The following is a 114,370-nucleotide window of genomic DNA, read 5'->3' as shown; positions in this document are numbered from 1 at the left end:
ACTGAAACAGCGCCGCCGTCGCGGGTTGCGCAGCCGGGCCAAGTACCTGCAATATCGCCTGCAACAAAGCAGGCGTTGCGCCAACATTCGGCACCGTCGGCACAATCACCGTTCCGGCCCCGGCATTCAGCAACCGGCTGACCTGAGAGGCCGCTGCACTGGCACTGTTATCCACGATCTGCTGTGCAGCCAGCGGCGCCAGGGCTGCCGCCGCCAGATCATTACCACCAATCCAGTGAATGTAGAGACCGTTCGGGTCAGCCCGTCCCCCACGCGCCGCAAGATAGCTATCAAGTTGATCCTGAGTATTAAACAGCGGATTGATCGCCGGCACTGCAACCGCGCCACCCTCGGCATAGTTGTTACCACCCAGAGATGAGGGACGCAGGGTATCGCCCAGCGACTGCGCCAGAATCTCGTCATAAAGCGGATGAGTCGCGCCATCGTAGGTAAAGCGGCCTACGTTGCCGCCATCACTCAGGCTATCGCCAAACACGGTGAGATCGCTCCATGCCGCAGCAGGTAACGGGGACAACAGGCTCAGGGTCGCACAGCAGAAAAGGTATTGCGCGTGAAGGGGTTTCATCAGCAGCTCCGCACAAATCAAAATTTTGAGAAAAAAAGCGTCGTAACCGCACCCACTGGCGCAGCAAGCTGTAAGCGTAGTCGTCTCAGAAAATGGGCGGCAGAAAAGACGCGATCGCGGTCGCAAAGCCGAAAAATTTGGCTTAAAGATGAGCCGGAAAATCCGGTTAACCTGAAAGGCATACCGCTTCGGCTCAGTAATGATGACTACTTTTTGCTGACGGGTTTCAACCCGCGATTGAGATCCTGTAAACGCTTCATAGTTTTCACCGTGCGCTGCGGCAGCGTGGAAGCCACCGACAGGATTAGCATCTCCAGGCAAACCATAATCGTGCCGTGCAGGGGAATGCGTCCCTTCTCACCGCCACGGGGCACATTGATCACTACATCCGCTTCTCTCGCAAAAAAGGAGTCGGTGGCATTAGTCAGCAGAATAACCGGGATGTCCAGCCGCTTTGCTTCTCGCACCACGGCCGTGCCTTCGCGGTGTGCAGACTGCTGGGCCATCATCACCAGCACATCGCCGCGCTGAAGCGCCAGCATTTGTTCTGCCAGTGCAATACCGGCGCGATTCAGGGAGAAGGCGGGGAGACCAATACGGTTTAGCAGCCGCACGCTGTAGTCCGCAAGAATCCCCGAGGCATTAATGCCAAAGATAGCGACTTCCCGCGCTTCGCCCAGCAGCGCGACGGCATCCGCTACCGCCACCCGATTATGCGGTTGCGACAGCACCTCACAGGCATAACGATGACCATCCAGCACAAAGTCGATGGCGCTGTTCACATCGCTGGTCACCTCACTGACGGTGGTGATCATCTTATCTTCTGAAGTCAGCGAGGGACCAAACCAGGCCTTAAGCGTCTGTTTGAGGTCGCGCAGACCGCTAAAACCCAGAGCCTGAATAGCGCGGATCACAGTGGCATCAGAGGTGTGATTCGCTACGGCGATCTCAAGCGCGGTGCTCTCCAGTACCGTTTCCCGCTGTTGATCGATATAGCGCGCTACGGCCAGCAGACGCGGAGAAAGCTGTTTTTCGCGGGCACGAAGGCGTTCAGCGACCACATCCACTCTGTTTTTAACGGGTCTGTTCTGTTTCATGCTGCTCCTGCTGCTGACCTTACAAATCTGTAATGCTCACTCCCGGCCTGATCCGGGCGTGACAATTTCAGGCCTCAAAAATGTAGTGAAAGCCTCATTACGCTTTAGATTTCACCTGAAAAAGCCAGGGTTTAAACACTACTCCTACATCCCATAACGAATAAATAATCATTATTATCAATGATATAAAATCATATCTGAACTGTTTTTTTATAAAAAGTGACGCGATAAAAATGTAGTAAAAACTCTTCAAATTTTGTTTACTACTACATTACCTGATGTTTGAATGATTCTCAATTACAGATGAGAAGTGTTGTCGTCCGGGCAACGTCATGATGTCTGAACGCTGATGTGCTTCTCCTCTGCTTAAAGCGCTGCATATTGCAGACCACCTCCAGGGAAGCCCTGCATGACCGACAGCCATCAGGGCGTATTAGCTTCAGAAACTGCCAGTAACAGACACGAAAAAAAATGAAAAACAAAGACACACGATATCCGGCCCGACACCCTGCTCTGGTCATGGCGATTTTCGGCAGCATTATGCTGCCACAGGTCAGTGCAGCAACCGACAGCGCACCGGATATGACCGTGACCGCGGATGCCAGTCCAGAGGGAAATTACAGCGCCAGCGAGACCAGCGTTGCCAGCAAAATGCCCACCGCGCGACTCGATGAGGTGCAGTCGGTCAGCGTGGTCACGCAGCAGCAACTGGAGGATTTTCAGGCCAGCTCACTGGCAGATGCGATGCGCTTTGTCAGTGGCGTCTCGGAGGCGAACACGCTGGCAGGCACCGAAGATGGCTTTGTACGGCGCGGTTTTGGCAGCAACGCCGATGGGTCGATTTACCGGGATGGTATCCGCAGCAGCCAGGGTCTCAATTTTGATGCGACGACTGAAAGGGTTGAGGTGCTGAAAGGTTCCTCTTCCCTGCTGTATGGCATTCAGAATCCGGGTGGCGTTATCAATGTGGTCAGTAAAAAGCCGCAGTATAACTGGCACTCCAGCGTCACCGGACGGTATGCCAGTGAGGGTGGCGGTGCTGGCACGGTGGATGTCACAGGCCCGCTGGGCAACGGTTTTGCCTTCCGGCTAATCGCCGAAAAGCAGAATCAGGACTACTGGCGCAACTTTGGCAGTGAAGAGCACACACTACTTGCGCCATCGCTGCAGTGGTTCGGCGAGCAGGCCAGCTTTCTGATCAGCTATGCAGACTATCGCTATGACATTCCTTACGATCGCGGCACCGCGTTTATCGACGGCAAGCCGATTGATATTGGCTACAAAGATCGTCTGGATGATAAAGCTAACCATGCCTGGGGCCATAACAGAACCCTGAATGCCCATTATGACTGGCAGTTTAATGATGAGTGGCGCACCCGGTTAACGCTTGGCTGGAACCAGCGGCAATATGATAATAATGAAGTGCGCGTAACGGCGGTGAACGCCACCAGCGGCGTGGTCACACGTCGCGCCGATGCTAATCGCGGGTTTAACCACAAAACCAAATATGTAAGCTGGGATCTGATGGGCAACCCTGAAATCCTGGGGATGCAGCACGCGCTGGTGGCGGGCACCGACTATGAGATGAACCAGACTTATCGTGCTCATCAGTATCAGGGCAAGGTCAATCGCCAGTTCAATTACTTCAATCCCGACTATGACATGCTGTCGCCGGTCACAGACGCCAGCACAGAGAACACCGCTGCGGCTAATAACCTGAACCGTATCCATAGCCGGTCGCTCTACGCTAAAGACAGCATTTCACTGACACAAGACTGGATTGTGGTACTGGGTGGTCGTTATCAGCATTATGAGCAGCGTGCCTCTCGTGGCTTCAATCCGGAGATTGAAACCCTGAACGATGAGGGCAATAAGTTTCTGCCGCAGGCGGGAGTCATCTACAAACTTACGCCTGACCTCTCTTTCTACACCAGCGTCAGCAAATCTTTCACGCCTTCAACGGATGTGGATGATGAGGGTAACGTCGGCAAACCTGAGCAGGGAACCAGCTGGGAAGTGGGCAGCAAATGGCAGCTGTCGCCGAAACTCCTCGCCACCGTGGCGCTCTACCGTATCGATGAAAGGTCGATGTCGCTGAATATTAATGGCAGCACGCGAGCCATTGATAAAGCCCGTTCGACCGGTGCTGAGTTTGAGCTGAATGGCGAAATTGCGCCTGGCTGGGATTTGAGTGCGAACTACAGCTATGATCAGGCAGAAATTGTCAGTGACCGGGTTAATCCGGATAACAACGGTAACCGTCTGCAGAATGCCCCGCGTCATGCCGGTGCGCTTTACCTGAGTCATGAAATGCAGGTCAGCGGCCTGCCCGGCTCGCTGCGGCTCGGCGGCGGTGCGCGATATGTCGGCAGTCGTGCAGGCGATCCCGACAACAGCTTCACCCTGCCCGACTACGTAGTGGCTGACAGCTTCGTCGCATGGAAAAACCGCCTGTTCGGCGAAAAAACGGAGCTGCGTCTGAACATTAATAACCTGTTTAACCAGCACTATTACACCTCAAGCGGCGGCAATCTGCGCGTCCGTGAAGGCGAAACCCGCAATCTGATGGTACAGGCCCGTGTTGAATTTTAAATCACTTCGTTCTGCATTGCTGATGCTCGGCGTGATGCTGGTCAGCGCGGGCGTACACGCCCGCACGCTGACCGATATTACCGGTCGCCAGGTCACCATTCCTGACCATCCGCAGCGTATTGTGCTGGGTGAAAGCCGGATGCTCTACAGCGTTGCGCTGCTGACACCCGGCAATCCTCTGCAAAATATCGCTGGCTGGCCGCAGGATCTGAAAAAGTATGATCCTCAGACCTGGCAGATTTTTGCCCGCCGGTTCCCGCAGATGGACGCTATTCCGGTACTGGGCCTGGATGGCGTTAATGACATGAATCCCGAACAGGTTATCGCGCTAAAGCCTGACGTGGTCATCCTGCCACAGCTGGCACGCGGCAGTGAAAGCGGCCTGGTACTGGAGAAAATGCTCGCGGCGGCGAATATCCCGGTGGTGAAGATCGATCTGCGGGTTGATTTGCTAAAAAATACTGAGCGCAGCATCATGCTACTGGGCGAAGTACTGAATCAACCCCAGCGTGCGGCTGACTTTAATCGCTTCTACCGCAGCCACATGCAGCGCATTGCGAGTCGTCTGGCGGGTTATCACGGCCCGAAGCCATCCGTGCTGTTGCAGTTGCACCTGGGACGGCGCAGTGAATGTTGTGTCACCTCGGTAAACGGCAATCTGGGTGAGCTTCTGACGTTTGCGGGTGGCAAAAATATAGCCAGTGAGCAGATCAAAAGTGTGTTCGGGCGGCTGAGTGAGGAAAGTGTGATCGCTGCTCAGCCGGATTACTACTTTGCTACCGGCACTGGCAGCGCAGATGAAGTGGGTGCGTTAAAACTTGGCCCCGCTGTCACCGCAGCGCAGACCCGACAGAGCCTGCTGGCACTGACAGGTAAGCAGAATGCCCTGAAGCAGCTCACCGCACTGCGCGACGGTCATGCCGGTGCTATCTGGCACAACTTTTACCTCAGTCCCTGGCACGTAGTAGCAACCGAATTCTTTGCGACCACGCTCTACCCGCAGCTGTTTCATGACGTCGATCCTGAACAGACACTACGGCAGCTGTTCCGTGATTTCCTGCCAATCCCCTATTCGGGCAGCTACCTCTACAGACTGGCACCCGAAGTGAAACCGGAATCAGGCCGCTGACAGTCCGCGATTTTTTACCCGAACGATATCTGCCATCACCGACAACGCAATTTCCGCCGGCGTTTTGCTGCCGATGGGCAGACCAATGGGCGCATGGATGCGGTCCAGTTCCGTCCGATCCAGACCGGCGATCTGCTGGAGTCGCGCGCGCCGTTTCTCGCTGTTTTTCACCGAGCCCATAATACCGATATAGAACGCGGGTGTGGCAATCGCTTCCATCATCGTCAGGTCATCAATGCGCGGATCGTGGGTCAGTGCCACAATCGCCACCGCAGCGTGCGCCCCGTTCAGCTCCAGCCAGCGCGCCGGATGCTGTGACACCAGCGTCACGTTGTCCGCGCCGCTGAAGTGGCTCTCCAGCTCTGAGAGCATCTCCGGGCGGTGCTCACAGACCCGCACATGAAAACCCAGGATCTGCCCAAGCCGGATGCACTCATAGGCTACGGTTGAGTAGCCCGCGATCAGCAATTCCGGTATCGCGCCAACAGGCAGCAACATCTGCGCCTCGCTGGCATCCAGCTCAGGCAGCACACGATCGCTGGCGATAACTTCCCATTGTGCGCGTTCACCAGGCCGTATCATTTTCACCATCGGCTGTTGCCCGCTCAATGCGCGTTGCATTGCCTTCAGCAATGCCAGCGTAGCGTCATCAGGCGGCAAATATTCAATGGCGATCTCCAGACTACCGCCGCACGGCAAATTAACGTCAGGCCGAATTCCGCCCTCACCATAGCGCACACGCTGACTGCTGGCTCGATAAGCACCCGCCGCCAGTTGCGCCAGAAAATCCTCTTCTATGCAGCCGCCCGACAGTGAGCCGCAGTACGCTCCGGCTTCATTGACTGCCATCAGCGTGCCCGGCGCGCGCGGCGAAGAGCCATAGGTACGCAGCACCGTACAGAGCCAGACATTCTGACCTGCCTGGCAACTACTCAATGCCGCATTAATCACGCGTTGATCCAGCGTTATCATGAAAATTCCTTTATTAACTGCAGATCAGCGGGGAGATCGATATCGCACAGGCAACCGCGATCCTGAAGTGGCAGCCTGACCGCCTGTGACTTCACCATCGCCTGCGGACCGGCATCGCCCTGCAACACGCTCAGCATGGGATAGCATTGCTGCTGAAAACCGACCGGATGGCCTGGCCTGCCCTCAATCCACGGCCTGACGATCATCGCATCCCCCAGCGCGGCGCTGACGGCGCGATAGCTTTCCGCCGTGACAAATGGCATATCACCCAGCGCAATCAGCCAGCCGTCGTAGTCGCGGCTGGCGTGAACACCGGCAGCGATCGATTCGCCCAGTCCGCCGCTGTTACACAGCACTAAAGTTGCCTGCGTGCAGAGCGTGTGAATTGCCGATGCGTCGGGGCGCGTGACGACGAACAGGTCAAGCCCGCTGGCAGCGGCCTGCTCCAGTGTATGTTGCAACACCGGTTTGCCTTCCAGATCAGCCAGAAGCTTATGCTCGCCTGCCTGCTGGCGAAAACGGCGACTCAGCCCGGCGGCCAGTACGACCAGCGCTATCCTCACTCTCTTTCTCCGCTCAGCGTGCAAAACGGGCGCAGGCTCCAGCCCACGCCCGTAAAATGACAATTCGACCGGCTGTCAGCCGGTCAGAATCAGGCTCAGATAATTTTGTCGAGCGTAATCGGCAGGTCGCGAACGCGCTTGCCAGTGGCATGGAACACCGCATTACTGATCGCTGCCGCCACGCCGACGATACCCAGTTCACCCACGGGTTTACCGCCCATCGTAGTCGCCTCGAAATCGGGCTCGCCCACATTGATGGTGGTAATGTCAGGAATATCGCCATTGACCGGCACCAGATAATCCGCCAGGTTATTATTGATTACCCGGCCATTACGCGGATCGACAATGCCCTCTTCCATCAGCGCCTGGCCGACACCCATGATCATGCCGCCAATCCACTGACTGCGCGCCAGTTTAGGGTTGTAGAGACGACCGCTGTCGAGTGCCGCGACCATCCGTTTTACCCGAATCGTGCCAAAGTCTTCATCAACCCGCACTTCAACAAAATGCGCGCTCCAGCTGTGGGCAGAGAATTTTTCAGGACGGGTACCATCATTGAGGTTGCGGACCATCTTATCGCGCTCACTTTCTGACATATCATCCGGGAAGGTCCCGCCTTTCACCGTGAGACTCTCCGACGGTGCCAGGCTCGCCAGCTGCGCGAATGAGACGGCCAGGTTGCTGTGCTGAGTATGCTGCACGCCGTCGCCTTTCAGGGTGAGCTGAGAAGCCGGTGTCCCTTTCAGCGGCGACTGAGCCAGCTCGCTTGCCAGCTTCAGTAACTGGTCGCGCATGCGTTTAGCGGTGTCGTCCACTGCGGCAGTCACGTTGCCGGCCAGCTGCGAACCGCCCGCTACGCCTGTACGCGGCAACTCGGTATCTCCCAGTTGCACCTCAATGGTACTGGAGGCCACGCCCAGAATGTCGGCAGCAGTCTGCGCCAGAATGGTATAGGTTCCGGTGCCGATATCCGCACCACCGCACTGCACCACAAATTTGCCCTGCGGCGTCAGGATGATTTTCGCTTCTGCGGGCAGCTTATTGACCGGATAGGTGCCGGAGGCCATACCCCAGCCAATCAGCTCACGCCCCTCACGCATTGAACGCGGCGTCATAATCCGCTGGTCCCAGCCAAAGGCTTCAGCCCCTTTCTGATAGGCTTCTTTCAGTCGGCGTGAACTCCACGGCAGATCGAGCTGATAATCTTTGTCTGCCCAGTTGCGCAGACGCAGTTCCAGCGGATCGATGTTCAGGGCATAAGCCATCTCATCCATCGCCACTTCCAGTCCAAAGGCGCTGGGGTTTTCGCCTGGCGCGCGCATCCATCCCGGTGTAACGGTGTTGATCGGCCTGATCTGATGTTGAGTGGAGACGTTCTCCACCGCATACATACGCGCTGTAACTTTGCTGCAGTTCTCGGCAAATTCGTCGATCAGTGACGTTTCACTGAAGCTGCGCTGGATAATCGCCTGGATTTTGCCGTCACGCGAGGCACCCAGCTCCAGCTGCTGAGAAGTAGCAGCACGTCCGCCGAGACCCGTAAAGGTCTGCGGACGGGTCAGCGACACCTTGATCGGGCGGTTAAGCGCCCGCGACGCCACACTCGCCAGCGCGACGTGGGTATAGGGCACTGGCTTTGAACCAAATCCGCCGCCGACATAAGGCGAGATGATGCGCACGTCTTCAACCTCAATGCCCAGCCACTCGGCGATCTCCACCTGTGCGCCCGCGACCCACTGGCTTGGCTCCCAGACAGTGATCCGTCCATCCTGCCACTGCGCCACACAGGCGTGCGGTTCCATTGGCATATTATATTCGCGCGGCGTGGTGTAGCGCTGACTCAGACGCACCTCAGCCTGTTGCATCGCTGCCTGCGCATCGCCCATGTTGATATCCTGCTTCGAGACCGGTTTCGGCTCAACGCCCTCATCAGTTGCAAAAATCAGCGCGGGTGAGGTTTCATACTCAATTTCAACCAGCGAGGCGGCATAGGTCGCCTGCTCGAAGGTCTCTGCCACCACCAGACCGATATTCTGCCCGTTGTGAATAATCACATCGTCCTGAATCGGGGTGTAGGTTGACTGCGCCGCGCCCCCATCTGCAATGGCAGTAGGTTTGTTGATCTTCAGGCTGTTCAGATGGGTATAAACCGCCACCACACCCGACGCCTGCTGCGCCTTGTCGGTTGACATGCGGCTGATACGACCGCTGGCAACGGTAGACTGGATCACCACGCCATAAAGCGGATTTTCCGGCTGATGTTCAACCGCATAACGCGCTTCACCAGTGACTTTCACTTTGCCGTCGCCCCGCGTGCGAGCGGCGCCCAGCCCTTCAATCGGGTTGTCTGCAGCTGAGTTCGCCTTCACTGCATCCTGAGGCGCGTGGTCGTTTACGTCACTCATGCGATTTCTCCTGCTGCCATCAGCGCGCGTGCAATGACACGCGGCGCCAGTTTTGCTTTATAGGCGTTATGTGCCAGCGCCTGCGCTTCCTGGGTAATCAGTTCTGCGGCCCGGAACACTGTCTCTTCATTAAACGGCTGGCCTTCCAGTGCCTGCTCCACGGACCTGACGCGCCAGGGTTTGGTCGCCACGCCGCCCAGTGCGATATGCACCTGACGCATCACGCCGTTCTCCAGCGTAAAGCCTGCGGCGGCACTGGCTGCAGCAAACTCATAGGAGCTGCGGTCGCGGACTTTAAGGTAGTGAGAGTGCCGGAGAGAGTCGGTTTGCGGCACTTCAATCGCCACAATAATTTCGTCATCACGCAGATCGTGCTCACGATCAGGCGTGTCACCTGGCAGCAGGAAGAAATCATCCATTGCGATGCGGCGGGTTTCGCCCTGCTGATTCTGCAGGACCACAATGGCGTCAAATGCCACCAATGCGACCGCCAGATCGCCGGGATAAACCGCAATGCAACTGTCGCTGGCACCCAGAATGGCATGATTGCTGTTAACGCCATCCAGTGCGGCACAGCCAGAACCCGGATTGCGTTTGTTACAGGCAGTAAAGGTCGCCGGATCGCGGTAATAGGCGCAACGGGTACGCTGACGTAAATTGCCGCCCAGCGTCGCCATATTACGAATCTGAGGAGACGCAGCCTGCCACAGGCTGCCGTAGATTGCCGGTGCATTCTGCTCGCAGTCGTGATGATCGGCCAACTGACTCATCGTGACCAGCGCACCGGCCGTAATTTTATCGTCGTCAAACTGCAGATTTTTAAGCTCGCTTAATCCGCTGATACCAATTAACTGGGGTGGCGTGAAGACGCCACACTTCATCAGATCGAGCTGCGTGGTGCCGCCCGCCAGCAACTGACTGCCTGACTGCTGTTTAAGGGATGCGGCGTCCTGAGGCGTCTGCGCGATTTTCCAGCTGAATTCATTCATGCGGACTCCTTCGCCATCTCAGCAGCGGCCTGTTTAATCGCATCGACGATGTGCGGATAAGCCCCGCAACGGCAGAGATTGCCGCTCATATATTCACGGATCTCATCATCTGAACCGGCGTGGCCCTCTTTGATACAGGCGACAGCGGACATAATCTGGCCCGGCGTGCAGTAGCCACACTGGAAGGCATCATTTTCCATAAAGCAGCGCTGAACCGGATGCAATTCACCTTCGGTAGAGGCCAGGCCTTCAATGCTGGTGACTTCAGCGCCATTTGCCTGGACCGCCAGCGTCAGGCAACTCAGCACCCGCTGACCATTAATCAGCACCGTGCAGGCACCGCATTGTCCCTGGTCGCACCCTTTTTTAGTGCCGGTCAGGTTCAGATGCTCGCGCAGTGCATCGAGCAGGGTGACTCGCGGATCGACCTGCATCTGCTGCGACTGGCCATTGACCTGCATTGTTAGCGATATTTGTTCCGACATTGTCTGCTTCCCATTGTTGTGGGCTAAAAGATGGTTTTTATTGGTATTTTTATGACGGGAGTGAAATCGGGGAAATGGTGATAACCCTAATCTTTACACGCGTATCTCTGCTTTTAGGTTTAGCAGCTTTTTGGCGATTCGGGGAAGATCAGGGTAAAAGACAGCGTTATCTGAGGTGAAAAGAAGATCAAAGCGTTATAAAAGTTAAAACATAACGATTTCATCTCTATGATTTTATGGGCTTTAAATTCTAACTTGCTGCTATGTGTCGTTCAGAAGACTTCTGGAACTGCCTTGTTAACTTTCCCAAAAAGTTAAACACTCAGGAATTGCCTGAATCGACAATCCTGTTTAAGCCAGAATCCGCTGACGGAATATGCAACGTTGAGTCTGCTACGAGATGGCCATTTTCTCGGTTCAGTGAGGCAATGAGGTGCCTGAACGCCTGGCACACACATCAGGCTCCTCTTCTGGCCCCCTGGTGGCTTAGAGTATTTGTGGTGGGATAAAATGGGTCATTACCAGTATGAAAAACGAAATGTACACGCGTCATCTCAAGGTTATCCATATTATCTGTTAAGCGTGCAGAAATGCTCTATCCTTTCGGATAGTAATACTACAGGCTGATTACTCACCATTTCGTTGACGTAAAAGAATCACAGACTTTTTTCTGATTAGCTTCCACCGATAAGATGTTGACAACGATTTCTGGCGTCCCAGTTATATTGAGGATTTTTTATAAAATCAGAAGCAATTTTGGCACGATCTGAATTAACCGTGATGACATAATCAGCCGAAATTTCCCGGACACCATATTCAGTATCAATAAAGTAGTGTTTTCCTGGCTGCGGGATAAATGGCACCCATTGAGAGAGTAAATACGTTTCCTGATGCTTAGTTTTTTTTCCTTTTTCGTCATAATCGCTTTTAATCGTGTTGAGCTGCTGAAGAGCCATGAGCCTGCCCGGTTTTACCTTGCCAGTCATAACGTGACCTGCAGAGGGTATTAAATTTGACTCAAGTTGATAGCGCTCAGTTCTGTCATAACAACTGCCTTTCTTCTCATAGACAGAAAGATAAAATGTGCCCACAAATCCTTTTGGATTTATGGCCACTACGGTCGCTGCATCTTTACCTTCGTAATTTTTATAATCGAGGGGAAGAAGCGTAGAACAACCCACCAGGATAATAGCAGGGCATATTAACACTATTCTCTTAAATTTCGTGATGGCATGCATTTATTTTATCTTCCTGACATTCTGATTCTGGACGCCTGCCGCGAATAAAAAACTAAAGGTATTTATAAAAAATTCTATTTATCGCGCAATTAAACGTAATCGCAGACCAAGTGAGTTTAAATTTCACTCAGCCAGCTATTTTTAGCCATAAAAGCCATGCAGGCACTCTCTATCTGATGGCCTTATTATCAGGACGATTAAAAAGCCCGAAAGAGCTTTTTAATCGCTTTATGGCGTGCAGAGACGAATCAGAATCGGTATTGCAGACCCGCGGTGATCGTGTAGTTTTTATTCGAGATACCCGCGGCATCTCCACCAATTGATGCTGAATCACCGGAGAATCGGTCAATGATCTCTGTGCTGCCTTTGCCTTCTTCATATTTGCTGTAAGTAAATTCGGCAAAAATTTTGGCATCAGGTGTCACATAATATCCTGCGTCGACTGATGCGCCGTAGTACCGGGAATCAGTCGCTTTCTCGCGAAAGGTGAGATCGCGCATGTAGTGCTCGTCGTTATCGTGTGCACGGACCCAGTCACTGAATTTAAACAATGCGTTAAATTCGAAGTCGTTAATACGATACTGTCCCGCAAGACCAACGTAAGGCATTGAAAAACGCTGGCTATACCCAATGCCACGTTCACCTCTCGGGAAATCACCCGTCGATGCGCCATTATCGTAATTGTATGAGCCACCAAAGGCGGTCCAGCTGAAGCGGGTTTCCTGATAACCAGCCGTCAGCCCGGCCTTGTAGTTATCGCCTTGCAACACCCAGCCCTTAACATTGAGATCGTATTCGTTGGCGTAATTAACATCCGTGCGGGGATGAGATGAATGGTCTGTCCAGGCTGACTGATTGTCATCAAGCCAGTCATAGTCATCCATATGACCGGAACCGGACGCCAGGGAAGTCCAGCCTCGCGCATTCAGCGTCAGAAATGAGTATGCATCCCAGGATAGTTCGCCTTTCAGAATAGCCACATTCTTTATTTTCCAGTCCAGTTTGCTGACTTTGCGGCCTGTTTCTGTGTCGTAAACCAACTCATGAGATTTGCCACTCAGCATCCCGGCTGACGTCGAGACAGTAAAACTTTCCGGAGAAAAATTCGGTGAAAACCGATCTGAATCTGCGCAGGCTCCGCCTGACAGCGTCGCCATCATCATCACTGCAACGGTACTTTTTTTCATTTTAATCCCATTTCCTTGAAGGTAATCCTTGTACAGCAGCGCCATTCTTCTCATTCAATGACAGCTGCACTTCTATACTCACCTGTGGGGCTGAAGCCCCGAAAAAACGAAATCCTGCGCGATGGTGCATGTGAAGTCGGAGATTTGTTAACAACTCACATTGTCCATCGCAGGTTTGAACAGTTAAGGCAAATTCCTTAATCGGCATGTCATCAGGAAACATTAATTATTTTTGCCATTCCCACTTTTATGGCGGCCTGGGTTATGGCCAAGCTGCGGAAGCCAGGTTCCTCAGGCGTTCATGCCGAAAGATGTCATTCACAATGCTGTCTCCTGACCTCCCGCCAAAAGAGTGATTAATGATCGGCCAGGCGGCTTGATTCTCAGCGTGACCGTTCAGGTTGGGACACTGCTGAAGAGCGAATCTTGATATAAAGCGCAATTAGGATTCCCTGTTTCCATGCTTCTCTTACGGCAGACTATTAAATTGCAGTAGCCTCTGAAAGCCACGTATTCCCGGCGCCCTGCTCGCCTTCTATCAGGCATCCTTAAGGCGCGCGAGCATGCGGTTTCTGTAAGCGTAGATGATTGCGCAGAGTAAAAGGCTGAGCAACGCAGTACAGATAAAAACGCCCGCCCCGGTCATCGCCAGCATTATCCCACCGATCAAGGGTCCGACAGCGATCCCTAGCGTCGACAACATTGAGGCGCCAAGATATGCACCGCGATGCTCTGGTGGTGCCAGCTGATCAAGTAAAATGTTCAGATTTGGCATCATAATCGCTTCGCCCACACTAAAGACACTGGTCACAGTAAGCCAAAGCCATATCTCCGTTGAGCGTGTACTAAAAAAGCAGATCTGAGATAGCGCGAAAATAAACCCACCGAGAAGAATGCGCTTCGGCAGGGAAACGGTAGCCAGAAACCGCATGATGAACGTCTGGAAGACCAGAACGGTGCAGGCATTTGTCACCAGTATCAGGGTAATCAGCTTAATGGCGGCGTCGCCATTCAGTAACAGGAGATACTGCGGCAGAATAGCTTCGTAATGGATAAAAACAACACTGCATAAAATGCTGCACAGCAGCCCCGCAATATAAATGTTATCCCTCGCGATGATACCGATAACCTGATGCAGTTTAACCGTTACCCTGTCTCCATCCTGCTCCTTCACAAGTTTTCCTGCGGGGATAAACAGCAGCACATAAACGAAAAAAGGAATATAGGTAAGCCCGGTTATTAAAAAGGTGCCCTTTTGCGATGTCAGGCCAAATGCAATTCCGACCAGCGGGCCGAATACCGCTGCGACGTTGATAAGGTAATAGCGCATTTGCAGGGCAAGCGCACGACGACGACGATCCACCAGCAAATCACTCATCAATGCGCGCAGCGGCGGATCAACCCACGCAAAGGAGACGCCGATAATCATCAGGCCAATAATAAACAGCCCCATCCCGGCGGCCTGCGCCAGAAGACTATACCCCAGCGCTGAAAACCCGCAGCCCAGCAGCAGAATAACGCGTCGCCCCAGCCTGTCTGAAATCTGCCCGCCGTACATGCCGAGCACCACCGAGAACAGCGCACTGCTGGTCATTGCCACACCAATGGCGATCGGCGACATATGATAATTCTGCGTCATGATGACGGCGATAAACGGCCATGCCATGAAATAACTAAAGCGTATAACCAGCGTAAAAAAGAGAAGCGCATGAACTGTCGCCGGAAAAGATTTCAGCGTCCGGAATAATCCTGTTTCCGTACATTCCTCAGCCGCAGGTCTGGTCGTCATAAAATATCCTTATTTTGTTTCTGTAAGTGCTACGCAACGCAGTGTGCATAAAGCCTTAATATTAATAAGATTATTCTCCAGGACACGCAATCCAAATGTTAACTGATTGTTTATTTCCCCAGCTTATAGGGTAAAGGCTCCTGTTCGGAGAGCAATGTAAGGAAAAAAGTAATGCAGGGAATTAAATGCGGACATTACTGCTGGTCATGAAGGTGACCCGTTACCGAAGCCGTTCCGGTGAGCGCGTTGGCTGGCTTTAAGCGTTTAAATGTGGAGAAGAAATGAAAAACAGGGTGGCCAAAAATAGCCTGGGCAGGATTCAAAACTCATATTGCGGATAGCATTAAACGATTCGCGCAGTAAGCGCAACGCGGCGCTGATATCCACTGAATTGCGTTACTGCGCATCAACATGTTTATTTGTAAATATCAGCGGTGCCAAACAGGACGTTATTGCCTCCCGCCGCCACGATACGGTAGCTGCTTGCTCCCGCCGCCTGCGCTTTTGCTGCCAGATTGTCTTTTAATTCGGAAAGCGTAGTTGAGCCGCTGCTGTCAGAGACGCTACCGATAAGGGTCTTACCTTGTGGCATGGTGGTTTCCATTGCAGCAAAGCTGGATACAGAAACAGAGCCCAGAATTACAGCGGCCAGAATCATTTTTACGTTTTTCATATGTCACCTCAGAAAGTGGAATTCGCCAGGGGAAGCAAACGCTAAACTGTTGCTGCCCGATGTGAGAATTACACCATCGCAATGTATCGGTAACATATCGACCAGGGGTGAAAAGTGTACCGGAATTTCGCTCTTTGCCGTTATTACACACTGCGATACAAATCAGTGAAGGGTATCCGGCAATGTCACCGTCACCCGCAAACCGCCGTGTCGGCGGTTCGTCAGTGTCAGCTCACCGCTTAATGACGCCACCAGCTGCTGGGCAATGGCTAAACCCAGCCCGGTTCCACCGGTGGCCCGGTTACGCGAGTTCTCGATGCGATAAAAAGGCTGCATCACCGCATACATCTCTTCCGGTGGGATGCCGGGTCCGCGATCCAGCACCGCTATAGTGATCTGACCTGCATCCTGTTCCACCACCACTTCTGCGCTGCCCGCGAACTTCAGCGCATTATCGATCAGATTACTGAGCGTTCTGCGCAGCGCGTGCGGTCTGGTACTAAACGACCCGTGAAGTTTTCCCTGCAGCGTTACCTGCTGCCCCGTGTCCTGATAATCGCAGACCAGGCTGTCTATAAAAGCATGCGGCTGTATGCGGCACGGTTTTTCATCGCTGCTTTCACTGGTGCGCGCATAGGCCACGCCTTCGCGAATCAGCCGGGTCATCTCCTCAAGATCCTGCAGCAGTTTGCTCCTGACGTCTGTCTCACTCATCATTTCTGAACGTAGACGGATACGTGTTATCGGCGTTTGCAGATCGTGGGAGATCGCCGCAAGAATTTGCATGCGCTCTTTGAGATAGGCACTCATTCGCTGCTGCATGGCATTAAAAGCCCGTGCCGCATTGCGCACTTCAACCGGCCCCTCTTCCGACAGGCGCACCGTTTTATTTGAATCGGGATGCAACTGTTCTGCAGCCCTTGTCAGATCTGCCAGAGGCCTGACCGCGCTGCGCACCGCAAACCAGGCGGAGCCAAACAGCAGCACAAACTGCGCCACGAGTACAATCGGCAGCCAGCGGGCAAACGGCATATTACGCGGGGCCAGATCAATGCTGAGCGGGCTGCCATCACGTAAACGCAGATGCGCCATCATCTGAGCACTGTTATCAGGATTAACGCTGAAGCTCAGGGGATAGCGCGGGCCAAGCGCCCGCGTCAATGCGCTGGCCGTGTCCTGCAGGCGTTTTGTCTTTGGCGGCTGGCCCAATGGCGTAGCGTACATCAGATAATGATGATTACTGCGATCGAGACGTGTTGCCCATGCAGCGCGTTCACTGGCAGGAAGGCGATCGAGAATCGCAACGCTGGTGGCCACGTCATATTCCAGATTGCCCATCATCATGGCTTTGGCACTTTGCGCCCGCTCCAGCAGCAGCAGTCCCAGAGTTAATCCATTCGCCAGCAGTAACCCAAGCAGCAGGATCAGCATCAGCCGCGAGGCCAGGCGTTTAGGCCACCATTGCATCAGACGTTTCACGCGTTGGCCTCACGCAGTTCCACCGGCATCGCAAATACATAGCCCTCGCTGCGCACCGTTTTGATATAAAAAGGTTCGCGGGCATCATCGTTTAAGCGTTGACGCAAACGGCTGACCAGCAAATCAATGGAGCGCTCGAATAACTCGGCGTCTCGGCCCTGCGTCAGATTCAGCAACTGATCGCGATTAAGCACACGTTTTGGATGATCAACAAATACCCGCAGCAGGCGATACTCCGCGCCGCTGAGTGCCACCATCACGCCTTCTTTGTCCACCAGGTTACGCGACGTGGTATCCAGCACCCATTCGCCAAATGCCACAATTCGCGCCGCTTCTGAAATAACAAGATTGGGCGGCATCATGCGCGTACGGCGTAAGACGGCTTTTATTCTGGCAAGCAGTTCACGCGGGACGAACGGTTTGACCAGATAATCATCGGCGCCCATTTCGAGCCCGATGATGCGGTCAGTCTCTTCGCTTCGCGCTGTTAACATCAGCACTGGCGTGCCTTTATGTTTTCCACTGCGCAGTTCACGACAAAGGGTAAGGCCGTCATCGCCCGGCATCATCACATCCAGCACAATCAAATCAACCGGCATGCTATCGAGAAAGCTACGCATTTGCCGCCCGTCGGCGACCTCTGTCGTACGCAGACCGTTCTTTTTCAGGTATTCCGCAATCAGGCTACGAATTTCACGATCGTCATCCACGATCAAAATGTGATCGACATGTTCCACAGCGCAATCCTTATTTTCAGAGGGTGTGCAAACCGCTGTCAGCTTATCGCAGTTATATCGTTAGCGTTGCGGGCTTTGTACCGGAGTGTATCTCCCTTCCTCATCGATCCTGCGTCACCATCATGACGGGCGCGGCATTTGGCCAGAAACATTCCGTCATCCTGCTACATAAAAATACAAATCTCTTTCTCCGGGAAACAGTACCGATACAGGGCTTTGCTTTTATAGGCCAATGAAAGGCCAGTCCGGCCTTTGCTATCCGGTAAAGGGCTTGCTATGAACCGTACTCTTCGCTGTTTCCTGATTGCTAACAGCCTGCTGGTTTTGAGCCAGAGTGCAGGCGCACATGATCACCCCAATGCCAATGCACCTGCCGTTCTCCAGGAGCAAGGCTTCTGGAAAGAAAATGAACAGGCTATGGACACCATGATGTCCCGCATGGCTATCGATCCTACCGGCAATGTTGATGAAGACTTTGTTGCCATGATGACACCGCACCATCAGGGCGCCATGGATATGGCCGTGGCTGAGTTGCGATACGGCAAAAACGAGCAGCTCAGGCGTATTGCGCAGGAGATCATTGTGACCCAGCAACAGGAGATCGTTGCGATGTATCAGGCGCTGGGTAAACCTCTGCCTCCGGCCGCACCCGCTCCCGATCAAGTCCAGCCAGATTCTGCGCCTGCGGCTCCGCAGGGAAACTAAGCCACACCCTGTGGCCTTTGAAACAACCGACAGTAAAAAGGGATACACCATGACAAGACCATTTGTATGCTCAATCCTTGCGGCAACAGTGGCGCTGGCGTCGTCGTTCACCTGGGCGGGACAAGCGCCTTATGCTGCCTCTGCAGCGGACATCAGCGTGAGTCATCATGACCGCGTTTACGCAGCAGAGCAGTTCTCCAACACCGTTTCTGTTACCGACCCCGCCAGCAATACCCTGCTCGGGGTGATTAAACTGGGTGATGCGCAACCGGCCAACCTTAGTCCACTTTATAAAGGCCAGGTGCTGGTACATGGACTAGGTTTTTCGCCAGATGGCAAAACCCTTGCTGTTGTTTCAATTGGTTCCAACTCTGTCAGCCTGATTGATACCGCGACCAACGCAGTGAAGCATGTGACTTATGTGGGTCGAGCACCGCATGAAGCGTTCTTTACTCCCGATGGCAAAGAAATCTGGGTCACCGTACGCGGTGAAAATTATATTGCGGTACTGGATGGCAACAGCGGGGAAGAGAAAACGCGTATTACCGTGCCTGGCGGTCCGGGCATGCAGATTTTCTCACCGGACGGTCAATACGGTTACGTTTGCTCCTCCTTCAACCCCGAAACCGTGGTGGTGGACGCAAAAGCGCATAAAATTATCGGCAGCATTAAACAGGTCAGTCCGTTCTGTCCCAATATAGCCGCCACGCCTGATGGCCGGCAGGTCTGGTTCACGCTCAAAGATGTCGGTAAAGTGCAGGTGTTCGATGCGCGCCCACCGTTTACACTGCTGAAAACCATCGACAGCGGTCCGATTACTAACCACGTCAATATCGTGCATAACGCTAAAGGCACCTTTGCTTACGTCACTATTGGTGGCCTGAACAAAGTAAACGTTTACCGTACCGATGATTTCCGTCAGGTCGCAACCATTCCGGTAGGCAATCTGCCACACGGCGTCTGGCCATCGGGTGACGGAAGTCGTGTTTATGTCGGTCTGGAAAACGCTGACGCCCTGACGGCGATTGATACCCTGAGCAATAAAGTGATCGCGACCATTCCAATTGGTCAGGCACCGCAGGCGGTGGTCTATGTGCCCAATGCCGTGCCGCAGGGCGATGGTAAGCAGAACCTTGTGCCGTTGGGCCTGGCAGGTAAGGCAGCACACCTGACACTGAAAGAGGTAAATGCTGCGCAAGGGGCGCAGCCTGCAACCACGCTGACCCTGTTCGATCAGGGGTTGACCCAGGTGTTGCAGGCATCTGCAACCGGGCTGGAACCGAAGCAGGCCTATCTGCTGGCGCTGTCGTCTGATGCTGAAGGAAAAGGTGAGCTGGAGCCACTGGCACAATTTATGACCAACCCGGCCGGTGCAGCGATCGTTAATGCCGTCGGTCCGATTCGTCAGGTGGTGAATAGCCATCATGCAGATGAACGACGTTATCTGGTGATTGTAAAAGGCACCGCCGATCAGCACGGTAAGCCTGTGCAGATTCAGGTGCGTTAATCCTCTCTTTGCTGCTGTCAGCCAGGTCTCCATGGGGATCTGGCTTTTTTATTGTTGCGGCAGTCAACAGACCAGCTCTGGTTCAGCGCTTCAGGTGTGGTCAGCGGCGATGGGCTACGTACCGGCAGACGATTTTTGCCTTTGCGACGAAAATTCAGTTTCAGCAGGCAGTAAATGCGGTGGATCCGCTTATGGTTCCACTGATATCCCTGCCGCTTCAGAACCTGAAAAAGCTTCGGGAAGCCGTATCGTGGATATCTTTCAGCCGCCGTCTGCAACGCGAAATAACGGGATCGTCAGCGTGCTGTCAGGACGGTAGTAGTAAACCGTTCTGCTCAGGTTCAGAGTCCTGCAGGCCTGACGGGTACTCCGTCCGAATGTCGTTATCAGATGCATCACCCGCTCACGCTTAAAGGCTGGCTTCAGAGCTTTTTTTCGATAACGTCTTTCTGTGCCCGATTTTCAAGACTGAGGTCGGCAAACAGCTGCTTAAGCCGTCGGTTCTCGTCCTCAGGATCTTTTATCTTTTAATATCAGATGCTTCCATGCCACCCTATTTAGACTTCCAGTTATAGTATGTCGCTTCAGAGATCCCGGCCTCCCGGCAGACGTCTTTCACTGTTCGTGCGGCTTCAACCGACTTCATTACCGTGATGATCTGATGCTCAGTAAAACGGGCTTTACGCATAGCGATCTCCTTCGCTGGCGAAATGAGTATGCCGGAAGGTCTTTAAATGTGAATGGCACGATTATGCGGGATACTTACACTATCTAATACTGGAGGCAGAGCAGAATATTTGATTGCAGAATGTAAATAGCATAATGCTCGATTTTGGGTTGTTGAGTAGAGAATCGCCGAAAAAACACCACGATTAAGGACGGATTTTCAGTTTACATGCCTGAATAGAAAAGTATTGCAAAAAATATATATTATTATATTACAAGAACATATATCAATTTATAAAGCATGAAGGCACTCTAAATCTATTCTGTTTATATTCAGTTTATAAGATCTGAGCAAAATTTATACCGTGCCGCGCTCAAGCAAAAGAAGAGACTTCATAATTATCAAGACCCATTCAGACAAATCAGATAAGTAGAACGATCATGATACAGAGTGGTCTTTGATAAGGATTTGCGGCTTGCGTCACGATATTTCTCTCAACTCAGAAATGCTGGAGTGTTGACCGATATGAACCCTGCGCTGAAACAACTTCACCCCTACCCGTTTGAAAAACTTCGAGCCTTACTTGCTGGAATTCAACCTGATAAAAATCTAACGCCTATATCACTGTCGATCGGAGAGCCTAAACATTCGGCCCCGGAAATGGTCAAACAAATGCTTATTTCCAGTCTCGATAAAATGTCGGTGTATCCCGCAACTCTGGGTATCCCTGAATTGCGCGAGGCAATCATAAACTGGTGTGAAAGGAGGTTTGGCGTCCCAAAGGGATGGCTTGATGCCAGTCGTCATGTTCTACCGGTAAACGGAACACGAGAAGCATTATTTGCCTTTACCCAGGCAGTTGTTGAACCTAATGTCGAAGGTTTGGTGGTCAGCCCAAACCCTTTCTATCAGATATATGAAGGTGCTGCGATCCTGGCGGGGGCGGCTCCGCATTACCTGCCATGCCTTGAGAGTAACGGTTTCATTCCTGACTTTGAGGCTGTTTCAGCGGATATCTGGACACGTTGTCAAATTGTATTCCTGTGTTCCCCAGGCAATCCTACCGGTGCACTTATCCCTCTTGAAACGCTAAAATCACTCATTAGCCTTGCGGATAAATACGATTTTATTATTGCAGCCGATGAATGTTACAGCGAATTGTACTTTGACGAGTTGTCGCCCCCTCCGGGTTTACTGACCGCATGCGCAGAGATGGGCCGTATCGATTTTAAGCGCTGTGTTGTTTTCCACAGTCTTTCAAAACGATCGAACCTGCCAGGCCTTCGGTCTGGATTTGTGGCTGGTGATGCAGAGATTCTCAAATCATTTTTGCTCTATCGCACATATCATGGCTGCGCAATGCCGGTGCATAGCCAGCTCGCAAGCGCCACGGCCTGGCGGGATGAGGCACATGTTCGCGACAACCGTTCTCTTTATCGGGAAAAGTTTGATGCGGTTCTTGAAATTCTGACCCCTGTTCTTAAGGTGAAGAAGCCTGACGGAGGCTTTTATCTTTGGGCCGAAGTCCCTGGTGACGATACCGACTTTTGCCGGCAACTCTTTAGTCATACAAATGTTACAGTCATCCCAGGCTCATATCTTTCCCGGGAGGTTGACGGCATCAATCCGGGCGCAGGCTGGATTCGAATGGCATTAGTTGCACCTGTTGCAGAGTGTGTGGAGGCGGCCACACGAATAAGGGATTTTCTGTCTACCTATCGTAGGTAAACGGTTACAGCATTTATGATAAACGCTAACCAGCCGGTGGTCTCAGATCATCTTCGACTTTGTTAACACCGGCTATTCTTAATTTTATCTGGTCAGGTTTTCATGCATACGGCGATCCATGCCAGCTGCAAGCTTTACTCCGCTTCACCGCGTGCCGTCGCATTAATCTGACTAAAAAGCCCCTTCGTCCAGGATGCATGACGTGCTTCGCATCCGATGAGAGTTGCTTTGACCCGCCCCAAATCACGAAAATTGCAGGCAGTAAGGAAAGATGTTATTCAGTTAAGACTTTTTTGCTAAACGATCTTTTTTGGGCGCTGCGCTTTCAGCGCAAAAATAACTGATTATTTTTGTCTTAAAGGCGGGGTCCGTCCTGTCGCCATATGCCTCACTTTTAATGCGCTCACGAAACTTACCTGCTAATTTCTCTGCGTTGATACCTCTTGCCGGGGCTCTCTCAGTGACATCAGGCAGAGCGTTGTGATCGCTGATAGAGAGTTCGCTTACTGATGGAAAGACTGAGGTGACCTCCTCAGGCGTTGAGGACGCCTGAAACGCACAGGTAACCCTGGCCGCAGACAGCCCTTCTACAGCAGCAAAATTTGACTGATTCATATCCGCAGGATGCATCAGCTTTAATCGTTAACCGGGTTCACGCAGCGTATGCTCTTTGGCCGTCTGAATGTCAGTGGCTAGCTGTCTTACATCAGAATGAGATAACCGAAACGCGAATTCACTATGGATATCGCCGGGTATACGTGATGCTCAGGCGGGAAGGCTGTCGCAATAACCACAAACGGATCTACCGGCTTTTCAGCGAGCAGGCGCTGTTACTGCGCCTCAAACGTCCACGGCGCAATAAATCCGCGCAGCGCCGGCAGCCACAGCCTCAGCCTCAGCCTCAGGGGCTGTATTCGAATCACGTCTGGGGCATGGAATTTGTCTCGGACGTGCTGTTTGACAGGCGACGACTGCGCCTGCTAAAGGTTATCGACCTTTACACCGACGAATGCCTGGGATCTGCGTCGGGCAGAATCTGCGTTCAACAGAAGTGGCAGAAATGCTGAACAGCATAACGCTCAGGCGTCCTTTGCCGCAGTAGCTAAAAACCGATAGTGGTTCTGAATTTCAGGAAAAATGCTGGACAGATGGGTGTACGAAAGTGGGAGAAGGATCGACTTTCACGCCCGGGAGCACCCTCGGACAACGCTACAGTCGAGTCCTTCAACGGCTGGTTGCGTCAGGAATGCCTGAATGATAACTGGCTCATGTCTCTGGAGGATGCACTGCACAAGATCGAGTCCTGGCGCATACTCTTTAACAAGAGACGTCCCCATTCTGCAGTGGGCTGTATGCCCCCTCCGAATTTGCCCAAAAATCTGCTGGTTGCCAGAATATGCAGCCATAATGAAGCCGGTTATTCCCGATTATGAATGGATCATATACGGGGTCAGAGTCACTTATGAAGACGTTACTAAAACCGGTGTATATAAATCAACGGGGAGCAGGTCAACAATGAATCTTCTCACTTTCTTATATATATCCACTTTAGTTTTTAACTGTCACGAAAAATTCATTATAAAAGCATAATTCTGACTTTAATTTAGAATAAACAAAAACTAAATGAATGCAAAAAAATATCGTGGGATTTATTTTTAAGAACTTTTACCCTTGTAAAAAAACAACCGGGCGCTTGAGAATAATTTTCCAAATAAGACCTACATTCAATCAGGATGGTTTTCAATATGTATTTTATGTTTTAATGAGGTTTGTGAAGAATAATTATCCCGCTCGTTAACTAAGACTAATGATTAGCAAAATTAACTACTATCACTTTCTCGGGGAGTTGGTATTACATCTCCTGTTATAATGAAAATGTACTTTACCTGCATAGTTAATCGTGATAAAAACAATCATTAGCCACTTCTCTAAAATCACTTAAAGCCAGCGTTAATAAGTGAAAAAATTTATTTTTTAAATGTTTAATCATGGCATACCGCTGTGCCTGTATTATATAAATCCTATTGTATCAGCAGCCTGTAATGATGACTATTTAGTTAAATGATTTTCCACACCTGGAGATGAAACATGCCTGATCATACTCATTTTATAGCTTTTGGTTTGATTGCACTTGCAATGGTGTTAACTCTTGGCCCAAACATGATTTATCTGATCTCTCGGTCTGTATGCCAGGGAAGACAAGCCGGGCTGATATCTTTAGGTGGTATCGCTTTTGCGTTTGTTTTATATATACTCTGTGCGGCATTAGGAATAACAGCTTTCCTGTTTGCCATTCCTTATGCATATGATCTACTTCGTTTTTCCGGAGTTGCTTATCTTTTATATCTGGCCTGGCAATCAGTTAAACCTGGAGGCAGGTCTACTTTCGCTGTTACAAATTTACCCATAGATTCCTCAAAGAAACTCTTTATCATGGGTTTCATTACTAATGTATTAAATCCTAAAGTTGCCATTATGTATTTATCTTTATTGCCACAATTTATCCAGCCAGCGCACGGGAGTGTACTGACTCAGTCTCTGGAACTCGGAAGCATACAGATTTCTATCAGCATGGTAGTCAATGCTACTATTGTGATGATGGCAGGAACTTTAGCCAAATTTCTTTCAAGCCGACCTGCATGGCTTAAAGCGCAACGCTGGATAATGGGTACTGTGCTTGCAGGATTGGCAGTGAGAATTGCTCTGGAATCAAAAAAATAAAAAATTATGCGTTTGTGGCGATTCTGTTCAGCGTCCGGCTACTGCCGATTTGGGGCTTCTTCGTATCGCGACAGTCATTGAGATCGTCGGCGCAATCTGTAGTGAACTTAATATTACACTTTAACAAACTCGCCGCGCTCCGCCTGTTTCATTGACTCATTAATATGCGCAGCGTTCGCCGGGTTGCTAAAGAGATACACCGTTTCTATCAGTGCTTCATACTCTTCCGCATCAACTATCACAACATCAGGTGCCTCGCGGCGCAAAATGCGCACAGGCTCAGCGTCGTCGGTGACCCGCTTCATCGTATCTGCGAAATGTTTACGGGCATCGGTAAAATTGATTGAATGCATGTTATTAACTCCCATCAGTTAAAGAGCAATATGCAACCTGTACTCAAGTAACTACAATTTAAAATTTGCCCGATTTCTTGTCAGGACGACGCCCTTGCAACGGAAAGATTAAGGAGGGAGCCAGGAAGTCTGATCTTTAAAATTCTTATGACATCAATTAAGTCTGTCGGTCCTCAGCTGGGAATGCATATGCTTGTCGTGCTACGCAGCCATAAATGCTACTCCTTTATGGGTGTGGAGCCGGTTGAGAATCGCTGAGGCACGTCGGTACGTCGTCGTCCCAGCATGTCGAAATAGGTTCGTGACCTGATACCTACAGATTAGTACATCCCGATGTTAGCAACGTCCATTCCTGGTTTAAACCGAACTAACGCCAAGCCAATGTCCGCTAATAGCGAAAGGCGGACACTGGCAATTTTGCTCTCATAAAAGTGACTATAGAAACAGTTGAGATTCAAATAACGAGAATAAGGAAATTCAGGACGTTCTTATGAGTAACTTTTATTTTTAAAGGAGGTCGTCAACCTGTGTCATAAAAACTTCTCTGCAGTCGCTTTAGCAATGCAGATGGCAATTACCGTAAGTGCGAGTCTGAGCGTCTCTTTTTCGGGCCAGGAGGGGGCTAGCCGGAGCTGGGCATCGTAATCGTCACGCCCATAGGGATAACACGAGCCCGGTCTGGCAAATCGCACACCTGCCACAGCGGCTAGCTGGACGATGCGACTGGCAGTGCCGGGAAGTACATGCAGGCTGACAAAATATTCCCCTTCAGGACGGGACCATGATACGTGCTGCTGGCAGCCTAAAACCGAAGAAAAAATGGCATCAACAAGTTCAAACCTGGGCCTGAGAACCTGACGATGCTGTTCCATCAGAGCCCGTATATTCCCTGGGCTCTTAAGAAAACGGGCCTGCCGAAGCTGGTTGACCTTATCAGGACCGACACTCCAGACGGATGCATGCCTGAGCCACCATGTCTTATTGGTGCCAGACGCCCCTATAAATGCAACGCCGGCACCAGGGAGAGTCATTTTTGATGTTGAGGCATAAATCAGTACACGGTCAGGATTCCCATGACGCACGCAGTCATCATAAATACTCGCTATCATGCGATCGTTTTCTGCAAGCGGATGCACACAATATGCATTATCTCAGAAAATCCGGAAATCAGGCGCTGCCGGGGATCCAGTTTCTCCTGCTCAGCAGGTATGGGCTTCAGCGTGCCAGAAAGGTTCATGTATTATTCTGCAGAGCATCAAAAAAACGACTGTGTAAGAATCAGAAAGAGAGTTCAAATCGATAATTTATAGGCGCTTATTCAGTTGCTGAATAATGCTGAGTATCCCGGGCTGCCAACCTTGACGAAACCTTATGCCATCAGCAGGATGGCATTCCGGACATAAAAAATGAGGAATGGTTCAGGATATGACACCTCTCGTACTGATCCCCGGGTTCATGCTTGATGAAACTTTGTGGGATGACTTCATCGACGTTTATCCGCCCGGTCAGACGTTCTGCCGCGTCAGCCTTGGTCAGGAAGAAAGTATTGCCGGGATGGCTGCAGTAATCGTCGCGTCGCTTCCTGAGCGTTTTGTACTGGCAGGGTTCTCGCTGGGAGGATATGTTGCCCGCGCTATAGCCGAAACGGCTCCGGAAAAAGTTGCTGGCCTGATCCTTATTGCCACTTCACTGCGTGAAGACTCATACCGGCAACGAGAACGGCTGGATGCTGCTGTGCTTTCGGGTGAGTTCAGGGGGATAAGTCCTGCCGCTATCAGGCATTCGCTTCATCCGAAATTTCATGATGATACAGCTCTGCTGGGGCGTATTCGCGAAATGGGAAAACGCCTTGGCCCGGAAGTATTCAGAGCCCAGTCCCTGCTGAAACGCGGAGGAATAACCGTCAGGGAACTGACCTGTCCGGTGCTGATTATTGCAGCCGGAGAAGACAGGCTCAGAAGCCTCAGTGAGGCGGCTGAAATTTCTGAGCTTTTCCGGTGTCCGGCAGAAATCATTGAAGGCAGCGGGCACATGATACCGCTTGAGAAACCCAGGGAACTGGCTCAGATGATTTCAAACTGGATTAGCCTTAATGGCCTGTAATTACCTTAAAAAGTCAGATTACCCTGCAAACCCTGTATATCTGCTCCCTCAGCCACAGGTGTGCCGCATTGTTCTCGTCACGCTTATGCCAGTAGAGGTTCCAGCTAACAGGCTGGGCTTCAAAGCGTAGTTCTATCCTCTGAAGCCCGGAAAAAAGAGGTGTGGATGCCATCTTTTCTGACACTACCGAGATGAGGTCGGTTTTCACTAATACAAAAGGCAGCGTCAGCCAGTGCGGTGTCGTGACGGCAATCTTTCGGCTGAAACGCTGACCTGACAGTATATTGTCCACAAAGCGAACATCCGCAGAACTCGTTGCAACGTGCAGATGACTGGCGCTAAGAAACTCAGACAGTGTCAGCGGTGCATCAGATAGCGGATGGTTCTGGCGCATTATACAGTTGATCCTGTCGGTGATAACGGGGTCGCTGACAATTCCAGACGTGTGACGGAGTTGAGAGCTGACTATACAATCCAGGTCGACGTCTTCCAGGGCAGGAATTGTTTTATCGACAGGTGTGTGCTCAATATTAATTTAATACCCGGGGCTGACCTGTCACGATAGACAACAAATCAGGTAGCAGCATCAGGCCCAGCAAATCTGCCATACGGCCCGAGAATGACTGCGTACTTTTTGCCTGTACGAAGGTCACTTCAGACATCATCAGTCGCTCCGCTTCCTTCAGGATCTTCGTCACGCCAACGCTGATTTCCACCGCCCGCGGCGTAGAATAGTCCGCAGATTCATCATTTGAAACCGGTAGTGAGAGGGCCAGGAAATTCAGGATATTATTAGCTGAAGAATGCCCAGCGTCGCGACGGAAATAATCAGTGTTGGTAACATCGACAGCCTGATGGCACAGCCTGCCGCAACGATCAATGCAATGATTTGTGCCGGATTTCCGGAAGCAAAATAAGGAGCAATAGCAGAAATCATCACGCATCCCGGCGCACTTTCCAGCACGCTGCGCGTGCCGGGACTCAGGCTACGGTTCCTCAATATAAGATAACCCAGGATGCGCGTCAGATAGGTGACCACTGCCATACCCAGAATTGTCATGCATGCAGCCAGTGTCATTTTACTTTCACTCCCCGTACCCATGCTGAAAATATGCCGCTGAACGTCCCTGCCAGCACATAGGTATGGCCAGGTACCAGACGATAACAGACTGCGGCCACCGTCAGGCTGATAAGCCAGGGGATGGCTGCGTCCAGGCCTTTCCACATGCTACGCAGGAGGACGATAAAGGTGGCAGGAAAAGCAATAGCAAAACCGTACTGCTCAATGTTTCCAAGCACGGGGCCCGCAAGAAAACCCGTGACTGAAAATCCAACCCAGACGGGATAAAACGGAAAGCTGGCCCCCAGGTAATAAGCCATGGTAAACGACTGCTCAGGCGGTAAAGTGGCAGCGTTTTTTAGCATTTTCGCATAGGTGACCGCCCAGCCCTCATCGGCCATAAAAAATAAGGCAGGTAATATCTGACGACGGGGAAGATGCTTGATATAGGGCGTCAGGGCTGCCCCCATTATGATGTGGCGACTGTTAATCAGGAACGTCAGCAGAATAATGGTCAGTACCGGCAAGGGCTCGTGCCAGAGCTGTATAGCGGCAAATTCCGATCCTCCAGCAAAATTCAGCGCCGTCATGAAGCCTGTTTCGGGCAGGGTCAGGCCCGATCGGGAAGCCTGAGCCCCCAGAATAATTGCGTAAGGCGCAATTGCCATGAGCAAAGGAGACGCATCCTTAACACCCTGCAGGAAGGAATCGCTTCTCGTTATGCTGTTCATATTATTTTTCCGTAATGGATTAGTTGAGCCATGCGGGCCAGGCAATCTGAAAAGCCTGATACCGGCGGGCCTTCTGGTTTTCTGTTTACTTCATTTCGTTCAGCTGATGAGCGGCCAGGGCACCCAACCGCGATATGGCCATGCGGTGCCTGTCCGTCAGTTCAAAACACGCCGCCATACGGAAACAGTGATTGAATGCCCGGCTTCCGGAGCACAGAAGGCCTGGCATACATAGTATTTTTTCATCCAGGGCGGCATGAAATAGAGCCAGCGTGTCGGCACCTTCCGGCAGCTCAATCCATAAAATAAAGCCTGCCTGCGGGCGGCTGACACGAGTGCCTGCTGGAAAATAATCTGCAATACAGGCTCTTACAGCATCAATCTGTCGTTCATATAATCGCCTGAGGTGGCGCAGGTGCAGGTCATATCCGCCGTTCTCAAGGAATATCCCCAGGCTTTCACTCAATAATCCGGACTCAGCGACAGTGGAGGTAAACTTCATCTGCCTGGCGACATCGCGAAAGCGTCCGGCGTCCAGCCAGCCAATGCGAAAGTCTGGCGCAACCGTTTTGGTATAGCTTGCACACACCATCACCCAGCCATCACGATCAAAGGCACGAATGTTGGGTATGCAGGTATCGCCAAACTGCAGTTCGGCATACATGACATCCTCTATTACGGCGAACTGCCGGGTTTCAGCCATGCGGGCCAGGCGCTGACGATTTTCTGAAGGCATGACAAAGCCAAGTGGATTGTGGCCACTGGGTATCGTAATCACCGCGGAGATTTTTCGCTGCTCTGCAAGAGATTCAAGGGTATCCAGGCACATTCCGCTCTGAGGATGGGTAGGCAGATTCACAATACGACGGCCAAGATCCTCCAGCATAGGGTACAGGTTGTAAAAAGTAGGTGATTCAACGGCAACGGTATCACCGGGAAGGGTTGACGCCCGGACGGCCAGGCTAATGGCCTCCATGGTGCCGTGAGTGATGATTACGTCATCGGGAGAGAGGATCATGCCGGTGTGCAGACCGCGTCGGGCAATCTGTGAGCGCAGGCGGGGGGAGCCGGGCGGCATGGCGTAAGTTGTGCTGAACCCGGATGCTGAGCGCAGCAGCTGGGCTGTGATTTTTTTCAGCCGGCCGGCAGGATAAAACCTATCGCCAGACGGGCACGCAAGCGCAAGATCAATACAATCCCCGCGCAGCTGATTTTCCAGAATAACGGATAGCAGCCGGTTCAGACCGGATAAAGGCACCGCGCTTTCTCTGCTGTTCACCGAACTTTCCTGCAGGTGGCAGAGTTCAGGCAGGCTGTCGCGGACATAATAGCCGGATTGAGGTCGTGCGGAGATCAGCCCGCGATCCTCCAGAAGCCGGTAAGCGGTTTTGACCGAGTTAACACTGACCTCATATTGTCCCGCATAATGTCTGACGGACGGAATACGTGTACCGGGCGTCAGTTGTCCGCGCAGGATTGAGCGCGCGATGTCATCCGCAATCGTTTCATATAGATGCATATATGTCATATTTCTTGATCAGGATGGACACAATTTATATCAGGCCATGTGGCCTGACAATGCTGTTTTTATGACAATTTCACGCGTCAGTTCCCGCTAACTGTGACCATTAATATTGATGATTACTGTGGCTGTAACCATTCAGTCAGTTACGGTATTATGAGAAATATGTTTGCTATATTTCACGGCTTCGATGAAGGGGGCTGTTTTCAGACTGGTCGATCTTTTTTCTTCATTTCCAGCGTAATCCGTTTGCGGTCATCATGAATGCCCACTGTTTATCTGAGGGGCAGCTGATAAAGCGGATACAGGGCACGCGGACGTCTGTCTGAATGAGGTGCAGGCTGCTCCTTTCAGCTGGCAGTCAGATAGCGGACCGCTGGCATGACGGAAAACCGGGCGGAAGAACCTGCCGGCCCCCTGACTCATCACGCGGGCACTGAGCCGCCCAGCCCTGTTGCCTGCCCGGGCTGGTTCGGCCAGACTGAGACAGTCTTCGTAAACGTTAAAGATCCATTCTCAGCACCATGCGAAACTTCACGTCCCCCGAACGCATGCGCTGATAAGCACTTTCAGCCTCAGCCAGCGGTGCCGTTTCAATCTGTGCACGTACGCTGGTCAGCAGACTGAATTTAAGGGCACGTTCTGTTTCGTAAGGTGTGCCGGTAAGAGAGCCCTCCAGCCTTAACTCGTTTCCGACCATTGCTCCGGGCATGATCAAAAGCGGGGAGCTGCCGGCACCCACAACCATAAATTTACCCTGTGGTGCGAGTGCTTTCACCAGCCCGGAAGCGGCCTCGCTGTTAGTAATAGTCGTCAGGATAACCTGCGCGCCGCCAGCCTTTTTAATTTCTGCAACGGGGTCTGACTGTAGCGTATCAATGTACTGATGAGCCCCCAGGTTAAGGGCATCCTGCCTGATATCACTTCCGCGTCCTACCGCGATAACTTTGTAGCCCATTTTTTGTGCATACTGTATGGCCAGATGCCCCAGACCACCGATACCCTGAATAACGACTGTATCACCCGGCCGGGCGCCTGATTTGGTCAGCGCGTTGAAAGTGGCAATCCCTGCACAGAGCAGCGGAGCCGCCTCTGCAGAGAGCAGATCGTCGGGAATGAGAACCAGCCCCGTGGCACGCGCCAGCATTATTTCCGCATAGCCGCCATCGCAGGAGCTGCCGGTGACAGGCTGATCAGTGCAAAGCACAAACTGACCCTGCCGGCACTGCTCGCATTCGCCGCAGTATCCCCCCAGGCGCCCTACACCGACCCGCTGCCCTACAGAAAGGTACGAGGGAACGCCCTGCCCCAGAGAGAGTATGCGCCCCACCACTTCATGGCCTGGAATGCGCGGATAAGTCGTATTCTTTTCAAGCCCCTCAACTGCGCCGGAATCCGCCCCGCAGATGCCACAGGCTTCGACCTTCAGAAGAACCTCGCCATAACCAGGCACCGGCACTGGGCGCTCTACCAGTTCCATTCTGCCTGGCTCGGTAATCTGCATTGCCTTGAATGTATTCATTTTTCATCCCACTGTTTGATATAAAAAAGTATTTAAGGGCTGTCGGACGAGCAGCATTTTTGCAGTGGTGCTGCCGGTACGCGGGAATCTGATTTCAGATTTGGGCAGAGGCAATATCGCTCGCTGTGCCCATGCGCCGGGCCTATCGCTCCTTAAGTCTGATAATGCCGGCCGGTTCTTCCGCTCAGGCTTTTCAGCCTTTCATCGTGACGAACTCTTCGGCAGCGGTGGGATGAATTGCCACGGTATTGTCCAGATCTCGTTTGGTCGCGCCCATTTTGAGTGCCACAGCAAAGCCCTGAAGGATTTCGTCCATACCTTCTCCGATGCCGTGAATACCCACAACCTTCTCATCGGGCCCGGCGCACACCAGTTTCATCTTTGTCGCCTGACGGTGGGACGTTACTGCAGTGAACATCGCGGTAAATGACGCACTGTAAATTTTAACGTTCTGGTCGCCGAATTTTTCACGGGCCTGGGGTTCAGTAAGACCGACAGTGCCGACAGGTGGGTGGCTGAATACGACAGTGGGGACATTCTGGTAATCCAGATGCTCATCCGGCCTGTTGTTGAACAGGCGCTCAGCCAGGCGACGACCGGCGGCAACGGCAACCGGCGTGAGTTCAAGCTGACCGGTAATATCACCAACGGCATAGATGCCTTCCGCGGAGGTGTTCTGATATTTATCCACAGTGACGTAACCTTCGTCACTGAGCGCCACCCCTGCTGCCTGAATGTTTAAGCCGGATGTATTGGGTTTGCGGCCGGTTGCCCAGATCACGACATCTACTACAATTTTTTCTCCTGAAGCCGTGACCACCGCCACAGAACCATCCGGCTCTGCTGACAGTGACGTGGTAACGGCCTGACGGTGGAGGCGGAGCCCTGATTCATCCATCATGGCAGCCAGGGTATCCCCGAGCAGAGGATCAAAATGGCGCAGAGGTTTATCACCGCGAACCAGAAGATGTGTTTCCGTACCGAGAGAATGCAGCACGCCCGCGAGCTCAACGGCAATATAACCCGCGCCGATGACGGCTGCCCTACGGGGCTGTGCGCTCAGTTCAAAGAAACCATCCGAATCAATTCCCAGCTCTGCGCCGGATACAGAAGGACGAACGGGGTGCCCGCCGGTGGCGATAAGAATATGATCGGCCGTCAGCGTTTCGCCATTGACCTCAATACTGCGGGGGCCGATAAAGCGGGCTGTTCCCTGAATGACTTCAACCGCGTTCCTGCTGAGCACCGCATCATAGGAACCGTGAATGCGCTCAATGTACTCACTGCGGTTTTTCACCAGCGTAGCCCAGTCAAATTCACACCCCGACACGCTGAAGCCATAGCCGGAACTGTAAGTGCGGATGGTTTCTGCTACCTGTGCGGCATACCACATCACTTTTTTTGGCACACATCCCACGTTTACGCAGGTTCCGCCGATGGGCCCCTTCTCAATAAGGGCACATTTTTTTCCATGCGCAGCCGCGCGATTTACGGAGGCGATTACGTCGCGATAGACACCGGAACAGGGGCCCTGCTTTTATTCGGCACGGTTCAGCTGATTATGTCGGCGTGGGGGCTGTATAAGGGTGAGAAAATGACGGTGCTGAAAGCAACAGGGGTGGCAATGGCTGTTGCGGGAATAGGCATTTTACTTCTTCCATCAGCCGCAGCGCCATCACCCTCCGCGGCACTGCTGATGGCGATATCCGGTGCGGCATGGGCGGCTTACTTTATTACCGGTAAAAAAGTCAGACATGCAACCGCGGCCACCGCCGGCAATTTTTTGATGGCAGCCCCCCTGGCTGCCCTGTTCATGCTGCTGAACCGGCATGATGTGCACGCGGACAGCGCCGGTGTTCTGCTGGCGATCACTTCCGGTGCCATCACTTCCGCCCTTGCCTACGTACTCTGGTATTCGCTCCTGCCCCGCCTTTCCTCCACGATGGCTTCCGCTGTTCAGCTGAGCGTGCCCTGTCTGGCCGTGCTGGGCGGCGTCCTGTTTATGGAGGAAACTCTCGACCTGCACATCGTCGTGTCTACCGTCATTATTCTGGGCGGCATTGGCCTGATCGGTAGCGCTGAAAAGTCCCGCAGGCCGTGAGTCAGTACCGCCACCGTAGCCGGGCAGCACGTTCACTAAAAGAGCGGATAGGCGAAGCAACACCGATCTTCAGGCGGGCTCGTCCCATGGTTACATCAGAAAGTGAAGGGAATAACCCATGAAAAGAGAAAAGTTTCTGTTTGAGAATGACGAGGGGAAAAAACTTGCTGCCCTCCTTGAAATGCCTGACAACGTCCGGGCGTTTGCCCTGTTCGCACACTGTTTTACTTGTGGCAAAGATCTGAAAGCGGCATCCCGAATTGCCAGGATACTGACGCAGCATGGCATCGCGGTTCTCCGGTTTGATTTTACCGGGCTGGGCGGCAGCGACGGAGACTTTTCAAATACCAATTTCAGCTCGAATGTTGCAGACCTCCGGTCGGCGGCTGCACACCTCCGGGATAACTTTCAGGCGCCGTCTCTTCTTATTGGCCACAGTCTCGGAGGATCAGCCATCCTGTCCGTTGCGGGCGATATTCCGGAAGCAAGGGCCGTCGTTACGATTGGATCGCCCGGAGAAATCTCCCATGTAAAACGGCTGTTTGAGGATGATCTTTACGCCATTGAAAAGCTGGGCGCCTATCCGGTCAAGCTTGCCGGCCGAACCTTCGTTATCCGCCAGCAGCTGGTTGATGACATTCAGCAGCAAAAAGTAGCGGAGAAAGTTTTCAGAATGAACAAGCCCCTTCTTGTCTTTCACGCGCCGGAAGATGATACGGTTCTGATTGAGCAGGCTGAGCACATATTCAGATCGGCGCGGCATCCGAAAAGCTTCATTTCCCTGCACGGTGCCGATCACCTCCTGTCGGACAATAAAGATGCCGACTATGTCGGGGAATGCATCGTGGCCTGGAGCTCACGCTATCTTGACATGACGCCCTGAGGGAACGGCAGAAGATCCGCCCTGTTCGCTCTCTCTTTACAGGATTTAGCCACGTCCGCGCCTGAAACTGGTGGCTTCAGCACACTGAATATTTAACGGCTGCATGCCATTGTCAGCAGGCGCATTACTCATCGTGAGCCCCCTCCGGACAGTTGGGTATATCCAGGCGAGTAACGCCGGGTCAGCGTCCGGCGTCCATGTTGCAGAACGCGCCAATCCCCCGATGCGCCGCCTGAGACTGCAGAAAAAGGACGCGGCCCAGCCACGGCTTCTGGCGCGCCACGCGGTCCACCAGATCTTATCCGCTTCGTCAGCATATTCCCTTACCTGACCCCCTTCGCAAATCGTCATATGAAAAACAACGGAGAGAACAGCCTTCCTTGTCCACCTGGTGACAGGGCGTAAAACGCCTACAAATTTGATAACGCCAGATGGCAGAGCGCCGCCTGACAAAGAATTTCCCCGCTCCAGGGGATCATCCGATAAGGCCATCTGACGCAAAAGTGAGAGCTGCGTAACGTTCCCATATTTCGCTGATTGACGGGGGAATTAGTATCAGTATTGTCACTACATTAACAAACGAGCAAAACAAAGTGATCATATGAGCAAAAAAGCAGGACCACGCATTCTCCCTGCTCAGTTGCTTTCCGTCTGATTAGGCTTTCGTTCAGCTCTGCCATTTCTCAGAAATCATTCAGAGGTAATTCAATGAAGCGGGACCTTGTTGCAGGCATCGACTCATCCACCCAGTCGTGTACCGTCATGCTGCGCAGTCTTGAAAATGGCGAAGTGATTGCCCTGGCACGTCGGCCGCACCCTCCGACGACACCACCCTGCAGCGAGCAGGCCCCGGAAGCCTGGTGGGATGCCCTTGTTACCGCGCTGGGCGAACTGAAAGCGTGGTGGCCCCGGATTGCAGGACTCGCTGTCGGTGGCCAGGGGCATGGCCTCGTCATGCTTGATGAGTACGACACGCCCCTGCGCCCGGCCAAACTCTGGAATGATACGGAATCGGCCCCACAGGCACGCGAATTGTGCCGGCAAATTTTGCCCGCAGAGTGGGCACGTCTCACCGGATCGGTGCCGGGGCCTGCGATGACCATTTCAAAGCTGGCCTGGACTCATCAGCACCATCCCGGCGTCCTGCAGAAATGCCGCCGCATCATGCTGCCGTTTGACTATCTGGTATACCGCCTGAGCGGCAGTTTTGTGTGTGAACGTGGCGGGGCTTCGGGCACTGGCTATTTCAATCCTTTCTCAGACCGCTGGGAGCCGCAGCTGGCGGCCGCAGTTCAGGGTGACATCGACTGGCTTTCACGCTGGCCTGCTGTCATTCCATCACACCATCCGGCTGGTGTGGTCAGGAAAATCAGCGGACTGGAAGCGCTGGCCGGTGCCATTGTGGGGGTCGGAACCGGCGATAACATGTCCGCTGCGCTGGGCATGAACCTGAAACCCGGTGATACCGGTATATCAATCGGTACCAGCGGGACGTTATACGGCATCACCGCCACGGGCATAGCCGACAGCAGTGGCACCATCAATGGTTATGCGGATGCGGCGGGTCGCTTTATCCCCATGATTACTACGCTTAACGCCGCGAAAGTGACCGATGCGTTTCGCAAATTATTGTGCGTAACGCCGGATGAGTTCGACGAACTTGCGCTGGGATCGCCACCCGGCGCAAACGGACTTCAGCTTGTTCCCTGGCTCGACGGCGAGCGAACACCCAATTTACCTGATGCAACCGGACACATGCGTGGATTGCGCACTACCACAACACGACAGGACATGGCCCGTGCGGCCACGGAAGGCGTGCTGTGCGGCCTGCTGGCCGGCGGCCGGATGCTGAAAAAGCATGGCTTCAGTGATGAGGGGCGCCTCGTTCTTACCGGCGGTGGGGCGAAGTCACGGGCCTATCGTCAGGTTCTGGCTGACCTGACGGGGAAACCCGTCTGGGTGTCTCCGGTGGGAGAAACGGCCGCCGCAGGAGCGGCCATTCAGGCTGCCGCGGCGGTGCTGGGAAGCACTAACGCCGAAATGGCCGATCGCTGGAGTCAGCCGCTGGAGAAGGTGGCCGACCCCCGGCAGGATGCGCGCCATGTTCTGGACGCTTACGTTAACTATGTCAATGAATTATCAGGAGAGCTGCAATGAGTTCTGTCACGACCCCTGCCAAAATCAAGCCCCCAAAACAGCCTCTCAGAGTACCTGCTGAAGCGGGTATCGCGGTGGTTTTTCTGCTGGTGATGCTGGGTGGTTTCATCGCCACGCCAAACTTTCTGACCGTTTCAAATATGATGGTTCTGCTGCTCAACGGCGCGGTGATTGGGTTTCTGTGCCTGGGGCAGTCTTTCGTACTGCTGACGGGCGGTATCGACCTCTCCTGTGGCTCAATCGTGGCCATGACCTGCGTGGTTGCAGCATTGCTGATGGAAAAATTTGGTATTCCCTGGCCGCTCGCAGTGCCTATGGTTCTGGCGGTGGGTGCCCTGAGCGGCCTGATTAACGGCCTCATCATCGAACGCACCGGTGTGCCCCCCTTTATTGTGACCTTTGCAATGATGGGCGTGGCGGCCTCCATTCCGCAGATCATTACCGGTGCCGAATCTATCCGCGTGACGCAAATCGGTTACAGCCTTATCGGCCAGTCAAAACCCCTGGGGATACCGTTCCCGGTCATTGCGCTGCTGCTGGCCATCGTGATTGGCGTCATTTTTCTACGGCGAACCATCACCGGCACCCATATCTATGCAGTTGGCGGCAATGCGGATGCAGCACGTTTATCCGGCATCAGCATTCCGCGCATCACACTGCTGGTTTATGCAATTTCCGGACTCTGCGCCGCCTGTGGCGGGCTGATATACGGATCGCGTCTGATGACCGGATATCCGACAGCAGGCCGCGGCGATGAACTGTTCTTCTCCATTGCGGGGGCCGTCGTCGGGGGTGTCAGCCTGTTTGGCGGCACAGGGAGTATCATCGGCGCGATGATTGGCGCCATGCTGATTGCCGCCATATCGAACCTGATGAACGTGCTGAACGTCAGCGCCTACTGGCAGCCGCTGGTTATCGGGCTGATCATCCTGTTCGGCGTCACCTTTGACACGCTCCGGACCTCGAAAAAAATTGCTATCCCCTGGCTAAAGGTCAGGAAACCCCGAAAGACACAACAATAATGCTCTCTGCCCTACACCTTTTCCGGAGATGACCATGAAAATCCGTACCACCTTATCCGCCTGCGCAGCGGTCGTTGCCCTGTCCTGCCTGCTGTCAGGCTGTAACCGCGATGATGCAGAATCAACAGCCGGCCCCGGCAAAAAAACGCTGGGCGTGACGCTGCCTAATCTTACCAATCCTTATTACGTGGCCATGAAAAAAAGCTTTGAAGACAGTGCGGCTGCCCAGGGTATGAACGTAAAAATTTCGATTGCGGATAACGACGACGCTAAACAACTGTCGCAGGTTCAGAACTTCATTGAACAGAAAGTGGATGCGGTGGCGGTGAATTGTGTCTCCTCCGGACCCTGCGTTTCCATCATCAGCCAGCTTAATCTGGCAAAAATACCGGCGTTTGCCGTGAATATCCTTCCCGACCCCGCAGGGCTGAAGCAACAGGGCGTGGTCCTGGTTCAGGGAGTGCAGACCGATCAGCGGGAAGGCGGCAGGCTGATTGGTCAGCAGTTGCTGAAAGATATCGGTGAAAACAGCCCGGCCACGGTGGGTATTGTGGGAGAACCTACCTCCATTGCCGCGAACGCGCGCGACGAAGGCTTCAAAGAAGCCGTAGCCTCCAACAAAAATATTAAGTTTGTTGCCCTGGTCAATGGCAAGGTCGAAGAAACAACCTCCCTTAAGGTGACGACCGAGATGCTTCAGGGGAGGCCGGAAATTGATGTGGTGTACTCAGATACTGAACCTTCCGCTCTGGGATCGCTGGCGGCTATTCAGCAGCTGGGGGTCAGTAACAGGGTGAAGCTGTATGCGTTTGTGGATAAGGAGGGTGTTAAAGCCGTTCAGGACAACAGCATCCTGAAAGCCGGTGCAATTCAGGAGCCAGTTAAACTGGCTCAACTGCTGGTCGAAAATGCCCGGAAAAGCCTGAGCGGTGAGCAGGTTCCTGCCATGATCAATAATCCGCCACTGCTGGTCACCAAAGATAATGCGGCTTCCGTGATGGGCTCAGCGTACTGATCCGGTAAAAGGTGAAGAAAAATGAATTATGTGGCGAAGCAGGTAAAAATAGGGTTTTCGGGGGTTCAGGTCCTTCACGGCGTGGATTTCAGCGTCAGACCTGGCGAGATCCATGGCCTTTTTGGCCATAATGGCGCAGGTAAGTCTACGTTGCTCAAAATACTGGCCGGTGTGAACTCGCCGGACAGCGGGGAGCTGACTATCGGGGATGAACCGGTTCATCTGGCCTCACCCCGCGATGCACTGAACAGTGGTATCGCCTGTGTCTATCAGGAACTCCGGCTCATTCCCGGCATGAGTGTCTGGCAGAACCTTTTCCTCGGGCGTGAGCGGCGGAAAGTAAACGGTTTTATTGATGACGACAGCATGATCGCGCATACCGAAAGCGTGCTGAGAGAGTATCACCTGAGCTTCAGCGCGACGGAGCTGGTGAGAAACCTGTCACATCCTGACAAGCAGATGCTGGAAGTGGTGTCTAACCTCGATCGTGAGGCGCGGTTCCTGTTTCTCGATGAACCCACGACCGCACTGGAAGGTGCGCAGGCAGAGGCGTTACTGCAGGCGGTACAGCGCATCGCGCGTGAAAAGCAGATTGGAGTCGTGCTGGTTTCTCACAAGTTAGACGAGGTACTTGGCGTCTGTGATGAAGCAACCGTAATGTGCGGTGGCCGCGTGATCTATAACGAAGGTAAAGCAACGCTGAGCAAAAGCGCCATTATCGACGCTATTGTCGGCGACGCGAATGCCTATCAGGCGGCGGCTAACAGCCGCGGCCTGATCCGGGGGGCGCTGGGCAAGCCCTGGCTTACCGTAAGTAATCTGCAGACCGATCGCCTCAAGGGGGTAAACCTTGAGGCTTACCGCGGCGAGATCCTGGGGATTTACGGACTGGCCGGTGCCGGCCGGACGCGCCTGTGCCAGACGCTGTTTGGTCTTGAAACCGTAACCGGCGGTGAAATACGTCTGGGGCATAAAGTTTATCACCCCACCTCCCCCGCCAGGGCCATTGCACAGGGGATTGCCTACCTCACCGAGGAACGTAAAAAAGACGGCTTTATTCCTCAGATGTCGAGCTATGCCAATGCCACTCTGCCTGTTCTGAAAAAATTTCGTGCCGGTGGCTTCGTCAGCCACGGCGCCGCCCGCCAGGCGGCGGCGGCGCTGCTGAGTAAAATGAATACGCTAGGTTCGCTGGATGGGCCGATTAAGTCCCTCTCCGGTGGAAATCAGCAGAAGGTGCTGCTCGCCCGGGTGATTGCCCAGAATGCTAACCTGGTACTGCTGGATGAGCCGACCAAGGGGGTTGATATCGGAGCCAAAGCCGATATCTACCGCATTATCCATCAGCTGGCGGACAGAGGTTGCTGCGTCATTGTGGTCTCAAGCGAGGAAGAGGAGCTGCTGGACGTGGCCGATAACATTACGGTGTTCCGCCACGGCAGGTGCGATGGTGTGATCGTGCCCGCGCGTGATCTTAAACCTGCCGACCTGCGTAAAGCCGCCTGGGAACACTCAGAAACGGCTGCTTAACCTGCTGCGGTAAATGGCTGCCAGCCTGGCGTTCAACACACCTTTCTTAGCGTTACACCAGGCCCCTGCCACATAACCCAGGCCGGGGCCTGCCTCAAAGCACTGACGGCAGTAAGTGGGCTTTTGGGCAGTATCACATCCGTTCATGTTACTGATACTCCCTGCCTGACAACGTTTCCAGATACCCTCCAGGGGCGATACTTCTGGCAGATTATCTCTTTTTCAGGGATGTCATAAACAAATGAGCGCTTCCGGGGAAGCGCTCTGGGCTATTACTCAAAATCAGCGTGCCGTTCAAACATCGTTTCGCTGGTTTCTCCCATCTGCTTCATCAGCTCAAGTACGATGGCGTCATAAGTGATGAAGCAGAGCTGTTCAAAGGCCGACCCCATCGGCTGTGAAAACTGCCCCGCCTGATTGGCATGTCCCGTTTTCACGGTACCTGGCAAGACCAGTACGCATCCGGCCAACTGACCAATCGTCGACTCTTTTTTCAGGGTAACCAGCGCAACCTCAACGCCTCTTTCTGTGGCCGTCTGCGCAAGACTTCTAAGACTTACCGTTTCACCGCTGCCGGAACCAATGATCAACAGGTCACCCGGGCGTGAATGCGGAGCGGAAATTTCCCCCACAACGCTTACCGGTAACCCCAGGTGCATCAGACGATTAGCGAATGCCCGTATGGCTATTCCGCTGCGTCCGGCTCCCTGCAGAAAAATGTGGTTTGCGCTGCGGATCCGGTCAATGAGCTGCAACGCCTGCCCGTTATCGATATCCTGTGCATTACGCTTCAGCTCCCTGAGAATGCTGATCGTGTTTTCCTGAACGCCCATGCCCTATCCTCCCGTCAGGCTACCGTACGGCCGCCATCCATAAGGATGGTCTGACCCTGAATGTAAGAGTTCGACTTATCTGCCAGAAAAACGGCCAGATTCGCCACGTCATCAACGGTACCCAGGCGACGGACCGGAATTTTCTCCAGCACGGCGTCCAGATCGGCCTGCGTAGGGTAGTTAACACGCATCATTTCGCCAGTGTCGATCAGGCGTGGCGCAATGGCATTAACGTTAACGCCTCGGGGGCCCAGTTCTTTCGCCAGGCCGCGTATCAGGCCTTCACCGCCGGCTTTACTTGCCGGATAACTCACGCCGCCGCCGGTTCCGGACAATGCTGATCCCGATGAGATATAGACAATGGCACCCTGGTTAGTCAGAAAGTCATTATAAAACGCTTTAACCGTATTAAATAAACCGCTCAGGTTAATGGAAAGCGTTTTATTCCACTCCTCGAATGTAATATCGCTGACTTTATTGGCAAATGCGACGCCTGCATTCAGGACCAGAATATCGATACGGCCAAACGTGGCGAAAACGGTATTACGCGCATCCACCATCGCCTGAGGATCGGCTACATCCGTTTTTATGAACAGCGACGTCACGTTTTCCGATGTCAGTTCTTCGGCAGTCTGACGGCCGTTAATGTCGTTGTAGTCGGCGATGACCGTATGCGCTCCGCGCGCGGCAAACTGTTTTGCGATGCCTTTACCGATCCCGTGTGCGCCACCCGTGATTAGCACGACTTTCCCTTTAAAATTACTCATCAGTCTTTTCTCCTGAAACCTCGCCTGGGCGGGAGAAGACGCTCACCCAGCCCGGATAATATGAATGCTGTTAATTAATATGTCGGTGCCCTGTTAACAGAAACTTCGCTTTCAGAGCATGGCAGTTTTTAATTCCCGGTAGCTTGATGCAGGGTCCTCGTTAAATAACGCCCCGCCAACCACGATTAAATCAGCCCCGGCTTCCTTAACTTTACTCGCAAGGGTCAGATTAATGCCGCCATCGACCTCAATCTGAATATTCCGTTGCGCAATCATTTTTCGGGTGTTACTGATTTTCTCCAGGCTTTTTTCGATAAAAGTCTGCCCCGGCTGGCCCGGATTAATCGTCATAATAAGGATGTAATCAATGTCGTCCAGCAGATAGCTCAGCACACCTTCAGGTGTGCCTGGATTAATGACCACTCCCGCTTTTCGACCGGCTTTACGGATCTTCTGCAGAATATAATGTACGTGTGGCGTTGATTCATAATGCACGGAAATCATTTCCGCGCCGGTACCGATGACGGCATCAATATGCTTTTCCGGATCGGCCAGCATCATATGGACGTCAAACTTCATCCTGCTGGCTTTTTTCATCGCCGTGATCTGGTTAGGCCCGAACGCGATATTACTTACGTATGTGCCGTCCATTAAATCAACGTGCAGTATTTCTGTATTTTCTTCTTCTAAAAACCGGATCTCATCCTCCAGGCGTAGGATGTTTGCACCGAAAATTGAAGGTAAAATCTGTGCCATGGTAAGCGAACCTCATCTCTTGGGATCAATGGAATACCGTGCTCAGCCAGTACGTCAGGACTTCCCAGGGGCCGGTTAATACAAAGTCGGTTCCCTGACCCTGTAAGCCCACACCTGCCCCATGAAGGAACCGGGTCGCGCCCGGCGCCACATACCCGCCGAGATACATCACGACGATAGTGAAGAGCAGGGTTGTGATAACTGAACGCACGACGTTCCCTTTGCAGGCCATAACAGTCATGGTCGTCATATAGATAATTGACATCAGAACACCGATGGGGAAAATCATGATCCCCGGCAGAACCAGTGCACAGAGCATGGTCAGCGGGATGGTAATGACGGTAACGGTGACGGTTGCCGGATCGCCTAGTGCCAATGCACAGTCCATACCGATGTTCAGCTCAGCATCCTTCCCCATCTGTCGCTGCATGATTTCTTTGGCGCTTTTGCCAATCGGCGACAGGCCTTCCATCAGGACGCCAACCACCTTGGGCAGCAGGACCATTACGGCGGCCACGCCCATCGCCATAGGCACTACGGTAGTCACCGGCTGTTTCGTGAGAAGCCCCAGCAGACAGCCGACAATGATGCCAATAATCGCGGGTTCACCGAAAACGCCCAGTCGTTTCTGCACGCCCTCCAGATCCAGATCTATTCTGTTCAGGCCCGGAATAAGGTCGATGATTTTATTGACTATAAGCGCAAAGGGCAGCGTCCAGCCTGTATGGATCACGGTGGTACAGGTTGTGCCTTCCAGGCCATAATATTTCTGCCAGCGGGGGGCAATCAGATCGCCGATGAACAGTGCCATAACGCTGAGTGCCACTGCCACGCCAAAACCGATCATGAAACTGTCGAATACAAAGTACGCCAGCGCGCCCGGAACCAGGAAATGCATGTAGTTCCAGATATCGACGTTCAGGGTCCGGGTCAGCTTAAGCCGGACCAGAAGCAGGTTCAGAATGATACCGACCGGCACGACCAGCGCAGCAAACGGTGCCACCCAGGCCGCCGCGCCCACGGCAGGCCAGCCGATGTCAGCCACGGTAAAACCGCTTCCGATTTTCGAATAATACGCAATAGCCGGCTGCAGGGAGGTGCTCAGAAGATTGACGACTAAGCCTAAACCTATAAAACCGATACCTACGGTTATACCTGATTTAATGGCGGCACCCACTTTCATCCGGAAAACCAGGCCCAGAATAAAGATGACAAGCGGCAGGATAGCGGTTGCGCCCATGCCTGTTATTGTCAGCATTATATGTTTTAACGTTTCCATCCTGACACCCTCGGTATGCTGTTATTATTTCCCGGCAAGCTCAGTTAACAATTCACCCAGTTTTTTGCGTAAGGTACTTTCATTAATTCCGGTGATAAAACCTGCCACGCTCATGTGGGGCTTACCGATTTCGCCTTTATAATTATTTGTGGTTAAAACAATATCGGCATGCTGTAATTCAGAGGGGAGCTCTGACATGCTGCATTTGTTAATTTTGTACTGAGAAATACCATATTCAGCACACACAGATTTAACCTCGTCGGCCGCCAGGGTTGACGTGGCCACCCCACTTCCGCAGGCTACAAGAATATTAATCATCATTTTTCTCCGGGGTTGTTATTGCATAATTTTTGAAATAAATAACGCTTTCGCCTTTCCGGACGGCAGCTCCAGCAACTGCTGGTAAAACTCCCCATCCTGCAGATTATTAAACAGGGCCCTGAGCAGCTGCAGCTGATCCGCAGGTTCGGTCACGACCAGATTGATAACCAGTCTGACAGGCAGTCTGTCATCGCCATCAGCCTGATGAACCTCAACAGATTCAGGCAGGCGGATAATGTAAATGGACGGCCTGCGGGCATGACTGCTGTCACAGTGCGGGATTGCCACTGAATAACCTTCCAGCAGAATACCTGTCGGATACATGGCCTCACGCTCACGCAGCGCGTCCAGATACGACGCTTTTACTGTCCCTTCTGCATGCTGGCGCTGATGAATATGCTGCAGCACCTCGTCGTAATTTCTGAACGCCGCGCCGTCTGCCACGTCTACCGCTACTGTCGTCATTATACCTCCCCGCATCACGCCATTGCTCACATGAGCGATAAATTTAAATCATATGAGCAATTTATAGCACAACGCCGTCACGCAAAAACGTGCAGAGCGCAAAATTCAAAGGCCGATCACAATAAACCACAAAAGAGCAAAATAAAAAAAGCTCATATGAGCAAAATAAAGTTATAAGATTGCCTTAAAAATTATTCTTATTTATTTAAAAACAGATAGTTAAATATAATGTGTGTCAGAAGTAGAGGTCTGCACTCCGGTAGTGCAATTACTGCAGATAGAACAGGCCGTCACGCCGTTCAGCACGCGTGGCATACCGCGGGCCGTCAGAATGAAAATGAATCCGTGAGGTCATCGGGCAAACGGCAGGGCAAAAAAGTTGGCGTTGCAGGAAGCGCCCGGATGATGAGGATAAAGGGGGAAATGACGCGGCATAATGGAAAAGCATGACCAGGACGCCTGCGGCGCCCTTAATGAAAGCCGGTTAAGTCGTAATCATGAGGCGTTAGCGAGCTTCACTGCCGTATCAAAATCCGTGATCAGCACATCAAGCAGGCCAGATTTTAGCGACGCCACGATGCCTTCATATTTCTGCTCTCCTCCTGCTACGCCAATCACGGTTTTGGTATTACGCAGCTGCTCTGTTGAAATCCCGAACCCCAGCCGGCTCATCGGACTGTCAAGGATCTCTCCTTTGCTGTTAACGAGCGTTATGCAGACGTCAGCCGCAATATCATCCCGGAAAAGTGGCGCCTGCCATTCTTCCGGAAAAATATCACACAGGCTTGACGATCCCGTTTTCCAGGCACCAATGCCCGTGATCACGACATCCAGCCGGGAATAATACTGCTGGGTGTCCATCACGGCCGGATCGCTGGCCAGCTTTTCTGCCAGGCTTTCATCATCCACCCACATTGGAACATACATAGGATGCGCCTTTCCCTGCGAGATGGTCGACAGCCTGTGGATGAGATCAATCGGTCCCTGGCTGAATTCTATACCGGGATGCACACCTGACAGCTGCACAACATCCAGCGCCGGCAGGCTGGTCAGTTGGTTCACAGTGCTGGATAATACCCGTCCCCAGGCAATGCCGACCGTCATTCCTGCGGTGAGGTAGTTGCTGAGATAACTGGCCGTAATGCCACCCAGCTTCTCATTGAGCTGCTCCTGACTTGCCCAGGATTCAGATACCGAAAGCACAACCGCGTTCTGCAGGCCGTATTTCTGGCAGAGACTGTGCGCAATTTCCTCATCCAGCATCTGCTGCTTCGGAAACAGAAACTTCACATACTCCTGCTGAATCGCCTCATCAATCAGACGGGCAGCCTTGAACCGCGAAATCTCCAGCTCCTCAGCAATTTCTGTTTTCGTTTTCATTTCCACGAAATAACGCCGCACAACGAGCGAATAGATGTAGCGGGGATCGTAACCGGACCAGCGGCTGTTCTTGATACGTTTAGGCATAGCGAATTCCGTTTTAGTCAAAAGTAAATCTCATTCAGGATAACCTGACATCCCTGCATTTTATTCAGAAGAGTATCGTTTTATGCGCTCATATGGTATCTGATGTGCTGTGCATTTTCCTACAGTGTGACTGCTGGCACGCAAACTGTGACCGGCGTGGTGAGATGTTCTTTGTCGTCATACAGCGACGCTTGATATACGCATAGTCCTGCGAAAGGCGGGCGCGGAGACCAGCATGAAAGCGAAAGCCAGGCAGATCCGTTACCAGGCCGGGCGATCTGCTATCGTTCATGTCGCTGTTAAAGGACTCCGTACAGGCCGCCAGCGCAGCCGCTGGTGACGGAGTCACGTTTTCCGTGCCGCTGACGCCGCATACTTTCCGCCACAGCTACGCCTTGCACATGCTCTTTGCGGGCATTCCGCTGAAAGCGCTGCAGAATCTGATGGTTCATAAGAGCATGAAGTCCACCGAGGTCTATACAAAGGTGTTTGCGCTCGACTTGGTGGCCCGGCACCGGGAGCAGTTTCATATGCCGGGCAATGAGGCGGTAGCAATGCTCATAAAAACAATCTGAGAAGTGGTCATTAGCCGGGCGGGTTCAGTTCAAAGCAGTTATGGCTTTGTACGCACAGGAGTATCAGGTACTTATCCTGCGCGGCCACAGGTTATTTTTGCTTTACGGCAGCGGCATATTTTCAGGGAGCAGCTTCTATGGATTTTTTACACTCAAATCCTGATTGTCGAAATAGCGTTTCTGCAGGACGGAATAGGTGCCGTTGCGGATAATGTTTTCGAGACCCTTATTGAGCAGCCGCTTCGTGCTGCTGTCACCCTGACGGATGCCGTAAGCAGATCCCCTGCTGAACAGATCCGCATCCGTCACTTCCGGCCCTTTCAGTTCAAAATCAATGCCCTGGGGCGTCCGAAGAAAGCCATATGTCAGCGCAACGGAAGGTACCAGGGCCCCCTCCACCCGGCCGGCATAAAGGTCCTCGTATATAGCCTCAAGGTCAGGATAGTTTTTTACAAACACACCTGCAGGCCGCCAGTATTTATCCGCATACGCTTCCTGAATGCTGCCCTGCTGTACGGCAATATTTTTTCCCCTAAGGCTTTGCGTCTCAGGCAGAAGATGAATTTCCTTTCTGGCTACCAGACGGGTTGGTAAATGAAATACGTAACGGCTGAAGTCGATAGCGTCCTGTCTTTTCCTGGTGACGCCGAGTGGCAGTATCACATCCACTTTTCTGGCCAGCAGCGCCGGAATTTGTGCATCGAAAGTATTGACGACATAGATGCATCTGACGTTAACGGATTTACATACAGCCTTCGTGACGTCAATTTCAAACCCCCCCGGCTCCCCGTTCTTGTCCCTGTACTGAAACGGGGGATTAGTCAGGTCGGCCCCGATGCGAAGAGCGTCACGGACGGCGGAGGCTGCCGGAAAGCTCACAAATATGATGATGGCCGTCAGCAGGCCTGTTTTCTTATGCATGGTAATGTCTCTCGCTTTTCTTTTGTGTCAGGAAAATGATTTATCCTGCAGACACCATGTGAACGGCGTAGCACTGATGCTGCGCAGATTAGTCCTGCTGTTGCGCCTTATACCTCCAGTATCAGGCCGTATATCCGGCCGGCGGGTCAGCTGTACCAGTAAAATGAGCTCCATTCAGGAAACACAAGCCGTTATCCCATACCACCGCGGAGGACAGGCTGCACCCCGAGACGCAGAATATTCAGGATTGCTGCTAAGAAAAAATGCCGGGTAACGACTGGCTGTATCCCGGTTGAAAACAGGCTGGTTATGCGCACAAGAATACGGACCACCAACTCAGTTTCATCAAGTGGCATTCGTAAGAGCGTCCGAAGGGAGCTGCTATCGCGGATGCACTCAGCTATTGCAGGCCCTGAACCCTGTACATTCTTTTTCATAACAACCCTGATCCCCCTCTCCAGTAACATGTCTTCTACTGGCAAATGATGCCTCGCCTTATCGCCTGTCAATTTGTGCATAAATGGCATGCGCCTATTACGTGCAGATGACAGTTCCCCGAGCGATACGGAACTCAATCAACCGGCAGAAACGTTACTGCACATAAGCAGTGAAGAAAGAAAGTGACCTGCTCCCCGAAAACTAACATGCCATGATGCAGGCAACGTCCGCTTTTGGCATAAAGCGGACTAACTTGATGTAAAGTCCGCTATGAGCGAGAAGCGGACATGACGTGCGGTATTGAGCTCGCCCAAGGTTCTATGCTTCTGTAAAGGACAGGATTATATCACTCTCAAAATTTATCGATTTTATATGTGGAATAAGACTAATGAATATCAATATAAGACCAGCTCAATTATCTGATGTTGAAAGTATTTTTACTATCAGAACGTCTGTTGTCGAAAATCACCTGAGCCGTGAAGAGATGCAGGAGATGGGCATAGCCGAAAGTACCGTGAGCAATATGATCGAAGAGAGTCGTTGCGCATGGGTTGCGACAGATAATGATAAAGCAGTGGGCTTTTCGATGATTTTAAGGGAAAAAGGCTCTCTTTTTGGTCTCTTTGTCCTTCCTGATTATGAAGGCAGAGGCATTGGTCGCAGACTTACAGAGATTGCGGAACAGGCGTTGTTCAAACATCACGAAGTTGCCTGGCTGGAAACCGATAAAAACAGCCGTGCGGCTAAATTCTACCTGCACCTTGGCTGGGGTAATATGACAACGTTAGATGGCGCTTATATTCGATTAGAGAAACAACGTGGTAGTTGACCTTATACGGCTCTCTTTAAGTGCCTCATCAGGCATAGCGCAGATATGTCAGCATAGTGAGGTCCGCTAAGAGCGAGAAGCGGAAGTTCGATGTGAAAAAGCTTAGGAGCATTGTCGTTGATGATGATAAAGGGAATCGTACTAACCAGCGTATTAGCACTTCTCATCACGATGATAAGTCATAGAAATTAAACTACTATTGTGAATTTTATTTCACCTTAGTAAATTTAAGTGAGCTATTTTCGTACGTTATTACTCAAAATAAAGCTCACGTTAAGGTTGAAAAATGTTGGATATCAGAATGTCACGACCATCTGAAGCGTCAGAAATCATACAAATCTGGAAGAGTTCGGTGGATGCTACCCACGACTTTCTGACAGCTCATGACAGACAAGAAATCGAAAAAGAAGTTGTCGGTTTTTTCTCAGAAACTCCTGTATGGGTTGCAACAAATCATGATGACCAACTATTTGGATTTATGTTTTTGCATGAGGGCCATTTGGAGGCACTTTTTGTAGCTGCCTCTGCTCGCGGACTTGGCGTCGGAAAACGGTTGATCTTACATGCTCTGGCGCTGCATCCAGAGTTAAGCATCGATGTAAATGAACAAAACCAGCAGGCCGTCGGATTTTATCAACATATGGGGTTTCAGGTCTCAGGGCGTTCCGAGCGGGATAATCAGGGAAGGCCATACCCCCTTTTGCGTTTAAGAATGGCTAATAAGATGTAACAATTGTGACACAGAAACTATTATTGATTTTTTTGGCTAAAAGCCACGATGTAAGAGCAGCTCTGCTCATTATCCGGATTGCTCATTCGGTACTCGCTTGCAAAGGTAGGGGCTATACAGTCACCGGCATGTAGATGATGTGTCTGATGATTGACATGAAAATCAAGGTAGCCATTCAGCATCCAAACGTTTGCCCGGAAAGATGCTCATTTGCAGAAGCGGGTATCGTCAGCTCACCCATCGCAGGAATTTCAACTTTGATCAATTCCGGGCATGCCCCCGCAAGAGACAAAGACCAGCGGATGATGCCTGACTGCTCATCCGTCCAATGCTGATGCTGATGCTGATAATTGAAACTAACCATATACGCACCTGTGGCGCTAAGGTATGAGCTGGCAACCTTAACGTCCGCTTTTGGCACAAAGCGGACTGATGCAGAGATCAATGTCCGCTATGAGCGAAAAGCAGACCTTTTATAAAGCCTTTTTCATAAAAATACGGCTTGTTCCTTCGGGTTTGCAGTCTATACGTCCAAATTCTTCCCAACCGTGCTTTTTGTAGAACTCAGGGGCCTGAAAGCTAATTGTGTATAAGAATGCTGCAGTACAGCCTCTTCTTCTTCCTTCCTTCTCGAAGTGTGAGAGGATTTCTGTACCAATCCCCTTACTCCGAAACTCCGGTGGTAGATAGAAGAGATCTATAAAAAGTAGACCCAACGAAGAACGCCCCTGCATTCCCCCTAGAACTTCACCGCTAGTCTTTGATTTTAATAATACAGATAATGGCAGGCGATCACTCATTCCCGTCATTAAATCATTGAAATTGTTAAGACCTTCTTCAATCGGGATTAATTGCTCGGCGTTAGGATTTGCGCAGATCTCTAAATTTATCCCTTCAAAAATATCATTCATTTAAAATGTCCTTATAGATTAAAGTGCTGTTTAAATATACAGCCATTAGGTGCAATCACAAGAGGTTTGTCGTTTATGGTTTGCGTTTAAGCCGCATGATCAACTTCCGCTTTTGGCACAAAGCGGACATGAATCATGTATAAAACTCGTTAAGAGAGAAATTGATATTAACAATCTTTCCTACCTCTTATGAGGTAATTAGTAACATCAGCATGGGCTAATTACTGGGTGACAGGTTAGACCTTGTTGCAATTCAACCTAAACATTCCCTTTCTTACGCCTGCTATAAAGTTAATGAACAGTTAACCGATAATGATGATTAAGATGCTTTCAATCTGCATTATTTTTGTTCTTATAATAATTAATTCAGCAGGATGTAAAAATGAGTAATATTCTTAACAATATTAATCTTACCGCTAAGTTTGCAATTCTGGGCTTGTTTTGCCTTGTTCTTTTTTCAGTTCCTACCGTGCTTTTTGTGTCAGAAGGTAATAAATATATTCAGGACAAGCAGAAAGAAGTAACAGGAGTGCCTGCTGAAAACAAAATCCTTGCCCTGTTGAATCTGATACAGCGCCATCGCGCTGAAACAGCCCTCGCTATTGCGCAAAAAAATCCTGCCACCTCATCGCGTCTAAGTGTTAGAGATGACATTGTTACTATCACCGATGTCATCAAGAAAGAGATGGCGCAGACAGAAGGCAGTGCGGGTTTAATCGATAAAATTAATGGGGTGCGTGCACAGTGGGACGCGCTGCAGCAGGACATTGATGCTTCGAAACTGGATCAAACGGCCAGCCTTGACGCACATGCGCAACTCATCCGCAAACTTCTTAACACAAACCGCGACGTGCTGGATTTTTACGGTCTGTCGCTTGATTCAGATATCAGTACGTACCGCCTGATTACCAGCAATTTCTCATCATTGCCTGAGCTTACCGAAAGTCTGGGTAAAATTCGTGCGTTCGGGACTTCACTGCTTGCCAGGAAAGAAGCCGTTAGTGAGGCTGACTCTGTCCGTATGGAATCATTAATCAGCACGGGTGCCTATAATCTGGATATGTTTGCTCAGGACTCAGAGAAGCTTTTTTCGTCTGATACAGGGCTGAAGCAGAAATTCAGTGCCGATGCCGACGGGGCCGTACAGGAAGCCCAAAATGCCCTGAAAACTGCAGGTGAGTTATTTATTAGCCGCAGTATGACGAATCAGAGTCCTCAGGACTATGCCGCACTTTTTACCAGCGCGATTAACAGATTCAGCACCTACGCGATTGCGGGCGGTAATGAACTGAATGACATGCTGAACCAGCAGATTACGGACCACCGGCATGCACAGTATGGTTTGCTGAGCGTTCTTCTCTTTATGGTCCTGCTTTCTGTCGTTTTCGCATTGATTATTATCCGTTCTGTAACACGACCTATCGGTGCCGCGTCCAAGCTTGCGCTTGAAGTGGCAGAAGGCGATCTGACCGCATCTTTTTCCGTGACAGGACGCAATGAAACAGCCGGTCTGCTTAAGGCATTACTGCAGATGAGTCAGCGCCTGACGGTGACGGTAGAAAACATTAAAAGTAATGCTGTCACCATTGCCACCTCATCTGAGGAGATTGCCCGCGGTAACGGCGATCTTTCTGCGAGGACGGAAGAACAGGCTGCATCGCTGGCTGAAACAGCCGCCAGTATGGAACAACTCTCTTCGATCATCGGCAACAATGCTGAAAACACCCGCCATGCTGCAGAAATGGCCAGCTCGGCTACCAGCGCGGCATTGCGTGGCGGTCAGGCAATGGAATCAGTGCTGGGTTCCATGGAGAAAATCAGCAGCAGTGCAGGGCAGATTAAGGAAATCATTTCTGTCATTGATGGGATTGCGTTTCAGACGAATATTCTCGCGTTAAACGCGGCTGTTGAAGCTGCCCGGGCCGGTGAGCACGGTAAGGGCTTTGCGGTTGTTGCGGCGGAAGTCAGATCGCTGGCACAGCGCTCGGCTGGCGCGGCGAAAGAAATTAAAGGACTGATCGAACAGTCTGTGGAGAATGCTGAGCAGGGCATTTCGATGGCCCGGGATGCAGGTGAAAAAGTGAAGGAGAGTATGGATGCGATTGAACAGACAGCACAGCTGGTGAGAGAGATTTCATCTTCTTCAGAAGAGCAGAGTGCAGGCGTATCGCAGATAAATATTGCCGTTACTCAGATGGATCAGGTCACACAGCAGAATGCCGTGCTCGTTGAAGAATCAGCATCGTCTGCTGATGAACTTGCAAGTCGAGCCGCTAATCTGAGGGACGCGGTTAGCGTGTTCCGCACAAACGCTGGTTAAAATTTCTGTTAAGTGCTTTTTATATGTCTGTAAACGGCGTGCTGCCAGGCGCATTTCTTAGGCCTGTCATCTCAGTAACAGTATTCCATAAGCCATCCTACGGGATGGCTTAATTCCTTCCTTACGTAACGTTGGCACAAAGCGGACATACGTGCTGCAAGGTCCGCTATGAGCGAGAAGCGGACTTTGTATTACTGGTATCATTGAACTCTTAGAGCATTCCACTCATCGCGGGTGATTTCCCAAAGCTCAGAATCCAGAAGGCCGCTGACATACTCCTTCTTAACAGTTTTGATAAGCCGCATTCCGCTAGTGACCGAAATACGCTGAGAGCGGCTGTTAAGGGCTGCTTTAGGTGCGCGTAACACCGGCTTATTCAACACATTGAACCAGTAATCTGTAGCCGCAATACTAGCCTCACGCATATAACCCTGACCCTGATATTCCGGTGCGAGCCAGAATCCGCGATTGTTGTCTTCTTCGTCGTAAAGACAGATCAAGCCCATGACTTTATCTGGTATCTCACGATTTCTGATAGTCCAGAACCATGCAATTCCTTTCGCCATGTCAGGCAGAGCAACGTTATTGACGTAATTCTCTGCACCATTCTCTGGATAAGGCCAGGGGACCGATGCCACCATATAGCGGACTATTTCCCAGCGGGGATAAAGCGTCTGGATCTGCTTAGCATCTTCGGCGACTAATGGTTTTAAAAGCAACTGATCTGTTGTAAGTGTGGGGGTTAGCATAGGCAATCATCCTTACTGGTTAATAAATTCCTGATCAGATTTTGTTTACCTTACGAAAAATATGCACATACCGTCATCTGTTACATCATGCAAAGATGGTATTACGGCTTCAGCGTCCGCTTCTGGCAGCAAAGTGAAATGCGGCAGGCTAAGGTCCGCTATGAGCGAAGAGCGGACATTAATCTCCTGCAAATGCCTTATTTTTTATATTGGTGATCACTTCCTTTAACACACCCACATGTTAGGATTATTCCTAATACATAGGAGGGTTTATGGGATTAAGTTTTAGGAAGCGCCTAAAAATTGCGCCAGGCCTGTATCTAAACGTGTCCTCGGGCGGCACTAGCTGGTCAGTAGGTGTACCGGGTGCAACACTCAATTTTGGGGGAAAGAGAGGAGCAAGAGCCACTGTTGGTATTCCAGGTTCTGGCATTTCATATAGCCATAAAATCGGTGGAAAAAAACCAAGCTCTCAGGATGACTCGATCTCTCCAACTGTTTTTTTTGAATCCGAACATTCTCCTCCTCCCTTTTTTGAACATATTGACCTTTCAGTGACTCCTGTGGTGAGCGCCGACATTGATACCATTGGTGAAATGGGAATGTCAGATCTCGCGGATATGATCAATCAGGCAGAAACAACACGTCAGGAAATTTCTAAACAACTCAGAGAATTAAAGAATAAGAAGCAAAAGCTCGACAATAAGGCCAGTTTCTACAGCATGATTATCCTGCGAAGCCTATTTAGCAAAAAGCTTGGTAAGCTTCGAGACCAGGTACACTCCACTGCCGAGTATATTGAGAGCGGGCAGGCTGCCCTAGAAAGCACGGGCTTAATATTTAACTGGGGAGGAGACGAGAAAATTCTTGCGCATTATCGCGCGCTCACTCAGTCATTCGGGACTGTATCTCGAAGCAAGAAGATCTGGGACATACTGTCATATCGTGAAACAGACAAGGTCAGGCAGCGCACTCAGGCGGATAAAGAGGTTTCACGTGAAGATGTACGGTTCAGTATGGGGCGACCAAACTGTCTTCCAGCTTCCCAAAATGACGAGTTCAAAATGGTTCCGCATCTGGAAAACCGCAATGGGGGGGATGTTTATATTTTCCCTGGTTTTCTGCTAATCGAAAACGAATCCCGGTTCGCAGTAGTTTCAATTTCCGACGTGGAGTTAGACTTTGCGCGAACACGGTTTGCTGAAACCGAAAGCGTTCCGTCAGATAGCAAAGTTGAAGGTAACACGTGGCGGTACGCGAACAAAAATGGTGGGCCAGACAGGCGCTTTAATGATAATCATCCGATCCCTTGGGCCATCTACGGAATCTTGTCGATTCGTTTCAGGAACGTGCTTCATGAGGAGTACATGATATCGAATGAAGAGGCAGCGAGGCAGTTTGCAAAGCATCTTCTTAATCTTATTGAACATACAAAACTTAGTACCCTTTGATCAGTACGCTGTTCAGTAATGACTATGAAATATACTTTGAGCCGGGAATTTGCAGTGGGGACCCGTTCCCTTGGCATTAGCATGCTAATGTAATTTTAACGTCCGCTGTTGGCACAAAGCGGATGGAGTCAGATGAACGTCCGCTATGAGCGATAAGCGGACCATGAGATTTTCGCTTATAAGTTGAATAAAAGCTTAAGAGAAATAAAAGTATGTACTTCATATAAAAGCCTTTAACTCCTCAGCATTTATGTTCGCCAGCATTGATGCTTTCAAGTTTGGGGATGATGCGAGATACCTGGATATCAGGTTGAAACCTGCCGTATAACCCAGCCACCTTGGTAAATCTCCAGTTCCGAAAAACCAGGCATTATGGTCATAATCAGTACGATGCCAGTTTTCAAGCATGAGTGGATAGTAGGGCTTAACAGTATCAGTCATGAGGCTTTCCCAGGGCTCAGATTTACCACCAAAAAGCTCAAGAGAAAAATGCCCGGCAAGTCCTTCAGAGACTAGTACTTCGCCCAGCGTTGAGCCGTATCCCGGTCCTGCCCACCTCGCAGCATGGTGAAGTTCATGAGCAAACATACGTTCAAGGGAGTTCTCAACGTTTTTGCAGAATGCAGGATTTTCCGGATCGACTGTTATATAAATAACTCCAGCTTCAGGACAAAAACCGACATGCCCTTTCTCAGGGATAACAAACTTCCCGGACTTAACTATGACGTCTACTGAAGGAGTCGGCATCAACCTTGTGACCTGGACGTAGGTATCGGTCAGGTTAGTTCTCAGCCATTTACTGTGAACAGTGAGTTTTTCCTGAGCATTCAGAATATGGATGGTTATTTGAGACATGTCAGTCTTACCCAGAAACATTAGTAATATGCGGATACTAACAGACATATAGGGCATGTCATGTTGCTGCTCAGCAAGTGGCCGACCAATGATCACTAATGTCCGCTTCTGGCACAAAGCGGACGTTCTTAAGAGTCAATACGGAAAAGGAGTGAGGCTGCGCTTTGCAGGACGCAGCCAGATATCAGAAGGTAGTCCAGTTTCCGTCTGTATCAGCAGGCGCTTCTTTCTTCACTGTGGCTGGTACAGATGCGATTACATGCCGGGTGGCTGCAGGATGTGAGACTGCAGCAAGCGTGAACACTGACACCGACTGCAGCAGCAGTGATGCCTGTTCGCGCAGACTCTGTGAGGCTGACGCCGATTCTTCGACCAGCGACGCGTTCTGCTGCGTCATACTATCCATCCCGGTTACGGCAATGCCTACCTGCTCTATACCGCGGGCCTGTTCGGCACTTGCAGCGGTAATTTCCTCAACGGTGTCACTTAACTGACCGACTGATGACACTATATCCGCCATCGTAGTCACAGACCGGCTCGCCAGGGTACTGCCTGCACTTACGCTTGCCGAGTTTGCCTCAATCAGCTGACGGATTTCACCGGCGGCCGTGGCGCTGCGGCTGGCCAGCGTGCGCACCTCACCGGCGACGACGGCAAAGCCACGTCCCTGTTCGCCTGCACGCGCCGCCTCTACCGCCGCATTAAGGGCCAGTATGTTGGTCTGGAAAGCAATACTGTCAATCACTGACGTGATATCGGCAATTCGGCCTGAGCTTTCGCCAATAGATTTCATTGTTCCGGAAATGTCGGAAGTCACCTCACTGCCCTGGCGGGCGACCTCCCTCACGTTAACGGCAAGCTGTGCTGCCTGACGGGCATTGTCGGCATTGTTTTTGACAGTGACGCTGAGCTCGCTCATGGTAGCAGCGGTCTGCTCCAGTGCACTGGCCTGCTCCTCGGTGCGCTGAGACAGGTCTGTGTTCCCATGCGCAATCTGCAGGCTGGCTGCGGCAACGCTTTCGGCGTTCCGGCGTACTGCGCTGACCGTCTGCGCCAGCGAGTCCTGCATCTCAGCAACTGCGGTGAGCAGCATGCCGGTTTCATCCCGTCCGCTGACAGGGACGGCCTGACTCAGGTCTCCGCGTGCGATACGTTGTGCGGCAGCAAGCGTGATGCTCAGCGGACGGGTAATACTGCGGGTGATCAGCCAGGCAGCGGCCGCTGCAAGCAGAACGGCGATAGCACTCAGTGAGGTCAGCAGAATGGTGGCCGCATGTTGTTCATCTTCAGCAGCAATACGCGCCGTTTGCATCTGTTGTTCCTGAAAAGATACCAGGTCTGCAATAGTTTTCAGGTAGTCAACCTGGGTCTGGTAGCGCGGACCAAGAAGAAGTTGCGCGGCCTCTTCCCGCTTACCTGCCATTCCCAGCGCGACAACATCATCAGAAAAAGCAAGATACTGACTGCCGGTGCTCCTAATTTGCGCAATGAGTTCCCGGCTTTTTGGTGCCTTCAGCAGAGCGTCAACCTGATCAACCGTAGCGGTAATTTTATCATGTACCCTGTCATAATCTTTTTTAAAGACGGCTTTACGGTCAGGTGCATCCGCCAGGACAACGTTACGGACCAGCCGGCTAAGGTCAGTTGAATAGTAACGCAGATTGGTTGCAGTTGAGGCCTTCTGGTAGCGGCTGCCTGCAAGCGTATCCGCCGTCTCTCCGAGGGATTGAATGCGGGTAAATCCGGTAAAAGCAACGATGACCAAAAGGAGAAGGATGAAGGCAAACGCAGCGCCAAGCCGCGTGCCGATTCTGATGTTGTTCATAATGTTCCTGGCTGAAATAACGTTTATTTAATAGAGCTTTACATGTGGGTTAACGCTAATTTTTTATTTTTTTGTAGGGTCATTCATAGGCAGTTGTGGGCCATTGCTGTATGCGGCTTGTGTAAAATGTCGGACTACAGGGAATGCATATCGATGCACTTACCTGTTCATAGTTTGATAATTTTTTTTTGATTAAAACCAGCGTTTCTCCGGCAGATCTGGTGACAGAAATAAAAAATCCCGGCTCAGGGGAGGCAAAGCCGGGAACCACTTCTAAAAGGACAAACGCTGTCAGTGACAGAGGCAATCATACCGACAGGCATAGCTTTTATCGGTTCGCTTATCAGAAACTTTATTTCTTATGAAAGATTACGGCTGAATGAGAGTATGCATCTCCTTTGGGAAAGGATGAGAGCTTCTACCGGAATCTTTATTTCCATGATATGCAACTCTATTGATGTTCGCTTTGAGTGAAAATCGGACGCAGGCCATTTATATATCTTCGTTTTTCTCGTTGACCTGCCCAGACGTATATACCATTAATTCAGAGATTCATCAGCATGCTCGGAGGTTGCATATGTTGGTATATAACGTTTTTGGGCGACATCTTGGCGTTCAACGTTAGAATGATCGGTGGCTGGTGTTTCGTGCTGACCTGACGGAAAGGAAGTTTTCCTGGCTTTATGACGTCGCTATTCCAGATGATATGACAGAAGGTGAGATTGCTGGCTGGCTAAGTGATATTTTTCATGAAGCCTCAACCGAGCGTCATCCAAATGTGGAACGAATCGAATAACGATTTGATGAATAGCTTTACTCTGAGTCCGCTTCTGGCACAAAGCGGACATGTGCAACAAACAATGTTCGTTATGAGAGAAAAGCGAACGTTTTGTATATAACTTTTAGACACCATAAACAGTACAGTTTTTATTTATCGTTCAGAAACAGTGAATGAACATTTGAGGTCAGTGCGTTTTCCTGAATACCATCATAGGGTTTTAACGATAGCTATAACGAAACCATCCCATCCTTTTTCACCAACAGTCTGAACTGCCGTCGCTTCAAGGCGTTCATCCTCAGAAATCATCCCGACAAATTTTCGCAGGCCCAAAACGTTAGGATCCTCACTCGTGGAGTCAATGACATTGCCACCGCGCACTGTGTTATCTCCTACGATAACAGTGCCTGGTTTCGACAGTCTGATAGCCCATTCAAGGTAGTGGGGGTTATTCACTTTATCGGCATCGATAAAAATCAGGTCAAAAGGAGCATCAAGCGTGGGTAAGACCTCAAGCGCAGCTCCCCTGTGCAACGTGACGCGCTCAGCCAGCCCCGCTTTATTAATGTTCTGGCTGGCCACTTCTGCATGATGCTCGTTGAATTCAATTGTCGTGATGCTTCCATGTGGTGGGAGAGCTTTGGCCATCCATATGGTGCTATACCCCCCAAGCGTTCCTATTTCAAGAACCCGAACAGCACGTGACATTTGCATGAAAATAGCCAGCATTTTTCCCTGCAAAGAGGATACGTCATGCGTAGGCAAACCTTGATCTGAGTTATTAGCGAGAGTGTATTTTAAATCTGAATCTTCAGGGGCTAGCTTTTCAGAAAACCAGGCATCTACCTGAGCCCATTTATCAGAATCTTGTGAAGGGTAATCCGGAATGCGCATATGAATTTAAGCTCTCAAAAAACTTCAGTAATGAACCAGCCCGCCATCTACAGCATACTGGCTGCCGGTAACATAGGATGCGTCATCGGACAGGAGGAAAAGTGCAACTGCAGCGGCCTCTTCTGCTGTTCCTGCATGGCCTAAAGGAACATGGCTTACCACAAAATCTTCAAACTGCTGACGTGACTGTTCCGGCATGAAGTGCCTGAAGTTGGTTTCAATCGGACCCGGCACCAACGTGTTGACGCGGATACCGCGTTCAGCCAGCGCAGATGCCCAGCTTTTGACCATAGCAATAACGGCACCTTTCGTCGCTGCATACAGGCTTGTCATCGCCGCTCCTTAATATACAGATGAGGATGATGTCACTAGAACGGATGCACCTGAATTAAGTGATTTGGAGAGAGCTGCCAGCTGTAGCATCGGACCGCGCACATTAGCGTTCATCATACGATTGAAAGAATCTGCCGTAACAGATTCCGGAGAGCCTACCTCTGCATAGCCGGCATTAAGCCATAATCCATCAAGTGAACCCCAGCCGCTGATAGCTTCCCCCAGTCCGTTGATGTCAGTTTCGCTTGCAGCATCGCTTTTCAGAATAAGCGATGTCACAGGAAGCAAGCTGCGTGCACATTCCAGCCTTTCGTCATTAAGCCCCGTAATGGCTACGTGGCCACCTTCAGTAACAATACGCTGAGCGCCTGCCAGCCCCATGCCACTGGTGCCGCCCGTGATCAGTATACGTTTACCCTGAAATCTTCCCATGTTTACTTCCGTTACCTGGCTGCAGAATCAGCATTTACCTTACGTAAAAAAAACACTATTCGTCATCTGTTTCATCACGCAACCATGGGAACGACTGGATTGATGCTTGTACGACCGCTTCTGGCACAAAGCGGACTGAGTCAGATGAACGTCTGCTAAGAGCGAAGAACGGACCTTGCTAAAAGAAGGTGTATCAGAAGCTGAGCACCACAGAGGGTCTGATATTCTTTTAGATACAGAAGCCCGGAGAAACCGAACCTCTGTAAAGCCTTATTAAGCGTAGATAATCACTAGATTTGCGCTGAGCCACCGTCAACAAACAGTTCGCTTCCGTTAACGAAACTGCTGTCATCCGATGCCAAGAACAGTGCCGCAGCGGCCACTTCTGCGGGGTCAGCCAGCCGGCCCAGCGGCGTGGTGGATTCAACCGCACGGATCATTTCACTGTTGAATGTCTCGTCAGGTGAAAGACCATGCCAGCCTGGAGTCGAGGTTGCGCCTGGCACCAGAATATTAACCCGAATCTTTTTCGGTGCCAGCTCAAGGATCCATGCCCGTGCAAAATTGCGCACGGCAGCTTTGCTGGCGCTGTAAACGCTAAATGCCGGCACGCCGGTCGTGGCACTGGTAGAACCGGTCAGTATGACTGAAGCTCCCTCTTTCAGTAAAGGCAGCGCTTTCTGTACGGTAAAAAGTGTGCCTTTAACATTGGTGTCAAAAATTCGGTAATAATGCGCTTCAGTAACATCCGCCAAAGCGGCGAAATCTCCGCCGCCAGCGTTGGCGAAAAGTACGTCAATATGCCCGGCCTGCCGCTGAACTTCCTGAAAAAATGCCTCAAGATCCTGCATTTTAGAGATGTCGCTGGGTATCCCCACCGCATTATGGCCCACTTCCAGAACAGCTTGTTCGAGTTCGGCTGCACGACGTCCCGTCATAAAGAGCTGCGCGCCCTCCGCGGCAAAACGCTTCGCCGATGCCAGTCCGATGCCACTGTTAGCGCCAGTAATAACCACAACTTTTCCTGTCAGTTTGCCCATGTTTTTGTCCCAATTGCGAAGTAAAAAAAGATAGTAACGCTATACCTTCTTATGTAACAGTACCTACCTAAAGGTATGTATAAGGAAAAAGTTATGGAGCCGATCTGCGGCCTTGATGTGGCCTTTCGTTATATTGGCGGTAAATGGAAACCCGTTATGTTATTCCATCTTCAGTTTGGTCCGCGTCGTTTTGGAGAACTCAAACGACTCGTTGAAGGTATCAGTGAAAAAGTGCTGATCCAGCAACTCAAAAATTTAACAGAGGACGGCATTCTGGTAAGACATGATTTCCAGGAGGTGCCGCCTAAGGTTGAATACAGCATCACTGAGTTTGGTCGTTCGCTGGCGCAGGCGTTACAACCTCTTTGCGAATGGGGAAACGCTAACCGCTTTCGCCACCAGGCTGAAGAACAGCAGTAAAGGGATGCCTGACAGGCATAGGGTGCGTGTCTGAAACCAGATAATATTCAATGGAGAGAATGGCAATCGATAGGGATGAGGTGATTGCTGATTTTAACAGCAAGATTGACCTGCTCCCCGTTGATAGATATACGCATCTGGCACAAAGCGGACAAGCTAACTGAGCTGAGGTCCGCTATGAGCGAGAATCGGACATTGCAGATATCGCGATGTATAAATCTTTGGAAAGCAGGTCACAGATCCATGTTCTCATGACCCCGCAAAGAGTGACTCCCGGCTAATTAGCAAATCGGATTAAAATGGGTGCTCATGAGGGAGGATTTTTCTCTGCTGCCTCACCACGTATGACCATCCAGATCCCGACAGAAGAAACCGCCATACCGAAAGCCATCTGCCAGGAAAGGGGCTCATTGAACATAGCCCATGCCCAGATCATTGTGACAGGTGGACTGAGGTACAGCACGGTGGTAACACGGGTTGCTGAGCTCCGGCGTAGACAAATCCAGTAGAGACCGTAGCCACCAAAAGTTGGCAGAGTCGCCGTCCATAAGACGCTGAGCGTGAACCCTAATGTGGGGATTGGTGCCAGGTCGCCGTTAATGCCGCCAATTACAGCAAAGGCAATTACCGCGACGAAACACTGGAGCCAGAGATTGGGCAAGAGATCCATTGACTGTGAATCATTACTGCGTTTCTGCCAAAGCGTTGCTACTGCAAGCGACAGCATACCCGCTACCGGCAAACCATAAGCCCAGAGTGGGGCGTTGCCAAAAGTGAGCACGTTACGGGTCACCCATATCACGCCGAGCAGTCCCGTGAGTAGCCCAAGCCAGACCCGGGTGGCTAACCGTTCCCCCAAAAATGCTGTCGCCAGCAGCGCCATTCCCAACGGAAGCAGATCAGCACACAGGGCTGCGAGTCCCGCCGGGACACCCAATGCAATCCCCTGGGTCACACCGATCATATATCCGACCATGGCCAGCAGGCCAATTCCGGCATTTATCATTAGCACTCTGGGAGGTGTTTTTAACAGGGGTCGGTACACGAAGGGTAAGAGGAGCAGCGTTAACAAAACATAGCGCCAGAACACGACCAGTAATGCCGGGGCATAATTAATTGAAAAGCGTGCGCCGATAAAACCTGAACTCCAGGAAAACAGTAAGGCAACCTCAAGCAGGGGCAAAGGAATGGTATAAAGCCAGTTAAGGCTTAACGACTTTTTTCTTTGAAATTGATTTATTTTGCTCATTCCAAAAAGGTAATAGATGGGTGTAATCTGGTAAATCAAAATGATATGTACAACTGGTTTAAAGAAGGTAAACATTGACCACAACGCTTTCTATCGAGCTACTTCGCACTTTTCATGCTGTCGTACGAACAGGAAAATTCAGCGCTGCAGCTAAACTCCTCCATAAGAGTCCTGCGGCAGTGAGCATTCACATTCAGCGTCTGGAGGTCGTTGCAGGTGGGCAGTTACTGCAACGCGATAATCAGTCCGTAATGCTGACTGCACTAGGGAAAAAGCTTCTGCGCTCAACAGCAGAGCTCCTGCGCTCGCATGATCAGATACTGGCTGACCTTCATGGGGCGAATCTCACCGGGCGAATCATCCTTGGCATGCCTGATGAGTATGCTGCTCAGGTTATCCGGGAGATACTTCCTCCATTTAGTGCGGCGTGGCCGAACGTTGTAATGGAGTTGAAAATGGGGCCCAGTAACGAGCTTGAAGAGTGGATAGATCGAGGAAAACTGGATGCGGCAGTGGTCGTCCAGCCTAAAGAAAAAACCAGTCCCGATGCGCAGTTGTTAATGTCAACCACGCCCGTCTGGGTAGGTCCTCTGAACAATACTGTGGCGCTTGAAACCCCCCTGCCTCTGGCTGTCTACGCAGCGCCATGTATTTATCGTAAGGCTATTACCGCCTCGCTCAAAGCTTCAGGTCGACGTTCGCGCATCGTGCTGGAGAGCCATTCAAGTAAGGCGGTCCAGGCATGTGTCGAAGCAGGACTGGCCGTAAGTTTAATGGATCGGGGAAAGGTATCAGGCCACATGGTTATTCTTGAGAATATGCCTACTATTCCTGACCATAATATCGTGTTCATACGAAGCGCCCAATCATATGGGGACGAAGCTGTAGATCTGCTTTCAAAAGCGCTTCATCAATCATTCCGGCTTTAAATGGCTAATAAGATGACTGCAATCAGATGTTCTTATCTCATCATTACTGTGTGAAAGGTTTCCTTGTAAAAAGCACTCCTGTTTCTTTTACCCAGTTATCGATTAGTCTTTGGCAAATATCGCTGATATGTCCCTGTAACATAAAAATGCTCTGTTATGTTGGATTTTATACATAAGTAATGTCCGCTCCTGAAATAAGGCTGCAGTTGCAGCCCTCGCAAGTCAGACTTTAATCGACGCAGATACCTCCAGAACATCAATTTCCGCAGGCTGCATCAGAAACTTTCAGCAACGGTCCCTGCCATCATCATTAATCGTCCGCCGGTCCGAGCCATGACATAACCTGTCAGCGGCGAAACCAGCCCCATGACCAGCATGGCAACGGTAAGGCCAGAGAAAGTCACCACCGGAGACCAGCCCGTCTCTGCCATGATGGCGGTTCCGAAAACGCCGGGCATGTAGAACGTAATTCCCCAGTTGATAAGCTGTGCCATACCAACGCAGAAAATATTGCGCCCGGTCAGATGTCCGTCTGTCATCAATTGCTCTCCGCAGGCGTGGCGTCGCCCTGTCCGAGCGTGCGCTGCAGAATGACCGTATCGAGCCAGCGCCCATGCTTAAATCCTACCGACCGGAGTGTGCCGGTGATGCTGAAGCCTGCGGCACTATGCAGAGCAAGAGAGCCCCTGTTTTCGCTATTTCCCACCACGGCTACGAGCTGGCGAAAGCCACGGGCTTCTGCCCAGGCTATCGCATGGGATAACAACATTTTACCGGTGCCTCGTCCCTGATAATTGACATCCATATAGACGGAATCTTCCAGGGTAAAACGGTAGGCGCGACGTTCCCTGTAAAAGGAGAGGTAGCAATACCCCCGGACCTGTCCGTCCTCAACCGCCACAAACCAGGGCAGTCCTGCTGAACGCACCTTTTCCAGTCGGGCTGCTATTTCAGCTGCATCCGGCGGTTCGGTTTCAAAAGTAGCGGTGCCCTGTAATACGTGGTAAGCATAAATCTGCTGGATAGCAGGAATATGTTTTTTATCTGCTTCTGTTATTTCCATCGGTAAGGCTCTTTTTCTTCTGAGAAACAAAGACTAACCCGGGTAAATAATTTCAGTCAGACTGCGGGACTTATCAGCGGTATAAGGAAAACTTTGACATGGCAAACCTGAACCTGGATCACCTTACGACTTTCAGGATGGTCATCAGCCGGGGCAGTTTCTCTGGCGCAGCAGACGCTCTCGGACTCTCACAACCTGCTGTCAGCCTGCAGATAAGACAGCTGGAGCAGACACTCCAGGTCCGCCTGATTGAGCGAACCAGCCGGGGAATAAGACCCACTCCAGCGGGGCTGACTTTTTCTGAGCACTGTATAAAAATTGATTCAGTAATCAATACAGCCATTGAGTCAGTGTCTCTGCACTCAGACGACATAACCGGCACCGTTACTGTCGGCATGGGGGCAACGGCCTGTATTCATCTTCTGCCTCCCGTACTGCAGCAGCTGCGACAGGCACATCCTCTGCTAAAAGTAGACGTCCGCACGGGCAATACTTCCGATATTGTCCGGAGCGTGGAGGAGAATCGTATAGATATTGGGCTTGTAACACTTCCAGCTAACGGCAAATGCCTGAGAGTAAGCCCGCTGGGCACTGATGAGTTTGTTGTGATCATGGAAAAGGATGCACCAGATCAGAGCGTGAAACCGCTGTCTCCCGATGCCCTTTTGTCACTGCCGCTGATTGTTTTTGAACCTGGGAGCGGGACACGCGCCTTGATCGACGAATGGTTTCATAATGCCGGGCTAACTGTCAGCCCCATGATGGAGCTTGGCAGTATTGAGGCCATTAAAAAGATGGTACGTTCCGGTCTGGGCTACAGCATCGTTCCCCGTATGTCTGTTGCAAATATTGATGAAAGGCAGGGTCTGAGTCTTTACTCTGTGACGCCCTCGCTTCATCGAACTCTGGGGACAGTAATGCGAGAGGATCGGATTGTCAGCAGGGGCATGAGTGTCATACTGAAAAGACTACAGGCTGGTTTTGCAAAAGATGAAATCAGCTAAGTATTTCCGGATAAAGTTGTCTGGCAGCGGCGGCTGGTTTGCTCCAGACAATATCCCTGCAGCTTAAGCCACCGGTGGCCTCTTCCGGCACACCGCGGCGGTCAGAATAGATCTCCCGCCACCTTAAGCTCTCCGGCACACCGGGACGTTGGCCTGATTACGCTAACTGGCAGACAGCTTAACTTCGCCGAACCGCCAGAAGCGGCGTTTCGGGTCTTATGGCCTGGGTCTGTTAGAAAGTAAGTGTGACATTCGATATGTAACGAAGAATGGCGTTTGCATCACGTGCGGGAACAATGTCGGTTAAGGGCTAAATGCAGTCTTTTGCTAATTACTCAGTAACAGAGTTGGTATGCTTTGGCTTTCCTCTAAATGACACTCTCACAGGGGGACGGATATCATGAAGCAGGTCAGAATCTATACACTCAAAGACAGACAGTCAGCAGAAATTTATTTTCACAGACACTGGCCCCGACACATGGTCTCTCTTCCGGCCTTTGGTATATATGTCAATCATGTTTATCTGGGGAAAGAATGTCAGGTCATTGCAACAGTGACGTATCAGGAAGGGGCCGAAATAGAAGCCTTAAATCAGAAATATATGACCAGCAAGGAGTTCATGTCTGACATGGACGGCTTTGATATGTCTTCAATCCTTCGCGTGGATGAAATCAGCATTAAAGAATCGCTTTTCTGACTTCGTAACGTTCTGAACCAGCACGAGTGTTCCGGTCTCAGTCATTTAAATTAATACGCAGCCACCAACCAGCCCTTAAGGCGTGGCTCAGATACAAAGCATTTTACCGGTCCGCTTACGGTATCAAGCGGACTGACGTCAGGCTAAGGTCTGCTATTAACGATGATCAGGCATCACCGATGTAAGGGCCTTACCTGCCGGTAACACGTTTATACAAAAATCTGGCGACCCGGCCTGGAATGCGTCCAGCCAGGCTTGCCCCAGTCTTGTGCGTTTCTCAATCTTATCCCACTGGCGTGAAGTGATGTCAGCCATACGCTTTTGAGTGGCGTTAGCCTTTCCATTACCCGAAGCGTTATATTGCGCAATGCAAGTTCAGTATCAAGGTTGGAAAACGCTTTCAAGTCAGTTGGGATAACATTATTTTGAGATACCCACATACCGACCTCTCCTGTTGGTTCAAAGCCATCTACTGGCAATTCATATCTGTAAATTTTCCCGCTTTGAAAACGTGATAGCCATGCATGTTCAATACAGGCAATCGCCGTAGCCTGAGAGTCACTGCCCATCCATTTTTCAATGTCCACTCTGCTTGTGTCAGGTCGTGGCCAGTAAATGATACGTGGACACTCACGAGGGAAAAGATAAAGTAATTCATGCGCTTCATCCGTAGCCCATATCAGTGAGCCGTTTAACCACTCCTGCCCGGCAGGTCGATCAACATGAACCCTTAACTGGCGAGGTTTAAATAGAGTAATATCAGAATTATCACTGAAATGAAAAAGACGCATTAAGACTCCGTTTAAAATGAATCGAGAACGCCAAACAACTAATATTGAATAAATAAAGTTTCGTCTTTATGAATGATTTCTTAAATTAATTTTTCAGGCAGGCAGATATTGATCATCTTTGAAACTGGATGTGTGAAGCGTCCATTTCTGGCACATAACTGCTGATACATAATGAGGTTTGTAAAAAAATGCCCCTATGTACATAAAGTCACCCTGGATAGGTGCTGGTCAGATGAGAATGAGAAGCACGTCAGGAGCTTGTCATGTAAAACTTTCAAGGAGTCAGGAGAGACGATTATAGTTATCCGAGACGAGGAAAAACATGAGTTAGCCTCATGACGATCAGGCAATTCTGCCCTTTAAAAGATAACTACTCATGTTTGTAATCCGTCATTGAAGACAGCCGTCTGAAGTGTTCTCTCAGGATATCTGTTAACTCAAAAATACACTCGAGATGTGTGCTGCCCTCAACAATTCGCCTGGTTAAATGCGGATTGCCGCATCTCCTGAAAAACTCATCCATTCTGCTTACATCAAACAGTTCGTCATGCTCAGCAAGCATGATTGTTAGTGGAATCGAAATCGCTTTGAGTTGCCTTGCTGGATTACGAGGGGTAAGGGCATTAGCCATATTAACGCTATAAGTCTGAACGAAGTCCGGCCTCGAATTGAGCACCTCACAGGGAAATTTAAGCCTTACTCCCGTAGAATGACCACAAAGAAAACCCCCACTCATTGCATTGATTATGAAGCTCCAGCGGTTTATCGATGCAAAGGGAATGGAAGAATCCCGGTTCAGATTCGGGGGTGAAAAAGGGCCTAACGCTGGGGCTAGCAAAATCAGGCTTTCAACTTTCCGCGATAGAGAATATTGCGTAAAGTAGTTGATCAGCATGCCACCGCCACTGGAATGACCAAGCAAATGAACCCTGGCATCATTAAAAGAAGCGCGAGCATAATCGATGACTTCATCAACATCCTGCCAGATTTGCTCAGGGCTTGAAGCATCCCCTCGGATTCCCGTTGAGCGACCGTGCCCACGGATATCAATGAGATAAACACAGACGGGTAGAGCGGAGCTCAACTGTCTTGCAAGAATGTCGTAACCAGCATCAGAGTTAACACCACCACCGTGATATACGATGAGAACCTCATCCACGATCGTTTTTGGCTCATATCTCCTTATATACAACCCATTGAGTTGTCTTTCGATGACTTTAGCAGGAGGAAGTAACTGAGCATTGAGCTGTTCAAAGCGCTCGATAAAACGGGTGAAATCAATCACGTTTGAATTCCTTATTAACAAGATTCACTGCCTGTGAAGTTCTAACATCAAGCATGCACATTGTACTGTATGTGAGGGAAAGCTTTTATCATAAGCGTTCTTTGACGCTCCCCTACTGAGCCTCATGGAGCATTTCTGCGGACTGACGTCAGGCTGACGTCTGCGAGGAGCGAGCATTGTTTATACGTATGCCTTAGAATCAGAGGCTCGGCTACATTACGTGCATAATCGATATGCTATCGGAACGGGAAAATCACGGAAAAACTCATGGACAACACTTCGCTGGTTACACTCTTAAAATTTAAACGCTGGATTGATGCTGAAACGCTAAAGGTGATTAAAGGCATCAGTGAATCTGCCTATGCAGAAAAGCGTCATCTGATGCTTAGACTGATGAACCATATTTATGTGGTTGATATGATCTTTAGAGCAAATATTTCGGGGCATAAGCATGGCTACACTGCCCTCAACACCCCTGAAACACCCTCAGCAGATGAACTTGAAGTTAAAATGAACGACTGTATAAACTGGTATATCCAGCGCGTAAGTTCGATGTCTCCTGCCGATTTAAAAGAAACAATTAAGTTCAGCTTTGTCGATGGTAGTGAAGGAGAAATGACTGCTGCAGATATGATAAATCACATGCTCTTTCATGGTTCTTACCATCGCGGGGCGGTGGGCTGGTTAATTTCTGAGTGCAAGGGTACTCCGCCAAAAGATGTGCTGACAGTTTTCCTGAGAGATCATAATCACTGACAGATATTTTCTTCAGCTCTTTAACGATCTGGTGATTTCGATGGCCGCTTTGGCAGGAAGCCAGCCTTAATAACAATAATTTTTGGGTAAAGACGTTAGAAACAATGCTTAGAGTTTTCTCAACATTATGGCGGAATTGCCAGCATACAATCTGTTCAACAGCACAGACTTTATACCCACACTGCCTGTGCGAATCGCCGTTCCACAGCAAATGTTGATTATTAGATCGTTGATCTGGTACTCACATAACGTCTTCGCTGAGACCGGAGGTCCAAACTGAGCGGGAAGCGGACATCACCAAATTTTTGTGTTACTTGTGTGCGTATTCATTTCAGCCAGCAACCAGCGCTCAAAACTGTTTAGAGCTGGCTCACTTATATGCGTGTCCGTGGGTTTTATTAAACAGAATCTTTTGCTCAGGCTATCTGATGCAGGCCACGGTGAAACAAGTGTGCCGCAACTTAATTCATTCTCAATATACTTACGAGGAACTAATGCGACTCCCTGCCCCGCCATTACGGCCGCGATGGCCATTTCATGCAGATCGTACCGCGCCCCCTGCGCCGGGTTATCAAGCTCTATTCCACTCTCCTGCGCATAGCGATGCCATGCATCAGGATTCTGCCGCCGATGAATGCGCGGAAGTTTATTTAATTGCTGATTGACGTCATCATCAGTTAACAAAGCAGGATGGCAGACAGGCAGCAGATTTTCCTGAAACAGAAATTGCACACGCATACCTGCCCACGCGGAATGCTCAAAATGAATCACCGCATCATAACCACTGCCAGGCAAAATAAAAGGATCCGTTCTGGCGGCAATATTTAACGTTATTGCCGGAAACAATGCGTTGAAGCTGTTCAAACGGGGAATAAGCCAGCGGCTGGCAAAGGTCGGCAGGACGGCGATATCAAGGCTTTGACTGCCTTGTGGCAGGCCCAATATGTATTGCGTATCTCTTTCAAGGCGCTCAAGGATTTCACGCACGTGATGCGCGTAGCGCGCGCCGACCGGATTAAGTTTTACCCGGCTTCCCACACGGTCAAACAGTTTACAGTTCAGCAACGCTTCCAGGCGCGCAATCTGACGGCTAATCGCCCCTTCTGTTAAGGATAACTCTTCTGACGCCCGGGCAAAGTTTCCGTGTCGCGCTGCAGCATCAAAAGCCTGAAGCGACGCACTACTGGGTATTTTTCTGCGCATATAAAAGCTCTTTGCTCTTGCCTTTAGTGACTAAATATCACTGACACATGACATATTATCGATTTTAAGCGATTAAACCAGCTTGTAGCATGATGAAAAATCATTGAGCAAACCTGTTTGCTTGCGTTGATAACTCATGTGGAGATGGGCTGATGTTCTATACCGTAGAGTGTTCATATAACGATGCTGAAAGCGAGGCTGACTGGAATGCGTTTTACAGCCAACAAAAGTTACCCGCATTAATCTCTGTTACTGGCTTTACTACCTCTCAACGTTTTCGTGCTCTCAAATCTGGCTGCCCTGCTTATCTTGCTATTCACACCGTCAATGATGCGGAGGTGCTCAGCAGTGAGGAGTACCGTTTAAAAGGAGGCGGTAATTTCTCCCGCTGGCAGGCCTTCATTACTGACTGGCATCGTAACCTGTATGCCGGCGAAGGCCTGATCCCAGGGCTCTCTGCCGATGAGATTCTGCTTATCAGCACTAAGACAATTGACGTCCTGGAGACCGAGCTGGGCTATCACGGACTTGAAATGGATGCGGTGGCGCTGGATAAATCACCTTTACATCGCGTTATCTATGCCCTGCCTTATGAAATTGCTTCGCCCTTCATGGATATGCCCGGAGTGTACCTCTACGAGTCCCTTATTCCGCAATTGCAGAGCACTGAAAAAGGGATGCGATAACATCATGCCTAATCTGACTTTTTATTTTTCTGAAAACCACGCTGACCGGTTCAAAAATCTCTGCGATTTTACCGACGCATGCAGCGCCCTCTGCTGTGACATCCTCGGGGCAGACCGCGAAAATGTGCATATCATTTTTATTGTTGTAAAACCGGGCTGTGGGCAGCCGGTGTACGCCGAGCTCTTTTATCGGCTGACAACATTGAGAACCCCTGAAGTGATGGAGAATTTTATGCGAGAACTGGATATTGTCACCCAACACACCTCTGGTCTGACGGCCCGAATACGCTGCTTTGGCTCACAAGCAGAACACCTTTTCGCCCGCAACTGACCCCGAGGTCGTGATGATCAATCCTTTTCCGTTCCGCCAGGTTGGCGATTTTCAGATAACCGCGCTAAGTGACGGCACGATAAATGCCAGTCTGGAGCTGCTATCAGGTATTGAAAACGCTGATGCGGGCGCTATTCAGTACCGTGCCGGAATCGATAAACCCGGTGATATCCATATTAACTGTTACCTTATTCGCGGCCGTGGACGGGTGATGCTGGTTGATGCTGGCCCCGGCGCGCCGGGACACCTTATGGCAAATCTTGCTGCATTGGGCGTCCGCCCTGATGACGTGGATACCGTTTTATTAACGCACTGCCATCCGGATCATATTGGAGGCCTGCTCGATGCTGAAAAAGAGCCGGTTTTTAAATGCGCTGAAATTATTCTGCACCCTCTCGAAGCGCAGTACTGGCGGGATGATAAAAAACGCGAAATGGCGAATGAGCGCGGGCAGCGTAATTTTTTGCTGGTACGGCAAACCTTAAATGTTTATGCCCCAAACATCCGCTTTTTCAACGGTGGGAAAATAGCTGAAGAGATTCTTCCAGTATTTTTACCAGGCCACACGCCTGGGCATACCGGTTTTCGCATCGATTCCGGGAATGAGAGATTATTAATATGGGGCGATATTGTCCACTACCCGCATATTCAGTCAGCACAACCGGCTGTTTCAATTTTATTCGACGTCGATCCTGCTCAGGCCGGGGAGACACGTAAAAAAATAATGGAACAAGCGGTCAGCGAGAAACTGCTCATTGCAGGCATGCATTTAAATCAGGCAGGATTTGCCCGTGTTCACAGGGATGGGAGTACATACCGCATCTTCTATTCCGATGAATAAGCAGATATGCCTGAGGAGCACACCCATGTTTAAGACCGTTCAATATCACCAATGTCCGCTTCTGGCACAGGGTAGGTCGCCCCCAAAAGTTTCTCCAAAATAAAAAGTGACCTTATTCACATAAAGTCACTTCAGATAGATTTTAGCCTGATGAGAACGGGAAGCCTGCACTCAAATCAGTGCCTTACTCCTTTCTTCGTGGTCAGCATCTTACCCAGCCCGGCCGCCTTCGCGAAGTGTAAGACGTGCCAGCTGCCGGGATTTTCGCCCCGCTACCACCATCGCCACAACAAACACCAGCGCAAACAACACAACGATGGTTGGCGCTGGGGCGCTGTCGATAAAGAACGAGAGGTAAACCCCACTCAGCGACACCAACACCGAAACCACGACCGCCACCAGTAACGCATGCGAAAAACGACGGGTGAGAAGCACCGCAATAGCGCCAGGTGCTATCAGCAGAGAAATTGACAGGATAATCCCCACCGCTTTCAGCGTCGCCACAATGGTCAATGAAACCATGCAGAGCAGCCCGTAATGCAGCCAGCGCGCCGGTAAGCCAGAGACCTGAGCCTGCTGCGGATCGAAGCTGAACAACATGAAGTCACGCCACTTCACCGCAATCACCATTACGATGACCGCTGCGATAACAAATGTCTGAAAAATATCCGCGCCAGTAATGCCCAGCATGTCCCCAAACAGAATGTGATCGAGATGCACTTCAGGTTTCACGGCGATATACAGGATTAGCCCCACAGCGAACATGCCAGAGAAGACGATGCCCAGCACCGTATCCTGTTTGATACGGCTGTTGTCCTGCAAAAAACCGCTGGCGACAGCGCAGAAGAGACCCGCGACGAACGCGCCCACCCCCAGCGGCAGCCCCACCATCCAGGCGAGCACAATGCCGGGAAACACCGCATGGCTCATGGCATCGCCCATCAACGCCCAGCCTTTCAGCACCAGAAATACTGACAGCAACGAACAGGGGATGGCTACCACCAGCGCGATGAGTAACGCACTGTTCATAAAAGCGAACTGGAAAGGTTCTAAAATCCACATCAGCCAGGCTCCTCATCAGGTTGCTGGCAGCTGCGACGCCGGTTAGCCAGCAAGCCATGTTTCGGCGCAAACACAAACGCCAGCAGGAACAGCAACGTCTGCGCCACCACAATGATGCCGCCCGTTGCGCCATCTAAGTAGTAACTCACCCAGGCACCGAGGAAACTGGTGATGCTGCCAATCGCGACGGCAATCATCAGCAGACGCGGAAAGCGATCGGTGAGCAGCCACGCCGTTGCGCCCGGTGTTACCACCAGACAGATCACCAGGAACGCGCCGACCGTTTGCAGCGCCGCCACGGTTGAGACTGCCAGCAGCGTAAAAAACAGAACTTTCAGGCGTTCAGGCCGTAATCCGATGGCGCGTGCGTGATTTTCATCAAAAAAGGTGACCATCAGGTCTTTCCACTTAAACAGCAGTATGATGATCGACAGTCCGCCAATCAGCGCCAGCTGAAGGATATCCGCGGGCGCAATCGCCAGAATATTGCCCAGCACAATTGTCTGAATGTTCACGGCAGTCGGATTGAGCGACACCATAAACAGCCCGAGACCAAAGAATGAAGAGAAGATGAGACCGATGATCGCATCTTCTTTTAATCGGGTGCGCTGATTAAGCAGCAGCATGCTGCCCGCCGCCAGACCACCTGAGAGAAATGCCCCCAGCGCAAACGGCAGCCCCAGCATGTAAGCGCCTGCAACACCCGGCACGATAGAGTGAGAAAGGGCATCACCAATCAGCGACCAGCCTTTCAGCATGAGGTAGCAGGAGAGAAATGCGCAGAGTCCGCCAACCATAGCGGAGACCCACATCGCGTTGAGCATGTAGTGATAGCCAAAAGGCTCCAGTAGCAGTTCCATGGTCAGTTCCCATCTTCACGTGTCGTGCGAGGCGCAATAAAAGGCCGTTCGTCATCAGTGATGATCTGATCGTCCAGCCCTTTCACCATGACATGACGCAGTACGCCGCTGAATGCGCGCTCAAGGTTTGCGGCAGTAAAGGTGGTCCGGGTCGGGCCGCTGGCCAGAACAGTGCCTTTAACCATGACGGTGTAATCGCAGAACTCGGTAACGGACCCCAGATTATGTGTGGAAACCAGCATGGTCTTGCCTTCATCGCGCAACTCACCCAGCAGACTGATGATTCTGGCCTCTGTCTGAACGTCCACGCCGGTAAACGGCTCATCCAGCAGGATAACGCTGCCCTGCTGGGCAATGGCGCGTGCCAGGAATACCCTTTTCTTTTGCCCGCCAGAAAGCTCACCGATCTGACGATGGCGGTAGTCAAGCATATCGACCCGCGCCAGCGCCTCGCTGACAATCTGCTGGTCGTGCGGTTTAGGCCGGCGTAGCAGGCCCATATGACCGTAGCGCCCCATCATGACGACATCCTCAACCAGCACCGGAAAAGACCAATCCACGTCTTCCGACTGTGGCACATAGGCTACAAGACTTTTGCGCAGTGCCTGGCGCGTCGGCATACCCAGCACCGAGATGCTGCCGCTGGCAAGCCGGACAAAACCCATCAGCGCTTTAAACAACGTTGACTTACCTGAGCCATTCACGCCTACCAATGCCGCAATCGATCCGCCGGGTACGCGGAAACTGGCGCCATGCAATGCGGTGTGACCGTTACGATAGGTCACGGTGACATCAGAAACCACGATGGTATCGGTCATTTTGCTCTCTCCCCCGCTTTAATGCCCTTGACCAGTGTCTCTGTGGTGACGCTAAGCAGATCAAGATAAGTCGGCACCGGTCCCTGAGCGGTGCTCAGTGAGTCAACGTAGAGCACGCCACCGTAATACGCACCGGTTTCCCTGGCGACCTGTCGGGCGGGCTTATCCGATACCGTGCTTTCGCTGAACACCGCCGGAATTGCATTTTTTTTCACCTGATCAATGACGTTTCTTACCTGTTGCGGCGTGCCTTGCTGGTCAGCATTAACAGGCCAGAGATAGAGTTCTTTCATACCCAGATCACGTGCCAGATAGGAAAAAGCGCCTTCGCTGGTGACCATCCAGCGCTTATCCGCTGGAATCCCGGCAATCTGTTGCCGTAATGGATCCAGCGCTGCGGTGATTTTTTGCTTATAGGCTGCTGCGTTCTGACGATAGATATCCCCATTAGCGGGGTCATATTTCATCAGTGCGTCGCGAATGTTATCGACATAGATCAGTGCATTGTCCGGGGACATCCACGCGTGAGGATTTGGTTTTCCGTTGTAGGGCCCCTCGCTAATTCCCATTGGTTTTACACCAGCAGAGACCACGACTTCCGGAACACCATCCAGATGCTGGTAGAAGCGCTGAAACCAGCGTTCGAGATTCAGCCCATTTGCCATGATGAGCTGCGCACCCTGGGCACGCTTAATATCGCCGGGCGTAGGCTGATATTCATGTATCTCAGCACCCGGTTTAGTAATGGAAGTGACTTCAGCAGCCTCGCCCGCCACGTTTTTCGCCATGTCAGCAATGACCGTAAACGTTGTCACAACCTTAAATTTTTCTGCTGCATTACAACTGGCAGCCGTCACCAGAGTCAGCAAAGCACTCAGTAACAAGGTGGCTATTGGTTTTATTGTCGTCATCAGAGCGGTCTCCAGAGTTGATTAAGAAAAGAGCATAATTAGCATAGGCTATTCTTTATAGCACAGGCTATACCGTTGATGTAGCGCGTGGATGTGAAGTTTCTTCAGTTGTGAAGCCTGAATGTCAATTTCTGTAAGAAGTTGCTTTATTTTATTGATATACAATAATTTTTTTATTTCATGAACGCGTGCACAGTGAATTTATCTGGCGACTCTCTGCTTTTTCACGCCAGCAAAAATAAATGCAGAAGCGATTAACGTGTCAGGATAAAAGCAATCACCCTGCGCATTTAACAGAGGCAGGTGTATTAGCGAATTGCACAGGCATGACACATGCAACCCTCAACGATTAAAATAATATTATTGATAGGTAGAATTGATTAAGTTACGTGAATTTTTTTGCTACAGTTAATGTTACTCACCGCAATCACACAGGAGGATATTTTGTATTTTTCCAGCGACGAAAAAGCGAATGTCATCATTGGCGAAGCTGCAATGAACCTGTTTAATGCCGGTCAGGAAGTGAACGTTGAACTTTTGATTAATGAGCTAAAAGTGATGGCTGGATCTGAAGTTAATGATAATCGTCTTGAGCAGATACAGCATGCGCGTCAATGGCTGATGGGGTTCAAAACTATCGGTTCCCGCAGCACCAGCCCCGCGAACTGGTTATCAACAACATTTGGTAAAGAACCTGCTGACCCGCTCTCCGCGGATGACATTTTCCTGAAGCATTAACCTTACCCACGCCTGTTTACCGACCTGCCTGTACAGGTCGGAGCACTTTAGCAGTGAAAACCGTACAGGTATTTGGTACAATTTTCCCCTCACCACACACTCTCTTAACTTATTGATTTAAATCAATTAGCACTTTTTGCACAAAAAAACTAACCTCAAAAACCCAAAATTCTGTACAAGAATTCTAAAGATGTATAATTTGCACAACCTGTGTGCGATACATTTTAACCACCTGAGGACACCCACATGCGCCAGAACGGACAAGCCCCTGAAGCAATTGAAGCAATTAGCGATATTGCCCATTACTTCAATCAGGCTAACTCCCCTTCGCAACAGGAGACGCTGGGCTCAGTTGTTGTGGAAATTCTGCGTGCAGGGCATAGCCTGAGTCGTAAAGCGATTTGCAGTAAACTGTTGCGACGCCTTGAACTTGCCCCAACACCTGAAGAAGAGCGTCATCTGCACGAGCTCATTGCATTGCTTTTCCGTCGTGAAAGCTAATGCAAACACGGATTGATAGTCGCCAGTGATAGTCATTACAGTTTTTCAGGATGCCCGATTTAGTCACGCCGCCAGGATGGTTTACCCTAGTTAAAAAGCCCAGTACTGCCTTCCCGTATCAGGTGCATCTCTTCGCACCTGCAGAGAGATACGGACCCGCAGCATGGCCATTGATTCGCAATCAGAGAAGCCAGTATGTACAGAAGTGAAGATGAGAAACTGACAGATGTCATGATAGGTGAAGCCGTCCTGACATTACTCAAGTCAGACAAATCGGTATCCAGTAATGCCCTGATAGAACAGCTTGAACTCATGGCTGCGGATGCTGATGACAATGAAAAAGTGACCGTTATTCGCAAAGCCATCACTGAAGTCCGTAATGGCATGGTTGCTGCGCGCAAACGCGTTAAGGGTGACAGCGCTGAGCGTGATAATAAGTCACATCGCATGAACAGCGATGGCCCGCCCGATGGTTCGAAAAAACACTGATTGAAGGGTTAGATACCTGAATTACGCGGCTAGTTTAACCGAAGCGGCAGCCTGAAAAAGAAATGTTTTACGGCTGGTTGGGCAAAACGAAAACAGCGTCTACACTCGTTTTGACTATTCACATTGCTTCTGACTAATTTTCTTCAGAGAATGAAAAATCATGCAACACTCTTCATCAGATTCAACCATCATTGATTATTTTCGTAGCGAAGGCGATTTACTTGCTCCCGAAACAGAACTGCTGGGCGGTGTCATTCGTGACATTGTGGCCGACCAGGGGCGCGTAACGAATAAAGCGATTATCCTTTATTTGATTGCTGAACTTGAATGCACCTCCGATGTGGTCAGAATGGATGTGCTGCGTAAAACGCTGGAAATCGTTGTTGGCCGAACACCTGACGATACCGGCTTCTGATTCTCTGACCTGCGGTAACGCAGGTCAGGTTAACTGCTTGTCGAACCGCTAATTCTCATTCATTTCCCTGCGTCATTCTCCTTCTCCCTTCTCACGATTTTATTTCCCATAATCGACCTGTAAAAAGAGTGCGTCCAGTGATGTTGCAGGAACTTCATATTAATGATTACCGTTAAACCTATTTCCTGACGAAAATAAGCATTCCGAAAATAATAACGATAATAGAGCAGATTACCGCTTCAGTAATTAAACCCTTGCCATTTTCTCTGGCCAGCAATCTCAATAGCCTTTTTGATTTATATTTTTCAGAAGGTGAGAAAGCGTTTTATATGATCCTGAAGATCAAAACCAGGGGCAGCCATAATCATCAGAAAACGGATTTCGGGCACCTTATTCTCGCTGAAGTGAATCGATGCCGGTGAATGAACAGGCCAGGCGTCAGGGATGGCGCCAAAAACCGGCGCCATCAACCTCAATGCATCTTGCGGGTGAAAAAGGCTATCGCTTCCTGACACAGTGATTTAAGCCTGCTGTCACGGGTTTCTTCGCTCAGTCTGAACAGAGCGTCCGTAATATCGTGAAAATGAACTGGCTCTCCCGCCTTGATCAAATCACTAACTACCGCGCCAACCAGCGCACGGATTTCATTATCGTTGTCGTACTTCACACGACCTCCCGACGGTGTATGCATATACAGTCTATCACTAGCAGGAGGTAAAAAACAAAAAAGTGGTTTTTGTAAAAATATAAGCGAAGCGGCAAAGAGGTTACTATTTATACACTCACGGGATATTATCTTGCTTTATATTTGCCCGCTGTAACCCTTAACTTATAAATTGCTAAAATGGGGTTATGATCGCCGTAATCTAATTTCACTGTGACTGACCTTAACCAAAGCGCCCTATCCCGAAAACAGAATCCTGGCAGAATCTGATTATAAAAAATGTTCTCTCGAATCGCCGCAGGCTTGAGGGTCTGGAATATCCTGAACTGCGATTGTCAAATCACCATCCGAAAACAGCCCGCAGTGTGATAAAACTACTTTCATTCGCCGGCATCCCGAGTAGCACATGGCTAAATTTACCCTGAAACAGATTGCTGCCCAGTCGGGACTTAGCCTCGCAACCCTTGACCGTGCTCTCCATCAGCGCGGTAACGTTCATGCCCGAACGCTGCACCGAATTCAACAGGCAATAGCGGACCTGGAGTTGATGCAAAAGGCGGGGCTGGCAAAAGGCAGAACACTCTTTTTCGACGTGATCATGCATACGCCTGATCGCTTTCAGCCACTGATACGAGAAGCGCTCAGCAGTCAGATCGCCAGCTTTGCTGCCTTTAAAATTCAGCTGCGCTTCCACTTTGGTGCGAATCTTACGGCACAAGCGATTAACGCGCTGCTGAATAAAAAAGCGCTTTACAGCCACGGTGTCATTCTGAAAGCGGCCTGCTCTGGCGAGCTTAATCCCACTATTGAATTGATGCTGAAGCAGCGTATTCCGGTAGTCACCATGATGAGTGACTTACCCGACAGCGCGCGTCTGCGTTACATCGGCATGGACAACTTTGATGCTGGCAAGGTGGCAGCTTTTCTGATGTCAAAATGGTTGCGGGTTACTCGATCGCATATTGTGGCAGTGACCGGCAGTCACGATTTCATTGGTGAACAGGAAAGAATTCTGGGTTTTCAGCGAGCGATGCAACAGTTTGCGCCTCAGCATCAGGTGAGCGTGCTGGCTGGCGGGTATGGTATTGATGACAGGATGCATCAGTCAGTAACGGCGTTTTTGCGGAGCCATGCGGACGCGGATGCCGTTTACACCGTGGGCGGCGGTAATCCCGGCATACTGCGCGCGTTTGAAGAACAGAAGCGCCCTGTAAATGCGTTTATCGGTCACGATCTCGATCAGGAAAATTGCGACCTGCTTCAGGCAGGTAAAATTGATGCGCTGATTGAGCATAATTTACAGCTCGATGCGCTGCACGCCTTCCGAACCCTGCTGGCCTTTCATGGCTTTATACCCGAAACCGAACCGCCTGCACCCTACTCAAAAATCAATATTATCACCCGATATAACATGACGACCTGACATCTGCTCTGGCTATTAATAACGTCTGCTTATAGCCACATACGTGCTGAACAGGGTAATCAGGCACCGGCCAGGCGGTTACACTTAAGCTTTCCCTTAATAGCAGGAGTCAGTTATGAAAATTATTGCCAACGGATCGCAGCCTTCACGGAAAGGACCTGCAGAATATTTTACCGGCAGCGTTCGTATTGATGCCCCTTTCCAGGCAACCGAACCGGCCCGTGTGGGCGGTGCGACGGTGACCTTTGAGCCGGGCGCCCGCACTGTATGGCATACTCATCCACTGGGGCAGACCCTGATTATCACGCATGGACAAGGCTGGATTCAGTGTGAAGGTGAAGATATTCAGGTGATGAACGCCGGAGATATCGTCTGGATCCCGGAAAATGTGAAGCACTGGCATGGCGCAACGCCGGTCAATGCCATGACGCATATTGCTATCGCCGAGTCACTGAATGGCTCGCCGGTTGACTGGCTGGAGCAGGTCAGCGACCAGCAATACCAGCGCGACTAAACATAGCCGCTCACCCTGTTCAGAGCCTGACGTGATCGATTAGCGCCCTCATCTTGGGGGCCAGATTTTTGCGGCTGGGGAAATAAAGATAGAACCCGGCAAAACCGGGCAACCATTCATCCAGGATAGTAATGAGTTCGCCACGCGCGATGTAAGGCTGGAAAGTCTCTTCCATGCCAAAGCTGATGCCGCCTCCGGCGCAGGCGGTGCGAATCATCACCCCCATGTCGTTGGTGGTGAGCTGCGGATTGACGGCAACATCAAAATTACGCCCCTGCTCAGCGAACTCCCAACGATAAGGGGCTAATCCTGGGCCTTTTCGCCAGCCTATGCAGCGATGATTGACCAGTTCCTCGGGGTGTTGTGGTGTGCCTTCACGCGCGAGATAAGTGGGTGATGCCACCGCAACCTGACGTTGTGCGGTGGAGACAGGCACGGCAATCATATCCTGAGCAATCACCTCCCCCAGCCGTACACCCGCGTCATAGCCCTGCCCGACAATATCGAACTCCTCATCAGTAACGGTGATATCCAGCTCAACCTGCGGGTAAGCGGTGATAAAGCTCGCCAGCAGCTCTCCTCCCAGCATCCGCTCCGCAATTGATGAGATCGCCAGCCGAAGCTGACCGCGCGGCTCCGTGGCCAGTTCGGTGAGATCAGTGACGGCACGGTTAAGCTGGTTGATCGCCGGAGCCACCTCGGCATAGAGCCGTTGGCCAGCTTCGGTCAGCTGAACCGAACGCGTGGTGCGTTGCATCAGCGTGATATTAAGCCTGTCTTCCAGCCGTCGCAGACTCTGACTGATTGCCGGACGCGTGACGCCAAGCTTTTCTGCTGCGAGTCGAAAATTTCGGGTCTGCGCCACAATCACAAAGACTTCGAGAGCATTTTTATCGGCATTCATAGGTTAGATTGCGTTACCAGAGTGTGAAGTGTTTGGTGGATTATCTTTATAATCCAGCCACCGTATGATCGCCAGTGACAACCTTACTGGAGAAATACGATGACTCAGAAAGTGATTTTAATTACCGGCGCTTCAAGCGGTATCGGTGCCGGCATCGCACGAGAACTGGCGAAAACGAATGCGATTCTGTTGCTGGGTGCACGACGTGAAAACCGTCTGGCCGCGCTGGCTGAAGAGCTAAGGTTCAATGGTGCTGAGGTGGCGATCAAAGCGCTTGATGTGACACGCCGTGAAGACGTTACGCAGTTTGTTGATTATGCACTGGAGAAATGGGGCCGCATTGATGTGATGATCAATAACGCCGGTATTATGCCTCTCTCACCGATTGCGGCGCTGAAGGTGGAAGAGTGGGATCAGATGATCGATGTGAACATCAAAGGGGTGCTGTATGGCATCGCGGCGGTGCTGCCGACCATGTTGACCCAACAGCGGGGTCACATCATCAATATTGCTTCAATTGGTGCTCTGGCGGTGTCACCCACTGCGGCGGTCTACTGCGCCACTAAGTTTGCGGTACGGGCGATTTCCGATGGTTTACGGCAGGAGAACAGCCAGCTGCGGGTGACCTGTGTTCATCCCGGCGTGGTCGAGAGTGAGCTGGCATCAACGATTACCGATCCAGAAGCCGCTGAGGCGATGCGACACTATCGCGCTATCGCGTTGCAGCCGGACGCCATTGGTCGCGCCGTGCGCTATGCCATTGAGCAGCCTGAAGAGGTAGATGTGAATGAAATTGTGGTGCGGCCAACCCGAACCCAGCATTAAGCCATTGGCCCGATGCGCTGAGTGCATCGGGCCGTATTATCAGTAAAGGCTTCGACGGGTACGCTGGACAGTAACGGCGATCGCCGTTAAGGCCACCAGCATCAGAAAGATCCCCAGACCCACCATTGCATTAAAGCCATAAGCTTTGAACAGCAGCAGACCGGCGATACAACCGCTCAGGAAGGAGAACACCGTCGTCAGATGGGTATGCAGCACCTTCTGGAAGAATCGACGGTCGTCGGTTTCGAGATGCACCGCGTGTGACGTATGAGCAAAAATCCAGGAACCCAGTGCAATACCGGCATCAGTCAGCGTGCCGGTAATGTGAGTCGATCTGACGCGGCCATTGGAAAGCTGCGTCGAGGTGGCATTATGAATCCCCATTAAAAAGCCCAGCATCACCAGCACTTCCCCGTTAAAACTTGGCCGGTAGAACACGATCTCAAAGAACGATGCCGCTGTCAGTGCTGCCCCTTCCGCCAGAATAATCAAACAGAAAATGGTGCGTAACTTATGTCTGATACCTACCACCACTGCCAGCCGGGCGACGGTACAGCCCAGCACAAAGGCCACAATCAGTGCCATTAAAAATAGCATGGTGTGCAGGTCGCTGGTCGTTACCTCCTGGGAGATCTGCGAGGTGTTGCCAGTCATATGTGACGGGAAAAATCCAAAGGCGCCCAGCGCCATGGCATTAAGGATACCGGCAGTGGTGGCCAGCACCAGCGCCAGTAAGCGGTCTTCGGTATGCGAACGAACTTTCTTCTTTTTTATCAGCACAGGCTTCCCCACATCAGGTGAATGCAAAAAACGTTCTAATACGGTTTCAAGCATACAACCTGATAAAATTATTCCCGTCAGAACCAGATAACTCTGAAGAAATAAGCCATTAATTTTGCTGATTTTTATAAAGCAGATTCAGTTTACTTTTAAAAGTGTCAACGACGCGATGATTCACCAGTTGATGACCACAAAAGAGGCAGATAGCAAACTCAGTCAACGATAAAGAGCTTCGCGCCGGTGGAGGTAAACGAACGATGCGGTTCAGCATCATCTGCTACCTGATAACTGACGCCCGGTGTCAGTACGAAACGGCGTCCATCGGACAGTTCTGTGTGAAGCTCGCCCGCCATACAGAGTAAAATATGGCCCTTGGTGCACCAGTGATCGGCCACATAGCCCGGCGAATAATCGACCATGCGAACCCGGATATCGTTAAACGTCACAGTTCGCCATCTCGCCTCTCCCTGGTCGCCGGGATGAACCGTCTCTTCAACCTGATCCCATTCCGTCAGCCCAAACGGCAAATTATCTATTTTCATGCGATGTCCCTGAGACTGCGTTGAAGATGAGCGTTAAGAGAGAGCCTGGAAAACGGCCTCTTCAGCATGGATGAGCGTGGTATCAAATAGCGGCACGCTGGCATCGGTAGCGTCAACCAGCAAGGTAATTTCGGTGCAGCCCAGAATAATGGCCTCGGCCCCTTGTGCCACCAGCTGCTGCATGATCTCCCTGTAACGACGACGCGAGGCGGGATTGATTTCACCCAGGCAAAGCTCATGGTAAATCACCTCGTGCACAAACAGGCGATCCGCTTCATCAGGCGTGATCACTTCAAGACCGAACTGCTCATGCAGTCGCCCGCGATAGAAATCCTGTTCCATGGTGAATCGCGTTGCCAGTAACCCGACCTTATGCACGCCAGCCTGCTGAATACGCCGTCCGGTGGCGTCAGCAATATGCAGTAGCGGGATGTCTGTGGCGGCGCTGATTTGCGCGGCCACTTTATGCATGGTGTTGGTACAGAGTACGATGAATTGCGCACCCGCCCTTTCCAGATTACGTGCTGCATCAGCCAGTATCTCGCCCGCCTGCTGCCACTCGCCCGCAGCCTGAAGTTGCTCGATATGCTGGAAATCAACACTATAAAGTACCAGCTCCGCCGAGTGCAGACCGCCCAGCCGCTGTTTAACCTGCTGATTGAGTATGCGGTAATAGAGTGCAGTTGACTCCCATGACATACCGCCTAACAAACCAATAACTTTCATGCTGCACTCCTGATTCAACGTTTTACTCTCAGCATGCCAGATTGCCATTGTTCGGCAACGGATTTAATCAGGCTGAGCTGTTCTGCGGCCTGAATCGCCGGGCAATCAGCATTAACACCACCACGCCAGCACTCATGATCACCCAGGCCTGCGTCAGTGATGCACCACTGTCGCGCACCCAGCCGGCCACCAGCGGCATCAGTGCTGCAATCAGGTATCCGCCACCCTGAACGCGTGACAGCAGAATGCCTGCCTCTCTGGCGTTGCGCGCATGATCCAGTGTGACAATCAGTGACAGCGGAAAGAGTGCGCCGATTCCTGTACCCAGCAGCAACACAGAGAGTACCGGCATCGTGTTCGGGTAGAACACCAGACTCAGCAGCCCCGCCAGTAACAATGTCAGCACGCCAAGCAGCAAAGGACGGCGGTCGGAAAAGCGATGTAACGTCGCTGAGACAATAAATCCTGCCACCACTTCGGTTAAGGTCAGCGCGGCGAGCAGATATCCGCTATGACGCGCACTCCAGCCCAGCTGTATATAGAATGGCGGCAGCCAGGCCAGTACCAGTGTGTAGGCCCCGGTGCCAATGCCAAAAAAGAGCATCAGTAGCAGTGTGCGCCGCACAGGCAGTATCGCTTCATCAACCGCTACACTCACCGGCGACGACCGCCTGACCGAGGACAGCCACATCAGCAGCGTCACCAGCGCTAATCCTCCGGAGAGTGCCAGCGTGGGTTGCAGGCCCAGCAGGGTAAAAAGTGGCTCAGCACTCGCCGCAGTCAGTGCCGCACCCGCCATAATGCCTGTGCTGAACAGCGCCATCAGCGTCGCCGCGGCTGCTGTAAAGCGTTGCCGAATCAGGGCAGGCATCAGCGCCTGAATGACACCAATTCCTGCGCCACCCGCCAGCGCAGTGAGCATCAGCTGAGCAGAGGTCAGGTTAACCCCGCGCCACAGACAGGCCGCCGTCAGAAGAAGCAAACCCGAGGCGATGCCCATCACCGGCCCAATAGGGACGATCAGCCACGGCCCGGAAAGTGCCGCCAGACCCATCATCGCCACCGGCAACGTGGTCAGAAGACTGAACGAGGTAGCTGACAGTCCAGCCTGCTGTTGCAACACCGGAAACAGCGGGCCGATAATAGCCAGCATCGGACGCAGGTTTAGCCCGATAAGAAAGACGATCACAGCAAACAGAATGGGGAAGAGATTATTTTTCATCGTTGACACTCTGACAGAGGATTGACGATGACAGCATTGGGCTGCCACCATTTATCTTAACGTTAAGATAAATATCCCGCCTTGTTAAGAGGTGCAGCACAACCCGACAACATAACCCCAGCATTTACAGGTGATTTATGCATGACCATATTGATTTCGTTGTCAGCCAATGGGACAACGCTATGCCCGATCTGGATGCTTCTTCCATGCGCATCTTCGGCAGAGTGTTGCGTCTGATGAAACATCTGGCGAAAGCGCGCAGTCAGGCACTGGAGCCGTTTGGTTTTCAGGAGGGGGAGTTTGATGTACTGGCAACGCTGCGGCGGGCGGGCTCGCCTTATCGCCTGTCGCCCACGCAACTTTATCAGGCGCTGCTGGTAACCTCCGGCGCGATGACAAATCGGCTGAACCGGCTGGAACAGCAGCATCTGATTGAACGTGTGGCTGCACCGGATGATAAGCGCAGCATGCTGGTTGGGCTGACCCCGCACGGGCAGCAGCAGATTGAGGATGCACTTCGTGTCCACACCGCGACGCAGGCGGCGGTGCTGGCGCCGCTGGACGCATCAGAGCGTGCCGAACTGGAGAGGCTGCTGAAAACCCTGCTGCTGGCGTTTCCCGGCGAAGCTATCACTACAGACGAGCGTTATTAGCGCTGTAGTTCGGCCACCGTCATGGTGAAAATAACCGGCTGGTGATCGGCACTGGCATAAGAATGCGGCATATCTGTCCGCGCCACCGCCGCACACCCCTGCTGCACGACCATTGTCTGCTCACCCACGGTTAATGCCAGTTTGCCCTGTTCAACGTGCAGCAGTTCAAGCGTGCCCGACGAGTGACCCGTGGAGCTGAAAACCTCGCCCGCAAACATTTTCCAGCGCCATAGCTCGATCATATCAGGTCCGCGTGTCCCCGCCAGCAGCTGCGCAGTTCCGCCCTGCTCACCCTGCCACAGCACGGGCATTTCGCTGTTCTCAATCAGCCAGGCGTCAGGTGCATGCGAGACATTGACGATATCCGCCACCGAGACACCCAGTGCGGCAGCCACTTTGCAGAGGATGGCAATGCTGGGATTGGCGGCGCCTTTTTCAATTTCAACCAGCATCCCTTTACTGATCCCTGCACGATGGGATAACGCATCCAGTGAGAGTTTCTGGCTTTTACGCCATCTTTTGATGCTCTCTGAGACAGCCTGATTAACACTGGCAACATCAGCGCCCGCATCGGTCGTTATATTGACTTTTTTGGTCATCGGTCATTACTATGGAATAAATTAGTCAATGAGAGAGTATCCGATGTTATCTGTTCATCCGTCAATCGATCCTGCGGTTCTCGCGCTCGCCCCCGGCTTTCGTGCTATGAGCATTGTGGTAGACGCTACGCCGATAACACGACCTGAGGTCGCCAGCGAAGCATTGAAGAGTGCCTGCCAGCAGGTGTTGCAGGATGATGTGGCCTGGGCAGATGCGCATCTGGCAGCCTGGGCCGAGGTTTTCAAAGCCTTTGGTGCTAAAGCGAAACGCACACCCTGTTCTGCTGAAGCATTGCGCAAGCGAGTGCTGCGGGATGGCGCATTGCCTGCTATCGATCCGGTTGTCGATCTCTACAATGCCATCAGCATTCGCTACGCCCTGCCAGTTGGAGGCGAAAATATTGCGGCTTATATTGGTGCGCCACGTCTGGTGATTGCTGACGGCAGTGAACGGTTCGATACCGTCAAAGAGGGCGAGGTGGTTGATGAGTCACCAGAACCCGGCGAAGTGATCTGGCGAGACGATCAGGGCGTAACCTGCCGCCGCTGGAACTGGCGTCAGGGTGTGCGGACCAGACTGGATGCCAGTGCACGCCAGATGTGGTTTATCCTGGAAAGTCTTCCGGCTATGCCGCTCATTGCGCTGCAACAGGCCAGTGACGATCTGATCTCGGGATTAGAGCAGATGATGCCAGGGGCACAGATCAGTGCAACGCTGATCGACGCGCCAGCCATCTGAACATTGCCCCAACACCGGTGATGCAGGGTTAACGTTGGCCAGAATCTGTGGCAGGATACGCGCCCTGCGTCTGGCCATACCCGGCTGACTGAACTGCATACAACCGGTGACTATAATGGCTAAAGTAAAATATATTCTCCCGCTGCTGCTGATCCTGGCTCTGGCTGGCTGGTGGTTGATCCCGCACGACAGTGAGGAGGATAAAGCGTATTACGTCGCGGTATTCTGCGCGATCGATCATCACAGTGCGCAGCCGCTTGATACGCAGATGCGCAACGTGATAGAAGGCGGCAATTCTGACTATGCGTTGCAAAAAATAACTTACAAGTCAGCGCTGGGCGACCGTGTGATTGGCCGCTGGCAGCAACTGACGACGGATGATCAACAGCGAGCCGCCCAGGATAATGCAGCCTGCCAGCAACTGCTGACGCGCTGATTTCCGGCGGGTGTAATTATGTGATGATCGAATCATTGAGGAAAAAAAATGAGTCTGCCAGAACGCAAAAATTACGCAGAACTGGGCGAAGTAAAAGCACCTTATGTGCATGCCGTTAAGCATGGCAACACGCTTTATGTTTCAGGGATCACTGCGGCTGGCACACCCGCTCAGCAGGGCGATATGGCTGAACAGGCAGAAGCTATTTTTGAACAACTTAAGTCTGTTGCCGCTGCTGAGAAGACGTCCCTCGCTGCGCTGCTCAAGGTCACGATCTTCATTACTTCATTCACTGAAATCAGCGCGCTGCGGGAAGTGCTTTATCGCCATTATGGCGAGTATCTGCCTGCCAGCTCGCTGGTTCAGGTCAGCGGCCTTTTCTCCACAGATCTGCGTATCGAGATTGAAGCCATTTTTGCCTTATAAGTCGCAAACCGCGATCTCTCAGCTGCTATAGCTGAAGATCAGCAGCAGCGGAACCCCGCGCCAGGTAACCGATGCGGTAGACCTCCTGTGGGTCTGCGGAACGCTGCTGTGACGCGTCAATGCTTAATCCCTGCCAGCGGGTCACATCCCAGGCACTTAATCCTGCCGTCAGTGGCACTGTAGTCAGGTCCGAATGCCGGGGGATCGTCCAGCGATTCAGCGTCATAAACCGGGCGTCGGCCAGATTCGGAAGATGGTTCTGCCCTTCCAGTGCCAGCCAGCTTTCGATGATCGGCCAGCCAAAATCTCTGACCAGCGTCGCGAAGCCAGGACTTTGCAGGAAACGCTGCATACCACTCGCCTCCCGCCAGAAATAGATGGGTGCATAACGGTTTTCATTCAGTCCGCCATCATCACGGCAGGCCCAGAGATACGCCTTCGCCACCAGCCCCGGAAAGCCATCCAGCCGGGCACCGTTTAGCCTGATGCGCTGTTCAATGATGCCTATATCGTAGTCCGCAGGCAGGGTAAAACGGTAGTGCATGATAATCATAACGCCTCCTGTGCCAGCATCCGGCCACCGCTGAAGCTCCACTCTTCGGTGCTGTTGAACTGAATAATGATCATGACATCATCGGGATCGATCGCCATTTCCACCTGCAGCGCCGCACAAAGGGCATGATAAAACCGTTGCTTCTGATCCCGGGATCGCGGTCGGCCTGCTGTCACCTGAAACAGCACGAAATTGTCGCTGCGCCCGCCACTGAGATAGTGAATATCAAATACCCGCTGACAGGCTGGCAACATCTCAATCACCTGAAAGCAATCATGCTCAGGCACGTCAAACTCCGTCACCAGTGCTTTCTGGAGTAATGTTGAAATCGTATTCAGTGCCGCATCGCTGTAGCCCTGACGCAACGTGATTCGGGTGAATGGCATCAGCAGTTATCCTCCAGATAGCCCAGCGCGGTGACGGCGGCGGGCCAGCCAGCGTAAAACGCCAGATGTGTAAAGCTCTCCACCAGCTCATCCTGTGTCAGCCCGTTCTGACGGGCAAAATCGATATGCCACGGCAGCTGCTGAACGCGCCCCATCGCGGTTAACGTTGCCAGCGTCAGCAGGCTGCGCTCACGTGGTGACAACAGATGACGTTGCCAGATATCACCAAACAGCAGCTGCTGTGTCAGTTCGGCCAGTTTTGGCGCGCGTTGCGCCAGTGTTTCCCGATCCAGTGAATTTTTCATTGCACACTCCTCAGTGGTCAGAGAGAGTGTTATTCATAGTCTCAATCCTGAAAATCAAATTAATCAGCATTTACCATCCGCGTTTACAGGACGATAATGAATAAACTACCAGAGTCACTGGATATGGATGCGCTGCGCAGTTTCGTTGCTGGAATCGATGCTGGCAGCTTCGCGCTGGCAGCACAGCATCTCTGTCGATCAACGTCGGCTGTCAGTGCGCAACTCAAGAAACTGGAGCAGCAATGCGGCACGGCACTGGTGCTGAAAAAAGGGCGGCATCTCCAACTGACACGAAGTGGTGAACAGCTTATGAGTTACGCCAGACGGCTGCTGTCACTGAACGATGAGGCATTGCGGGCGGTGAAGGGCGAGGCGTTACAGGGTGAAATACGTATTGGGATGCAGGAGGATTTTGGCGAGGCGTTGATGCCTGCCATTCTCGGCGCATTTAATCGCCAGCATCCGGAAGTGAGGCTGACCGCTCGCGTCGACAGAAATCAGCCGCTACACACGGCGCTGGCGCGTCATGAGCTGGATTTGGCGCTGCTCTGGCAGGCGGAGCAGCAGACTGGCACACAGTTAATTGGTCAATGTCCGTTAGCCTGGATTCAGCATCCGGCATTTGATCTGGCAGGGTTTCTGTGGCGCGGCGAAGCGCTGCCGCTGGTGGCATTTGATGCGCCCTGTGTGATGCGAACGCGCGCCACCCAGGCACTGGATAAGGCAGGCATTCCTTGGCGGATCGTGTTCACCAGTCACAGTCTTAGCGGGATCTGGGCGGCAGTTCAGGCCGGGCTGGGTATAACCCTGCGCACCCGTGCAGGTATGCCAGAAAAGCTGGTGACGGAGTCAGACCGGTTGCCACAACCCGGCTATCTGGGAATCGCGCTGGCCCGCTCAGATCAGGGCAACGATCCGGCGCGTATGCTGCTGGAGCATCTCATCACGGAAGCTGCCCTGCCCTTTGTTCAGCGCCAGAGGCCTGACTAAATGCCCGCTGAATCAGCGAAGAACAGTAGGCTGATGAAATATCGCGATCACCGAACAGAATGTGGAACATAACGGGAGCCACGGCCACATCAACCATGCGATCAACATCAAAGCCGGGTTCGCCACGTTCACGTGCGCGGATGTTCAAAGTTTCCAGATGCTGATAGGTGAATCCACAGCACTTCTGGCTGGCTTCTTCAGCATGACTGCCGATCACATCGGCTAGCAGTTCACGACCGACTTTAGACGACATCTCTTCAGCGTATTGCTGGAGGAACAAAGTAAGGTCGCTGATCATCGATCCTGTATCTTCCGGTTCGGCGATTGGCCGCATCCGCGCTACTGCGACATCTGCCAGCAACTGGGCCAGATCACCCCAGCGTCGATAAATTGTAGAGGGCGTTACGCCTGCCTGTTCGGCGATCATCGGAACGGTAATAGCCGAACGGTCAACGGTTTCCAGCAATCGATTGACGGTGTTATGCACCTCTGCCTGAATACGTGCGCTGCGCCCACCCTGACGAATCATTTCCCGTGCCATCTTTCTCCCGCTTTTGTCAGTGATAACGTCACAGTTAAAGCAACAAAATTGCGTTAACGGAATTTGACAGTGTACCGCATCTCAGGCTGAACAGGCGTTAAAGTGTGCTATCAGGCGAGGTCTTATCAGGGCTGAATTTTACTCAGGACTGAACTGACCGGCTCTGTAGTGAGATGGGACGATGAATTATCCGATGCTCCTATCCATAAAAGACCGACTGCCATTACCGCTGAAATAAAAATTGTTCGAATATCCATAAATCCTCCCCGGAATAAGGTGAATAAAATAATTCATGCTGCGGAGAGTCAATCGCGGGATTAGCGGTGCTTTAAAGACGCCAGATACGAAAAGATGGCGCAGATTTGACCACGCCCGGTGATATAAAGAAGAATCAGACAGGTTTGGCGACAGTGTTGCCCGCCGCAATCCAGTCGGATCGGCTGAGGGTATACATCAGGCTGGCTGGCAAGCCCTCTGCATCCTCGACTCTTTTCAAAAAGGTTAAGCCCGCTTTCTCCAACACCCGCTGTGAAGCCAGGTGGTTTTCGCGCGTTACACCGGTGATAATGCTGAGTCCGGCTTCCTCGAAGCCATAACGAATAGCTCTGCGGGAAAGCTCTGTGGCATACCCTTTTCCCCAGGCCGCGGGCTCAAACCGGTATCCGAGATTATTGGTCTGACGGCCATCGAACTGGCTTCGGAATACCCCACCAAAACCAATGATTTTTTCCGGATGCGTTTTTTTGAATATCGTCCAGTCGCCAAAACCCTGGTCCCGATAACTCTCCTGTATACGCTCCATAGTCTGCACAGCATATTCCCTGTCAGGCCAGGGACCTCGTGGATTAAACCTATGCGTTTCAGGGTCACCATAGATTCTGAAGAGGTCGTCAAGATCCTCACGTAGGGTAAATCTGTAAAGTAATCGCTCTGATTCCCAGCCCATCCTGCGCTCCTTTTAGGTACTGATCAGATACCCTTTTATAGCATCAGCCCTTTCTGAGACCAACTTTTACGACGCTTCTGTGCCCGATAAACACGCTGAGTTGTGGCCCGACTGAGGCGAGCACGCTGGATCGAGGCCGTTAATCTGCGATAAAAAAAAGGACGCGCCTGTTGCTCGCGTCCGTTTATTTGTTACGCCTGACAATTAAGCTGCACTGTGAACACGAAACGAATCGACCATGCCACGCAGCGCATGGGCCTGTTCAGAGAGCGATTGAGACGCTGACGAAGACTCTTCCACCAGCGCGGCGTTATTTTGCGTCACGCCATCCATCTGACTCACGGCGATGCTGACCTGAGAAATGCCCTGCATTTGCTCAGATGAGGAGAGGGAAATATTATCCATCGCTTCAGCCAGTTCACTTACCATGCCGACAATCTTCAGAATGCTCTGGCCGGTTCCGGCTGCCACCGAGACGCCCTGCTCTACCTGACCAACAGTCTGCTCAATCAGTGATTTGATATCCCGTGCTGCGGTCGCGCTTCGCTGCGCAAGGGAACGGACTTCACCCGCCACAACCGCAAATCCACGTCCATCTTCTCCCGCCCTTGCGGCTTCAACGGCCGCGTTCAGTGCCAGGATATTAGTCTGGAAAGCGATACCTTCGATTACGCTGGTGATATCGCGAATTTTTGCAGCACTGAGTGAGATACCATTCATGGTCTCGGACATCTGATGAACATCATTTTCACCGCTGCGTGCCAGTGATGCGGTTTCACGGGCCGAGCCTGCTGTCTGCTGTGCACCCAGCGTATTACTCTTCACCGTGGCGGTAAGCTGCTCCATGCTGGCAGCCGTTTCCTGCAATGCCGCCGCCTGCTCTTCAGTGCGCGAAGACAACTCGCTATTGCCACGGGAAATCTCATCCGCCGCCAGCGCAACAGAGCCTGCAGATTCTTTGATGCGGGAGACCAGTTCACGCAGATTGGTCTGCATACTATCCAGTGAAGCCAGCAGGCTTTGGGTATCACCGCGACGCAATGCCACCGTCGTCGTAAGATCGCCAGAGGCGATAGCGGCAGCAAGCACCTGAGCCTGAGCGGGTTCACCGCCCAGTTGACGCATGAGCGTGCGGACAGTGAACAGACAGGTCGCCAGAGCCAGCAGGATGGAAATGCCCGCCAGAACCATCAGCGTGAAGCCGGTACGCGCCGAGGAGTCGCTGCTCATTACCACCGCTTTCTGCCCCTCCTCACTCTGGATCGTTGAAAGGGTATTAAGTGCATCAAGCAGAGTACGCTGTGCGGGGCGTGTCACCGTCAGAAGATAGGCAGTAGCTTCCTGCGACTTATTCTCCAGCCCCAACCGGCCAGCCTGCTCAAGTGAGTCGAGTGTCGCTTTTTCGGCAGAGAGACTTTTATCGAAAGCCTGGCGCGCAGCGGGAGTCGCATCATCCATCATGCGGGCCAGCTTCTCACGGTTAGTGATATAAATTGCCTTTTGGGCCAGTAACCGTTTCCATTCCGGCTCCATTGCTTTGGTATCGTTCAGTAGCGCCATGTTGCGCACCGCAATGCCCATGTCACGCAAGCTGCCGCGCATGTCGAGTACCATCTGATAGCGTTTCATCTTTACATTGACCACATCATTCATGCCATTACGGGCACTGCTGAGGGCATGTAACGCAATTCCGCTGCAAAGAATAAACAGCAAAATGAGCAGGCCAAAGCCGGTATACAGTCGAGTTGAAATTTTCACTGGCGAGTCTCATGAACGGTTGTAATAAGGTTGTAATGTATTCCTGGTATCGGCAGAGAAGGGAAAACATGTAGACACGACCGGTATTAAATTATTTCGTCGCTGACACTACGGCACGTATCGGTTTATTATTCCTCGGCGATAACCGGACTCTGTGACGCGTTTCAGACGTTAGCTTCATGCTTAAGATCTGTGTCGTATCGTCGTGAGTATTCTGGAAATTTATCAATGAAAGGACGATGAAAATGGCTGAGCAGCACAACATCATCACTGAACTGACTGAACTTGAGCATCTTTATGGGTCGGTTGCCAGGCCCTCAATTGCTAAGGTGACCGATCATATTCACCCCGCCTATCGGCCTTTTATTGCTGCCTCGCCTTTTGTCGCGCTGGCAACGTCCGGGCAGGAGGGTCTGGATGTTTCTCCACGCGGCGATCCGGCAGGATTTATTGAAATCGACGATGAAAAAAACCTGCTGTTACCCGACAGGCGCGGCAACAACCGCATCGACAGCTTGCGTAATATTCTGCATGACAATCGGGTCGCGTTGCTTTTTCTGATTCCTGGTATTGGTGAGACATTACGTGTTAACGGCACGGCGGTGATCAGCACCGATCCGGCGCTACTTGAGCGCTTCGCCGTCAACAACCAGCGCCCTAAAACGGTGTTACGCATTAGCGTGCAGAGTGTTTTCTTTCAGTGCAGCCGGGCGATTATCCGCTCCGGATTGTGGGATGCCGAAACGCAAATATCCCGCCAGTCACTGCCCAGCACCGGCTCAATTCTTAAACAGATTGCAGAAATTGATGGCGATGCCTACGACAAAGCACTGCCTGAACGCCTGAAGAACACACTTTATTGAATGCTGTTCAGGATCAGTAGATCCTGTCAGTAAGCCAGGCAGCGATGGCGTCATGCCAGGTCCTCAAGGATCTGCTTTGCATCAACGTAGTCGTATGAGGTGATTTCAATTTTATTATCACTGGGATCGCGAAAATAGACGGACATCGACACAGCGTGGTCACTGACGGTGAATGGGATCTTATTGTCTCTGAGAACAGGGATGAGTTCGCTAAATGAGGATGCTGCCACGCCAAAGGCCACGGTGTGACCGGGTAGCTGAGTGCTTCTGAGAAAAAGAGAGAGTGATGCCCGGTTATTCCTTATAACCAGCGGTCCACCCTGTTCGAACCAGAAATAAAGTGCATTGTCGCGGGAAAAGCCAAGGACTTTGTTATACCACGTCTCTGCCTGCTCAATATTTTCAACGTAAAGATGAATATGGTCGATCTCAGCTATTTTCATTACTTTGACTCCCTGATTATTATTCACAGAGAGACTCACCGAAATGTTGTTGTAAAACAACCCGCAAAACAAATAAAAGACTCATCGATGAGCGTCATGAGAGTAGTTTATTCGACGCTATTTTGCTGCTGACAAAAAACAATGTGTGCTCTCAACACGTCCTGATCCTCAAAAGCACACAGGCACACCCTGGTAACGATCGCAGGAATCGTTAAAGCAAAGATATTGCATTAAGACGCGGGTAGTCGTATACCTTAGCAAAAGCTAATATTTTGCATTAAGGTTATTTTTATGAATCCTGCATTGACACCTCAGGCCGCAACCCGGACCACGCTTTTTAGTTTTACCGGTGCGGCATTGATTTCAGCCACCAGCAGTGCGCCCACGCCACTTTACCCGCTTTATCGCAGCCTGTTTGACCTCACGCCGACCATGCTGACGCTGATATTTGGCGCTTATGCTTTCGCGTTGCTGGCAGCGCTACTGACGGTGGGTAAAGTGTCAGACTTTACCGGCCGCCGTCCGCTAATGCTGATGGCGCTGGGGATCAATGCGGTTGCGCTAGTGATCTTCATGACTGCCAGCTCTGCCACAACCTTAATTGCTGCCCGGCTGGTGCAGGGCTTTGCTACCGGTATCGCCTTGCCGACCTTTGGAGCCAGCCTGATTGACGCCAGTAAAACCCGCGGTCCACTTCTGAACTCAATTACCGCCTTTCTGGGAATGACGCTGGGCACGCTGGCAGGGGGAATCCTGGTCACTTTTGCGCCCTATCCTACCGTGACGCTCTATGCGCTGCTGCTATTACTGATGCTGGCCGCAATTGCACTGTTACCGCTGATACCTGAAACGATTGCACCCCAGCCTGGCGTCCTGGCCGCACTGCGCCCTCAGGTCTGCATTCCGCGACGCGCGCTGGGACCTTTGCTAAAAGTGACGCCAGTTAACATTGCGACCTGGATGCTGGGCGGATTTTATCTGTCACTGATGCCCACGATGGTCGCGAACGCAACAGGCCTGACATCGCCGTTTATTGGTGGCTCGATTGTGGCGACATTGATGCTGAGCGCGACGGCTGCGGTGTTCATTTTTCGTCTTTTACCCGCCGCACGAGCTTTAGTCATTGGTACAGTGATGCTGATGGCGGGTGTCAGCGTAACTCTGACGGGCCTTTCTCTGCATAGCGTGGTCTGGCTTTATGCGGGCACCGCCATTGCGGGTCAGGGTTTTGGATCGATTTTCGCCAGTGTGCTGAAGATCATTATGCCGTTAGCCGAAAGCCATGAGCGTGCCGGGCTGTTCGCCGCCTTTTTAATAAAAAGCTATCTTGCCTTTGCCCTGCCTGCTATTGCCGCAGGCATTGCTGCACCCCATATCGGCTTGAATCAGACCGCATGGTGCTATGGCATGACGATTATTGTGCTGGCGCTGGTGTCGCTGCTGGCTGTCAGAGGTCGCGATCCGGCCGGCGCGGCCAGTTCCTGACGCCCGCGGCGGTAAGATGTCTGCCTTGTCGTCCTGAAACCGTGATTTTCACTTACACTCAACGGATAAATTTCAGGCGCAGTGGTTGCGTAATACCGTGAGTATGATGTCGAAATCCCAATCAGATACCGTTTTAGCCAGGTTTTCTCCCGCCACCCGACGCTGGTTTTCAGGAGCGTTTGCTGCGCCGACACCGGTACAGCAGGCGGCCTGGCAGGCGATTGTCCGTGGTGAACATGCACTGGTCATCGCGCCTACCGGCTCAGGAAAAACACTGGCGGCTTTCCTCACCGCCATCGACACGCTGTTTCAGGTCAGAACCAGCCAGCCAGCACCCACGCGTGAAACCACTACCCGCATACTCTATATCTCTCCGGTTAAAGCGCTGGCCGCCGACGTGCAGCGCAATCTGAATCTGCCGCTGGCAGGCGTTTACGCCGAGCGGCAGGCACTGAATGAGCCCGAAATCACACTGAATATTGGCATGCGGTCGGGCGATACGCCCAACGCTGAGCGCGCCAGATTATTGCGTCGCCCGCCTGATATCCTGATCACCACACCTGAATCACTGTTTCTGATGCTGACGTCAAAAGCGCGCACGACACTGAAGGGCGTGACCACGGTGATAGTCGATGAGGTGCATGCAGTCGCGGGATCAAAGCGCGGTTCTCAGCTGGCACTGAGCCTGGAACGGCTGGATGCGCTGTTGCCGAAGCCCGCCCAGCGCATTGGCCTGTCCGCCACTGTGCGGCCGGTAGAACGGATCGCGGCCTTCCTGGGCGGCTGTCAGCCGGTGCAGGTGGTAAATCCAGCTGCCAATCGCACGCTGCATCTGACGATTGAGGTGCCGGTTGAGGATATGACTGATATTGCCAGCGCTGATAACCTGACAGATGACGTCACCTCTGCCAGCGGATCGATCTGGCCGCACATTGAAGCGCGCATTCTGCAGCAGGTCATGGCCCATCGCGCTACGCTGGTGTTCGTGAATTCGCGAGGGCTGGCAGAGAAACTGACTGCACGGCTCAATGCGCGCTATCTGGCGCAGCAGGCAACTGCTGAGGTTCAGGATGCAGAGCGCACAGTTGACGACGATCTAATTGCCCGCTCGCACCATGGTTCTGTCTCCAAAGAACAGCGAGGCGAGATTGAAGCCGCGCTGAAACAGGGCAGACTGCGCTGCGTGGTGGCGACGTCTAGCCTGGAACTTGGCATTGATATGGGGCCGGTGGATCTGGTAGTCCAGGTGGGCTCACCTTTGTCAGTGGCCAGTGCACTGCAGCGTGTGGGTCGCGCCGGACATCAGGTGGGCGGCGTATCAACCGGCATTCTGTTTCCGCGCACCCGACGCGATCTGCTGGATTCCGCCGTCATAATAGAGTCGATGCGGGCGGGTCAGCTTGATGCGCTGGCGCCGCCGCGTAACCCGCTCGATATCCTGGCGCAGCAGACGCTGGCCGCCGTCGCTATGGATCCCCTGCAGGCCGACGAATGGTATGCGCAGGTCTGCCGTGCTGATCCGTTCCGCACGCTGTCACGACGTCTCTTTGATGCCACTCTCGATATGCTGGCGGGGAAATTTCCTTCAGATGCCTTTGCTCAGCTGCGCCCGCAACTGGTATGGGATCGCCTGAGTGGAATGCTCACGGCACGACCTGGCGCGCAGCATCTGGCCGTAACCAGCGGCGGCACCATTCCCGATCGCGGTATGTTCAGCGTCATTCTGCCAGAAGGTGAAGAACAGGCGGGATCCCGCCGGGTTGGCGAACTGGATGAAGAGATGGTTTATGAGTCGCGGGTCAACGACATCATTACCCTGGGCGCGACGTCATGGCGAATCCAGAAGATTACCCATGATCAGGTGCAGGTAGTGCCCGCACCTGGTCGTCCCGCTCGTCTGCCCTTCTGGAGAGGAGAAGGCGTGGGTCGCTCGGCGGATTCGGGGGCAAGTCTGGGAATGTTTTTGCGTCAGCTAAACGCGGCATCACCGGACGATGCACAGCAACAGCTTCACGCGCTGGGACTCGATGCCCGTGCAGTAACGAATCTGCTGACTTTACTGGCTGAACAGCGCGCGGCTACCGGTGTCTTACCGGATGATCGCACGTTGCTGATAGAACGCTGCCGTGATGAAATCGGCGACTGGCGGGTCATCCTGCATTCGCCGTGGGGAAAACGGGTTAATGCGCCCTGGGCGCTGGCGATTGCTGCTCGTATCCAGCAACGTATGGGTATCGATGCCTCTGTTGCGGCCAGCGATGACGGCATTGTAGCCCGCTTTCCTGCCAGTGAGGGGCATTTACCCGCCGCTGACCTGTTCCGGTTCGATGCCGACTCGCTTACTCAGGAGGTCACTCAGAGTGTCGGCCAGTCGGCGCTGTTTGCCGCCCGCTTCCGGGAATGTGCCTCACGCGCGCTGTTGCTGCCGAGGCGTAATCCGGGCAAGCGTTCGCCGCTCTGGCAGCAGCGGTTGCGTGCAGGTCAGTTGCTGGAAGTCGCCCGTCAGTTTGACGACTTCCCGATCCTGATCGAAACCGCCCGCGAATGCCTGCAGGATGTCTACGATCTGCCTGCATTGCACCAGCTCATGGAAAAGCTGGCTCTGGACCAGATAAAAATGGTAGAGGTGACGACCGAACACCCCTCCCCTTTCGCTGCGCCACTGCTTTTCGGCTATGTCGCCGAGTTTATCTATGCCAGCGATGCACCTCAGGCAGAACGGCGCGCGTCATTGCTGGCGCTGGACAGTAATCTACTGGGTGAACTGCTTGGCCAGACCAGCAAGCGTGATTTACTGGCACCAGACGTTGTTGAACAGGTTGAAAAGGAATTGCAGCGTTTTGACACCCGCTATCACGCACAGCATGCCGAAAGCCTCATCGACCTGCTCCGCGACCTCGGTCCTCTCTCCCTTGCTGATATCGCGGCACGTTTTAGCGGCAACGATACGCAGATCAAAGAAGCACTGGCGCAGTTTTCTGCGGCCCGGCGAATCATTCCGGTTATCCTCGCGGGTGAACTGCGCTGGGCGGTGATTGAAGATGCGGCTCGCCTGCGTGATGCGCTTTCCGTGGTATTGCCTGATGACCTGCCCGCGACATTTCTGGTGCCACAAGCTGCTCCACTACACGATCTGATTAACCGCTACGCACGGACCCATACGCTCTTTAACGCTCAACAGCTGGCTACACATTTTGGACTGGGAGTGGCCGTAGTGAATGAGGTGCTGTTTACCCTGCTTCAGCAGGGCAGCCTGCTGAATATGGGCACAGTAGCGGACAAATCGGAAACAGAGTGGGTCTCCTCAGACATCTTCAAACGGCTGCGCTTACGTTCACTGCAGTCAGCACGCGAAGCAACCCGACCTGTTTCACCCACCGCCTGGGGCAGTCTGCTGCTGGAGCGTCACGGCTTGCTTAGCGCGCAGCGTGAAGAGCTATCGGGCACCAACGGGCTATTACGGGTGATCGAGCAACTGGCGGGTGTGCCGTTGCCTGCCTCGTTGTGGGAGTCACAAATTTTGCGCGCCCGGATAGTCGACTATCAGCCTGCGATGCTCGACGAACTGTTAGCCAATGGCGAAGTAATCTGGTGCGGACATAAAGCGCTGGGCCAGAGTGATGGTCTGATCTCGTTTCACCTGACTGAATTTGCTGATGAAACGCTGCCGGTCATTGACACAACCCAGCCCCTTACATCGATACAACAAGCAACTATCGACGCATTAAGCCGCGGTGGCTCGTGGTTTGTTCATGAGATCATGGCGCAGATGGAAAATGAGGAGACCCATCCCACTGAAATCAATGATGCCCTGTGGCAGCTGGTGTGGCAGGGCTACGTCAGTTCCGACAGCTGGATTGCGGTACGTGGATTACTGACCACACCAGTCATGACCCGTTCGCGCCCAACGCGTTCTCTGCGCACCCGATTTGGACAGCGCTTATCTCCAGGCGCGCTTCCCGCCCGCCGGCCTGCGGTTAATATGCTGGCGGGTCGCTGGTCGCGGATTCGCAGACAGGAAATTACGCCTGCCCGGCTTGGCCTGTCACTGGCAGAAAACCTGCTCGACCGTTACGGGGTGATCACCCGTGGCTGCGCGGTATCGGAACAGATCCCCGGGGGATTTCCGGCTTTGCAGCCGGTTTTACGTGGCATGGAAGATGCCGGTCGGCTGCTGCGCGGTCAGTTTGTCGCCGGGGCAGGCGGTGCGCAGTTTGCCGACCAACCGACCATTGAGCGGCTTCGGGTGCTGGCCGATAACCCGGAAACGCTGACAGAGGCTGTAGCACTCAGCGCACTCGACCCGGCTAATCCGTTTGGGGCAATGCTGAGCTGGCCGGTCCATGCCAGCGGTATTCGCCCGACCCGTCGTCAGGGTGGCCGGGTTGTGATCGCAGGCGGTGCGCTGATACTTTATCTGACCCCAGCAGGTAAAGAGTTACTGACGTTCAGTGAAGAGCCCGCGCGGCTTCAGACGGCGGTGGCGGTGCTGGGCATGGCGCTGAAACGGGATAAGTCGGCGAGTTTTACCCTGGAAACGGTAGATGGGGAACCGGTGATGCAGTCATCGCTGCTTAACGCACTGCGTCACGCCGGATTTTCACGCGTGCCGCAAGGCTTCAGCTGGTATAGCTGAGTTTTTTCGCGCTCGTTTGTTTCGCGTACAAAGTCGATGAAAGCCTTAAGCGGCGCCGGAATCAGACGCCGATCGCTGTAGTAGAGCCACGGGCCGGAAAAGGTCAGCCACCAGGACTGCAGCAGCGGTTCCAGTTTGCCGCTGTCCAGGGCTGGACGGAGCCACTCATCAAACAGATAAATTATGCCGCTTCCGGCAATGGCCGCGTCTACCGCCAGATCCATAGCACCCCCGACGGTGACCACCAGCGGCCCGCTGGTTTCAACACTGATTTCCTCACCCTCGCGGCTGAAGGTCCACTCCGCCATGATGCCGCTGGCGTAGCGACCCCGCAGACAGCGATGATGGATAAGATCGCGTGGATGTTCCGGGCGGCCATATTCAGCAAGATAGGCCGGTGAGGCTGCCAGCGCGAAACGCTGCAGACGCGGGCCTATGGGTATCACCACCGTATCCTGCTCCAGCCGCTCATCGTAGCGAATCCCGGCGTCACAGCCGTCACGAAAAACATCCTGTACATTGCTTTCCGCAACGATTTCCAGCCGGATATCAGGATAACGCTGCAGAAATTCCGGTACCAGCGCGGGCAGTATCAGCCGGGTGGCACTAACCGGGACATTCAGACGCAGCGTCCCACCAGGCGTATTACGGTAGCGATTGACCGCATCCAGTGCAGCATTAACTTCGTTCATCGCAGGCAGCAGACGTTCCATCAGCGCCCTGCCCGCTTCGGTTAACACGACGGTGCGGGTGGTGCGGTGAAACAGTCGGATACCCAGTTGCTGTTCTGCCCGGCGCACCGCATCGCTGAGCCGTGAGGCATTGCTTCCGGTCACGCGCGCCGCTTCCCGAAATCCTCCTGCTTTTGCTACCGCGACTACAGCATCAAGCAGCGCCATATCGATCGCCATTGTGCACCACCCCGTACAGTCCGTCCTGATTTCACCCGATAGTTGCACAGCTAAATCACCGTTACAATTGATCTACATTCACGCAGGAGGTTTTCATGTCAAATACCACCATGACTTATCCGTTAGGCGATCGTGAAGTCAACCGTCTTGGTTACGGCGCGATGCAATTAGCCGGGCCAGGTGTCTTCGGCCCAGTGAAAGATGAAGCCAGGGCAATACAGGTTCTGCGCGACGCTATCGCGGCTGGTGTCAATCATATCGACACCAGCGACTTTTACGGGCCGCATGAAACCAATCAGTTAATCAAAAAGGCGCTCTATCCTTATCCTCAGGATCTCTGCATTGTCACCAAAGTAGGCGCCCGTCGCGATGCGAAAGGTGGCTGGCAGGCGGCGATGGAACCCGAGGCGCTGACGCAGGCAGTGGAAGATAACCTGCGCAACCTTGGGCTGGACGTGATTGAGGTCGTGAACCTGCGCAGTATGTTGCATCCGGCTAAACCTAAAGAGGGCTCCCTGATGCCACAGCTGGAGGCGTTGCTGGCGTTACAGGCTCGGGGACTGATTCGGCACATTGGCCTGAGCAACGTCACTGCCACACAAATTGCAGAAGCGCAGGCCATCACACCGATTGTCTGCGTGCAGAATATGTATAACCTCGCGCATCGACAGGATGATGAACTGGTGGATCAGCTGGCGCAACAGGGCATCGCTTACGTGCCGTTTTTTCCACTGGGCGGTTTCTCCCCGCTGCAATCGGATCGGCTTAATGAGGTCGCAGTATCCCTGAAGGCTACGCCGATGCAGGTCGCACTCGCGTGGCTACTGCGGCGCTCGCCCAATATTCTGCTGATTCCGGGTACGTCATCGCCGGAACACCTTAAAGAAAACCTCGCCAGTGCCAGTCTGCAACTGTCAGATGAGGTGATGGAAAAGCTGAACGCGATATAACATCTGGCCCGCAATTTGCGGGCCTGATTCTCTGGTGGTTCAGAAATGGCTCAGGCAGGCTGCCAGTGGCGGCTTGTCGCTGCAACTGATTTGGTGATCAATTTGTTCAATCATGTAAGGGTAAAACGGGTTGGAGGTAGCACGCATGATCGAGTCCAGCCCGACAATCAGCACGGCACTCTCTCCGCGTAGTGACAGCGTCCCAAAACTAATACCAAACTCATTCTTCTTAGCGGGTGCACTGCCATATAAACCATCCTCAGCAGGAAATGGAATGGCAACATGTGACAGCGAGTAGAGACCTGCCGGATAATCAATTGCCAGCGGTTTAATCTGTTCCTGAATCTCACCGGCAGGCACGCTTTTCGTTACCATTTCCAGCGACGTCGCTGAGGCATTAGTGATAACCGTTGAGGCATAACGGCGACGGGCAGCGGGCAAAAGCTGATTTACCGCGGTGTATGAGGAGTGACGAAATAGCGGACTGACGCTGACCGCCTGATTGATATCGAATAGCACCAGCTCACTGCCATTCTCCGGCAGGAAATTGTACAACGAGCGGATCACCGAGGATGTGCTGACAGTAGAATCCATAACCGACTGGAAAGTGAGTACCGGCGGGAAGGCAGACAGCTGTTTATTCCGTGCGTAAAGCTGGATCTCTTTCTGCAGCGCCTGCGTCAGCAAATAGGTCTGACGGGCAGCGTGAACCGGGAAAGAGTTATATTTAAAGGGATTAAACTCCGGCACGATGTTCAGCCACGCGGTTTTTGAAAACGCCGGAAATACAGCGGGCAGCCCGGCAATACCGGCAAAGCGGGCAAAACGCGTTACACCAATCATCGGCGATAACAGTATGAGCTGTTGCGGACGACGCAGTGTGTGATCATCCAGGCTGTCGAGCGCGTATTTTACCGCCAGCGCCCCACCGTTAGAGAAACCGACCAGATGCAGCGGCGTCTGCGTGCCTGCCAGACGGGTCGCTTCTCTCACTGCGAGACGTGTGGCGGCCATCCAGTCCTGCCAGTCTACATCCGTCAAACCGGCAGGCACCGTACCGTGACCCGGTAACCTTATCGCGACGACCGCATAACCCTGTTGATAATAAACGTCTGCCACATGACGCAGGCTATAGGGACTGTCGGTCAGACCATGTAACAGGACAACGGCACCGCGCGGGGTGCCTGTTGGTCGCAGGATATAAGAACGATTCCAGTCCTGCACGAAACGGCCAGGATAGATCATGCTGCCGGCGTAATATCGATTAAGTGGCGTTTTGTCTTCAGCTTCAAGTTTGTTGCTGACCTGCTGCTTCATCTCATTAAAAAGATGGTCTTCGGCATTGAGATAATCAGCATAAGTTGCGTTATCCAGCTGGCTCGCGGTCAGCTCATGGGGAATCCAGGTGTGCCAGCGCTTTAACTCCGGTCCGCGCTCGGCTTCATAAATGCGGATAATCAGAAGTAGCAGTAATACCAGCCCCGTCACTATCCCCAGCCGCCAGAGTCTGCGTTTAGCCGTTTTCCACTTCCGGTTCATACGTCCTTTCCTGAAAAATTAAAACACATAATGACACCACGCGAATAAAAAGCTGCGATTATAGCGGAGAGTGGGATGCGATCATTGTCAGTAGTCATGCTAGCTTAATCCGGATTTACAGAAAGACTTAGCGGAAAAATGCAGAGAGAGACGCTGGCGATTTCAGCCTGAAATCGCCAGCGCTGTATAAAAATAGAACAGAATATTTGCTGATTACAGTGAATGCTTTGGCGGCCTGGAGATGAAGGGAAGCGATTAGGGATGAATTAGCGGGGAATGGTAACGGCGTAAAACCGGATCCGACCGTCAGGCCGAATCCGTTGAGGGCTTATAACGCTTCAGCCTCTCTGCGCTTTTCACCGAACTTCTCTTTCATGTGGGACTCAATCTCTTCAAGGCTCTTGCCGCGCGTCTCGGGAACCATCGCCATCACAAAGAATAGCGACCCGACATTAATTGCAGCAAAGATAAAGAAGGTTGTGCTGCCTGCATATTCCATAACAGGTGGGAAACCAAATGCCACCACAGCATTAAATATCCACTGTAGTGAGACGGCACCACCGGTTAATACGCCACGCAGTTGCATCGGGAACAGCTCCGACATCATCAGCCAGTAAACCGGCGAGATGCACATCTGCATACAGAACAGGAACATCAGAATGCATGCCAGGGCGAGATAGCTCTGCATCACACTGGAGCTCATAAAGGTCAGCACGCTGCCCAGCATGATCTGTGCCGTGATGACCAGACATAAACCCGTAATCAGCATGGTGCGACGCGGGAAGCGACTAATGGCCCAGATACCGACAAACGTGGCCAGAACAGAAACCACGCCATTACCGATGGTGGCGGCGATTGAGGCACTGGTCCCCAGACCAGTCGACTTCAGAATGATCGGTGTGTAGTACATGAAGCCGTTGACGCCAGTAAACTGCGCGACAAAGCCCAGTCCTACACCAATAATCATCAGACGGATAACCCACTTCTCACGGATCAGTGTTTTCGCATCCGGCCCGCGTTCTGCCGCCCTCGCCTGCTTCTTCATCTGCGCCATCTCATGACGCACTTCGCGCGGCGTTTCACGCAGATACTTCAGAATCTTTTTCGCCTCTTTTAAGCGCCCTTCCGCCACCAGCCAGTGTGGGGACGCAGGAACGAAGAACGTGCCGATGAACAGCAGGAATCCCGGTACCATCGCAATCGCCAGCATGTAACGCCACAGATGTTCATCATGCAGCAGATAACTCAGAAGCGTACTGGCGACATAGGCAATAAGCTGTCCGGTCACGATCATCAGCTCATTGCGGCTTACCAGAGGTGCACGCAGGCGCGGTCCGGCAATCTCGGCAATAAACACCGGTACAGTTGAAGAGCCACCGCCGACAGCAATCCCCAGCAGGAAGCGCATCGCCACCATAATATTCACCGAGGGCGCCAGCGCCGTTCCCAGTGAACCCAGAACAAAAATGACTGCAAGGCTGCGTAACGTAATACGGCGGCCAAAACGATCAGAAAAGAAACCACTCAAGAAAGAACCGATGGCCGCGCCGAACACCAGCGAAGAAGCTACCAGGCCTTCAGTGAATGAATTCAGTCCCAGGCCGCCCTGACCGGGTGGTGAACTCATATAAGGTAACGCACCCGAAATAATCCCGGTGTCATAGCCAAAAGCCAGCGCGCCCATAGTGGCAACCAGCACCACGAGAAAAATGCGTTGGCGTACCGTATCCGCAGGCGCGTGATCGCCTGCTTCACCAGAGTCTGGTGTATTCGTACTCATAATATTCCTGCCATTAATAAGTTAAACATCCGTTTGATTACATTTCATACGGAATAGAAATGGAACATATTTACCGATTGGGCAACGAAGTGTAGACGGTATTTGAAAGTTAGCTTTAGCAATACGCCTTTCAGGGGGAGATAAATAATTAAAGAAAGAGACTGGAGTAACCGTGACCACCTGAACGTCTTTTCTGACTTCGAATCCCTGACGTACCGACTGGAATGCGCCACAGACTCGCCATGCTGTGAAGCAGTACAGGTCTGTGTTCACAGCTCTATTGAATGTGCTGACCATACCGTTTCTTGTTTGCTGAGTGCCGCTGCGCAGCTCATTCTCAGCTAACCATCCACTACTGAAGACGTGACGGTTGCCTGGTTCGCCGCTTAATCAGTGGTGAAGTCCTTAGCAACGAGCGAATCAAATCAACAATCCTGATTACTGATTACTGCTTGCTGACTGGGATAAGGTCGCGAGGTGAGCTCAAAGCAGGTAAAGGAATAGACATATTGGTGGGATATAGAAGTCAGATGTTTTTGAGATGCTGAGCATTAAAATCTATTCGCCACTTTAAAGCCTGCTTTATGAAATATCACAGGATGATAAAAAGTGCTGTGGTGCAACGCTGCACAACACTCTGTTTACTGATTGCAGTGGTCAGCGGGTTTATCTGCCGCCTGATTCTGATAGTGCGGGTAAACTGGCACTGATAAAGGGGATGGTTACGTTGAGAACGGCGTAATGCCAGATTCACTGTAAACAGCGATTGTTTATAGTTTTTGTTTTCATGCTGCTTAATGACATCTGCATAGGGTTTAGCTGGCGACGCTCAGTTAGTCTACACAACATAGTGAATCTGATGCTTACCGGGTTTCAGGTTGTGATTCAACACTGACGCGTTCAGTGCTCTAATCCATTCCTGATACCTTTACGCTGAGATCCATACCGTGAACATGCTATTGCTCAGAAAATAAGTTTGTTACGAGAAAAAAGTTATCCACTTTTTCTGTGGATAAGTGAGGGATATTTTATGAGTATCTTTTTTCATGCACTCTCCATGACCTCTCTGACCGTAATGTGAGATTCATAGAGGCGCTCATTTTTCCAGGCATGTGCAGTTTCAACAAAGAATAGCCATTAACCAAGTGGCGATTTCAGGCTGAAATTAACTGCAATTTACATTTAAAAACAATGATTTAATAGAACATTATACTGGCGGAGGCTTTTGCAGACAAAAGTTTCGCAGCGGGACCTACGCATTATCCTCAGGGAGCGAGTTATGGAGAAGTTAAATCTCAGGTTACTGGTTACTAATGAACCAGCAGAAAAATACGTGCTTGCATTAACACTATTTTTTCAGTGAAGGCTGACATCGATGCAAGTTGATTATTGTTATATCAGATTAAATTCGCTTTTGTTATTCATTGTCTTCCGGTCGGCTAACTCATAATTTTCAGCTCTGACTACATGACAACATAATATGGCGATTTCAGGCGCCAGCAAAACTGGGAAAACTCTATAAAACCAATAATAATCATAAGCTTAGACAAGAACCACCTTGCTCCGGGCTGGCGATTTCAGCCTGAAATTCATGATTCTGCATCCCCTTTAATTGCTCTCAGTCCCAATAAAAAAGCCAGCGTTAAGCGCTGGCTGATTGGTGTGAGGTTGATTCAACGGTTAAGGTATTTCTTGAGCGTTTCAGCGATGACTTTATCAAGCTCTTCCTGCAACTCTTTTGATTGCCGGTTAAATTCATAACTGAACATACGACCGCGTACCTTTTTACGGGCAAAGCGATCTTTATCAGCAAATGACCATAGCGCAGTGGCCTGCGTTTTGTCTTTTTCCGGTTCTTTCATCAGCGTCTGACTTCCCTGTCGAATCAAACGCAGAATGTGATTTTTAAGCTCATCCTCAGCCAGCCCGTCACGGGCGCAGACGACATCAATTTCTCGCGAGATCGATTTAATCAGGGCTTCTGTGCTTTGTCCGGACTCACTCAATTTGTCAGCAGCCTGAAGCAGTGCTTTGTAGTCGGGATAGGTAAGCTCAGCCTGATTAGGAAAGAGTGCAATTAAATCTGACGGCACACTGGCGGCCTGAAGCGCACGTGTGACTTTCGCTTGCGATAAGCCCTGGTTTTCTGCGATTTCTTTCTGCGACAGACCGCCATCTTTAAGCGTTAACAGTCGCATTCCCACTTCACGCAAATTGTGTTCGCGAGCAGTCTGAATATCCTGTGCCAGTCTGCGTGCTTCATCCGGTGTAATTGCAGCATCAGTAACCAGCACGTCCAGCCCGGTTTTACAGATAAGCGCGGCTGCACGTCTGCGAGAGCCATCCAGGATTTCTATGCGCTCATCACGCATTACGCCAATAGCCGGGAAAAACTGCTGCAGCTTGATGGTACGAATAATGTCGCGCAGTGAGTCAGGTGTCAGTCCTGTTTGATCGCGGCCATTCGTTTCCATCGTGACGAATGTCTTACTTTCAACATCACTTGCCGCAATACGTTCAAAACGAAACTGGGCGCGCTTGCCCGTTGCCAGTACAAATGTCTGGTTATGCTGGCTGTCATTCGTGTCATTTTCCAGTGGAGTCTGGCTGAAGGTTCTGCCAATCGTAATTCTTTTTGCGCTCATACAAACCTCAGTTCAGGCGAATAAATTCGATACGGTCGAAGACGGCTTTTGCAAAATCCTCTGCCGCGGAACGTGCATTCTTCAACGCTTCGCTGCTACCGACATAGGTTGACGGATTGGCTGAGATAACCGTATCAAACGATTCACCGCAACGTTCGAACCCATCCAGGCGGGGTAGGGCGGCATCGAGCATATCCCCGCCAAAAATCTCTTTTGCCAGGCTATGGCAGAGTTTGTGGTCAGCTTTATTAGAGAGCTTTGACATAAAGCCAATGTTGCCCTGCAGGCGACAGGTGGCGCCGGAGTCTTCGATAATCGCAATCAGTTCCGGCAAACGTGTCAGGTATTTTAATGTTGAATGGAAGTCAACCTGAGCGGGTGGCACCGGCGTCATCAGGAGATCTGAAGCGGCAATCGCATTTTTCAGGAAAGCATCAAGATGTGGGCCGCTGTCGATAAAGATGAAGTCATAATCTTTTTTAAGTTTTGCAATCACATTGTCGTACAGCACGGCATGGACGTTCTGTTCTGGCAGATGCTCAGCACAAAGCTGGTCCCAGCTTGAGGCGATGAAAGCATCATCAATCGAAGCAGGCAGCACATCCACGCCAGGGATGATCGACGGAACAATAAATTCATTAACCAGTTCATCACGGGAGACGTTTTGCAACATCGCCTGTGCGGCAGTGGCTTCTACCAGCCCAACGGAACGCTCGTGATTCAAAAACATGGTTGCCGATGACTGCGGGTCGAGGTCAATAACCAGAATGCGTAAATCTTCATATAAGAGATGAGGATGGGCACGAAGCGCATGGGCCAGTGAAACCGTAGAGACGGTTTTGGAAACGCCGCCCTTGAGATTACCCACAAAAATAGTGAAAGCATCACTATGACGATCCCGGTATTTCGGCACGCCACGATGATGGTAGATATCGATAATATTCTGAATCGACATGGCATATTTAACAGAAGAACCGGCAGCCCGTTTATCAAACTGATAACCGCTCTCTTCCATTTCATTCACCGCGTAATCGACGCTGGCACGGGTCAGTTTGGGCAACTTTGCTAACGCCGCTTTGGCATAGACCTGATAGTACGTATTTTCATGCAGTTCCTGCTTCTGCGCCTGAATCTGGTCGGTAAGGCTAAGAAGCATGCGTTCTGAACGCTGTGCAACTTTCATCACCTGTTTGTCATCGTTAGCCATGGTTGCTCCAAACATGTAGGATTTATGACTTTATACAGAAATCCTGCACGTGAGGCAATAAATTATCATCTCAACATGATATGCGTTTTTATGTGAGTACACGGATTTTGGTGAGCTTCATCACATTATTGATTCTGTATGAATAGCCTTTGCAGATAAAATTTGCAGAGCATTCACTGTAATCAGCAGATCATTCACTGTAGTGAGCAGATAAACAGGGAGTGGAATACGAAAACCTGATGCAAAACGAGAGCAGACGAGTTCAGGGTATCTCTCAATACTCACTAAGCGTTCACTGTAATCAGCAAATCCACGTCATATCAGATGATTTGTGAGTCAGTCATGAGCTGTATTTTAAAGAGATTAGTGGGTACGTAGCCAGTTGCGCCACCCACTATGCTGAGTTTTAACGTTGTCTGTATAAACGTTCACTGTAATCAGTAGCATTGCCCCGGTGTGAGTCTTACCAAAGAAAACGTTCACTGTAATCAGTAGGTGCGTCTGTCAGGTGTCAGCGTGAAAGAGTAGGGCGACATAAACGTTCACTGTAGTCAGCAATATCCGGCTATTTAAATGTGAGTGGGTCATAAAGCATTGGGACCAAATGAAAGGCCAGACATCGCCAAATTCCAGGCCAGAGTAGGTCGGTGGTGAAGAGGATAAGGGTTCGTCTGCGTTCACTGTAATCAGTAAATCCTGACTGAAGCGAACGACATTCACTATAGTCAGTAGACACAGGAAGGACTTCACAAACATTCACTGTAGTCAGTCGAGAGTGCGCGTTCTTACAGCGCCAACCGGTGCCCAGCCGTGACAAACAAACTATGACTTTCAACGTGTACGCTATGACTGACAAGCCTGGAGCAGGCGGTCCTCTGCTTTTGTACATCAATAAGGGCATGACTCTTGTGACGTAACATTCACTGTTATCAGTAGCCGACGCAACAACTCGTCTATTCTCTCAACAAAGATTCACTGTATTCAGTAGACCGTTCACTGTAATCAGCAGGACGTCGCTGCTCAATCATAGCAACCTGGACTGCCCTGAATGGGGCTTCAGGTATAAACGTTCACTGTAATCAGTAGACCAGATGGCAAACGGGATGGCAGCAATGCGCAGGAAAGAGGACGATGTCAGCCTGCATACATTCACTGTAATCAGTAACAGTGTCACGTTGATCAACAGCCTGGCCTGTCCGTCATCACTGACTGGGAGGCACGATCCCGCGATGAGCCTGAGTGGCACAACAGAGTACTAACATTCACTGTAATCAGTAGCGTTCACTGTAATCGGTAAAAGAGAGACGTGCCCTTAACCTGAATCCATACATTCACTGTAATCAGTAAACAGGGCAAAGACAGATACTCGCAAAGAAGTATGTAAGTACACACTCACTCTAAAAGCCTTATAAATAAACGAGTAGAGAGTTGCAGGTTAACATCGGGGCGCGGGTCATCACATAGCCTTTACTGATTACAGTGAACAATACTGATTACAGTGAATGCCTGAGGAGTACTGATTACAGTGAAGGGTGAAGTGATGGAAGCAATGTCATCCTGCTCAGAGGAAGTGACACTGCCACGCAGGAATGCTGATTACAGTGAACGTCAGGCGTTAATCTTCAAACTCGATCTCATCCAGCGAATCAATGCTCTCCAGATTACCGATACCATCAAGCTTAGGCGTGCGACTGTGAATAATGAAAAACACAGAGCGGCCGCGCTTCACTTCTGAATAATCCAGATAACCGATCTCTTTTAGCTGCTCCATCGCGCGCCTTACCACGTGGTTTTCTGCGTAGTGGTCTTTGAACCGAGGTTAAGACGCATGCGCAAACGTGCAAGGGAGATGGGTGCCGGATTGGTCGGCAGACTCTCCAGGAAGGTGTAGAGCGCCTGCGCAGACTCTTTACGCTTGAGGCGGGAGATGGCCCGGAGCTGAAGCAGTACTTTGTGGTCGAAATTATAAAGTTCGAACAGCTTAGGATCAGCCTGAATGCGGACGATATCTTTTTCACGGTCGTAATAAGCAGACTGCACCAGGTGGGTATGATACGCCTTGCCATTGCCTTCAAAGGAGAGGGTATTGGTCGCAATACGTCGTAGCGAGGCATCAAGGCGTTTTCGTAGCGCAGCAGAAGAGTTAGCAGAGGGAATGCCGCACATCTTCACAAAATCAATAAACGGCAGGGTGACCGTGTCGCCTTTGGTCGGATAACGCGAGAATGACTGAATAATACCTGCCCAGGTTTTGAAATCGTTATCCATATCCAGCCGCGCGCCGGTAATGGTAATCTTTTCGTAACCCTCCGCTTTCACCAGCGTCAGGTTCTTTAGCTCTTTCGTCGCATCTGTTGAGGCCATCGCCCCGGATTTCCCGCGAGCGGTCGATTTCAGCGTTGGCACAAAGAGCCCGAGACGCATTAATGCGACGGGCTGAACGGTATTATTCTTGTTGGGATGAAGCTGGATAACTTCACCACTGTTTTTTGTCACAGACAGAAAAGGTTCTAGTAACGCTTTGTTTTCGTTGTCTTTATCTGCCATGGCGTAAGATCTTCATTCTGTGGATGAAAGGGATCGTTTTCTGACTACAGTGAACATTAGCACTGTTTACAGTGAACATTCTACCTGGTACAGTGAATAAAGTACTGATTACAGTGAACACTTTACTGATTATAGTGAACACGATCACCCTTTTAGCCCTTGGTGG

At 51.7% G+C, this 114,370-nt stretch carries 110 protein-coding genes and 7 pseudogenes (1 of these 117 cut by a window edge); 46 read left to right on the top strand and 71 right to left on the bottom strand.

The features are described from left to right. Window positions 1–586, bottom strand: partial view of an autotransporter domain-containing esterase gene (locus AC6I77_RS19725; RefSeq protein ID WP_003848149.1) — the beginning only. The gene continues 1,388 nt to the left of window position 1, outside the view; 586 of the gene's 1,974 nt are visible here — the first part of the coding sequence; the start codon lies at window positions 584–586; the stop codon falls past the left edge of the window. Window positions 587–792: 206 nt separating this feature from the next. Next, complete coding sequence (locus AC6I77_RS19720) at window positions 793–1,683, bottom strand: MurR/RpiR family transcriptional regulator (protein WP_003848148.1); 891 nt, start codon at window positions 1,681–1,683, stop codon at window positions 793–795. Between the two features lie 471 nt (window positions 1,684–2,154). Here AC6I77_RS19720 and AC6I77_RS19715 point away from each other — a divergent pair, with 471 nt between their 5' ends. Continuing rightward, entirely contained in the window at window positions 2,155–4,275 is a 2,121-nt protein-coding gene (locus AC6I77_RS19715; RefSeq protein WP_497817243.1) for a TonB-dependent siderophore receptor, read from the top strand. Between the two features lie 34 nt (window positions 4,276–4,309). Next, window positions 4,310–5,404 (top strand): ABC transporter substrate-binding protein, encoded by a 1,095-nt coding sequence (locus AC6I77_RS19710; protein WP_497817344.1) that lies wholly within the window; start codon window positions 4,310–4,312, stop codon window positions 5,402–5,404. On the opposite strand, the gene AC6I77_RS19705 is transcribed toward AC6I77_RS19710, so the two are convergent. From AC6I77_RS19705 to AC6I77_RS19655, 11 genes are all read right to left on the bottom strand, one after another. Next, a complete protein-coding gene (locus AC6I77_RS19705; RefSeq protein ID WP_003848140.1) occupies window positions 5,393–6,376 on the bottom strand; it encodes an XdhC family protein in 984 nt (327 codons plus the stop codon). The genes AC6I77_RS19710 and AC6I77_RS19705 overlap by 12 nt on opposite strands. Further along, a complete protein-coding gene (locus AC6I77_RS19700; RefSeq protein ID WP_497817242.1) occupies window positions 6,373–6,939 on the bottom strand; it encodes a nucleotidyltransferase family protein in 567 nt (188 codons plus the stop codon). The genes AC6I77_RS19705 and AC6I77_RS19700 overlap by 4 nt, the downstream gene beginning before the upstream one ends. Before the next feature lie 95 nt (window positions 6,940–7,034). Next, complete coding sequence (locus AC6I77_RS19695) at window positions 7,035–9,344, bottom strand: xanthine dehydrogenase family protein molybdopterin-binding subunit (protein WP_497817241.1); 2,310 nt, start codon at window positions 9,342–9,344, stop codon at window positions 7,035–7,037. Next, window positions 9,341–10,333: an FAD binding domain-containing protein gene (locus AC6I77_RS19690; protein WP_003848134.1), complete on the bottom strand. Its 993-nt coding sequence runs from the start codon at window positions 10,331–10,333 to the stop codon at window positions 9,341–9,343. The genes AC6I77_RS19695 and AC6I77_RS19690 overlap by 4 nt, the downstream gene beginning before the upstream one ends. Next, window positions 10,330–10,818, bottom strand: a complete 489-nt coding sequence (locus AC6I77_RS19685; protein ID WP_008924558.1) for a (2Fe-2S)-binding protein — start codon at window positions 10,816–10,818, stop codon at window positions 10,330–10,332. The genes AC6I77_RS19690 and AC6I77_RS19685 overlap by 4 nt, the downstream gene beginning before the upstream one ends. A 674-nt stretch (window positions 10,819–11,492) precedes the next feature. Next, window positions 11,493–12,056, bottom strand: a complete 564-nt coding sequence (locus tag AC6I77_RS19680; protein WP_039661620.1) for a hypothetical protein — start codon at window positions 12,054–12,056, stop codon at window positions 11,493–11,495. A 248-nt stretch (window positions 12,057–12,304) separates the two neighbouring features. Next, a complete protein-coding gene (locus tag AC6I77_RS19675) occupies window positions 12,305–13,243 on the bottom strand; it encodes an omptin family outer membrane protease (protein ID WP_003848125.1) in 939 nt (312 codons plus the stop codon). Between the two features lie 538 nt (window positions 13,244–13,781). Beyond that, window positions 13,782–15,032, bottom strand: a complete 1,251-nt coding sequence (locus AC6I77_RS19670) for an MFS transporter (RefSeq protein ID WP_497817240.1) — start codon at window positions 15,030–15,032, stop codon at window positions 13,782–13,784. Between the two features lie 415 nt (window positions 15,033–15,447). Then, window positions 15,448–15,705 (bottom strand): multiple stress resistance protein BhsA, encoded by a 258-nt coding sequence (gene bhsA / locus AC6I77_RS19665; protein WP_003848120.1) that lies wholly within the window; start codon window positions 15,703–15,705, stop codon window positions 15,448–15,450. Between the two features lie 162 nt (window positions 15,706–15,867). Then, window positions 15,868–17,184, bottom strand: a complete 1,317-nt coding sequence (locus AC6I77_RS19660; protein ID WP_003848117.1) for an ATP-binding protein — start codon at window positions 17,182–17,184, stop codon at window positions 15,868–15,870. Beyond that, on the bottom strand, window positions 17,181–17,921 hold the full coding sequence (locus AC6I77_RS19655) for a response regulator (protein ID WP_375150391.1): 741 nt from the start codon (window positions 17,919–17,921) through the stop codon (window positions 17,181–17,183). The genes AC6I77_RS19660 and AC6I77_RS19655 overlap by 4 nt, the downstream gene beginning before the upstream one ends. A gap of 276 nt (window positions 17,922–18,197) precedes the next feature. Here AC6I77_RS19655 and AC6I77_RS19650 point away from each other — a divergent pair, with 276 nt between their 5' ends. Continuing rightward, window positions 18,198–18,626 carry a DUF305 domain-containing protein gene (locus tag AC6I77_RS19650; protein WP_003848113.1) on the top strand — a complete coding sequence of 143 codons (429 nt, stop codon included), beginning with the start codon at window positions 18,198–18,200 and terminating at the stop codon, window positions 18,624–18,626. 49 nt (window positions 18,627–18,675) lie between these two features. Then, window positions 18,676–20,133: a YncE family protein gene (locus AC6I77_RS19645; protein WP_337028633.1), complete on the top strand. Its 1,458-nt coding sequence runs from the start codon at window positions 18,676–18,678 to the stop codon at window positions 20,131–20,133. A 62-nt stretch (window positions 20,134–20,195) separates the two neighbouring features. Here the strand turns inward: AC6I77_RS19645 and AC6I77_RS19640 are convergent. Then, window positions 20,196–20,821, bottom strand: a pseudogene (locus tag AC6I77_RS19640) (transposase); the annotation flags it as partial. 504 nt (window positions 20,822–21,325) lie between these two features. On the opposite strand from AC6I77_RS19640, the gene dapC reads away from it, so the two are divergent. Further along, on the top strand, window positions 21,326–22,528 hold the full coding sequence (dapC, locus tag AC6I77_RS19635; RefSeq protein ID WP_039661630.1) for a succinyldiaminopimelate transaminase: 1,203 nt from the start codon (window positions 21,326–21,328) through the stop codon (window positions 22,526–22,528). A gap of 282 nt (window positions 22,529–22,810) precedes the next feature. On the opposite strand, the gene AC6I77_RS19630 is transcribed toward dapC, so the two are convergent. Then, a complete protein-coding gene (locus AC6I77_RS19630) occupies window positions 22,811–23,143 on the bottom strand; it encodes a hypothetical protein (protein WP_219848848.1) in 333 nt (110 codons plus the stop codon). Between AC6I77_RS19630 and AC6I77_RS19625 the strand changes: the two genes are divergently transcribed. The 3 genes from AC6I77_RS19625 (at window position 23,131) to AC6I77_RS19615 (ending at window position 25,249) form a co-directional block, all read left to right on the top strand. Next, on the top strand, window positions 23,131–23,595 hold the full coding sequence (locus AC6I77_RS19625; RefSeq protein ID WP_419721755.1) for an IS3 family transposase: 465 nt from the start codon (window positions 23,131–23,133) through the stop codon (window positions 23,593–23,595). The two genes, AC6I77_RS19630 and AC6I77_RS19625, sit on opposite strands and share 13 nt — an antisense overlap. A gap of 81 nt (window positions 23,596–23,676) precedes the next feature. Next, window positions 23,677–23,961: an integrase core domain-containing protein gene (locus AC6I77_RS19620; protein WP_085980543.1), complete on the top strand. Its 285-nt coding sequence runs from the start codon at window positions 23,677–23,679 to the stop codon at window positions 23,959–23,961. A gap of 655 nt (window positions 23,962–24,616) precedes the next feature. Beyond that, a complete protein-coding gene (locus tag AC6I77_RS19615) occupies window positions 24,617–25,249 on the top strand; it encodes a LysE family translocator (protein ID WP_497817239.1) in 633 nt (210 codons plus the stop codon). 113 nt (window positions 25,250–25,362) lie between these two features. On the opposite strand, the gene AC6I77_RS19610 is transcribed toward AC6I77_RS19615, so the two are convergent. Further along, entirely contained in the window at window positions 25,363–25,602 is a 240-nt protein-coding gene (locus tag AC6I77_RS19610; protein ID WP_140034024.1) for a type II toxin-antitoxin system Phd/YefM family antitoxin, read from the bottom strand. Between the two features lie 144 nt (window positions 25,603–25,746). Between AC6I77_RS19610 and AC6I77_RS19605 the strand changes: the two are divergent. Continuing rightward, window positions 25,747–25,857 (top strand): annotated as a pseudogene (locus tag AC6I77_RS19605) (IS110 family RNA-guided transposase); the annotation flags it as partial. A 275-nt stretch (window positions 25,858–26,132) separates the two neighbouring features. Here AC6I77_RS19605 and AC6I77_RS19600 read toward each other — a convergent pair. Beyond that, window positions 26,133–26,741 (bottom strand): annotated as a pseudogene (locus AC6I77_RS19600) (PLP-dependent aminotransferase family protein); the annotation flags it as partial. Between the two features lie 274 nt (window positions 26,742–27,015). Between AC6I77_RS19600 and AC6I77_RS19595 the strand changes: the two are divergent. Then, window positions 27,016–27,705 carry an alpha/beta fold hydrolase gene (locus tag AC6I77_RS19595; RefSeq protein WP_497817238.1) on the top strand — a complete coding sequence of 230 codons (690 nt, stop codon included), beginning with the start codon at window positions 27,016–27,018 and terminating at the stop codon, window positions 27,703–27,705. Window positions 27,706–27,718: 13 nt separating this feature from the next. On the opposite strand, the gene AC6I77_RS19590 is transcribed toward AC6I77_RS19595, so the two are convergent. From AC6I77_RS19590 to gorA, 7 genes are all read right to left on the bottom strand, one after another. Next, window positions 27,719–28,234, bottom strand: coding sequence for a LysR substrate-binding domain-containing protein (locus AC6I77_RS19590; RefSeq protein ID WP_497817343.1), 516 nt, complete (start codon window positions 28,232–28,234; stop codon window positions 27,719–27,721). 1 nt (window position 28,235) lies between these two features. Further along, a complete protein-coding gene (locus AC6I77_RS19585; protein ID WP_181162235.1) occupies window positions 28,236–28,403 on the bottom strand; it encodes a hypothetical protein in 168 nt (55 codons plus the stop codon). A gap of 83 nt (window positions 28,404–28,486) precedes the next feature. Beyond that, on the bottom strand, window positions 28,487–28,750 hold the full coding sequence (locus AC6I77_RS19580) for an AzlD family protein (protein ID WP_223296434.1): 264 nt from the start codon (window positions 28,748–28,750) through the stop codon (window positions 28,487–28,489). 29 nt (window positions 28,751–28,779) lie between these two features. Next, window positions 28,780–29,496, bottom strand: coding sequence for an AzlC family ABC transporter permease (locus AC6I77_RS19575; protein WP_008924539.1), 717 nt, complete (start codon window positions 29,494–29,496; stop codon window positions 28,780–28,782). Window positions 29,497–29,581: 85 nt separating this feature from the next. Then, window positions 29,582–31,015, bottom strand: coding sequence for an aminotransferase-like domain-containing protein (locus tag AC6I77_RS19570; RefSeq protein ID WP_140034027.1), 1,434 nt, complete (start codon window positions 31,013–31,015; stop codon window positions 29,582–29,584). Between the two features lie 505 nt (window positions 31,016–31,520). After that, the gene (locus tag AC6I77_RS19565; RefSeq protein ID WP_192377938.1) at window positions 31,521–32,540 is read right to left on the bottom strand and encodes an alcohol dehydrogenase; all 1,020 of its coding nucleotides are present in this window, start codon (window positions 32,538–32,540) and stop codon (window positions 31,521–31,523) included. Window positions 32,541–32,733: 193 nt separating this feature from the next. After that, on the bottom strand, window positions 32,734–34,041 hold the full coding sequence (gorA, locus tag AC6I77_RS19560) for a glutathione-disulfide reductase (RefSeq protein WP_497817342.1): 1,308 nt from the start codon (window positions 34,039–34,041) through the stop codon (window positions 32,734–32,736). Here gorA and AC6I77_RS19555 point away from each other — a divergent pair. The 6 genes from AC6I77_RS19555 (at window position 34,012) to AC6I77_RS19530 (ending at window position 41,248) form a co-directional block, all read left to right on the top strand. Next, on the top strand, window positions 34,012–34,641 hold the full coding sequence (locus tag AC6I77_RS19555) for an EamA family transporter (protein ID WP_497817237.1): 630 nt from the start codon (window positions 34,012–34,014) through the stop codon (window positions 34,639–34,641). The genes gorA and AC6I77_RS19555 overlap by 30 nt on opposite strands. A 118-nt stretch (window positions 34,642–34,759) precedes the next feature. Next, complete coding sequence (locus AC6I77_RS19550; protein WP_337028635.1) at window positions 34,760–35,524, top strand: alpha/beta hydrolase family protein; 765 nt, start codon at window positions 34,760–34,762, stop codon at window positions 35,522–35,524. A 708-nt stretch (window positions 35,525–36,232) separates the two neighbouring features. After that, window positions 36,233–37,681, top strand: coding sequence for a xylulokinase (gene xylB / locus AC6I77_RS19545; protein ID WP_039661671.1), 1,449 nt, complete (start codon window positions 36,233–36,235; stop codon window positions 37,679–37,681). Then, the gene (locus AC6I77_RS19540) at window positions 37,678–38,703 is read left to right on the top strand and encodes an ABC transporter permease (protein WP_008924533.1); all 1,026 of its coding nucleotides are present in this window, start codon (window positions 37,678–37,680) and stop codon (window positions 38,701–38,703) included. The genes xylB and AC6I77_RS19540 overlap by 4 nt, the downstream gene beginning before the upstream one ends. 34 nt (window positions 38,704–38,737) lie before the next feature. Next, a complete protein-coding gene (locus tag AC6I77_RS19535) occupies window positions 38,738–39,718 on the top strand; it encodes a substrate-binding domain-containing protein (RefSeq protein WP_039661674.1) in 981 nt (326 codons plus the stop codon). Window positions 39,719–39,739: 21 nt separating this feature from the next. Next, on the top strand, window positions 39,740–41,248 hold the full coding sequence (locus tag AC6I77_RS19530; RefSeq protein ID WP_192377943.1) for a sugar ABC transporter ATP-binding protein: 1,509 nt from the start codon (window positions 39,740–39,742) through the stop codon (window positions 41,246–41,248). Window positions 41,249–41,520: 272 nt separating this feature from the next. On the opposite strand, the gene hxlB is transcribed toward AC6I77_RS19530, so the two are convergent. From hxlB to AC6I77_RS19495, 7 genes are all read right to left on the bottom strand, one after another. Continuing rightward, the gene (gene hxlB, locus AC6I77_RS19525; protein ID WP_192377944.1) at window positions 41,521–42,081 is read right to left on the bottom strand and encodes a 6-phospho-3-hexuloisomerase; all 561 of its coding nucleotides are present in this window, start codon (window positions 42,079–42,081) and stop codon (window positions 41,521–41,523) included. A gap of 14 nt (window positions 42,082–42,095) precedes the next feature. Beyond that, window positions 42,096–42,848, bottom strand: a complete 753-nt coding sequence (locus AC6I77_RS19520) for an SDR family NAD(P)-dependent oxidoreductase (protein ID WP_039661677.1) — start codon at window positions 42,846–42,848, stop codon at window positions 42,096–42,098. Between the two features lie 111 nt (window positions 42,849–42,959). After that, a complete protein-coding gene (gene rpe, locus AC6I77_RS19515) occupies window positions 42,960–43,604 on the bottom strand; it encodes a ribulose-phosphate 3-epimerase (protein WP_039661679.1) in 645 nt (214 codons plus the stop codon). 25 nt (window positions 43,605–43,629) lie between these two features. Then, on the bottom strand, window positions 43,630–44,883 hold the full coding sequence (locus tag AC6I77_RS19510; protein WP_192377945.1) for a PTS transporter subunit IIC: 1,254 nt from the start codon (window positions 44,881–44,883) through the stop codon (window positions 43,630–43,632). A gap of 24 nt (window positions 44,884–44,907) precedes the next feature. Next, a complete protein-coding gene (locus AC6I77_RS19505; protein ID WP_008924525.1) occupies window positions 44,908–45,201 on the bottom strand; it encodes a PTS sugar transporter subunit IIB in 294 nt (97 codons plus the stop codon). Window positions 45,202–45,219: 18 nt separating this feature from the next. Beyond that, window positions 45,220–45,669 carry a PTS galactitol transporter subunit IIA gene (gene gatA / locus AC6I77_RS19500; RefSeq protein WP_110411889.1) on the bottom strand — a complete coding sequence of 150 codons (450 nt, stop codon included), beginning with the start codon at window positions 45,667–45,669 and terminating at the stop codon, window positions 45,220–45,222. Between the two features lie 495 nt (window positions 45,670–46,164). Continuing rightward, window positions 46,165–47,136, bottom strand: coding sequence for a sugar-binding transcriptional regulator (locus AC6I77_RS19495; protein ID WP_008924523.1), 972 nt, complete (start codon window positions 47,134–47,136; stop codon window positions 46,165–46,167). A gap of 314 nt (window positions 47,137–47,450) precedes the next feature. Between AC6I77_RS19495 and AC6I77_RS19490 the strand changes: the two are divergent. Further along, window positions 47,451–47,711 (top strand): annotated as a pseudogene (locus tag AC6I77_RS19490) (tyrosine-type recombinase/integrase); the annotation flags it as partial. Window positions 47,712–47,846: 135 nt separating this feature from the next. Here AC6I77_RS19490 and AC6I77_RS19485 read toward each other — a convergent pair. Then, window positions 47,847–48,632 (bottom strand): transporter substrate-binding domain-containing protein, encoded by a 786-nt coding sequence (locus AC6I77_RS19485; RefSeq protein ID WP_039661687.1) that lies wholly within the window; start codon window positions 48,630–48,632, stop codon window positions 47,847–47,849. Between the two features lie 826 nt (window positions 48,633–49,458). Between AC6I77_RS19485 and AC6I77_RS19480 the strand changes: the two genes are divergently transcribed. Together AC6I77_RS19480 and AC6I77_RS19475 are read left to right on the top strand one after the other, a co-directional pair. Then, window positions 49,459–49,899 (top strand): GNAT family N-acetyltransferase, encoded by a 441-nt coding sequence (locus tag AC6I77_RS19480; protein ID WP_105099822.1) that lies wholly within the window; start codon window positions 49,459–49,461, stop codon window positions 49,897–49,899. A 286-nt stretch (window positions 49,900–50,185) separates the two neighbouring features. Beyond that, complete coding sequence (locus AC6I77_RS19475) at window positions 50,186–50,629, top strand: acetyltransferase (RefSeq protein ID WP_008924519.1); 444 nt, start codon at window positions 50,186–50,188, stop codon at window positions 50,627–50,629. Between the two features lie 20 nt (window positions 50,630–50,649). Here AC6I77_RS19475 and AC6I77_RS19470 read toward each other — a convergent pair. Both AC6I77_RS19470 and AC6I77_RS19465 read right to left on the bottom strand, forming a co-directional pair. Then, window positions 50,650–50,969 (bottom strand): annotated as a pseudogene (locus AC6I77_RS19470) (cupin domain-containing protein); the annotation flags it as partial. Between the two features lie 133 nt (window positions 50,970–51,102). After that, entirely contained in the window at window positions 51,103–51,540 is a 438-nt protein-coding gene (locus AC6I77_RS19465; RefSeq protein WP_008924517.1) for a GNAT family N-acetyltransferase, read from the bottom strand. A gap of 382 nt (window positions 51,541–51,922) precedes the next feature. Between AC6I77_RS19465 and AC6I77_RS19460 the strand changes: the two genes are divergently transcribed. Then, window positions 51,923–53,860: a methyl-accepting chemotaxis protein gene (locus AC6I77_RS19460; protein WP_008924516.1), complete on the top strand. Its 1,938-nt coding sequence runs from the start codon at window positions 51,923–51,925 to the stop codon at window positions 53,858–53,860. 200 nt (window positions 53,861–54,060) lie between these two features. Here AC6I77_RS19460 and AC6I77_RS19455 read toward each other — a convergent pair whose 3' ends face one another. Next, window positions 54,061–54,609, bottom strand: a complete 549-nt coding sequence (locus AC6I77_RS19455; RefSeq protein WP_008924515.1) for a GNAT family N-acetyltransferase — start codon at window positions 54,607–54,609, stop codon at window positions 54,061–54,063. 272 nt (window positions 54,610–54,881) lie between these two features. On the opposite strand from AC6I77_RS19455, the gene AC6I77_RS19450 reads away from it, so the two are divergent. Next, on the top strand, window positions 54,882–56,060 hold the full coding sequence (locus tag AC6I77_RS19450; protein ID WP_008924514.1) for a DUF4236 domain-containing protein: 1,179 nt from the start codon (window positions 54,882–54,884) through the stop codon (window positions 56,058–56,060). Between the two features lie 219 nt (window positions 56,061–56,279). Here AC6I77_RS19450 and AC6I77_RS19445 read toward each other — a convergent pair whose 3' ends face one another. Both AC6I77_RS19445 and AC6I77_RS19440 read right to left on the bottom strand, forming a co-directional pair. Beyond that, window positions 56,280–56,915: a DUF2268 domain-containing putative Zn-dependent protease gene (locus AC6I77_RS19445; protein ID WP_033742887.1), complete on the bottom strand. Its 636-nt coding sequence runs from the start codon at window positions 56,913–56,915 to the stop codon at window positions 56,280–56,282. Between the two features lie 184 nt (window positions 56,916–57,099). Beyond that, window positions 57,100–58,740, bottom strand: coding sequence for a methyl-accepting chemotaxis protein (locus tag AC6I77_RS19440; RefSeq protein ID WP_008924512.1), 1,641 nt, complete (start codon window positions 58,738–58,740; stop codon window positions 57,100–57,102). A gap of 637 nt (window positions 58,741–59,377) precedes the next feature. Between AC6I77_RS19440 and AC6I77_RS19435 the strand changes: the two genes are divergently transcribed. Next, entirely contained in the window at window positions 59,378–59,536 is a 159-nt protein-coding gene (locus tag AC6I77_RS19435; protein WP_419721761.1) for a DUF7661 family protein, read from the top strand. Between the two features lie 192 nt (window positions 59,537–59,728). Here the strand turns inward: AC6I77_RS19435 and AC6I77_RS19430 are convergent, their stop codons facing one another. The 3 genes and pseudogenes from AC6I77_RS19430 to AC6I77_RS19420 all read right to left on the bottom strand — a co-directional run bounded on the left by AC6I77_RS19430 (window position 59,729) and on the right by AC6I77_RS19420 (window position 62,217). Further along, a complete protein-coding gene (locus AC6I77_RS19430) occupies window positions 59,729–60,412 on the bottom strand; it encodes an O-methyltransferase (RefSeq protein WP_008924511.1) in 684 nt (227 codons plus the stop codon). Between the two features lie 24 nt (window positions 60,413–60,436). Beyond that, window positions 60,437–61,177: pseudogene (locus tag AC6I77_RS19425) on the bottom strand (SDR family oxidoreductase). Between the two features lie 290 nt (window positions 61,178–61,467). After that, window positions 61,468–62,217, bottom strand: coding sequence for an SDR family NAD(P)-dependent oxidoreductase (locus AC6I77_RS19420; protein ID WP_008924508.1), 750 nt, complete (start codon window positions 62,215–62,217; stop codon window positions 61,468–61,470). A 93-nt stretch (window positions 62,218–62,310) separates the two neighbouring features. Between AC6I77_RS19420 and AC6I77_RS19415 the strand changes: the two genes are divergently transcribed. After that, entirely contained in the window at window positions 62,311–62,637 is a 327-nt protein-coding gene (locus tag AC6I77_RS19415; RefSeq protein ID WP_003854309.1) for a winged helix-turn-helix transcriptional regulator, read from the top strand. A 307-nt stretch (window positions 62,638–62,944) separates the two neighbouring features. Here the strand turns inward: AC6I77_RS19415 and AC6I77_RS19410 are convergent, their stop codons facing one another. Then, window positions 62,945–63,886 (bottom strand): DMT family transporter, encoded by a 942-nt coding sequence (locus tag AC6I77_RS19410; RefSeq protein ID WP_192378044.1) that lies wholly within the window; start codon window positions 63,884–63,886, stop codon window positions 62,945–62,947. Between the two features lie 74 nt (window positions 63,887–63,960). Here AC6I77_RS19410 and AC6I77_RS19405 point away from each other — a divergent pair, with 74 nt between their 5' ends. Further along, window positions 63,961–64,815, top strand: a complete 855-nt coding sequence (locus AC6I77_RS19405) for a LysR family transcriptional regulator (protein WP_105099592.1) — start codon at window positions 63,961–63,963, stop codon at window positions 64,813–64,815. 275 nt (window positions 64,816–65,090) lie between these two features. On the opposite strand, the gene AC6I77_RS19400 is transcribed toward AC6I77_RS19405, so the two are convergent. Both AC6I77_RS19400 and AC6I77_RS19395 read right to left on the bottom strand, forming a co-directional pair. Continuing rightward, complete coding sequence (locus AC6I77_RS19400) at window positions 65,091–65,354, bottom strand: hypothetical protein (RefSeq protein ID WP_008924505.1); 264 nt, start codon at window positions 65,352–65,354, stop codon at window positions 65,091–65,093. Continuing rightward, on the bottom strand, window positions 65,354–65,878 hold the full coding sequence (locus tag AC6I77_RS19395) for a GNAT family N-acetyltransferase (protein WP_110411883.1): 525 nt from the start codon (window positions 65,876–65,878) through the stop codon (window positions 65,354–65,356). Before AC6I77_RS19395 ends, AC6I77_RS19400 begins: the two co-directional genes overlap by 1 nt. A 98-nt stretch (window positions 65,879–65,976) precedes the next feature. Between AC6I77_RS19395 and AC6I77_RS19390 the strand changes: the two genes are divergently transcribed. Both AC6I77_RS19390 and AC6I77_RS19385 read left to right on the top strand, forming a co-directional pair. Beyond that, window positions 65,977–66,882, top strand: coding sequence for a LysR family transcriptional regulator (locus tag AC6I77_RS19390; protein ID WP_003854318.1), 906 nt, complete (start codon window positions 65,977–65,979; stop codon window positions 66,880–66,882). Window positions 66,883–67,282: 400 nt separating this feature from the next. After that, on the top strand, window positions 67,283–67,579 hold the full coding sequence (locus AC6I77_RS19385; RefSeq protein ID WP_008924502.1) for a hypothetical protein: 297 nt from the start codon (window positions 67,283–67,285) through the stop codon (window positions 67,577–67,579). 209 nt (window positions 67,580–67,788) lie between these two features. On the opposite strand, the gene AC6I77_RS19380 is transcribed toward AC6I77_RS19385, so the two are convergent. Both AC6I77_RS19380 and AC6I77_RS19375 read right to left on the bottom strand, forming a co-directional pair. Next, the gene (locus AC6I77_RS19380; protein WP_105099595.1) at window positions 67,789–68,370 is read right to left on the bottom strand and encodes a DUF6886 family protein; all 582 of its coding nucleotides are present in this window, start codon (window positions 68,368–68,370) and stop codon (window positions 67,789–67,791) included. A gap of 370 nt (window positions 68,371–68,740) precedes the next feature. Further along, entirely contained in the window at window positions 68,741–69,655 is a 915-nt protein-coding gene (locus AC6I77_RS19375; RefSeq protein WP_105099596.1) for an alpha/beta hydrolase, read from the bottom strand. Window positions 69,656–69,922: 267 nt separating this feature from the next. Between AC6I77_RS19375 and AC6I77_RS19370 the strand changes: the two genes are divergently transcribed. Continuing rightward, entirely contained in the window at window positions 69,923–70,411 is a 489-nt protein-coding gene (locus tag AC6I77_RS19370) for a DinB family protein (RefSeq protein ID WP_003854327.1), read from the top strand. A gap of 294 nt (window positions 70,412–70,705) precedes the next feature. Here the strand turns inward: AC6I77_RS19370 and AC6I77_RS19365 are convergent, their stop codons facing one another. Next, window positions 70,706–71,614: a LysR substrate-binding domain-containing protein gene (locus tag AC6I77_RS19365; protein ID WP_105099597.1), complete on the bottom strand. Its 909-nt coding sequence runs from the start codon at window positions 71,612–71,614 to the stop codon at window positions 70,706–70,708. A 152-nt stretch (window positions 71,615–71,766) separates the two neighbouring features. Between AC6I77_RS19365 and AC6I77_RS19360 the strand changes: the two genes are divergently transcribed. The 3 genes from AC6I77_RS19360 to AC6I77_RS19350 are packed head-to-tail and all read left to right on the top strand — an operon-like array spanning window position 71,767 to window position 73,472. Further along, a complete protein-coding gene (locus AC6I77_RS19360) occupies window positions 71,767–72,300 on the top strand; it encodes a hypothetical protein (RefSeq protein WP_003854331.1) in 534 nt (177 codons plus the stop codon). Window positions 72,301–72,304: 4 nt separating this feature from the next. Further along, window positions 72,305–72,631: a hypothetical protein gene (locus AC6I77_RS19355; RefSeq protein WP_105099599.1), complete on the top strand. Its 327-nt coding sequence runs from the start codon at window positions 72,305–72,307 to the stop codon at window positions 72,629–72,631. Window positions 72,632–72,644: 13 nt separating this feature from the next. After that, on the top strand, window positions 72,645–73,472 hold the full coding sequence (locus AC6I77_RS19350; RefSeq protein ID WP_105099600.1) for an MBL fold metallo-hydrolase: 828 nt from the start codon (window positions 72,645–72,647) through the stop codon (window positions 73,470–73,472). A gap of 210 nt (window positions 73,473–73,682) precedes the next feature. Here AC6I77_RS19350 and AC6I77_RS19345 read toward each other — a convergent pair whose 3' ends face one another. The 4 genes from AC6I77_RS19345 to AC6I77_RS19330 are packed head-to-tail and all read right to left on the bottom strand — an operon-like array spanning window position 73,683 to window position 77,123. Then, the gene (locus AC6I77_RS19345; RefSeq protein ID WP_003854336.1) at window positions 73,683–74,534 is read right to left on the bottom strand and encodes a metal ABC transporter permease; all 852 of its coding nucleotides are present in this window, start codon (window positions 74,532–74,534) and stop codon (window positions 73,683–73,685) included. Continuing rightward, window positions 74,534–75,394, bottom strand: coding sequence for an iron/manganese ABC transporter permease subunit SitC (gene sitC / locus AC6I77_RS19340; protein WP_008924495.1), 861 nt, complete (start codon window positions 75,392–75,394; stop codon window positions 74,534–74,536). The genes AC6I77_RS19345 and sitC overlap by 1 nt, the downstream gene beginning before the upstream one ends. Before the next feature lie 2 nt (window positions 75,395–75,396). Beyond that, window positions 75,397–76,212, bottom strand: coding sequence for a manganese/iron ABC transporter ATP-binding protein (locus tag AC6I77_RS19335; RefSeq protein ID WP_008924494.1), 816 nt, complete (start codon window positions 76,210–76,212; stop codon window positions 75,397–75,399). Beyond that, entirely contained in the window at window positions 76,209–77,123 is a 915-nt protein-coding gene (locus tag AC6I77_RS19330; protein ID WP_008924493.1) for a metal ABC transporter substrate-binding protein, read from the bottom strand. Before AC6I77_RS19330 ends, AC6I77_RS19335 begins: the two co-directional genes overlap by 4 nt. 411 nt (window positions 77,124–77,534) lie before the next feature. On the opposite strand from AC6I77_RS19330, the gene AC6I77_RS19325 reads away from it, so the two are divergent. The 4 genes from AC6I77_RS19325 to AC6I77_RS19310 all read left to right on the top strand — a co-directional run bounded on the left by AC6I77_RS19325 (window position 77,535) and on the right by AC6I77_RS19310 (window position 79,266). Next, entirely contained in the window at window positions 77,535–77,861 is a 327-nt protein-coding gene (locus tag AC6I77_RS19325; RefSeq protein WP_318251963.1) for a hypothetical protein, read from the top strand. 246 nt (window positions 77,862–78,107) lie between these two features. Next, complete coding sequence (gene ycgZ, locus AC6I77_RS19320; RefSeq protein WP_140034269.1) at window positions 78,108–78,362, top strand: regulatory protein YcgZ; 255 nt, start codon at window positions 78,108–78,110, stop codon at window positions 78,360–78,362. A 195-nt stretch (window positions 78,363–78,557) separates the two neighbouring features. After that, entirely contained in the window at window positions 78,558–78,851 is a 294-nt protein-coding gene (locus AC6I77_RS19315) for a hypothetical protein (protein WP_003848275.1), read from the top strand. A gap of 160 nt (window positions 78,852–79,011) precedes the next feature. Beyond that, entirely contained in the window at window positions 79,012–79,266 is a 255-nt protein-coding gene (locus AC6I77_RS19310; RefSeq protein WP_003848273.1) for a biofilm/acid-resistance regulator YmgB/AriR, read from the top strand. A gap of 305 nt (window positions 79,267–79,571) precedes the next feature. On the opposite strand, the gene AC6I77_RS19305 is transcribed toward AC6I77_RS19310, so the two are convergent. Beyond that, window positions 79,572–79,733, bottom strand: coding sequence for a hypothetical protein (locus tag AC6I77_RS19305; protein ID WP_497817236.1), 162 nt, complete (start codon window positions 79,731–79,733; stop codon window positions 79,572–79,574). Between the two features lie 5 nt (window positions 79,734–79,738). Further along, window positions 79,739–79,933: a hypothetical protein gene (locus AC6I77_RS19300; RefSeq protein WP_003848268.1), complete on the bottom strand. Its 195-nt coding sequence runs from the start codon at window positions 79,931–79,933 to the stop codon at window positions 79,739–79,741. A gap of 403 nt (window positions 79,934–80,336) precedes the next feature. Between AC6I77_RS19300 and AC6I77_RS19295 the strand changes: the two genes are divergently transcribed. Together AC6I77_RS19295 and AC6I77_RS19290 are read left to right on the top strand one after the other, a co-directional pair. Continuing rightward, complete coding sequence (locus AC6I77_RS19295; RefSeq protein ID WP_105099601.1) at window positions 80,337–81,353, top strand: LacI family DNA-binding transcriptional regulator; 1,017 nt, start codon at window positions 80,337–80,339, stop codon at window positions 81,351–81,353. A 115-nt stretch (window positions 81,354–81,468) separates the two neighbouring features. Beyond that, window positions 81,469–81,867 (top strand): (R)-mandelonitrile lyase, encoded by a 399-nt coding sequence (locus AC6I77_RS19290; RefSeq protein WP_497817235.1) that lies wholly within the window; start codon window positions 81,469–81,471, stop codon window positions 81,865–81,867. A 19-nt stretch (window positions 81,868–81,886) separates the two neighbouring features. Here AC6I77_RS19290 and AC6I77_RS19285 read toward each other — a convergent pair whose 3' ends face one another. After that, window positions 81,887–82,771: a LysR family transcriptional regulator gene (locus AC6I77_RS19285; RefSeq protein WP_033761324.1), complete on the bottom strand. Its 885-nt coding sequence runs from the start codon at window positions 82,769–82,771 to the stop codon at window positions 81,887–81,889. A gap of 99 nt (window positions 82,772–82,870) precedes the next feature. Between AC6I77_RS19285 and AC6I77_RS19280 the strand changes: the two genes are divergently transcribed. Further along, window positions 82,871–83,596, top strand: a complete 726-nt coding sequence (locus AC6I77_RS19280; RefSeq protein ID WP_039661722.1) for an SDR family oxidoreductase — start codon at window positions 82,871–82,873, stop codon at window positions 83,594–83,596. A 39-nt stretch (window positions 83,597–83,635) separates the two neighbouring features. Here AC6I77_RS19280 and AC6I77_RS19275 read toward each other — a convergent pair whose 3' ends face one another. The 4 genes from AC6I77_RS19275 to AC6I77_RS19260 all read right to left on the bottom strand — a co-directional run bounded on the left by AC6I77_RS19275 (window position 83,636) and on the right by AC6I77_RS19260 (window position 86,866). Beyond that, entirely contained in the window at window positions 83,636–84,430 is a 795-nt protein-coding gene (locus AC6I77_RS19275; RefSeq protein WP_008924487.1) for a YoaK family protein, read from the bottom strand. 158 nt (window positions 84,431–84,588) lie between these two features. Further along, complete coding sequence (locus tag AC6I77_RS19270; RefSeq protein ID WP_105099602.1) at window positions 84,589–84,918, bottom strand: DHCW motif cupin fold protein; 330 nt, start codon at window positions 84,916–84,918, stop codon at window positions 84,589–84,591. Between the two features lie 33 nt (window positions 84,919–84,951). Continuing rightward, window positions 84,952–85,644, bottom strand: a complete 693-nt coding sequence (locus AC6I77_RS19265) for an aspartate/glutamate racemase family protein (protein WP_375150408.1) — start codon at window positions 85,642–85,644, stop codon at window positions 84,952–84,954. 67 nt (window positions 85,645–85,711) lie between these two features. After that, a complete protein-coding gene (locus tag AC6I77_RS19260) occupies window positions 85,712–86,866 on the bottom strand; it encodes an MFS transporter (RefSeq protein ID WP_497817234.1) in 1,155 nt (384 codons plus the stop codon). A 137-nt stretch (window positions 86,867–87,003) separates the two neighbouring features. On the opposite strand from AC6I77_RS19260, the gene AC6I77_RS19255 reads away from it, so the two are divergent. Beyond that, window positions 87,004–87,519 (top strand): MarR family winged helix-turn-helix transcriptional regulator, encoded by a 516-nt coding sequence (locus tag AC6I77_RS19255; protein ID WP_187513374.1) that lies wholly within the window; start codon window positions 87,004–87,006, stop codon window positions 87,517–87,519. On the opposite strand, the gene AC6I77_RS19250 is transcribed toward AC6I77_RS19255, so the two are convergent. After that, window positions 87,516–88,118 (bottom strand): helix-turn-helix domain-containing protein, encoded by a 603-nt coding sequence (locus tag AC6I77_RS19250; protein ID WP_110411877.1) that lies wholly within the window; start codon window positions 88,116–88,118, stop codon window positions 87,516–87,518. The genes AC6I77_RS19255 and AC6I77_RS19250 overlap by 4 nt on opposite strands. A gap of 43 nt (window positions 88,119–88,161) precedes the next feature. Here AC6I77_RS19250 and AC6I77_RS19245 point away from each other — a divergent pair, with 43 nt between their 5' ends. The 3 genes from AC6I77_RS19245 (at window position 88,162) to AC6I77_RS19235 (ending at window position 89,719) form a co-directional block, all read left to right on the top strand. After that, window positions 88,162–88,857, top strand: a complete 696-nt coding sequence (locus AC6I77_RS19245; RefSeq protein WP_105099605.1) for a B3/B4 domain-containing protein — start codon at window positions 88,162–88,164, stop codon at window positions 88,855–88,857. Between the two features lie 115 nt (window positions 88,858–88,972). After that, a complete protein-coding gene (locus AC6I77_RS19240; RefSeq protein ID WP_110411875.1) occupies window positions 88,973–89,293 on the top strand; it encodes a hypothetical protein in 321 nt (106 codons plus the stop codon). Between the two features lie 48 nt (window positions 89,294–89,341). Then, window positions 89,342–89,719, top strand: a complete 378-nt coding sequence (locus tag AC6I77_RS19235; RefSeq protein WP_187513375.1) for a RidA family protein — start codon at window positions 89,342–89,344, stop codon at window positions 89,717–89,719. Between the two features lie 25 nt (window positions 89,720–89,744). Here the strand turns inward: AC6I77_RS19235 and AC6I77_RS19230 are convergent, their stop codons facing one another. From AC6I77_RS19230 to AC6I77_RS19220, 3 genes are read right to left on the bottom strand one after another with little or no spacing between them, the layout of a single operon-like run. Beyond that, a complete protein-coding gene (locus AC6I77_RS19230) occupies window positions 89,745–90,272 on the bottom strand; it encodes a DUF4865 family protein (RefSeq protein ID WP_187513376.1) in 528 nt (175 codons plus the stop codon). Then, window positions 90,269–90,658 carry a tautomerase family protein gene (locus AC6I77_RS19225; protein ID WP_003848242.1) on the bottom strand — a complete coding sequence of 130 codons (390 nt, stop codon included), beginning with the start codon at window positions 90,656–90,658 and terminating at the stop codon, window positions 90,269–90,271. Before AC6I77_RS19225 ends, AC6I77_RS19230 begins: the two co-directional genes overlap by 4 nt. Continuing rightward, a complete protein-coding gene (locus AC6I77_RS19220) occupies window positions 90,658–90,963 on the bottom strand; it encodes a carboxymuconolactone decarboxylase family protein (protein WP_039661740.1) in 306 nt (101 codons plus the stop codon). Before AC6I77_RS19220 ends, AC6I77_RS19225 begins: the two co-directional genes overlap by 1 nt. Window positions 90,964–91,059: 96 nt before the next feature. Between AC6I77_RS19220 and AC6I77_RS19215 the strand changes: the two genes are divergently transcribed. Further along, entirely contained in the window at window positions 91,060–91,953 is an 894-nt protein-coding gene (locus AC6I77_RS19215; RefSeq protein WP_105099610.1) for a LysR substrate-binding domain-containing protein, read from the top strand. On the opposite strand, the gene AC6I77_RS19210 is transcribed toward AC6I77_RS19215, so the two are convergent. The 3 genes from AC6I77_RS19210 to AC6I77_RS19200 all read right to left on the bottom strand — a co-directional run bounded on the left by AC6I77_RS19210 (window position 91,907) and on the right by AC6I77_RS19200 (window position 95,198). Then, window positions 91,907–92,494 carry a TetR/AcrR family transcriptional regulator gene (locus tag AC6I77_RS19210; RefSeq protein ID WP_187513378.1) on the bottom strand — a complete coding sequence of 196 codons (588 nt, stop codon included), beginning with the start codon at window positions 92,492–92,494 and terminating at the stop codon, window positions 91,907–91,909. The genes AC6I77_RS19215 and AC6I77_RS19210 overlap by 47 nt on opposite strands. Before the next feature lie 391 nt (window positions 92,495–92,885). Continuing rightward, the gene (locus AC6I77_RS19205; protein ID WP_497817233.1) at window positions 92,886–93,440 is read right to left on the bottom strand and encodes a GNAT family N-acetyltransferase; all 555 of its coding nucleotides are present in this window, start codon (window positions 93,438–93,440) and stop codon (window positions 92,886–92,888) included. Between the two features lie 204 nt (window positions 93,441–93,644). Beyond that, entirely contained in the window at window positions 93,645–95,198 is a 1,554-nt protein-coding gene (locus AC6I77_RS19200; protein ID WP_187513379.1) for a methyl-accepting chemotaxis protein, read from the bottom strand. 245 nt (window positions 95,199–95,443) lie between these two features. Between AC6I77_RS19200 and AC6I77_RS19195 the strand changes: the two genes are divergently transcribed. Next, on the top strand, window positions 95,444–96,061 hold the full coding sequence (locus AC6I77_RS19195; RefSeq protein ID WP_187513380.1) for a pyridoxamine 5'-phosphate oxidase family protein: 618 nt from the start codon (window positions 95,444–95,446) through the stop codon (window positions 96,059–96,061). Window positions 96,062–96,111: 50 nt separating this feature from the next. Here the strand turns inward: AC6I77_RS19195 and AC6I77_RS19190 are convergent, their stop codons facing one another. Then, the gene (locus tag AC6I77_RS19190) at window positions 96,112–96,504 is read right to left on the bottom strand and encodes a VOC family protein (RefSeq protein WP_187513381.1); all 393 of its coding nucleotides are present in this window, start codon (window positions 96,502–96,504) and stop codon (window positions 96,112–96,114) included. A gap of 291 nt (window positions 96,505–96,795) precedes the next feature. On the opposite strand from AC6I77_RS19190, the gene AC6I77_RS19185 reads away from it, so the two are divergent. Together AC6I77_RS19185 and AC6I77_RS19180 are read left to right on the top strand one after the other, a co-directional pair. Then, the gene (locus AC6I77_RS19185) at window positions 96,796–97,989 is read left to right on the top strand and encodes an MFS transporter (protein WP_008924465.1); all 1,194 of its coding nucleotides are present in this window, start codon (window positions 96,796–96,798) and stop codon (window positions 97,987–97,989) included. A 103-nt stretch (window positions 97,990–98,092) separates the two neighbouring features. Next, window positions 98,093–102,625, top strand: a complete 4,533-nt coding sequence (locus AC6I77_RS19180; protein WP_497817232.1) for an ATP-dependent helicase — start codon at window positions 98,093–98,095, stop codon at window positions 102,623–102,625. Here AC6I77_RS19180 and AC6I77_RS19175 read toward each other — a convergent pair. Continuing rightward, complete coding sequence (locus AC6I77_RS19175; RefSeq protein WP_105099615.1) at window positions 102,577–103,536, bottom strand: LysR substrate-binding domain-containing protein; 960 nt, start codon at window positions 103,534–103,536, stop codon at window positions 102,577–102,579. The two genes, AC6I77_RS19180 and AC6I77_RS19175, sit on opposite strands and share 49 nt — an antisense overlap. Window positions 103,537–103,631: 95 nt before the next feature. Between AC6I77_RS19175 and AC6I77_RS19170 the strand changes: the two genes are divergently transcribed. Next, window positions 103,632–104,486, top strand: a complete 855-nt coding sequence (locus tag AC6I77_RS19170) for an aldo/keto reductase family oxidoreductase (RefSeq protein ID WP_008924462.1) — start codon at window positions 103,632–103,634, stop codon at window positions 104,484–104,486. A gap of 39 nt (window positions 104,487–104,525) precedes the next feature. Here the strand turns inward: AC6I77_RS19170 and AC6I77_RS19165 are convergent, their stop codons facing one another. From AC6I77_RS19165 to AC6I77_RS19145, 5 genes and pseudogenes are all read right to left on the bottom strand, one after another. Then, window positions 104,526–106,025 carry an alpha/beta hydrolase gene (locus AC6I77_RS19165; protein ID WP_008924461.1) on the bottom strand — a complete coding sequence of 500 codons (1,500 nt, stop codon included), beginning with the start codon at window positions 106,023–106,025 and terminating at the stop codon, window positions 104,526–104,528. A 328-nt stretch (window positions 106,026–106,353) separates the two neighbouring features. After that, window positions 106,354–107,805 carry a sugar porter family MFS transporter gene (locus AC6I77_RS19160; RefSeq protein WP_003848221.1) on the bottom strand — a complete coding sequence of 484 codons (1,452 nt, stop codon included), beginning with the start codon at window positions 107,803–107,805 and terminating at the stop codon, window positions 106,354–106,356. Window positions 107,806–109,478: 1,673 nt separating this feature from the next. Next, complete coding sequence (locus tag AC6I77_RS19155) at window positions 109,479–110,450, bottom strand: ParB family protein (RefSeq protein WP_003855842.1); 972 nt, start codon at window positions 110,448–110,450, stop codon at window positions 109,479–109,481. A 7-nt stretch (window positions 110,451–110,457) separates the two neighbouring features. Beyond that, window positions 110,458–111,657, bottom strand: coding sequence for an AAA family ATPase (locus AC6I77_RS19150; RefSeq protein WP_003855844.1), 1,200 nt, complete (start codon window positions 111,655–111,657; stop codon window positions 110,458–110,460). 1,615 nt (window positions 111,658–113,272) lie between these two features. Further along, window positions 113,273–114,204, bottom strand: a pseudogene (locus AC6I77_RS19145) (RepB family plasmid replication initiator protein). Window positions 114,205–114,370 lie beyond the last annotated feature (166 nt).

The sequence above is a fragment of the Pantoea sp. X-Soil-ISGK-259 genome (genome assembly GCF_059730705.1).
This window is presented reverse-complemented; position numbering and strand designations above follow the sequence as displayed.

Bases quoted from the DNA above. Each gene is read 5' to 3' on its own strand.
- AC6I77_RS19565 (WP_192377938.1), bottom strand. From the start codon at position 32,540: ATGAATACATTCAAGGCAATGCAGATTACCGAGCCAGGCAGAATGGAA.
- AC6I77_RS19180 (WP_497817232.1), top strand. From the start codon at position 98,093: ATGATGTCGAAATCCCAATCAGATACCGTTTTAGCCAGGTTTTCTCCC.
- rpe (WP_039661679.1), bottom strand. From the start codon at position 43,604: ATGGCACAGATTTTACCTTCAATTTTCGGTGCAAACATCCTACGCCTG.
- AC6I77_RS19295 (WP_105099601.1), top strand. From the start codon at position 80,337: ATGGCTAAATTTACCCTGAAACAGATTGCTGCCCAGTCGGGACTTAGC.
- gatA (WP_110411889.1), bottom strand. From the start codon at position 45,669: ATGACGACAGTAGCGGTAGACGTGGCAGACGGCGCGGCGTTCAGAAAT.
- AC6I77_RS19445 (WP_033742887.1), bottom strand. From the start codon at position 56,915: ATGTCTCAAATAACCATCCATATTCTGAATGCTCAGGAAAAACTCACT.
- AC6I77_RS19390 (WP_003854318.1), top strand. From the start codon at position 65,977: ATGGCAAACCTGAACCTGGATCACCTTACGACTTTCAGGATGGTCATC.
- AC6I77_RS19360 (WP_003854331.1), top strand. From the start codon at position 71,767: ATGTTCTATACCGTAGAGTGTTCATATAACGATGCTGAAAGCGAGGCT.
- AC6I77_RS19270 (WP_105099602.1), bottom strand. From the start codon at position 84,918: ATGAAAATAGATAATTTGCCGTTTGGGCTGACGGAATGGGATCAGGTT.
- sitC (WP_008924495.1), bottom strand. From the start codon at position 75,394: ATGGAACTGCTACTGGAGCCTTTTGGCTATCACTACATGCTCAACGCG.
- xylB (WP_039661671.1), top strand. From the start codon at position 36,233: ATGAAGCGGGACCTTGTTGCAGGCATCGACTCATCCACCCAGTCGTGT.
- AC6I77_RS19715 (WP_497817243.1), top strand. From the start codon at position 2,155: ATGAAAAACAAAGACACACGATATCCGGCCCGACACCCTGCTCTGGTC.
- AC6I77_RS19485 (WP_039661687.1), bottom strand. From the start codon at position 48,632: ATGCATAAGAAAACAGGCCTGCTGACGGCCATCATCATATTTGTGAGC.
- AC6I77_RS19175 (WP_105099615.1), bottom strand. From the start codon at position 103,536: ATGGCGATCGATATGGCGCTGCTTGATGCTGTAGTCGCGGTAGCAAAA.
- AC6I77_RS19415 (WP_003854309.1), top strand. From the start codon at position 62,311: ATGGAGCCGATCTGCGGCCTTGATGTGGCCTTTCGTTATATTGGCGGT.
- AC6I77_RS19690 (WP_003848134.1), bottom strand. From the start codon at position 10,333: ATGAATGAATTCAGCTGGAAAATCGCGCAGACGCCTCAGGACGCCGCA.
- AC6I77_RS19285 (WP_033761324.1), bottom strand. From the start codon at position 82,771: ATGAATGCCGATAAAAATGCTCTCGAAGTCTTTGTGATTGTGGCGCAG.
- AC6I77_RS19350 (WP_105099600.1), top strand. From the start codon at position 72,645: ATGATCAATCCTTTTCCGTTCCGCCAGGTTGGCGATTTTCAGATAACC.
- AC6I77_RS19620 (WP_085980543.1), top strand. From the start codon at position 23,677: ATGGGTGTACGAAAGTGGGAGAAGGATCGACTTTCACGCCCGGGAGCA.
- AC6I77_RS19310 (WP_003848273.1), top strand. From the start codon at position 79,012: ATGCAACACTCTTCATCAGATTCAACCATCATTGATTATTTTCGTAGC.
- AC6I77_RS19520 (WP_039661677.1), bottom strand. From the start codon at position 42,848: ATGAGTAATTTTAAAGGGAAAGTCGTGCTAATCACGGGTGGCGCACAC.
- AC6I77_RS19685 (WP_008924558.1), bottom strand. From the start codon at position 10,818: ATGTCGGAACAAATATCGCTAACAATGCAGGTCAATGGCCAGTCGCAG.
- AC6I77_RS19550 (WP_337028635.1), top strand. From the start codon at position 34,760: ATGAAAAGAGAAAAGTTTCTGTTTGAGAATGACGAGGGGAAAAAACTT.
- AC6I77_RS19410 (WP_192378044.1), bottom strand. From the start codon at position 63,886: ATGAGCAAAATAAATCAATTTCAAAGAAAAAAGTCGTTAAGCCTTAAC.
- AC6I77_RS19705 (WP_003848140.1), bottom strand. From the start codon at position 6,376: ATGATAACGCTGGATCAACGCGTGATTAATGCGGCATTGAGTAGTTGC.
- AC6I77_RS19440 (WP_008924512.1), bottom strand. From the start codon at position 58,740: ATGAACAACATCAGAATCGGCACGCGGCTTGGCGCTGCGTTTGCCTTC.
- dapC (WP_039661630.1), top strand. From the start codon at position 21,326: ATGAACCCTGCGCTGAAACAACTTCACCCCTACCCGTTTGAAAAACTT.
- AC6I77_RS19580 (WP_223296434.1), bottom strand. From the start codon at position 28,750: ATGGCAGTGGTCACCTATCTGACGCGCATCCTGGGTTATCTTATATTG.
- AC6I77_RS19460 (WP_008924516.1), top strand. From the start codon at position 51,923: ATGAGTAATATTCTTAACAATATTAATCTTACCGCTAAGTTTGCAATT.
- AC6I77_RS19225 (WP_003848242.1), bottom strand. From the start codon at position 90,658: ATGCCATTCACCCGAATCACGTTGCGTCAGGGCTACAGCGATGCGGCA.
- bhsA (WP_003848120.1), bottom strand. From the start codon at position 15,705: ATGAAAAACGTAAAAATGATTCTGGCCGCTGTAATTCTGGGCTCTGTT.
- AC6I77_RS19530 (WP_192377943.1), top strand. From the start codon at position 39,740: ATGAATTATGTGGCGAAGCAGGTAAAAATAGGGTTTTCGGGGGTTCAG.
- AC6I77_RS19645 (WP_337028633.1), top strand. From the start codon at position 18,676: ATGACAAGACCATTTGTATGCTCAATCCTTGCGGCAACAGTGGCGCTG.
- AC6I77_RS19215 (WP_105099610.1), top strand. From the start codon at position 91,060: ATGAATAAACTACCAGAGTCACTGGATATGGATGCGCTGCGCAGTTTC.
- AC6I77_RS19720 (WP_003848148.1), bottom strand. From the start codon at position 1,683: ATGAAACAGAACAGACCCGTTAAAAACAGAGTGGATGTGGTCGCTGAA.
- AC6I77_RS19570 (WP_140034027.1), bottom strand. From the start codon at position 31,015: ATGCATCTATATGAAACGATTGCGGATGACATCGCGCGCTCAATCCTG.
- AC6I77_RS19255 (WP_187513374.1), top strand. From the start codon at position 87,004: ATGCATGACCATATTGATTTCGTTGTCAGCCAATGGGACAACGCTATG.
- AC6I77_RS19325 (WP_318251963.1), top strand. From the start codon at position 77,535: ATGTTACTCACCGCAATCACACAGGAGGATATTTTGTATTTTTCCAGC.
- AC6I77_RS19165 (WP_008924461.1), bottom strand. From the start codon at position 106,025: ATGAACCGGAAGTGGAAAACGGCTAAACGCAGACTCTGGCGGCTGGGG.
- AC6I77_RS19205 (WP_497817233.1), bottom strand. From the start codon at position 93,440: ATGGGCTGGGAATCAGAGCGATTACTTTACAGATTTACCCTACGTGAG.
- ycgZ (WP_140034269.1), top strand. From the start codon at position 78,108: ATGCGCCAGAACGGACAAGCCCCTGAAGCAATTGAAGCAATTAGCGAT.
- AC6I77_RS19185 (WP_008924465.1), top strand. From the start codon at position 96,796: ATGAATCCTGCATTGACACCTCAGGCCGCAACCCGGACCACGCTTTTT.
- AC6I77_RS19475 (WP_008924519.1), top strand. From the start codon at position 50,186: ATGTTGGATATCAGAATGTCACGACCATCTGAAGCGTCAGAAATCATA.
- AC6I77_RS19555 (WP_497817237.1), top strand. From the start codon at position 34,012: ATGCGCAGCCGCGCGATTTACGGAGGCGATTACGTCGCGATAGACACC.
- AC6I77_RS19355 (WP_105099599.1), top strand. From the start codon at position 72,305: ATGCCTAATCTGACTTTTTATTTTTCTGAAAACCACGCTGACCGGTTC.
- AC6I77_RS19540 (WP_008924533.1), top strand. From the start codon at position 37,678: ATGAGTTCTGTCACGACCCCTGCCAAAATCAAGCCCCCAAAACAGCCT.
- AC6I77_RS19480 (WP_105099822.1), top strand. From the start codon at position 49,459: ATGAATATCAATATAAGACCAGCTCAATTATCTGATGTTGAAAGTATT.
- AC6I77_RS19365 (WP_105099597.1), bottom strand. From the start codon at position 71,614: ATGCGCAGAAAAATACCCAGTAGTGCGTCGCTTCAGGCTTTTGATGCT.
- AC6I77_RS19385 (WP_008924502.1), top strand. From the start codon at position 67,283: ATGAAGCAGGTCAGAATCTATACACTCAAAGACAGACAGTCAGCAGAA.
- AC6I77_RS19290 (WP_497817235.1), top strand. From the start codon at position 81,469: ATGAAAATTATTGCCAACGGATCGCAGCCTTCACGGAAAGGACCTGCA.
- AC6I77_RS19680 (WP_039661620.1), bottom strand. From the start codon at position 12,056: ATGCATGCCATCACGAAATTTAAGAGAATAGTGTTAATATGCCCTGCT.
- AC6I77_RS19630 (WP_219848848.1), bottom strand. From the start codon at position 23,143: ATGAATCAGTCAAATTTTGCTGCTGTAGAAGGGCTGTCTGCGGCCAGG.
- AC6I77_RS19535 (WP_039661674.1), top strand. From the start codon at position 38,738: ATGAAAATCCGTACCACCTTATCCGCCTGCGCAGCGGTCGTTGCCCTG.
- AC6I77_RS19220 (WP_039661740.1), bottom strand. From the start codon at position 90,963: ATGAAAAATTCACTGGATCGGGAAACACTGGCGCAACGCGCGCCAAAA.
- AC6I77_RS19495 (WP_008924523.1), bottom strand. From the start codon at position 47,136: ATGCCTAAACGTATCAAGAACAGCCGCTGGTCCGGTTACGATCCCCGC.
- AC6I77_RS19155 (WP_003855842.1), bottom strand. From the start codon at position 110,450: ATGAGCGCAAAAAGAATTACGATTGGCAGAACCTTCAGCCAGACTCCA.
- AC6I77_RS19235 (WP_187513375.1), top strand. From the start codon at position 89,342: ATGAGTCTGCCAGAACGCAAAAATTACGCAGAACTGGGCGAAGTAAAA.
- AC6I77_RS19250 (WP_110411877.1), bottom strand. From the start codon at position 88,118: ATGACCAAAAAAGTCAATATAACGACCGATGCGGGCGCTGATGTTGCC.
- AC6I77_RS19170 (WP_008924462.1), top strand. From the start codon at position 103,632: ATGTCAAATACCACCATGACTTATCCGTTAGGCGATCGTGAAGTCAAC.
- AC6I77_RS19150 (WP_003855844.1), bottom strand. From the start codon at position 111,657: ATGGCTAACGATGACAAACAGGTGATGAAAGTTGCACAGCGTTCAGAA.
- AC6I77_RS19230 (WP_187513376.1), bottom strand. From the start codon at position 90,272: ATGATTATCATGCACTACCGTTTTACCCTGCCTGCGGACTACGATATA.
- AC6I77_RS19595 (WP_497817238.1), top strand. From the start codon at position 27,016: ATGGTTCAGGATATGACACCTCTCGTACTGATCCCCGGGTTCATGCTT.
- AC6I77_RS19190 (WP_187513381.1), bottom strand. From the start codon at position 96,504: ATGAAAATAGCTGAGATCGACCATATTCATCTTTACGTTGAAAATATT.
- AC6I77_RS19305 (WP_497817236.1), bottom strand. From the start codon at position 79,733: ATGGCGCCGGTTTTTGGCGCCATCCCTGACGCCTGGCCTGTTCATTCA.
- AC6I77_RS19195 (WP_187513380.1), top strand. From the start codon at position 95,444: ATGGCTGAGCAGCACAACATCATCACTGAACTGACTGAACTTGAGCAT.
- AC6I77_RS19400 (WP_008924505.1), bottom strand. From the start codon at position 65,354: ATGACAGACGGACATCTGACCGGGCGCAATATTTTCTGCGTTGGTATG.
- AC6I77_RS19380 (WP_105099595.1), bottom strand. From the start codon at position 68,370: ATGCGTCTTTTTCATTTCAGTGATAATTCTGATATTACTCTATTTAAA.
- AC6I77_RS19240 (WP_110411875.1), top strand. From the start codon at position 88,973: ATGGCTAAAGTAAAATATATTCTCCCGCTGCTGCTGATCCTGGCTCTG.
- AC6I77_RS19615 (WP_497817239.1), top strand. From the start codon at position 24,617: ATGCCTGATCATACTCATTTTATAGCTTTTGGTTTGATTGCACTTGCA.
- AC6I77_RS19335 (WP_008924494.1), bottom strand. From the start codon at position 76,212: ATGACCGATACCATCGTGGTTTCTGATGTCACCGTGACCTATCGTAAC.
- AC6I77_RS19275 (WP_008924487.1), bottom strand. From the start codon at position 84,430: ATGCTTGAAACCGTATTAGAACGTTTTTTGCATTCACCTGATGTGGGG.
- AC6I77_RS19245 (WP_105099605.1), top strand. From the start codon at position 88,162: ATGTTATCTGTTCATCCGTCAATCGATCCTGCGGTTCTCGCGCTCGCC.
- AC6I77_RS19575 (WP_008924539.1), bottom strand. From the start codon at position 29,496: ATGAACAGCATAACGAGAAGCGATTCCTTCCTGCAGGGTGTTAAGGAT.
- AC6I77_RS19510 (WP_192377945.1), bottom strand. From the start codon at position 44,883: ATGGAAACGTTAAAACATATAATGCTGACAATAACAGGCATGGGCGCA.
- AC6I77_RS19260 (WP_497817234.1), bottom strand. From the start codon at position 86,866: ATGAAAAATAATCTCTTCCCCATTCTGTTTGCTGTGATCGTCTTTCTT.
- AC6I77_RS19455 (WP_008924515.1), bottom strand. From the start codon at position 54,609: ATGCTAACCCCCACACTTACAACAGATCAGTTGCTTTTAAAACCATTA.
- AC6I77_RS19450 (WP_008924514.1), top strand. From the start codon at position 54,882: ATGGGATTAAGTTTTAGGAAGCGCCTAAAAATTGCGCCAGGCCTGTAT.
- AC6I77_RS19265 (WP_375150408.1), bottom strand. From the start codon at position 85,644: ATGAAAGTTATTGGTTTGTTAGGCGGTATGTCATGGGAGTCAACTGCA.
- AC6I77_RS19650 (WP_003848113.1), top strand. From the start codon at position 18,198: ATGAACCGTACTCTTCGCTGTTTCCTGATTGCTAACAGCCTGCTGGTT.
- AC6I77_RS19280 (WP_039661722.1), top strand. From the start codon at position 82,871: ATGACTCAGAAAGTGATTTTAATTACCGGCGCTTCAAGCGGTATCGGT.
- AC6I77_RS19610 (WP_140034024.1), bottom strand. From the start codon at position 25,602: ATGCATTCAATCAATTTTACCGATGCCCGTAAACATTTCGCAGATACG.
- AC6I77_RS19675 (WP_003848125.1), bottom strand. From the start codon at position 13,243: ATGAAAAAAAGTACCGTTGCAGTGATGATGATGGCGACGCTGTCAGGC.
- AC6I77_RS19670 (WP_497817240.1), bottom strand. From the start codon at position 15,032: ATGACGACCAGACCTGCGGCTGAGGAATGTACGGAAACAGGATTATTC.
- AC6I77_RS19420 (WP_008924508.1), bottom strand. From the start codon at position 62,217: ATGGGCAAACTGACAGGAAAAGTTGTGGTTATTACTGGCGCTAACAGT.
- hxlB (WP_192377944.1), bottom strand. From the start codon at position 42,081: ATGGGCGTTCAGGAAAACACGATCAGCATTCTCAGGGAGCTGAAGCGT.
- AC6I77_RS19465 (WP_008924517.1), bottom strand. From the start codon at position 51,540: ATGAATGATATTTTTGAAGGGATAAATTTAGAGATCTGCGCAAATCCT.
- AC6I77_RS19315 (WP_003848275.1), top strand. From the start codon at position 78,558: ATGTACAGAAGTGAAGATGAGAAACTGACAGATGTCATGATAGGTGAA.
- AC6I77_RS19430 (WP_008924511.1), bottom strand. From the start codon at position 60,412: ATGCGCATTCCGGATTACCCTTCACAAGATTCTGATAAATGGGCTCAG.
- AC6I77_RS19395 (WP_110411883.1), bottom strand. From the start codon at position 65,878: ATGGAAATAACAGAAGCAGATAAAAAACATATTCCTGCTATCCAGCAG.
- AC6I77_RS19370 (WP_003854327.1), top strand. From the start codon at position 69,923: ATGGACAACACTTCGCTGGTTACACTCTTAAAATTTAAACGCTGGATT.
- AC6I77_RS19345 (WP_003854336.1), bottom strand. From the start codon at position 74,534: ATGTGGATTTTAGAACCTTTCCAGTTCGCTTTTATGAACAGTGCGTTA.
- AC6I77_RS19505 (WP_008924525.1), bottom strand. From the start codon at position 45,201: ATGATTAATATTCTTGTAGCCTGCGGAAGTGGGGTGGCCACGTCAACC.
- AC6I77_RS19210 (WP_187513378.1), bottom strand. From the start codon at position 92,494: ATGGCACGGGAAATGATTCGTCAGGGTGGGCGCAGCGCACGTATTCAG.
- AC6I77_RS19160 (WP_003848221.1), bottom strand. From the start codon at position 107,805: ATGAGTACGAATACACCAGACTCTGGTGAAGCAGGCGATCACGCGCCT.
- AC6I77_RS19710 (WP_497817344.1), top strand. From the start codon at position 4,310: ATGCTGGTCAGCGCGGGCGTACACGCCCGCACGCTGACCGATATTACC.
- AC6I77_RS19330 (WP_008924493.1), bottom strand. From the start codon at position 77,123: ATGACGACAATAAAACCAATAGCCACCTTGTTACTGAGTGCTTTGCTG.
- AC6I77_RS19695 (WP_497817241.1), bottom strand. From the start codon at position 9,344: ATGAGTGACGTAAACGACCACGCGCCTCAGGATGCAGTGAAGGCGAAC.